The 115343-nt window shown below is 69.3% G+C and carries 94 protein-coding genes, 1 tRNA gene and 3 pseudogenes (1 of these 98 running past the window's edge); 50 read left to right on the top strand and 48 right to left on the bottom strand.

What is annotated here, in order from left to right:
* The 3 genes from macS to T333_RS01825 all read left to right on the top strand — a co-directional run.
* A protein-coding gene (gene macS, locus T333_RS01835; RefSeq protein ID WP_496423502.1) for a MacS family sensor histidine kinase crosses the window boundary here: on the top strand, positions 1-291 show its end. It extends 888 nt beyond the left edge of the window; 291 of the gene's 1179 nt are visible here — the last part of the coding sequence; its start codon lies off the left edge, out of view; the stop codon is at positions 289-291.
* 68 nt (positions 292-359) lie between these two features.
* The gene (locus T333_RS01830) at positions 360-992 is read left to right on the top strand and encodes a response regulator (RefSeq protein WP_354999013.1); all 633 of its coding nucleotides are present in this window, start codon (positions 360-362) and stop codon (positions 990-992) included.
* Between the two features lie 198 nt (positions 993-1190).
* Positions 1191-1868 carry a DUF1707 SHOCT-like domain-containing protein gene (locus T333_RS01825; protein WP_354998478.1) on the top strand — a complete coding sequence of 226 codons (678 nt, stop codon included), beginning with the start codon at positions 1191-1193 and terminating at the stop codon, positions 1866-1868.
* Here the strand turns inward: T333_RS01825 and T333_RS01820 are convergent.
* Both T333_RS01820 and T333_RS01815 read right to left on the bottom strand, forming a co-directional pair.
* Positions 1862-1984 carry a hypothetical protein gene (locus T333_RS01820; RefSeq protein ID WP_496423501.1) on the bottom strand — a complete coding sequence of 41 codons (123 nt, stop codon included), beginning with the start codon at positions 1982-1984 and terminating at the stop codon, positions 1862-1864. The two genes, T333_RS01825 and T333_RS01820, sit on opposite strands and share 7 nt — an antisense overlap.
* Positions 1985-2069: 85 nt before the next feature.
* Positions 2070-3260, bottom strand: a complete 1191-nt coding sequence (locus T333_RS01815) for a helix-turn-helix domain-containing protein (RefSeq protein ID WP_354998479.1) — start codon at positions 3258-3260, stop codon at positions 2070-2072.
* A gap of 325 nt (positions 3261-3585) precedes the next feature.
* On the opposite strand from T333_RS01815, the gene T333_RS01810 reads away from it, so the two are divergent.
* Both T333_RS01810 and T333_RS01805 read left to right on the top strand, forming a co-directional pair.
* Positions 3586-4047, top strand: coding sequence for a hypothetical protein (locus T333_RS01810; protein WP_354998480.1), 462 nt, complete (start codon positions 3586-3588; stop codon positions 4045-4047).
* Positions 4048-4789: 742 nt separating this feature from the next.
* Entirely contained in the window at positions 4790-6421 is a 1632-nt protein-coding gene (locus tag T333_RS01805; RefSeq protein WP_496423500.1) for a DUF2339 domain-containing protein, read from the top strand.
* Between the two features lie 127 nt (positions 6422-6548).
* Here the strand turns inward: T333_RS01805 and T333_RS01800 are convergent, their stop codons facing one another.
* The 4 genes from T333_RS01800 to T333_RS01785 all read right to left on the bottom strand — a co-directional run bounded on the left by T333_RS01800 (position 6549) and on the right by T333_RS01785 (position 13239).
* A complete protein-coding gene (locus tag T333_RS01800; RefSeq protein ID WP_496424114.1) occupies positions 6549-10073 on the bottom strand; it encodes an MMPL family transporter in 3525 nt (1174 codons plus the stop codon).
* The gene (locus tag T333_RS01795; RefSeq protein WP_354998483.1) at positions 10073-10801 is read right to left on the bottom strand and encodes an NYN domain-containing protein; all 729 of its coding nucleotides are present in this window, start codon (positions 10799-10801) and stop codon (positions 10073-10075) included. Before T333_RS01795 ends, T333_RS01800 begins: the two co-directional genes overlap by 1 nt.
* Positions 10802-10987: 186 nt before the next feature.
* A complete protein-coding gene (gene trmB / locus T333_RS01790; protein ID WP_357252897.1) occupies positions 10988-11797 on the bottom strand; it encodes a tRNA (guanosine(46)-N7)-methyltransferase TrmB in 810 nt (269 codons plus the stop codon).
* Between the two features lie 59 nt (positions 11798-11856).
* Positions 11857-13239 carry a lipase family protein gene (locus T333_RS01785; protein WP_354998485.1) on the bottom strand — a complete coding sequence of 461 codons (1383 nt, stop codon included), beginning with the start codon at positions 13237-13239 and terminating at the stop codon, positions 11857-11859.
* Positions 13240-13386: 147 nt separating this feature from the next.
* On the opposite strand from T333_RS01785, the gene T333_RS01780 reads away from it, so the two are divergent.
* From T333_RS01780 to T333_RS01765, 4 genes are all read left to right on the top strand, one after another.
* Positions 13387-14169, top strand: coding sequence for an SDR family oxidoreductase (locus T333_RS01780; RefSeq protein ID WP_354998486.1), 783 nt, complete (start codon positions 13387-13389; stop codon positions 14167-14169).
* A 74-nt stretch (positions 14170-14243) separates the two neighbouring features.
* Positions 14244-15383 carry a hypothetical protein gene (locus tag T333_RS01775; RefSeq protein ID WP_357252901.1) on the top strand — a complete coding sequence of 380 codons (1140 nt, stop codon included), beginning with the start codon at positions 14244-14246 and terminating at the stop codon, positions 15381-15383.
* A complete protein-coding gene (locus tag T333_RS01770) occupies positions 15370-16896 on the top strand; it encodes a hypothetical protein (protein ID WP_496423499.1) in 1527 nt (508 codons plus the stop codon). Before T333_RS01775 ends, T333_RS01770 begins: the two co-directional genes overlap by 14 nt.
* A gap of 243 nt (positions 16897-17139) precedes the next feature.
* On the top strand, positions 17140-18972 hold the full coding sequence (locus T333_RS01765) for a phosphoenolpyruvate carboxykinase (GTP) (protein WP_357252907.1): 1833 nt from the start codon (positions 17140-17142) through the stop codon (positions 18970-18972).
* Positions 18973-19060: 88 nt separating this feature from the next.
* On the opposite strand, the gene T333_RS01760 is transcribed toward T333_RS01765, so the two are convergent.
* Positions 19061-19795 carry an HD domain-containing protein gene (locus T333_RS01760; protein WP_357253158.1) on the bottom strand — a complete coding sequence of 245 codons (735 nt, stop codon included), beginning with the start codon at positions 19793-19795 and terminating at the stop codon, positions 19061-19063.
* 142 nt (positions 19796-19937) lie between these two features.
* Here T333_RS01760 and T333_RS01755 point away from each other — a divergent pair, with 142 nt between their 5' ends.
* Together T333_RS01755 and T333_RS01750 are read left to right on the top strand one after the other, a co-directional pair.
* Positions 19938-20891: a GlxA family transcriptional regulator gene (locus T333_RS01755; protein ID WP_496423498.1), complete on the top strand. Its 954-nt coding sequence runs from the start codon at positions 19938-19940 to the stop codon at positions 20889-20891.
* A 186-nt stretch (positions 20892-21077) separates the two neighbouring features.
* A complete protein-coding gene (locus T333_RS01750; RefSeq protein ID WP_354998491.1) occupies positions 21078-21281 on the top strand; it encodes a hypothetical protein in 204 nt (67 codons plus the stop codon).
* A 71-nt stretch (positions 21282-21352) separates the two neighbouring features.
* On the opposite strand, the gene T333_RS01745 is transcribed toward T333_RS01750, so the two are convergent.
* Positions 21353-22798: an aldehyde dehydrogenase gene (locus T333_RS01745; protein ID WP_496423497.1), complete on the bottom strand. Its 1446-nt coding sequence runs from the start codon at positions 22796-22798 to the stop codon at positions 21353-21355.
* Positions 22799-23041: 243 nt separating this feature from the next.
* Between T333_RS01745 and T333_RS01740 the strand changes: the two genes are divergently transcribed.
* The gene (locus tag T333_RS01740) at positions 23042-23338 is read left to right on the top strand and encodes a hypothetical protein (RefSeq protein ID WP_357252915.1); all 297 of its coding nucleotides are present in this window, start codon (positions 23042-23044) and stop codon (positions 23336-23338) included.
* 4 nt (positions 23339-23342) lie between these two features.
* Here the strand turns inward: T333_RS01740 and T333_RS01735 are convergent, their stop codons facing one another.
* On the bottom strand, positions 23343-24125 hold the full coding sequence (locus T333_RS01735; RefSeq protein WP_354998494.1) for a class I SAM-dependent methyltransferase: 783 nt from the start codon (positions 24123-24125) through the stop codon (positions 23343-23345).
* Between the two features lie 252 nt (positions 24126-24377).
* On the bottom strand, positions 24378-24512 hold the full coding sequence (locus T333_RS01730) for a hypothetical protein (RefSeq protein ID WP_354998495.1): 135 nt from the start codon (positions 24510-24512) through the stop codon (positions 24378-24380).
* Positions 24513-24825: 313 nt separating this feature from the next.
* On the opposite strand from T333_RS01730, the gene T333_RS01725 reads away from it, so the two are divergent.
* Positions 24826-25995 carry a glycosyltransferase family 4 protein gene (locus tag T333_RS01725; RefSeq protein WP_354998496.1) on the top strand — a complete coding sequence of 390 codons (1170 nt, stop codon included), beginning with the start codon at positions 24826-24828 and terminating at the stop codon, positions 25993-25995.
* 42 nt (positions 25996-26037) lie between these two features.
* Here the strand turns inward: T333_RS01725 and T333_RS01720 are convergent, their stop codons facing one another.
* Positions 26038-28023: an MmpA family trehalose lipid delivery protein gene (locus T333_RS01720; protein WP_496424113.1), complete on the bottom strand. Its 1986-nt coding sequence runs from the start codon at positions 28021-28023 to the stop codon at positions 26038-26040.
* Between the two features lie 466 nt (positions 28024-28489).
* Between T333_RS01720 and T333_RS01715 the strand changes: the two genes are divergently transcribed.
* Positions 28490-29647, top strand: a complete 1158-nt coding sequence (locus tag T333_RS01715) for a polysaccharide biosynthesis protein (RefSeq protein WP_354998497.1) — start codon at positions 28490-28492, stop codon at positions 29645-29647.
* Between the two features lie 174 nt (positions 29648-29821).
* Here the strand turns inward: T333_RS01715 and pgfA are convergent, their stop codons facing one another.
* Positions 29822-30976 (bottom strand): cell envelope lipid trafficking protein PgfA, encoded by a 1155-nt coding sequence (gene pgfA / locus T333_RS01710; RefSeq protein WP_496423496.1) that lies wholly within the window; start codon positions 30974-30976, stop codon positions 29822-29824.
* A 204-nt stretch (positions 30977-31180) separates the two neighbouring features.
* Between pgfA and T333_RS01705 the strand changes: the two genes are divergently transcribed.
* Positions 31181-32407: an acyltransferase family protein gene (locus tag T333_RS01705; protein ID WP_354998499.1), complete on the top strand. Its 1227-nt coding sequence runs from the start codon at positions 31181-31183 to the stop codon at positions 32405-32407.
* Positions 32408-32460: 53 nt separating this feature from the next.
* Here T333_RS01705 and T333_RS01700 read toward each other — a convergent pair whose 3' ends face one another.
* The 5 genes from T333_RS01700 to T333_RS01680 form a co-directional block, all read right to left on the bottom strand.
* A complete protein-coding gene (locus tag T333_RS01700) occupies positions 32461-32967 on the bottom strand; it encodes a DinB family protein (RefSeq protein ID WP_496424112.1) in 507 nt (168 codons plus the stop codon).
* Positions 32968-33104: 137 nt separating this feature from the next.
* Positions 33105-37256, bottom strand: a complete 4152-nt coding sequence (locus tag T333_RS01695) for an alpha-(1->3)-arabinofuranosyltransferase (protein ID WP_496424111.1) — start codon at positions 37254-37256, stop codon at positions 33105-33107.
* Between the two features lie 46 nt (positions 37257-37302).
* A complete protein-coding gene (locus tag T333_RS01690; protein WP_084483063.1) occupies positions 37303-37473 on the bottom strand; it encodes a DUF2613 domain-containing protein in 171 nt (56 codons plus the stop codon).
* A 114-nt stretch (positions 37474-37587) separates the two neighbouring features.
* Complete coding sequence (locus T333_RS01685) at positions 37588-38679, bottom strand: isochorismate synthase (protein WP_357252924.1); 1092 nt, start codon at positions 38677-38679, stop codon at positions 37588-37590.
* A 62-nt stretch (positions 38680-38741) separates the two neighbouring features.
* The gene (locus tag T333_RS01680) at positions 38742-39227 is read right to left on the bottom strand and encodes a universal stress protein (protein ID WP_097246494.1); all 486 of its coding nucleotides are present in this window, start codon (positions 39225-39227) and stop codon (positions 38742-38744) included.
* Between the two features lie 130 nt (positions 39228-39357).
* On the opposite strand from T333_RS01680, the gene T333_RS01675 reads away from it, so the two are divergent.
* From T333_RS01675 to T333_RS01660, 4 genes are all read left to right on the top strand, one after another.
* Positions 39358-40902 (top strand): ADP-ribosylglycohydrolase family protein, encoded by a 1545-nt coding sequence (locus tag T333_RS01675; protein ID WP_496423495.1) that lies wholly within the window; start codon positions 39358-39360, stop codon positions 40900-40902.
* Positions 40903-41021: 119 nt separating this feature from the next.
* A complete protein-coding gene (locus T333_RS01670) occupies positions 41022-42185 on the top strand; it encodes a glycoside hydrolase family 3 N-terminal domain-containing protein (RefSeq protein ID WP_354998502.1) in 1164 nt (387 codons plus the stop codon).
* Positions 42186-42523: 338 nt separating this feature from the next.
* Positions 42524-43123, top strand: coding sequence for a TetR/AcrR family transcriptional regulator (locus T333_RS01665; protein WP_354998503.1), 600 nt, complete (start codon positions 42524-42526; stop codon positions 43121-43123).
* Between the two features lie 102 nt (positions 43124-43225).
* Positions 43226-44419 carry a DUF5685 family protein gene (locus T333_RS01660; protein ID WP_496423494.1) on the top strand — a complete coding sequence of 398 codons (1194 nt, stop codon included), beginning with the start codon at positions 43226-43228 and terminating at the stop codon, positions 44417-44419.
* 58 nt (positions 44420-44477) lie between these two features.
* On the opposite strand, the gene T333_RS01655 is transcribed toward T333_RS01660, so the two are convergent.
* Both T333_RS01655 and T333_RS01650 read right to left on the bottom strand, forming a co-directional pair.
* A complete protein-coding gene (locus T333_RS01655) occupies positions 44478-45344 on the bottom strand; it encodes a MaoC family dehydratase (RefSeq protein ID WP_496423493.1) in 867 nt (288 codons plus the stop codon).
* Positions 45344-46699: a 3-oxoacyl-ACP reductase gene (locus tag T333_RS01650; protein WP_354998506.1), complete on the bottom strand. Its 1356-nt coding sequence runs from the start codon at positions 46697-46699 to the stop codon at positions 45344-45346. Before T333_RS01650 ends, T333_RS01655 begins: the two co-directional genes overlap by 1 nt.
* Before the next feature lie 251 nt (positions 46700-46950).
* Between T333_RS01650 and T333_RS01645 the strand changes: the two genes are divergently transcribed.
* Positions 46951-48273, top strand: a complete 1323-nt coding sequence (locus T333_RS01645; RefSeq protein ID WP_354998507.1) for an acetyl-CoA C-acetyltransferase — start codon at positions 46951-46953, stop codon at positions 48271-48273.
* Positions 48274-48403: 130 nt separating this feature from the next.
* Here T333_RS01645 and gnd read toward each other — a convergent pair whose 3' ends face one another.
* Positions 48404-49432, bottom strand: coding sequence for a phosphogluconate dehydrogenase (NAD(+)-dependent, decarboxylating) (gene gnd / locus T333_RS01640; protein WP_496423492.1), 1029 nt, complete (start codon positions 49430-49432; stop codon positions 48404-48406).
* A 693-nt stretch (positions 49433-50125) separates the two neighbouring features.
* Between gnd and T333_RS01635 the strand changes: the two genes are divergently transcribed.
* Positions 50126-53173 carry a VanW family protein gene (locus T333_RS01635; protein ID WP_496423491.1) on the top strand — a complete coding sequence of 1016 codons (3048 nt, stop codon included), beginning with the start codon at positions 50126-50128 and terminating at the stop codon, positions 53171-53173.
* Between the two features lie 145 nt (positions 53174-53318).
* Here the strand turns inward: T333_RS01635 and T333_RS01630 are convergent.
* The 3 genes and pseudogenes from T333_RS01630 to T333_RS01620 form a co-directional block, all read right to left on the bottom strand.
* Positions 53319-53546, bottom strand: a pseudogene (locus tag T333_RS01630) (DUF6301 family protein); the annotation flags it as partial.
* Between the two features lie 197 nt (positions 53547-53743).
* On the bottom strand, positions 53744-54106 hold the full coding sequence (locus tag T333_RS01625) for a hypothetical protein (RefSeq protein ID WP_496423490.1): 363 nt from the start codon (positions 54104-54106) through the stop codon (positions 53744-53746).
* Positions 54103-55194: a hypothetical protein gene (locus T333_RS01620; protein WP_496423489.1), complete on the bottom strand. Its 1092-nt coding sequence runs from the start codon at positions 55192-55194 to the stop codon at positions 54103-54105. The genes T333_RS01625 and T333_RS01620 overlap by 4 nt, the downstream gene beginning before the upstream one ends.
* An 852-nt stretch (positions 55195-56046) precedes the next feature.
* Here T333_RS01620 and T333_RS01615 point away from each other — a divergent pair.
* Complete coding sequence (locus tag T333_RS01615) at positions 56047-56304, top strand: hypothetical protein (RefSeq protein WP_496423488.1); 258 nt, start codon at positions 56047-56049, stop codon at positions 56302-56304.
* 733 nt (positions 56305-57037) lie between these two features.
* Complete coding sequence (locus tag T333_RS01610) at positions 57038-57421, top strand: hypothetical protein (protein ID WP_496423487.1); 384 nt, start codon at positions 57038-57040, stop codon at positions 57419-57421.
* Positions 57422-57775: 354 nt separating this feature from the next.
* Here T333_RS01610 and T333_RS01605 read toward each other — a convergent pair whose 3' ends face one another.
* Positions 57776-58861 (bottom strand): glycoside hydrolase family 183 protein, encoded by a 1086-nt coding sequence (locus T333_RS01605; protein WP_357252956.1) that lies wholly within the window; start codon positions 58859-58861, stop codon positions 57776-57778.
* 169 nt (positions 58862-59030) lie between these two features.
* Positions 59031-60866: an acyl-CoA dehydrogenase gene (locus T333_RS01600; protein ID WP_354998543.1), complete on the bottom strand. Its 1836-nt coding sequence runs from the start codon at positions 60864-60866 to the stop codon at positions 59031-59033.
* A 230-nt stretch (positions 60867-61096) separates the two neighbouring features.
* Between T333_RS01600 and T333_RS01595 the strand changes: the two genes are divergently transcribed.
* A complete protein-coding gene (locus T333_RS01595; protein WP_496423486.1) occupies positions 61097-61693 on the top strand; it encodes an alpha/beta hydrolase family protein in 597 nt (198 codons plus the stop codon).
* Positions 61694-61765: 72 nt separating this feature from the next.
* Here the strand turns inward: T333_RS01595 and T333_RS01590 are convergent, their stop codons facing one another.
* From T333_RS01590 to T333_RS01575, 4 genes are all read right to left on the bottom strand, one after another.
* Positions 61766-62452 (bottom strand): class I SAM-dependent methyltransferase, encoded by a 687-nt coding sequence (locus T333_RS01590; RefSeq protein ID WP_354998545.1) that lies wholly within the window; start codon positions 62450-62452, stop codon positions 61766-61768.
* Between the two features lie 48 nt (positions 62453-62500).
* Positions 62501-63730, bottom strand: a complete 1230-nt coding sequence (locus T333_RS01585) for an erythromycin esterase family protein (protein WP_496423485.1) — start codon at positions 63728-63730, stop codon at positions 62501-62503.
* A gap of 269 nt (positions 63731-63999) precedes the next feature.
* Complete coding sequence (locus T333_RS01580; protein ID WP_496423484.1) at positions 64000-65106, bottom strand: glycoside hydrolase family 183 protein; 1107 nt, start codon at positions 65104-65106, stop codon at positions 64000-64002.
* A gap of 142 nt (positions 65107-65248) precedes the next feature.
* On the bottom strand, positions 65249-66025 hold the full coding sequence (locus T333_RS01575) for a crotonase/enoyl-CoA hydratase family protein (protein ID WP_357252971.1): 777 nt from the start codon (positions 66023-66025) through the stop codon (positions 65249-65251).
* A gap of 122 nt (positions 66026-66147) precedes the next feature.
* Here T333_RS01575 and T333_RS01570 point away from each other — a divergent pair, with 122 nt between their 5' ends.
* The 3 genes from T333_RS01570 to T333_RS01560 are packed head-to-tail and all read left to right on the top strand — an operon-like array spanning position 66148 to position 69087.
* Positions 66148-67680: an acetyl-CoA acetyltransferase gene (locus T333_RS01570; RefSeq protein WP_496423483.1), complete on the top strand. Its 1533-nt coding sequence runs from the start codon at positions 66148-66150 to the stop codon at positions 67678-67680.
* Positions 67677-68441 carry a crotonase/enoyl-CoA hydratase family protein gene (locus tag T333_RS01565; RefSeq protein ID WP_354998549.1) on the top strand — a complete coding sequence of 255 codons (765 nt, stop codon included), beginning with the start codon at positions 67677-67679 and terminating at the stop codon, positions 68439-68441. The genes T333_RS01570 and T333_RS01565 overlap by 4 nt, the downstream gene beginning before the upstream one ends.
* 4 nt (positions 68442-68445) lie before the next feature.
* Positions 68446-69087, top strand: a complete 642-nt coding sequence (locus tag T333_RS01560; protein WP_496423482.1) for a TetR/AcrR family transcriptional regulator — start codon at positions 68446-68448, stop codon at positions 69085-69087.
* Positions 69088-69161: 74 nt separating this feature from the next.
* On the opposite strand, the gene T333_RS01555 is transcribed toward T333_RS01560, so the two are convergent.
* The gene (locus T333_RS01555; protein ID WP_496423481.1) at positions 69162-69944 is read right to left on the bottom strand and encodes an alpha/beta fold hydrolase; all 783 of its coding nucleotides are present in this window, start codon (positions 69942-69944) and stop codon (positions 69162-69164) included.
* A 95-nt stretch (positions 69945-70039) separates the two neighbouring features.
* On the opposite strand from T333_RS01555, the gene T333_RS01550 reads away from it, so the two are divergent.
* The 3 genes from T333_RS01550 to T333_RS01540 all read left to right on the top strand — a co-directional run bounded on the left by T333_RS01550 (position 70040) and on the right by T333_RS01540 (position 71005).
* Positions 70040-70264 carry a hypothetical protein gene (locus T333_RS01550; protein WP_354998552.1) on the top strand — a complete coding sequence of 75 codons (225 nt, stop codon included), beginning with the start codon at positions 70040-70042 and terminating at the stop codon, positions 70262-70264.
* On the top strand, positions 70251-70547 hold the full coding sequence (locus T333_RS01545) for a hypothetical protein (protein ID WP_354998553.1): 297 nt from the start codon (positions 70251-70253) through the stop codon (positions 70545-70547). Before T333_RS01550 ends, T333_RS01545 begins: the two co-directional genes overlap by 14 nt.
* A gap of 173 nt (positions 70548-70720) precedes the next feature.
* On the top strand, positions 70721-71005 hold the full coding sequence (locus T333_RS01540) for a hypothetical protein (protein WP_496423480.1): 285 nt from the start codon (positions 70721-70723) through the stop codon (positions 71003-71005).
* A gap of 195 nt (positions 71006-71200) precedes the next feature.
* Here the strand turns inward: T333_RS01540 and T333_RS01535 are convergent, their stop codons facing one another.
* Complete coding sequence (locus T333_RS01535) at positions 71201-71503, bottom strand: DUF1905 domain-containing protein (RefSeq protein WP_357252989.1); 303 nt, start codon at positions 71501-71503, stop codon at positions 71201-71203.
* Between the two features lie 370 nt (positions 71504-71873).
* On the opposite strand from T333_RS01535, the pseudogene T333_RS01530 reads away from it, so the two are divergent.
* The 3 genes and pseudogenes from T333_RS01530 to T333_RS01520 all read left to right on the top strand — a co-directional run.
* A pseudogene (locus tag T333_RS01530) lies at positions 71874-72374 on the top strand (NADPH-dependent FMN reductase); the annotation flags it as partial.
* 166 nt (positions 72375-72540) lie between these two features.
* The gene (locus T333_RS01525; protein WP_496423479.1) at positions 72541-73065 is read left to right on the top strand and encodes a flavin reductase family protein; all 525 of its coding nucleotides are present in this window, start codon (positions 72541-72543) and stop codon (positions 73063-73065) included.
* A 25-nt stretch (positions 73066-73090) separates the two neighbouring features.
* A complete protein-coding gene (locus T333_RS01520; RefSeq protein ID WP_354998557.1) occupies positions 73091-73441 on the top strand; it encodes a hypothetical protein in 351 nt (116 codons plus the stop codon).
* Between the two features lie 49 nt (positions 73442-73490).
* Here T333_RS01520 and T333_RS01515 read toward each other — a convergent pair.
* The 3 genes from T333_RS01515 to T333_RS01505 form a co-directional block, all read right to left on the bottom strand.
* Positions 73491-73561, bottom strand: a tRNA-Gly gene (locus T333_RS01515).
* A 430-nt stretch (positions 73562-73991) separates the two neighbouring features.
* Entirely contained in the window at positions 73992-74495 is a 504-nt protein-coding gene (locus T333_RS01510; protein ID WP_496423478.1) for an SRPBCC family protein, read from the bottom strand.
* Positions 74441-75160 carry a phosphatase PAP2 family protein gene (locus T333_RS01505; RefSeq protein ID WP_354998559.1) on the bottom strand — a complete coding sequence of 240 codons (720 nt, stop codon included), beginning with the start codon at positions 75158-75160 and terminating at the stop codon, positions 74441-74443. The genes T333_RS01510 and T333_RS01505 overlap by 55 nt, the downstream gene beginning before the upstream one ends.
* A gap of 108 nt (positions 75161-75268) precedes the next feature.
* Between T333_RS01505 and dcd the strand changes: the two genes are divergently transcribed.
* Positions 75269-75868, top strand: a complete 600-nt coding sequence (gene dcd / locus T333_RS01500) for a dCTP deaminase (RefSeq protein ID WP_354998560.1) — start codon at positions 75269-75271, stop codon at positions 75866-75868.
* A gap of 98 nt (positions 75869-75966) precedes the next feature.
* Here dcd and T333_RS01495 read toward each other — a convergent pair whose 3' ends face one another.
* Positions 75967-76416, bottom strand: a complete 450-nt coding sequence (locus tag T333_RS01495; protein WP_354998561.1) for a hypothetical protein — start codon at positions 76414-76416, stop codon at positions 75967-75969.
* A gap of 277 nt (positions 76417-76693) precedes the next feature.
* On the opposite strand from T333_RS01495, the gene T333_RS01490 reads away from it, so the two are divergent.
* The 3 genes from T333_RS01490 (at position 76694) to T333_RS01480 (ending at position 81150) form a co-directional block, all read left to right on the top strand.
* The gene (locus T333_RS01490; protein ID WP_496423477.1) at positions 76694-78031 is read left to right on the top strand and encodes a helix-turn-helix domain-containing protein; all 1338 of its coding nucleotides are present in this window, start codon (positions 76694-76696) and stop codon (positions 78029-78031) included.
* 43 nt (positions 78032-78074) lie between these two features.
* On the top strand, positions 78075-79322 hold the full coding sequence (locus T333_RS01485) for a pyridoxal phosphate-dependent aminotransferase (RefSeq protein ID WP_354998563.1): 1248 nt from the start codon (positions 78075-78077) through the stop codon (positions 79320-79322).
* 547 nt (positions 79323-79869) lie between these two features.
* The gene (locus T333_RS01480; RefSeq protein WP_354998564.1) at positions 79870-81150 is read left to right on the top strand and encodes a YibE/F family protein; all 1281 of its coding nucleotides are present in this window, start codon (positions 79870-79872) and stop codon (positions 81148-81150) included.
* A gap of 13 nt (positions 81151-81163) precedes the next feature.
* On the opposite strand, the gene T333_RS01475 is transcribed toward T333_RS01480, so the two are convergent.
* Positions 81164-82597 carry a DUF7159 family protein gene (locus tag T333_RS01475; protein WP_357253011.1) on the bottom strand — a complete coding sequence of 478 codons (1434 nt, stop codon included), beginning with the start codon at positions 82595-82597 and terminating at the stop codon, positions 81164-81166.
* 146 nt (positions 82598-82743) lie between these two features.
* Positions 82744-84066 carry a UDP-glucose dehydrogenase family protein gene (locus T333_RS01470; RefSeq protein WP_357253014.1) on the bottom strand — a complete coding sequence of 441 codons (1323 nt, stop codon included), beginning with the start codon at positions 84064-84066 and terminating at the stop codon, positions 82744-82746.
* A gap of 138 nt (positions 84067-84204) precedes the next feature.
* On the opposite strand from T333_RS01470, the gene T333_RS01465 reads away from it, so the two are divergent.
* From T333_RS01465 to T333_RS01440, 6 genes are all read left to right on the top strand, one after another.
* Positions 84205-84741 carry a YdcF family protein gene (locus T333_RS01465; protein ID WP_496423476.1) on the top strand — a complete coding sequence of 179 codons (537 nt, stop codon included), beginning with the start codon at positions 84205-84207 and terminating at the stop codon, positions 84739-84741.
* Between the two features lie 171 nt (positions 84742-84912).
* Positions 84913-85455, top strand: coding sequence for a hypothetical protein (locus T333_RS01460; RefSeq protein ID WP_354998568.1), 543 nt, complete (start codon positions 84913-84915; stop codon positions 85453-85455).
* A 252-nt stretch (positions 85456-85707) separates the two neighbouring features.
* On the top strand, positions 85708-86937 hold the full coding sequence (locus T333_RS01455) for an acyl-CoA dehydrogenase family protein (protein WP_357253023.1): 1230 nt from the start codon (positions 85708-85710) through the stop codon (positions 86935-86937).
* Positions 86937-88100, top strand: a complete 1164-nt coding sequence (locus T333_RS01450) for an acyl-CoA dehydrogenase family protein (protein ID WP_496423475.1) — start codon at positions 86937-86939, stop codon at positions 88098-88100. Before T333_RS01455 ends, T333_RS01450 begins: the two co-directional genes overlap by 1 nt.
* Before the next feature lie 30 nt (positions 88101-88130).
* Positions 88131-88598 (top strand): hypothetical protein, encoded by a 468-nt coding sequence (locus tag T333_RS01445; protein WP_496423474.1) that lies wholly within the window; start codon positions 88131-88133, stop codon positions 88596-88598.
* On the top strand, positions 88595-88954 hold the full coding sequence (locus tag T333_RS01440; protein WP_496423473.1) for a hypothetical protein: 360 nt from the start codon (positions 88595-88597) through the stop codon (positions 88952-88954). Before T333_RS01445 ends, T333_RS01440 begins: the two co-directional genes overlap by 4 nt.
* Positions 88955-88970: 16 nt before the next feature.
* Here the strand turns inward: T333_RS01440 and T333_RS01435 are convergent, their stop codons facing one another.
* Together T333_RS01435 and T333_RS01430 are read right to left on the bottom strand one after the other, a co-directional pair.
* Positions 88971-89492: an excisionase family DNA-binding protein gene (locus T333_RS01435; protein ID WP_496423472.1), complete on the bottom strand. Its 522-nt coding sequence runs from the start codon at positions 89490-89492 to the stop codon at positions 88971-88973.
* 129 nt (positions 89493-89621) lie between these two features.
* Positions 89622-92828 carry a (Fe-S)-binding protein gene (locus T333_RS01430; RefSeq protein ID WP_496423471.1) on the bottom strand — a complete coding sequence of 1069 codons (3207 nt, stop codon included), beginning with the start codon at positions 92826-92828 and terminating at the stop codon, positions 89622-89624.
* Positions 92829-93295: 467 nt separating this feature from the next.
* Here T333_RS01430 and T333_RS01425 point away from each other — a divergent pair, with 467 nt between their 5' ends.
* Positions 93296-94048 carry a DUF8020 domain-containing protein gene (locus T333_RS01425; protein ID WP_354998574.1) on the top strand — a complete coding sequence of 251 codons (753 nt, stop codon included), beginning with the start codon at positions 93296-93298 and terminating at the stop codon, positions 94046-94048.
* Between the two features lie 129 nt (positions 94049-94177).
* Here T333_RS01425 and T333_RS01420 read toward each other — a convergent pair whose 3' ends face one another.
* From T333_RS01420 to T333_RS01395, 6 genes are all read right to left on the bottom strand, one after another.
* Positions 94178-95059, bottom strand: a complete 882-nt coding sequence (locus T333_RS01420; RefSeq protein WP_354998575.1) for an NRDE family protein — start codon at positions 95057-95059, stop codon at positions 94178-94180.
* A 178-nt stretch (positions 95060-95237) separates the two neighbouring features.
* Complete coding sequence (locus T333_RS01415) at positions 95238-96482, bottom strand: S1 family peptidase (RefSeq protein ID WP_354998576.1); 1245 nt, start codon at positions 96480-96482, stop codon at positions 95238-95240.
* A gap of 139 nt (positions 96483-96621) precedes the next feature.
* Positions 96622-97977: a S1 family peptidase gene (locus tag T333_RS01410; protein WP_354998577.1), complete on the bottom strand. Its 1356-nt coding sequence runs from the start codon at positions 97975-97977 to the stop codon at positions 96622-96624.
* Between the two features lie 175 nt (positions 97978-98152).
* Positions 98153-99283, bottom strand: a complete 1131-nt coding sequence (locus tag T333_RS01405; RefSeq protein WP_357253045.1) for a hypothetical protein — start codon at positions 99281-99283, stop codon at positions 98153-98155.
* Positions 99284-99325: 42 nt separating this feature from the next.
* Positions 99326-101887, bottom strand: a complete 2562-nt coding sequence (locus T333_RS01400; protein ID WP_496423470.1) for a LuxR C-terminal-related transcriptional regulator — start codon at positions 101885-101887, stop codon at positions 99326-99328.
* The gene (locus T333_RS01395; protein ID WP_496423469.1) at positions 101880-103667 is read right to left on the bottom strand and encodes an Hsp70 family protein; all 1788 of its coding nucleotides are present in this window, start codon (positions 103665-103667) and stop codon (positions 101880-101882) included. The genes T333_RS01400 and T333_RS01395 overlap by 8 nt, the downstream gene beginning before the upstream one ends.
* Positions 103668-103964: 297 nt before the next feature.
* Here T333_RS01395 and T333_RS01390 point away from each other — a divergent pair.
* Both T333_RS01390 and T333_RS01385 read left to right on the top strand, forming a co-directional pair.
* Positions 103965-104114, top strand: a pseudogene (locus T333_RS01390) (IniB N-terminal domain-containing protein); the annotation flags it as partial.
* A 340-nt stretch (positions 104115-104454) separates the two neighbouring features.
* On the top strand, positions 104455-104850 hold the full coding sequence (locus T333_RS01385; RefSeq protein ID WP_496424168.1) for a hypothetical protein: 396 nt from the start codon (positions 104455-104457) through the stop codon (positions 104848-104850).
* Here the strand turns inward: T333_RS01385 and T333_RS01380 are convergent.
* Positions 104847-107273, bottom strand: coding sequence for a hypothetical protein (locus T333_RS01380; RefSeq protein ID WP_496424167.1), 2427 nt, complete (start codon positions 107271-107273; stop codon positions 104847-104849). The genes T333_RS01385 and T333_RS01380 overlap by 4 nt on opposite strands.
* Between T333_RS01380 and T333_RS01375 the strand changes: the two genes are divergently transcribed.
* From T333_RS01375 to T333_RS01360, 4 genes are all read left to right on the top strand, one after another.
* Positions 107235-108344, top strand: a complete 1110-nt coding sequence (locus T333_RS01375; RefSeq protein WP_496424166.1) for a hypothetical protein — start codon at positions 107235-107237, stop codon at positions 108342-108344. The two genes, T333_RS01380 and T333_RS01375, sit on opposite strands and share 39 nt — an antisense overlap.
* Positions 108345-108361: 17 nt before the next feature.
* Entirely contained in the window at positions 108362-110224 is a 1863-nt protein-coding gene (locus tag T333_RS01370) for a dynamin family protein (protein ID WP_496423468.1), read from the top strand.
* Between the two features lie 94 nt (positions 110225-110318).
* Complete coding sequence (locus tag T333_RS01365) at positions 110319-111887, top strand: dynamin family protein (RefSeq protein ID WP_496423467.1); 1569 nt, start codon at positions 110319-110321, stop codon at positions 111885-111887.
* Positions 111888-112201: 314 nt separating this feature from the next.
* The gene (locus tag T333_RS01360) at positions 112202-112837 is read left to right on the top strand and encodes an HhH-GDP family DNA glycosylase (protein WP_496423466.1); all 636 of its coding nucleotides are present in this window, start codon (positions 112202-112204) and stop codon (positions 112835-112837) included.
* Between the two features lie 189 nt (positions 112838-113026).
* Here the strand turns inward: T333_RS01360 and T333_RS01355 are convergent, their stop codons facing one another.
* Both T333_RS01355 and T333_RS01350 read right to left on the bottom strand, forming a co-directional pair.
* Positions 113027-114184 carry a zinc-binding dehydrogenase gene (locus T333_RS01355; protein WP_496423465.1) on the bottom strand — a complete coding sequence of 386 codons (1158 nt, stop codon included), beginning with the start codon at positions 114182-114184 and terminating at the stop codon, positions 113027-113029.
* A 92-nt stretch (positions 114185-114276) separates the two neighbouring features.
* A complete protein-coding gene (locus T333_RS01350; protein WP_496424110.1) occupies positions 114277-115248 on the bottom strand; it encodes an aldo/keto reductase in 972 nt (323 codons plus the stop codon).
* Positions 115249-115343: the final 95 nt, after the last annotated feature.

The following is a 115343-nucleotide window of genomic DNA, read 5'->3' as shown; positions in this document are numbered from 1 at the left end:
GCCGCTGTCGCCACGGCCTTGGCCAATGTCGAGCTGCACGCCGGTGTGGACGCCAAAGCGTATGTGCTGCTGGAGGATACCGGCGACGAGCTGATCGTCAGCGTGCGCGACGACGGCGTCGGCATCGCACCGGGGCGGCTGGCCGAGGCGGAGGCCGAAGGGCGGATGGGGGTTTCGCGGTCGATCGTCGGTCGCATCGCCGCGCTCGGCGGCACCGCCGAACTGCTCACCGAAGGCAGTGTGGGCGAAGGCGTCGAGTGGGAGTTCCGCGTGCCACGCGATGCGCGCTGACCTGGCAGGATGAAGTAAGCGGAAGGAGCGGTGCGGTGACCGACGGTGCGGCCGAGACCATTTCGGTGATGGTGGTGGACGACCACCCGATGTGGCGCGACGGGGTCTCCCGCGACCTCGCCGAGGCCGGATTCGAGGTCGTCGCGACCGCGGACGGCGTCGGCTCGGCCACCAGGCGCGCCGCGGCGGTGCGACCCGACGTCGTGCTGATGGACATGCAGCTGCCCGACGGGAACGGCGCGACGGCCACCGCCGAGGTGTTGCGGGTGTCGCCGCAGAGCCGAGTGCTCGTGCTCTCCGCGTCGGCCGAGCGCGACGACGTGCTCGACGCGATCAAGGCGGGGGCCTCCGGTTACCTGGTCAAGAGCGCGTCGGCGGCGGAACTGATCGATGCGGTGCGTGCGACGGCGGCTGGTCAGCCGGTGTTCACTCCGGGGTTGGCCGGGCTGGTGCTCGGCGAATACCGCCGGATGGCGACCGCGCCCGCCGAGCCCGACGAACCGCACCGGCCCGCGCTCACCGAGCGGGAGACCGAGGTGCTGCGGATGGTGGCGAAAGGGTTGTCCGCCAAGCAGATCGCGTCGCGGCTCGGGTTGAGTCATCGCACCGTGGAGAACCACGTACAGGCGACGTTGCGGAAGTTGCAGCTGGCCAACCGCGTCGAGCTCACCAGGTACGCGATCGAACAGGGCCTCGAGTAGGCGCGGCATCCGACCAACGGAGGAGCCGCGCACCCGGCTCGTACTCTTGTGCGGAGACGGCACACGAACAGGCCTTGCCTTTTCCGTTGGCAGGCACTCGCACGGAGAGCCACACTGAAGGCAAGGTGCACCGGCCCCCGCCGTCATCGGGGAACGCCCTGATGCCGAGACCCGCCGAACCTCGGTAATCTCGAAGCCATGGGCGGACCCGAATCGGTATCCAATGGCGTCGGCTCCGTCGGTGATCGGGATCTGCGCGTCTCCGACGCCGAACGCGAGCACGTCGGTCAGCTGCTGCAGCGGGCGGTCGGGCTCGGGATGCTCTCGCTCGGCGAGTTCACCGAACGGATGGACACCGCCCTCGCCGCCAAGACCCGGGGCGAACTGAACGCCGTGCTCATCGACCTGCCTGGCGTGCGCATGATCGGCCAGCCCGCCGCCCGGCCCACGCCCTTCGTGAACTCGACGCCCTCGTTCGCGAAGCGGCCGCCCATGCCGCCCACTCCGGCGGGCAACGTGATCCGCGGCCGCATGTCGGGCGTGACTCGGCGCGGGCCGTGGCAGGTCGCGCCCACACTGCACCTGAACAACTGGTTCTCGGGCGTGACTCTCGATTTCACCGAGGCGGTGATGTCGACCCAGGTGGTCGAGCTGAACGTCGACGATTTCTGCAGCTCGCTGACACTGGTGGTGCCCGCCGAGGCCACCGTCGACCTGAACGGCCTCGACCTGATCGGCGCGAGCGTCAACAACAAGGTCCGCACCGGCCCCCCGCTCGGCCCCCTCCACCTGGTCGTGCACGGAAGCATCCGCTTCGGCTCGGTCACCGCGAAGCACCCGTTCATCGCGCATTGGCGCAAGTTGCTCGGTCACTGAGCGGCGGCCGGGCTTTTCGGCTCGGTCACCGCGATGCGTCGCTCCTCCGCGCGGCCCACCGACAGCACGGTGACGTGTCCGCACACAGCGGTGGTGGCGATCGACGGGATGGCCATGCCGCAAGTCTGGAGAGCAGCGCGCAAAAGCCACGCTGTGAGATTCGGAGCAGCGTACAGCCGACGCGAAGTGGCCAGGATCCCGTCAGGTATTCACTCCGATGCGGCGGGCGAAGGCGCGCAAGGGAACTCGGCGGTCGTGGTCGAGGAGTTCGGAGACGATGTGGCGGGGGAGGGATTGGTATTTGATCCAGTCGCCGCCGCCGACGCGTTCGGCGTTCAGCAGGGCGTCCAGTGCGCGCTGGTGCTGGCCGGTGCGGGTGAGGGCGACCGCGGTGTCGGCGAGGTGGCGGGCGCGGGAGGCCTGCGGCAGACCGCTGTTCGGGGGCATCTCCTTGGCCGCGGCCAGCGCTTCGGAATAGCGTTCGGACGAAACGTTCACGTCCACCGTCTGCATCACGACTTGTGAAGGGCCGAAATAGGTTTCGTAGTCCTGGCGGTCGGCGCCGATGCGCAGCGCGACCTCGCCCGCCGCCTCGATCAGCGAGAGCGCCTCCGGCACGTCCTGGGCCCGGCCGGACGCCGTCGCGCCTTGCAGCACGAGCGAACCGTACGCGGACAGGTGCGCGGGTGGCACCTCGCCCGCGGGCTCCAGCTCCGTCGCGGCGCGCAGCGCGACCCCGCGCGACTCGTCGTAGCGGCCCTGAACCAGCAGCTGCCAGGCCACCGAGCCGCGGATGGTCGCGAGCAGCAGCGGATCGTCGCCGCGTTCGGCGGCGGTGAGCGCCTGGCGGATGGCGAGGAACGCGGGATCGGTCTGCCCGAGATGCACGAGCGTGCAACCGGTGACCCAGCACATGCGGGCGAGCAGTTCGTTGGCCGGGGCGACCGCGCCGTTGCGTGCGGCGTGCACGGTCGCGCGCAGCTGGGTGAGGTTGGCGGGCAGGATCGCGGTGAGCAGTTCGTAGCGGCCCGCCCAGTACGCGCCCCAGGCGTAGTCGACCGCGCGGCGGCCGTCGTCGAGGCTCACGGCCTCTTCCTCGGGCACCTCGCCGAGCAGGTCGTCCACGGGGGTCAACGCGCGCCGGATGGCGACGATGCCCGCGTCCGGGTTGCCGGACGGTATCCCGTGGCGCTTGCCGATCAAATCGGAGATGTCCACGTCGAGGGCGCGAGCCAGTTTCTGCAGGCTCGCGATGGACGCGGTTTGGCGTCCGCCCTGCTCGAGCTTGCGCACGAGATCCACGCTCACTCCGGCCTGGTCGGCAAGCTGACGCTGGGTCAGCGCTTTGCCGCGAAAGCGCCGAATCCGCACCCCGATCGACGAATCGTCCATGTACCCGTGTCCTTTGTTACATCTGGGTTTCAGGGTACGACGCTAAGCCTTCGTGTTCATCCCTAGTGGGACATTACGTACGACTCGTTTGCCTCTGGTTGGAATACCGTTGCCTTTCTGCAACTTTGAGAACGCAAAGGGCGGCGGCAATGACAACGATGCCGAAAACCACTGTGCGAGCCCGGCGCGCCGATCGCGCGACCGCATCGCAAGTCTTTCTCGTTCGACCCGAACAGCTGCGCCCGAGCGGCCGTGACCTGCACGGCCCGCTACGCCGACGGCCGATCACCTGCCACAGCACCGTAATCGCCTGAGGGGAAGCATCATGTTCGAACGTTGTCACAGTACGCACGAAGCGGCGCACCTGCTCCGACATCGGTACGGATTGCCGGTCCAACTGCTCGCCGGACGTCCCGTGGTGACCACCGGCACCCTGCTCGGCGGCATCGTCATGCCACCGGAACTCGGCAGGAAGGTCCTCGCCATGCTGGACCGGACCTTGATCGCGCCCGTGGTCGCGGAGCCCGGCGACCGCAGCTGGACCTTTTTGGTGACTCCGCCCAGCCCCGCCACCCCGGTCGACGTGCACGTCCGGCGTTGCCTGGCCGGGCACCAGGTCACCGTGATCCCCAGCGGCCGCCACGTGCTGCTGCCGAGCACCGACTCCCGCCTCGGCTGGCACTGGGCGAGCGAGCCAGCGCCCGGCGTGCTGCGCATGCCGCCGCGGGCGAACGTCATCGGCGCCATCCACCAGGTGACCGGCATGCGCACCGCGCCCACCCCGTGACCGCCTGGCGCGACCGGCCCCCAACCGCCAGCCGGTTGGGGGTCGGTCGGGGCGAAATCGGGTAGATATCGGCCCGTCACCGGGGGTTTCTACTCATGCTCGGTACGTATGAGGGGTCGAGCATGGGGATATGACTACATCTATCGATCCGGCGCTGATCTCGCGCTTGTCGGGTGAGTTCACCGCGCTGGGTACGCGGATGGGTGCGCTCGGACGAGATCTGGCGCTGCTGGGCGAGCAGGTCGCACCGGGAGGGGCGGTGGTCGGTCCGGCGACCGAGGGTGCGCCGGACGGGACGAATTCGATTCCGGCTCCACTCCGCGGCCCTGTCTCGACATCCACGCGAGGCGGGTTGGCCTCGACCGAGGCGGACCTCGGTTCCGCGGCCGTGGCGGACTCGACCGCGGCAGGCGGTGTCGGCGGGTCGAGTTCGGCCGGTGACGCCGCCGGACGGTCGGCGTCGGCATCCACTGGTGGCGATTCGAGCTCTGCTCCCGTGGGGAGTGCGCCCGTTTCGCCTCCGCCGACCGTTCCTTCAGGGGTCCCTTGGCCGGGCCATGGGTCGGCGTACCCGGCTGCGGCGTCGCAGGGTTGGGGCGTTGTGCCGCCATCGGGCGTGGTGCCTCCCCCGGGTGAGGCGGCCCGATCGGGTGCGGTGCCGCCGGGTTTCGCGCCGTCTCGGGAGTGGGGCCGCGCGCAGCGGGGTGCGATGCCGATGGGCGGTGGGATGGTGCCGCCTGGGATGCGACCGCCCGTGCCGCCGGTGCGGCGCGAACCGCGTGTTCCGTGGTGGCAGCGGGACGGGGTGATCAGCCGGGTGCTGGCCGTGGCCGGTGTGGCGGTGACGTTGATCGGTGTGGTGATGCTGCTGGTCCTCGCGGCGCAGGCCGGATTCTTCGGACCGGTGCCGAGAGTAGTTGCGGGAGCCGCCTTCTCAGCTGTGCTTGTCGGAGCGGGGATGCGAGTCTTCGGTAAGGCTGGTGGGCGGGTCGGCGGAATCGCGTTGGCGGCCACCGGTATCGCGGGCGCTTACCTCGATGTGATCGCCGTGACGGCGATTTATCACTGGTTGAACCCGGTTTTCGGTTTGGCGGCGGCGTTGGCGGTCGCGGCCGGTGGCGTCGGGCTGGCGATGCAGTGGAAGTCGCAGCCGCTGGCGGTGCTCGTGGTGCTGGGTGCGGCGCTGCTCGCGCCCTTCGTGACCGTCGAGCTGGTGCTGCTCGGGTTCCTGATCACCCTGCAACTCGCTTGCGTGCCCGTGCAATTCGACCGGGACTGGCCGTTCCTGCACGTCGTGCGTACCGCGCCCGCGGTGATCGCCACTCTCGTCGGCATCGCCATTGCGCTCCTCGAAACCGCCGACCACCCCCGCGAGCTGTGGCTCCTGATCGCCGCGATCGCGACGGCGCTGATCGGCACGGTCGGCACCGCGCTCGTGGTGCGCCGCCGCGCCGATGACATCACCGCGACCGTGGCCTTCGCCATCTCGACCACTCCGTTGCTCGCGGCGCCCGCGCTGTTCGACCGCCACGTCGCCGCACTGATCGCGGGGCTCTTCGCGCTGGCATTGCTCGCGACCGCCGCGCTGGCACTGCTGCCGAAAACCCGTGAGCTGGCCAAGCTTCCGGGACACACCGCCATCGCCGCCGCGGTCGCGGGCTCCTTCGCGTTGCTCGAGGCATGCGTCGGCGTGACGAGCACGCAGACCCTCCCCATCGCGACGCTCCTGGTGGCACTCGGCTTCCTCGGCGTGGCAGGCCAGCTGCGTTCCGGCGTCGCCGCGGGGCTCGGCGTCGCCTTCGCACTGATCGGCGGACTCGCCTTCCTGGCGAACGCGACCCCGGAAAGGCTTGCGTCACAACGCCTCGCCGAAGAGCACCTGTCCATCTCCACAACACTGGCGGCGATCATCGGTCTCGCCGTCGTCGCGGTGGCGGTCTGGACCATCCGCCGACTGGCGGGCACGCCGAAGGGCGGCGCGGAGGACTCGATCCTCTGGATCGCCGCGAGCGGCGCGGCCCTTTACCTGGTAACCGCCGCGATCGTCGCGATCGGCGCCGCGACCGGCGCGAAGGACGGATTCGTCATCGGCCACAGCATCGCCACCATCCTGTGGATGGCGGCAGCCACCGCCGCCCTGCTCTACGGCCTGCGCAACCTCTCCCGCTCCGCCGCCATCGCCAAAGTCGCCCTCGGCTCCGGCCTGCTGGTCACCACCGCCGCCCTGGCCAAACTGTTCCTCTTCGACCTGGCCACCCTCGACGGCTTGATCCGAGTCGCGGCCTTCCTGGTAGTCGGAATCCTCCTACTACTCACCGGAACCCGCTACGCCCGAGCCTTCGCCGAAACGGAACCGCGAAGCCCCACCCATTAACCAACCTGCCCACCCCTCGCTCACGCTCCACGAGGACGCGCATCCCACACACCGTTCATACGCCTCACACAGCCAGCGGCTGTGTGAGGCGTGTACGCGCTCTGTGGGAGCACCGAACCCGGAGGGCTCAGTCCTCGTCGTGGCGGCGGAGGAGCTCGTTCACGCTGACCGAGCGGCCGTCGCCGCTGTGGTGGCGGCCTTCGTCCGAATCCGCGACCCGGCGGCGGGAGGAGCGGAGTTCGGCCATCCAGTTCTCGATACTGGTGCGGTTGTCGTTCGGGTTCTCCGGCGCGCCGTTGTCCGCCGCGTGGTGGGCAGGGGTGTGGGCGGGCTGATCGGAACCCGTTGTGCCGGACGAGGTGTGGTGGTTCGTCTGCGCCGAGTGGGCCGCGCCGATCGTCGGGTCGTAGGCGCTCGCACCGTGCTGGCCCGCGTCCGTGCCGGACGTGTGGGTGCGCGCCGTGGCGCCCGCGGACGTGATCGGTCGCGTCGCGTCATCGATCGTCCCGGCCCGATCCGCCGCGAACGGCACGGCTCGCGGCCGCGGGGGCTCTGTCGGCGTCGGTTGGGCGGACCTGCCCGGGTTCGGATCCGGCAGTCCCGAGAGCGAACTGGCGCGCGGCCGGGTCGGATCGTGCGGGCCCGGTGCCCCGGAACGCGGTGTGGCGCGCGAACCCGCCTGCGTCTCAGGAGTCTCGGCGTCCGGAGCTGGCGAGGCCGAATGCGCTCCAAGAGCGGTGGCGTCCGGCGTGGTCGGCGAAACCGCATGTGCCCCATAGGTTCCGGAACGCGGAACGGCCGACCCTGTCTGCGCCCCAGGGATCCCGCTACCCGGCGCGGCAGGCGAACCCGACTGTGTGCCAGGGGTTGTGGCACCCGGCGTGGCGGAATCGGCCGAGAATGCGCCGAAAGTCCTGGGCCGGGGCGTCCCGGACGTAGCCTGCTGCGCTCCAGCTGGCTGCGCCCCTGGAGATCCAGTGCCCGGCTCGGCGGCCGAACCGGACTGTGCGCCAGTGGGTGTGGCGCCAGGCGTGGCGGACTCGGCGGAGTACGCACCGAACGTCCGAGGCCGGGGCGTACCCGGCTGCGCTGCGGGAGATGCGGCTCCTGGCACCGCGGCCGAACCCGGCTGTGCGCCAGGGGTGGTGGCATCCGGGGCACCGGAAGTCCCAGCGCGCGGCGTCACCGACTGCCCTCCGGGAATCGAGGCACCGGCCGCTCCGGAAGTCGCGGACCGAGGTGCACCAGGCGCGGAATGCGCCCCGGAAGTCGTGGCACGTGGCGCGACCGAACTACCGGCCGAACCCTTCTTCGCGACCGGAATCGAATCGATACTCTGCGTAGGCGCCTCCGCCTCGATCTCCTCGATCGTCCGCACCCGCCGCGGCGTACGCGGCTGCTTCCCCTCCGACACCGCGGGCATCTGCATCGTCACGGGATCGGTGATCGGCGTGGTCTTCACCAGGTCGACGACCTCGCCGCCGCCCGGCCGCTCGTCGTCCAGAATCGGCTCCCCGAGGCCGATCTTCTCCTGAATGCGCTTCATCCAGGCCGGGGCCCACCAGCAGTCGTCGCCGAGCAGCTTCATGGTGGCGGGCACCAGCAGCATGCGCAGGATGGTCGCGTCGATGAACAGCGCCGCGATCAGGCCGTAGGCGATGTACTGCATCATCACCAGATCGGAGAACGCGAACGCGCCGACGACGACGAGCAGGATCAGCGCAGCGGCGGTGATGATGCGTCCGGTGTGCGCGGTGCCCGCGCGGACCGCCTCGGTGGTGGACGCGCCCTGGGTGCGCGCCTCGACCATCCGCGAGAGCAGGAATACCTCGTAGTCGGTGGACAGGCCGTAGATCACCGCGATGATCAGCACCAGCACCGGCGACATGATCGGCTGCGGCGTGAAGTTCAGCAGGCTGGCGCCGTGACCGTCGACGAAGATCCAGGTCAGGATGCCCAGCGTGGAGCCGAGGCCGAGCGCGCTCATGAGCGCGGCCTTGATCGGCAGCACCAGCGAGCCGAAGGTCAGGAACATCAGCAGCGTGGTCACGAAGATGACCAGCGCGATCATCAACGGCATGCGGTCGAGCAGCGCGTCGATGCTGTCCTTCTGGATGGCGGGCTGCCCGCCGACGTAGAGCTGGACGTTGTCGGGCATCTCCATCGAGCGCAGGTACTCGATGGTCGGATCGGCGTTCTCCGAATCCTCCAGCGTCGCGCTCGTCCGGTAGACGTCGGGATCACTGGTGGATCGGCTGGGCACCTCGAATTTGCCCGTGAGGCCGGGCGCTTCGCTCGCTTGCTTCCACACCTTGCCGACCGCGGCGCTGTCGTCGGAGACCATCACCAGCTGCACCGGATCGGTCTTGCGCAGCGGGAAGACCTCGTAGAAGTTCTCCAGAGCCACGCGGGTCTTGTTGTCCGGCGGCAGGTATCGCTCGTTGATGCCGCCGAAGGCCAGGTTCTTCACCGGAATGATGAGCAGCAGCAGACCGATGCAGATCGGCACGGCGATCTTGAGCGGGTGCTTCATCACCCACTGCGTGGTCTTGCCCCAGAAGCCGTTCTCGACTTCCTCCGCGGTCTTGGTCTTGCGGAAGCGCTTGAAGCCGAGCATGTCCACGCGCTTGCCGAGCACGCCGAGCATGGCGGGCAGGATGGTGATCGCGGTCAGCGCGGCCAGCGAGACGGTCGCGATGGTGCCGTAGGCGACCGATTTCAGGAAGCCCTGCGGGAACAGCAGCATGCCGCCGAGGCTGGCGATGATCATGGTCGCGGAGAACACGACCGTGCGGCCCGCCGTCATCACCGAGCGCCGGACGGCCGCGCGGGTGTCGTAGCCCTCGGCCAGTTCCTCACGGAAACGACTGACGATGAACAGGCCGTAGTCGATGGCGAGGCCGAGGCCGATCATCGAGACGACGCCGGAGACGAACGAGTTCACCTCGGTGAACTTCGTCAGGAACATGATGATGCCGTTGGCACCGATCACCGTCAGACCGCCGACGACCAGCGGCAGACCCGCCGCGACGAGACCACCGAAGATGAAGAACAGCAGCACCGCGACCGCCGGGATGGCGAGCATCTCCATGCGCTTCTGGTCGGCGGCCATGGTGTCGTTCAGCGTGCCCGATACCGCTTGCAGGCCGGTGACCTGCACGTCGACGCCCTCGATATAGAAGACGTCCTTCACTTTCCGGTAGTTGCGCACCATGTCGGTGTCGTTGTCGCCGACGATGGCGACGGAGGCGAAGGTGTACTTCTTGTCTTTCGAACCGAAGGTCAGCGGAACGCCAGGTCCGGTCTCCGTCTGCCAGTAGGCGCCGTTGACCTTGGCGATCTCGTTCGGGTGTTCCTTCGGCAGCCGGTTGAGGCTGTCGACGATCTTGTCGCGGAACTGCGGGTCATCGATCGTCTTGCCGTCGGGAGCGGTGTAGAGCAGGATCACGTCGCTGTTGTGATCGCGCCCGAAAGCCCCGTCGGAGATCCGCGCGGCCTGCGCGGATTCCGAGGTCGGGTCGTCCCATCCGCTGGAGCTGAGGTGGTGTTCCAGGCCTAGGCCGTAGCCTCCCAATGCCAGGAGGGCCGCGCAGACCATGCCGATGACGGCCCAGCGCAGCCGGTAGACCAGATCGCCCCAGCGTGTGAACACTAAGCGACTCCTTGGGCGGGGCGAGAGGTGAGCAGCGCCGACAGCGGCCGGAACGGCTGCAGCCAAGCGCCCTCGTCGGGCAGCGAATCGAGGCTCACCCTTGGCAGCGGTTCACGGAACACGCCAGGGATGTCCTCTAAATCTATGAATTCGAGCGTATCGGATGTTACGGCCCAACTCGCGTGCTCGCGGAACCCCAACACCTGAACGGGAATTCCGCGCGCGGCCAACCGTTCGAGCGGTTCGCGGAAAGCCTGGCCGTCCGCGGAGGCGACCATGATGCCGGCCAGTCCCGCGCCGCGGCTGCGCAATTCGATGTGCGCGAGCATGTCCGCGTCGACATCGGAGTCCTCGTCGACCTTCGGCTTGGCGAACACGGCGTAGCCGACGTTGCGCAGCGCCTCCACCCACGGGCGCACCACGTCGGCGGTGCCGGGCGCGATGTTGGTGAAGACGGTGGCCTCGGGCTCGACCCTGGTCGAACTGCCGACCGATAGCTCGGCTGTCCGCGCTAGGAGCCAGCGGCCGAGCGCGTCGAACCGCGGGCGGTACGCGGCGGTCGGGCGACCGCCGAGGATCGCGCCGAGACCCATGTCGAGATTGGGCGCGTCCCAGACGAGCAGAACCCGGCGTACATCCGGCGCGGCGCCGCCGAGACCTTCCGATCCGGCGCCGCCGACCTCGGCGGACATGTCGACCACCTCGTGGGCCATCTCACTCACGCTCATGCCTCCACCTCGCTAGCGCTCGGCTCCGGCATGCGCGAGGCGCGCTGGCACATGATTCGCTCACTGCGTTCGCTCATGCCTCCGCCTCGCCGACTCTCGGCTCCGGCCTGCCCGATACCTCCGGGAGGCTTCGTACCGGGATCGCCGTGACGACTGAGCTAATGGGTCGCTCGCTGCGCTCGCTCATCATTCGATCTTGCCCCATATGAACTCGGTGATGGCGCTTCCCGCTCGATGTGCCTTGCCTTCGAACTTGGTGACGGGGCGGTCGAAGCCGATCGGAGCGGTGGCCCTGTTGTCCGCGCTGACACCGCCCGTGACCTCGTTGAGGCCGATGAGCAGCGGTTCCGCGGCGCCGACTTCGGCGATGTGTTCCGCGTAACCCGCGTGGTCGGTCGCGACATGCAACACACCGCCCGGTCGGAGCCTGCTCGCGATGAGCGCGAGGGTGGCGGGCTGCAGCAGGCGCCGCTTGTGATGTCTCGCCTTCGGCCACGGATCGGGGAAGAACACGCGGACGCCGGTCAGCGACTGCTCAGCAATCATGTGCTCGAGCACGTCGACGGCGTCGCCGCGCAGCAATCGGATGTTGTCGATGCCCTCGCGTTCGATGCGCTGCACCAGCTGGGCCAGACCCGGCTGGTACACCTCGATCCCGATCAGGTTCAGGTGCGGCTCGGCCTGCGCCATCTCGGCGGTGGCAGTCCCTGTGCCACAGCCGATCTCGATGACGAGCGGGGCCTCCCGTCCGAACCAGGCGGCGGCGTCCAGCGGCGCGTCGGAGACCTCGCGGCCGATCTTCGGCCACATGCGATCCCAGGCGCCCTGCTGGTTCGGGGTCAGCGCGCCCCGGCGCGAGCGGAAGCTCGTCACCCGCGGGTACAGGCGGGAGCCGGTCGGCGATCGTCTGCCTGCTTCGAGCGGGGCCGACGCTGTGGACGGCCTGCCCGGAACCGACTCGACAGTGTGGTTGGCGGCGTCGTTCACGGCGTCCATTGTCCAGCATCCGGCGAACAGCACGGCAATCGAACCCCGGCCGCGCGGTCATCGCGAGGTCAGGCCGCGACTTCGGCGACGATCCTCGGTGCGGTGGGGGTCTCCTGCCGCAGTGGCCGCCCGAGCACGACCTTCACCGTTGTGCTCGCCATTTCCAGCAGTCCACGCAGGCCGGTCGGGGAGGCGAGCACCGACCACACGGTGGTGTCGGAATCACCCGTCGGCGGCTCGCCCGCCAGCCGGTCCGCGAGCCAGGCCAGGCTGATCGGGGTGGCCATCGGCAGCATGGAGAAGTGCTCGCTGAGCCGGTCGCGCACGTAGGTGACCTTCGCGCCGCCCTTGCGGTAGCGGGCGACCTGACCGTCCACGCCGTCCATGTGGATGACCTGGTCGTGCACGGGTTGCAGCACCAGCAGCGGGCAGGTGGGGGTGGAGTTGCCGAGGCGCAGGTCGTCGAACATGTCTTGGAACGCGGGCGCCGCGAGGATTTCCGCGAGCGGGCGCCGCAGGAAGTCGTCCATCTTCTTGCCCGCGAGCGCGAGGATCGCGCCCAGCGGCGTCGAGGTCTCGGCCGTGGCGACGAAACGGAGCCCTTCGTCGGTGAGTTCCTCGTCGATCACCGCGCCGAGGGCCGGGTAGAGCCGGTGCAGCGCGGCGATGACGATGGCGGGCAGACCCGCGAAGTGGCCGCCGTTGAGCCGGGTGAACACCTGCTCGGGATCGCCGACCGGCGCGCCGAGCACCGCGCCCGCGATGTTCAGCTCCGGCGCGTAGGTCGGCGCCATCTCCACCACCCAGGAGCTGGCCATACCGCCCCCGGAGTAGCCCCAGACGCCGATCGGGGTGTCGCCGTGCAGGCCGAGCGGTGCGAAGTGCAGCGCCGCGCGGAGGCCGTCGAGCACGCGATAGCCGGGTTCGCGCGGCGCGCCGAAGTTGCCGTGCGGTCCCTCGTGGTCGGCGATCGAGACCGCCCAGCCGCGGCGCAGCGCGTTGGCGACCAGCAGCCACTCCAGCTGGGTGACCGCGCCGATCGCGCGGGAGCCGCGGCGCAACGCGTAGGACGGCGAACACTTCTCGGTGACCGCGTCCATGGCGGTCTGAAAGGCGAGCAGCGGACGGTCCTCGGACGGGTCGGCGCCGTCGGGCAGCAGCACGGTGGTCACCGCCACCTCGGGCGAACCGTGCAGATCGTTGCTGCGGTAGAGCAACTGCCAAGCCGAAACCTGTTGTGGCACAAGACCGAAAAGGGCGAGGTCGATGGCGCGACTACGCAGGATGGTCCCCGGTGGCCGAGAGGCGAATCCGCGCGGCGCCCGGTAGAACGGGTCCGCGCTCGGCAACAGCGGCTTGTCGCCGGGCAGCAGCGCCTGCGCGCCGCGGGTCGACCGGTGGCCGACGGGCCCCGTTTCGCTGTCGACAACACCGATGGCGTCGACGGTCATCGCAACCTCCTCGACGGGCCGTCGCACCCGCTCGAAAAGCGAAGCTGCGCACCGACTATGGTGCCGACCACAAGTGCAGAGTAAGTGACGCCCGCCATCTGTGTGAACCCTGGTAACAGGGGTCGACGGCGGCACTAGACTGCCGTCATGAGTTCACCGACCGTGTTCATCACCGGTGCGGCGGCCGGTATCGGCCGGGCCACGGCACTGCTTTTCGCTGGGCACGGGTACCACGTCGGGGCCTACGACATCGACGAGGTCGGACTCTCCCGGCTCGCCTCGGACATCAACGCCGCAGGTGGCAGGGTGCGCACCGGGGTGCTGGATGTGACGAACAACACGCACTGGACCGAGCGGCTCGCCGAGTTCCACGAGGCGACGGGCAGGCTGGACATCCTGATCAACAACGCGGGCATCCTGCGCGCGGGCCGTTTCGAGGACATCGACCTCGGCACCCATCAGACGATCATGGACGTGAACCTGGGTGGCGTGCTGGCGGGCATGCACCACGCCTTTCCGTACCTGCGCGACACCAGGGGCGCCCAGGTGGTGAATCTCTGCTCGGCGTCGGCGATCTACGGTCAGCCCGAACTCGCCAGCTACGGCGCGACCAAGTCGGCGGTCAAAAGCCTCACGGAGGCATTGGATCTCGAATGGTCGCGGCACGACATCCGGGTGATCGCGGTCTGGCCGCTGTTCGTGGCGACGGCGATGGTGGACGGCATGAGCACCGGGACGACGAAGTCGCTCGGCGTGCGGCTGACCGCCGACGACGTCGCCGACGGCATCTGGGAGGCGACGAGCAAACGTCCGCGGCTGCCCAGGGTGCACTACGAGATCGGTACCCAGGCGAAGCTGCTCGCCGCCGCGGCGAAGTATGCCCCGAGCTGGGCGGTTCGCGCGGCCAACAAATACTTCGCAGGCTCCTGACCGCTAGCGGCGCTGTATCTGACAGAACCGCGTATGTCTGACAGAATTGCGCGTCGACAAGGGGGTGTGCAGCCATGCCGACGGCCACCGAATTCAACGGGCAGATGCGTGAGCGGGGAGTTCCCACGCGCGAACAGGACCAGCTGGATCGGCTTCTCGTCGATCTGCAGTCGGTGGGCGGCCGGGCCGCCGCGATCGGTCATCACGCCAACAGTGCCGTCAACGCCTGGCGCAGGCCACCGCGCATCCAGGTGACCGGGCGCGCGCACGCGGGCCGGACCACGGTGCTGCAAGCGCTCGCGCTGATGTCGGCGGCGGAGACCGGTCCGGTGGACGAGCCGGGCGCGCCCGATCCGGTGCTCGACGCCGACATCGTCGTCTACGTGCTCGCGGGCGCGCCGCTGCCGGCCGATCGCCGGGTGCTCGCCGAGCTGCCGCCCGAGCGCACCGTGGTGGTGTTGAACAAGGCCGACGCGATCGGCTCGCGCTGGGGCGACGCGGTGGCCGCCGCCGACCAGTACACCAGGGAGCTGGGCATTCTCACGCTGCCGGTGGTCGCCGCGCTCGCGGTGCGCACGAGGGCGGGCGCCGTCACCGACGCCGACATGGCGACGTTGCGCAGGCTCGCCGCCGACGCGGACCCCGCCTTGACGCTCTCGCCGGACCTGTTCGTCTCGCCGACCGCGGGCCCCGACGTCGCCGAACGCGAGCAGTTGCTGCATCGCTGGGAGCTCTACGGCGTCACCTGCGCGCTGAGCGCCCTGCGTCACGATCCCGAGCTGAGCCCGCACGCGATCCTGCAACTGCTGCACGCCGCGAGCGGCATCGACGCGCTGCACCGGCTGCTGCACCGCCGCTACGAACAGGTCTCCGCGTTGCGCGGCGGCGAGCTGCTCGACGAGCTGGCCCGGCTGGCCGCCCGCGCGGTCCCCGGCGAGGCCGGACCGGCGAGGGACATCCTCGAGGACTACCTCTACGGCGACGACGCGATGTGGCTGGCCTTGTGCGCCGGGCTGGCGAATCCCTCGGTCGCGCACCTCGCCGCGGGTTACCCGTCGCCCGCGCCCGCCGACGCCGACGACGCGCTGAACAGGGCGGCCCGCTGGCGCGCCGTGGTCGCCAGCGACATGCCGCCGGTGGCGCGCCGCTCGGCGCTGCGGGTGCACAACGGATACATCCGACTATGGGAGCGAATGAGCAGTGCCGGACTCTGATCGACCGGATCCGGCTCCGCCGGAACCGCTGTCGTCGGACGTGGAGGCGGTGGTCGCGCGCTGGAACCCGCAGGGCATGGCGCTGCTGAAGGCGGTGCGGGGCGCGGGAACCGCCTCGACGGTCGCTCTGATCGGACCCGACGACGCCAACACCACCCTCTTGCGCACTGAGCTGGCGCGTTTCGAACCCCGCATCGATCTCACCGATCCCATGACCGACGCGAACGCGGCCGTCGAATCCACCGCCCCCGCGGGCGGCGCGCCATCGGGCGTGGCGCTGATCCTGCTCGACGCGGGCACCAGCCTCGGCACCGACACCCTCGACGTCGTGCGGGGCCTGCGGGCCGACGGCACCAAGATCCTGCTCGTCATGAACGGCGTGCACGCCTACCAGGACTGGCGCACGGTGCGTTCGCACAATCTCGAACTGCTCGCCGGGCAGGGCTTCGACGATCTCGACATCCTCCCGGTCTCGGCGCGCCTCGCGGTCGCCGGACGCGCCGGCGGCGACGCCGGACTGATCGACCGCTCCGGGCTGACCGCGCTGCACGCCGAGCTGACCGCCGCGGCGGCCGGCGCGGAGGCGTCCGGCGGCGAGCGGCTGAGCGCCGTGCTCGCCCGGGTGCTCACCGACACCAGGAAGCGGGTCGTCGAGCAGGTCGCCGCACTGCGCTCGGGCGCGGAACCGGCGCGCTGGCGCGAGGAGCGCGCCACGCTGCTCGCGGGCCGCGACGGCGGCCGTGCCACGGCCATGTCGACGTTGCGCGGCCAGCTGCACCTCGCGCGGGTCGACCTGATGACCGAGGTCGGCGGACACGTCAGGGCGCTGCACACCGCCGCGCGCACCGAGCTGGACCGGCTGCGTCCCGCCGAACTCGGCGACTACCCCGACCGGCTGCAACAGTCCGTGACCGAGCTGACCGGCGCGGTGGACGCGAGCATCGAGCACCGGCTCGCCGAGCTGGCGCACCGGCTGGACGGCGCGGGCCGCGCCGACCTCTCGCCGCACCGCAGGCGGGACCCGGCGCCGCGGGTCGGCCCCGACCCGGAGCCGAGGCACCGGGGTGTCGAAGATCACCTCATGATCGCGCTGGGTGCTTCGGCGGGCGTCGGCCTCGGCAGGCTGCTCGTCGCGCCGCTGTCGCTGGTCCCGGCGCTGGATGTGACGAGCATCCCCGTCACCTTGCTGCTCGGCGCGCTCGTCGCCTGGTGGGTGGTGCGGGCGCGACGGCAGGTCGCCGACCGCGCGCACGTGCGGCAGTGGGTCGCCGACGCGCTCGTCAACGTAAAAGCCCAGCTAGAACAGCGGGTGGCGACCGCGCTGGTGGAGGCGGAGACCGAACTGGCCGATCGCGTGGTGCGCGCGAGCGCCGCGCGGATCGTCGAGACCGACCGCCGGGTGGCCGAACTCGAGGCGCGGATTCGGCGCGCCGCGGCCGAGCAGCCGGGCCAGCTGGCGGCCTGTGAACGCGATATCACCATCCTCGATCGGCACATCGTGCCTGTTGAATAGGCAACCGAATGGGTAGTTAGTTAGGAACCCGATTCCGTACCGATCGTCACACCGCGTTAACCTCTAAGCAGGAACCTGGGCGTCCGCTTCGTCCTCGTCCGCCGTCCAGCCGGGGCGCGCTTTCGACTGGTCGTAGCGGGTTGCCTTCCCGCCAACGGTGGCACTCGGTGTGTTCGCGCTGGTCATGGGCCTTGGGCCAGGCGGCGAAGCATCGGAACCGCCGCCCATCTCAGGAGAGTTTTCATGACCTCAGCGACCATTCCTGGTCTTCGTGGATCCGACGGCCAGGCGCCGACCGAGCACAGCGAACTACTCGCCTGGGTACAAGAAGTCGCCGAACTCACTCAGCCGGACCGCGTGGTCTGGGCGGACGGTTCCGATGAGGAGTGGGAACGGCTGACCGACCAGCTCGTGGCCGCAGGCACCTTCAAGAAGCTGGACGAGAAGAAGAAGCCGAACTCCTTCCTCGCCCTCTCCGACCCGACGGATGTGGCCAGGGTCGAGTCCCGCACCTACATCTGTTCCAAGACCGAGGCCGACGCGGGCCCGACGAACAACTGGGTCGACCCCACCGAGATGCGCGCCACCATGACCGAGCTGTACCGCGGCTCGATGAAGGGCCGCACCATGTACGTGGTGCCGTTCTGCATGGGCCCGCTCGGCGCCGAGGACCCCAAGCTGGGCGTGGAGCTCACCGACTCCGAGTACGTCGTCGTGTCGATGCGCGTGATGACCCGCATGGGCACCGCCGCCCTGGAGAAGCTGGGCGCCGACAAGCCGTTCGTCAAGGCCCTGCACTCCGTCGGCGCGCCGCTGGCCGAGGGCCAGGAAGACGTGCCGTGGCCGTGCAACGACACCAAGTACATCACCCACTTCCCCGAGGACCGCGAGATCTGGTCCTACGGCTCCGGCTACGGTGGCAACGCGCTGCTAGGCAAGAAGTGCTACTCGCTGCGCATCGCCTCGGCCATGGCGCACGACGAGGGCTGGCTGGCCGAGCACATGCTGATCCTCAAGCTGATCTCCCCGGAGAACAAGGCCTACTACATCGCCGCGGCGTTCCCCAGCGCCTGCGGTAAGACCAACCTCGCGATGATCCAGCCGACCGTTCCCGGCTGGCGCGCGGAGACCCTCGGCGACGACATCGCCTGGATGCGTTTCGGCAAGGACGGCCGCCTGTACGCGGTCAACCCGGAGTTCGGCTTCTTCGGCGTCGCGCCGGGCACCAACCGCCAGTCGAACCCGAACGCGATGGCGACCATCGAGGCGGGCAACACCGTCTACACCAACGTCGCGCTCACCGACCACAACGATGTCTGGTGGGAGGGCCTGGAAGGCGAGCCCGATCACCTGATCGACTGGAAGGGCAACGACTGGTACCACCGCGAGACGGAGACGCTGGCCGCCCACCCGAACTCGCGCTACTGCACCCCGATGTCGCAGTGCCCGATCCTGGCCCCCGAGTGGGACGACCCGCAGGGTGTGCCGATCTCGGCGATCCTGTTCGGCGGCCGCCGCAAGACCACCGTCCCGCTGGTCACCGAGTCCTTCGACTGGCAGCACGGCGTGTTCATGGGCGCGACGCTCTCCTCCGAGCAGACCGCCGCGGCCGAGGGCAAGGTCGGCACCGTGCGCCGCGACCCGATGGCCATGCTGCCGTTCATGGGCTACCACGTGGGCGACTACCTGGGCCACTGGATCAACGTCGGCAAGAACGCCGACGCGGCCAAGCTGCCGAAGATCTTCTACGTCAACTGGTTCCGTCGCGGCGCCGACGGCCGCTTCCTGTGGCCCGGCTTCGGTGAGAACTCCCGCGTGCTGGAGTGGATCATCGGCCGGATCGAGGGTTCCGCGCAGGCCGAGGAGACCGCCATCGGCCACGTGCCGACCGCGGCGCAGATGGATCTGGACGGCCTGGACGTGGATCCCGCCGACGTCGACGAGGCGCTCGCGGTGAGCGCCGAGGAGTGGCGCAAGGAGATCCCGCTGATCGAGGAGTGGTTCGAGTTCGTCGGCGACAAGCTGCCTTCGGGCGTGCGCGACGAGTTCGAGGCGCTCAAGCAGCGCCTGGGCTGATTCTCTTTCGCGATCGCCCGCACCGTTTTTCGGTGCGGGCGATCGCGTTTTTCGGCGCGGGCGATTGTGCCTGCTCGGTGCGAACCTACTACTCCGGGAACGGTGCCAGCCGGATCAGTGGCGCGAATTGGGCTACGGAGAGCAGCCATTTGGCGCGGCCGTCGGGAACGGCGGTTGCCTCGGCACGCAGTGCCGCGATCATGTGGCGCTTGAAGTCGTGGCGGGGATGGCGGTGCAGTAGTTCGGCCACCCAGTCGGGGGCGAGGTCGGCCATGCGCAGACCGAGCACGTCGACGCCCGCGCCCGCGGAGACCAGACCCAGGTCGTCCGGCCGGTCGGCGACGCCGATGGTCAGGTGGGCGGCGATGGCGGCGCCGATGGTCTGCGCCTGTTCGGGTGTCGCGCCTGCTCCTTCGGCGAACCCGACCGCGCGCTCCGCGCCCGTGACCGCGAAACACCGTCCCGGCGTGGGGTGTTCGAGGTTGAGGTCGTGTAGCAGGCACGACACGTAGGCCAGTTCGTCGTCGTAGCGGACGCCGTCGAGTTCGGCGAGTGCGCGTCCGAAGAAGTAGCTCCGGTAGGAGTGTTCGAGGACGTGCGGTGTAAGGCATTCGCGCGCTTCGTTTTCCGCGGCGCGGGCCAGCCGGGAGTCGGGGAGTCGCAGGTCGGTGAAATCGACGCGGCCCGCGCCGCGGCGGCCGAGGGCGAGTCGGACCTGCCCCGCGATGATGCCCGGCAGGGCTGTGGCCAGCTTGCCGGTGAGCTGTCGGCGCTGGCGGCCGGTCAGCGCGCCACCCGTTTTCGTGGCCCAGTTCCAGTCCATGCCCGCTGGCGCTCGGTTGTCTTCTGCTGGCGCACGCACGCCGACCTCCTTCGTCTCGACGACTTTCAGTGAACCGGCCGTCCGATGCCGCAACCAGTGGCGTGAATGACAGCCATGCTCCGATTCATGCCAAACTGAAGGCGTGAAACAGGTGGTCGCGCTCGCCTTGGACGGCGTCATGACCTACGACCTCGCCTGCGCGGTCCAGGCCTTCCGGCACGGACCCGGCAAGACCGGGGAGGGTCGCGGCTTCGAGATGCGGACCTGCGGTGTGCGCCCGGGACCGGTGTGGACGCCCAACGGCTTCGACCTGCGCGTCGACCACGGCTTGGAGCTGCTCGACGAGGCCGAGATCGTAATCGTCCCAGGCATCGGGCTGCCGACCCTGCCTCCGTCGCCCGAGGTGGTCGACGCGCTGCGGGCGGCGGCCGAGCGCGGCGCGACCATGGTGAGCATCTGCGTCGGCGCCTTCGTGCTGGCCGGGGCGGGCCTGCTGGACGGGCGGCCCGCGACCACGCACTGGGCGTATTGCGCGGAGTTCGCCGAGCTGTTCCCGGCGGTCCGGCTCGACCCCGGCGCGCTGTATGTGGACGACGGCGATGTGCTCACCTCCGCAGGTCTGTCCGCGGGCCTCGACCTGTGCCTGCACCTGGTGCGCCGCGAACTCGGCGCGGGCTTCGCGGCCGAACTCGCGCGGTGGAACGTGACGCCGCCGCACCGGGAAGGTGGTCAGGCGCAATATATTCCGGACGCGCTGGGGCGTTCCGGCGCCGGTACGTCGGGGCTGGCCGCGACCTTGGCCTGGGCCGCCGCGAATCTCGCTGCGGCCCCGGATGTTTCGGCGCTGGCTCGACATGCCCTGATGAGTGAGCGGACTTTCATCCGGCGCTTCAAGGCCGAGGTCGGCGCGACGCCGCGGCGCTGGCTGGAGGCGCAGCGCACCGCGCGGGCGCGCGAATTGCTGGAGACCACCGATCTGCCCGTGGAAGTCGTTGCGGCGCAAGCTGGTTTCGGCAGCGTCACGGCATTGCGCACCCATCTGCGCGCCGCGACCGGCGCGACACCCGCCGGATATCGCCGTTCGCTGCGCCGCTGATCGCTCGCTCCACCCAGGTGCGAGCGGTTTGCCGGTGCTGGCCTATCCTGACTTCGATATCGGCTTCACAACCGTTCGGCGCGCCGATGCTTTGGCGAGCCGAACGGAGGAACTACTTCCCTATCGCCGTCGCGGCCCCGGCGCCCCGGGCGAGCGACGCACAGACGCGTGAGAGGTGGTTGGAGCATGACCGATCTGGAGTGGGACGCGTCCGAAATCCCGTTGGTGACCGGCGTCGAGTTGGCGGCGGCGAGCACGCCACTGCGCCGCGCCGCGGGACGGTTGCAGGAGGCGCTGCCGCCCGGCTGGCGGGTCGAAGTCGTCGACAAACATATGCGGCCGGGCCCGGAGGACACGGCGGCGTTGCGGGTCGTGATGCCCGACAACTGACCGGGGGCGAGCCGAGTGGCTCGCCCCCGTGTCACCCGGTCGAATCCGGCCGGAGCGCAGGCGGAGGACGCCTAACCGGTCCAGCCGAGCGGCATCAGCAGCGACTTCTGCTCGCAGAACGCGTCGAGTCCCTCGGGACCGTTCTCGCGGCCGAGGCCGGAGTTCTTGTAGCCGCCGAACGGCGAGGTCGGATCGAAGGCGTACCAGTTGATCGCGTAGGTCCCGGTGCGCACTCGCGCCGCGATCTCGGCGCCGTGCTCGATGTCGGTGGTCCACACCGAACCGGCCAGGCCGTACGCCGAATCGTTGGCGATGGCGATCGCCTCATCCTCCGACTCGTAGGGGATCACCGAGAGCACCGGGCCGAAGATCTCCTCCTGCGCGATGGTCGACTTGTTGTCGACGTCGGCGAAGATCGTCGGTTCGACGAACCAGCCGCGGTCCAGATCGGCGGGCCGTCCGCCGCCGAGCACCAGGCGCGCGCCCTCGGCCTTGCCCTTGGCGATGTAGCCCTCGACGCGTTCGCGCTGGCGCTCGGAGATGAGCGGGCCGAATTGGACGGACGGGTCGTTGGGGTCGCCGGTCTTCTGGGTGCGCACGTGCTCGACGAGCGCGTCGAGGATCTCGTCGTAGCGGCTACGCGGGGCGAGGATCCTGGTCTGTGCGACACAGCCTTGGCCGCTGTTCATCAGACCCGAGAACGCGAGCATCGGGATGCTCGCAGCGAGATCCATGTCCGGCAACAAAATCGCCGCGGACTTGCCGCCGAGTTCCAGCGAGACGCTCTTGAGCTGTCCGGTGGCGATGGCGCCGATCTTGCGGCCGACCGCGGTGCTGCCGGTGAAGGTGAGCTTGTCGACCCCGGGATGGGAGACCAGGTACTCGGCGACCTCGGCATCCGCGGGCAGCACCGAGAGCACGCCTTCGGGCAGACCGGCCTCGGTGAAGATGTCGGCGACCATGTTGGCGGTCAGCGGGGTGAGCGGAGCCGGCTTGAGCACCACCGTGCATCCCGCGAGCAGGGCGGGCGCGAGCTTGTTGACCGCGAGGAACAGCGGCACGTTCCACGCGGTGACGGCCGCGACGACGCCGCGCGGTTCGCGCGTGACCCGCGTGGTGCCGAAGCCGCCGACGCGCGTCTCCTGCCACGGAAAGGTCTGCGCCAGTGCGGCATACGCGTCCAGTGCCGCGGTGGCCGGTATCTGGTTGAGCGTCATGGCGATCATCTGCGGCGCGCCCATCTCGGCGGTGAGCGTCGCGAGCAGATCGGCCGAACGCTGCTCGATCAGGCGCGCGGCTCTGGTGAGCACCGCGGCGCGCTCGAGCGGCGGGGTGGCGGGCCACGGTCCGTGGTCGAAGGCGTGGCGCGCGGCGGCGACGGCGGCGTCGACGTCGGCCCGCTCCACCACGGGGACGCTGCCCACCGGCTCGACCGTGGCCGGTGAGATGACCTGAAGGCGTTCGGTGCCCGCTGGCGCGGTCCAGCGGCCGCCGATGAACAAGCTGTCGTAATGCATGAGAACACGTTACAATTTTGTCGCCCGCTTGTCTGTAACCTGTTTCAGTTTATTCCCGGCGCACCCCTCTGACCTGCTCGAATTCCAACCCGTCGGTTCGCTTTAGCCGAGAACGCACTATTGCGTTCTGTTGCTGGACAGTGGATGCTGTAGCTACTCACCAGCTCCCTCCCGCGTTTTCCGGCCGAACCGGCTTCGGCCGAGCAGGCATTGATCCGAGACCGTAATTGGGGTGAACGTGTCATGGCGGTGCAAGTGATCGGCCGGTCGTTGATGACCAGCGATCAGACCGAACACCAGGCGAAGAGTGTCGGCTCGGGCGGTTGGGTGGTGTCCTTTCTACCGGGGCGCACGCTGACGATCGAGCAGGCCACGGCGGCGATGCAGGCCGCGGAGGCGGTCGCCGTCGTCGGAATCCTCGCCGATCAGGTCGGCTTGACCACCCTGGAGACGGTCGGGCTGGCCATTCAGGAATCGCCGTGGGAGCAGGACGGGCCGTGTGGCCGTCGCTGGCGCCGCGGTTGGCTCGCGAAGCAGTAGTCGGTCAGGCCGATTTCGTCGCGACAACCACGAGGTTGCTGACGGCCAGCTCGCGCACCGCGGGCACGCGCACCAGCCACCAGGCCCAACGCGGGTGATAGCGCGGGAAGACCGTGCGCACGTCGGCCGAAGTCGTTGCCGCCCAGTGCAATCCCTCGGAGGCGCGGACCGCGAACAGCGACTTCCCGTACCGGTTCTTCGGTTCCTTGCCCTGCTTGCGGCGGTACCGGCGGGCGGCGTACTCGCCGCCGAGGTAGTGCCACGGTCCGGTCTCGTGTCCGCCGAACGGGCCGAGCCAGACGGTGTAGGAGAGCACGATCAGTCCGCCGGGGCGGGTCACCCTGACCATCTCGTCGGCCATCGCCCACGGCTGCGGCACGTGCTCGGCGACGTTCGAGGAGAAGCAGATGTCGACCGCGTTGTCGCGGAAGGGCAACGCCATGCCGGAGCCGCGCACGGCGCCCGCGACGGAAAGGCCCGCGGCGTGCATCTCCGAGGGGTCCGGTTCGACGGGAATGTAGCGCGCGCCGGTCTTGGCGAATTCGTCCGCGAAATAGCCGGGGCCGCCGCCGACGTCCAGAATCGTGGTGCCCGCGAGGTCCGCTCCGGCGATGTCGGCGTAGAAATCGCCGATCATCTCGGCGGTGTCGGTGGCGAGACCGCCGTAGAAGCGCGCCGGGTCGGTCTGTTCGAAGCGGAAGCTGCCGAGTAGTCGCAGCGACCGGCGCAGCGTCGCGCGTCGCGCGAATCGGGGCGCGTCGGACGGTGTGATTTCGGCTCTCAGCACGGCGCCGAGTTTCGCACAGGGCGTCGCGTGCCCGGTTCGTGGGTTTGCTCAGGCTCGGTGGCGGCCGGGTGCGGTGGCGTCGGAGTTGTCCCGAGGCGGGCCGTCGGTTGGTCGTCGCAGGGCAGCAGGTGGGTCGCGCTCGGGGTGGCGGGCTGTGGCGGCGCGGGGTCGGACGGTTGCGGTAGCGCCAGGGGTTGGCGCGGCGCGAAGGCGGCCCGGCGCCGCGCGCACCGGACCACCGCTTCGGGCGGCTCAGCCGACGCCGCTGCTCGCGCCGCTTCCGGTCGAGGTGGACGACGTGATCAGCGCCAGGATCATGCCGAGCAGACCGTCGAGGTCGCCGCCGTTTCCGGTGCCGCCGCCGGTCCTCGTCCGTGCGATTTTCATGGTGTTCTCCTCATCGTGATGGCCGGTCCGCGTTCGGCCGGCCTGCCCCTGAAAAGCGGGGGTGGCGCGAGGGTATCCACATCAGGCTGTGAAATGAGCCTGTTTCAGACTTATTCGTGGAAATCGCTTCGAATCGGCGGTGACGTGCCAGGATGGGCGGATAGGGCCCTTGGCCGATGACCTTGTGCGAACCTTCGCATGCGCTCCGGCGGTGCGCGGACTATTACCCCACTTCGTCCGCCTGTGCCCGTTATTGTGTAGCCCGATGTCCGTCGGCCCCCGGCGAGACCCACCGACCGAGAGAAGCTCCACCGTGCGCGAAGTCCTCCTACTCTGCTGGCGTGACACCGGGCACCCGCAGGGCGGCGGCAGCGAACGGTACCTGGAACAGGTCGGCGCGCAGCTCGCCGCCCGAGGGGTCAAGGTCACGCTGCGCACCGCCCGCTACCCGGGTGCGCCGAAGCGGGAGCACGTCGACGGCATAGACATCAGCCGCGGCGGCGGACGCTACACCGTCTACCCGCGCGCGCTCGCCGCCATCGTCCTCGGCCGGTTCGGCATCGGACCGCTGCGCGGGGTGCGGCCCGACGCGGTGATCGACACTCAGAACGGCATTCCGTTCTTCGCGGCCACCGCGACCAAGGCACCCTCGGTGGTGCTCGTGCACCACGGGCATCGGGAGCAGTGGCCGGTCGCCGGTCGGCTGGTCGGGCGGATCGGCTGGTGGATCGAATCGCGACTATCGCCGCGGGTGCACCGCGAGAACCAGTACCTGACCGTGTCGCTGCCCTCGGCGGAGGAGCTGGCCACCCTCGGCGTCGACCGCTCGCGCATCGCGGTGGTTCGCAACGGGGCCGAACCTGTCCCCGCCGACGCTCCGACCGGCGCCGCGACGACCCGTACATCCGAACCGCGCGTGGTGGTGCTGTCGCGGCTCGTGCCGCACAAGCAGATCGAAGACGCGCTCACGGCCGTCGCCCGGCTGCGCGACCGAATCCCCGGCCTGCGCCTCGACGTCGTCGGCGGTGGTTGGTGGGCCGAGAACCTCCAGGCCACCGCCCGCGAGCTGGCCATCGACGACGCCGTGACCTTCCACGGACACGTCGACGAACGCCGCAAACACGAACTCCTCGCCAGCGCCTGGGTGCACGTCCTGCCCTCGCGCAAGGAAGGCTGGGGACTGGCCGTCATCGAGGCCGCCCAGCACGGCGTCCCCACCGTCGGCTACCGCAGCTCCCGCGGACTCACCGACTCCATCGTCGACGGCGTCACCGGCTTGCTCGTCGACGACGTCGCCCAGCTCACCACCGCCGTCGGCGACCTGCTCGAGGATTCCGCGGCGCGCGGCGTGATGGGGGAGAAGGCGCGCGCGAGGGCCAGGGAGTTCTCCTGGGAGCAGACCGGGAACGGTGTGTACGAGGTGCTCGCGACGGTGTCACGCGGCGGCCACGTATCGGGATTGGTTGCGGCGCCCACAGATTGAGGTTGCGCACCCTGCGCGCATAGGTACGTCGCGCGCCAGGGCCTAAGTCTTCGCGCGGGACGCGCGTCGAGCGGCAAGGGCGAGTGCGGGGCCGCCGATCAGTAGTGTCGCCCAAAGGATGTGTGCGGCGATCGCGATTCCGCGGTGGTTCTGCGGCGAAGCGGTGGTTTCGGGGCCCGGGACTCGGTAGAGGGCGAGCTGGTCGTCGGTATAGATCGGATCCAATTGGGCGAGTGTGGTTTTGGATTCGCCGAGGGGGCCGGGGGTGGTGCGTTCGACCAAGACCCATTCGACGCCGAGTCTCGCTAGATCCTGGGCCGAACCGCCGTGCAGAAGCAGGGTTTCCACATCACGGGCACGAGTGCCTTCACCGGATACCGTGCGGCCGCGCACGGGGAGCTCGCCGGTTTGCAGCACGTCGTTGGGCAGCATGCGGGGTGCGGGATCGAGGACGGGAGCGGTGCCGGAGTAGGGGAATTTGCGGAACATGCCGCCGGGGAGGACTGCGATGTCGCCGGGGGTTGTGATGAGTCGAGCGACGTTGTGCCAGGCGGGGGGATAGTGCACGGGGCGAAGGGCGTTGCCGATGCCCCAGGAGAGGTCGAACAGGGGCAGGATGAGAAACGCGATGAATGCCGTCGCGGTCAATAGTGTTCCGCGTTGGATTTTGGTCGGTTCCGCTGCGGACGAGTGTGTTTCGCGCGTGTGCTCGGTAGGGCCTGCTGTTCCCGTGGTTTCGTCACTCCGGTCGGTGTGTTCTCTTTCGGTGGTCGGCTCGATGCCTGTAGCTCCAGAGGGTGCTGCGGCCAAGAGGTTTTCGCCGCTCGGATGGCGGGGGTCGGTTGGCTGGGACGCTTTGCCGTTCCGCTCGCCAGGGTCTGGTGCGGGTGCTGTTTCGTCGCCTCGCTCGGCAAGCCCCTCGGCGACACCCTCCGCTCGACTGAGGAGAGCGGTGAGCGCGGTGCAACCCGCCGCCGCGCACAGGGCGTAGGCGGGCACGGCCAGTGCGACGTATTTCTGCGTGTCCCGAAGCAGCCCCGCCCCAGGCACATTGACCACCAACCACTCCATCGCCTCCATCCCCGCGCCGGTCGCGGCGAGCGCGGGCAGCACGACGGCTGCGACGGCCAGCGCCAAGAGGGCGCGACGAATGCGCAGGCTCTCGTGTCCGCCGGTCTCGACGGTGGCGACAGCGCGGACGCCGGTGACGACGATCGCCAGCAGCAGTACGGTGCCGAGCAGTGCCAGCGGCGTCGTGCGCGAATCCGGCACGGCTTCGCCGTTCCATATGCCGCCGAGACCGGCCAGCGAGCCCAGCGTGCCGAGCCCGGGTTCGGCACGCGAGGCGAAGGCTGGAATGCCCGCGGGGTCGGAGGGCTCCGCGCCCGCGCCGGACAGCGCCGTCGCGGTCAACCAGGGAGCGGATGCCGCCGCCAACAGGACGAGCGTGCCGAGGAGATGACGACGGTGCACCGTCGCCAGCGCGGTCACGCCCGCGAGCAGCGCACCGGTCGGCGTCAGCCCGGCCGCCGCGAAACAGCCCGCCAGCCCGGCCCACGCGCCCACCGTCGCCGCGTCGGTTCGCTGCTGTGCCGCGAGCCGCAGCCGATAGGCCACCAGCGCCGTCCACGGCAGCGCCGCGTAACCGGCGAGCAGACTCCAGTGCCCCTGCAAGAGCCGCTCGGCCACGTACGGGTTCCACAGCGTCACCGTCACCGCGACCAGCTGCGCGGGCAGCGGCGCGCGCGACAACTCCCGCACCAGCACCGCCGCCCCATACCCGGCGGCCCACAGCGCGAGAACGAGGATGGCCTTCACGATCAATCCGCCGTCCACCAGCGGCGACACCGCCGCAAGCAGCGCATCCTGCGGAACGGCCCGCGGCGCGGAATCCCCGAGCCCTAGGGCCGACTCGGTGAGATACGACCGCGGGGTGCTCACCGCATCCCGCAACAGCAGGTACCCGGGCCCGAACAGCGGCCCCACCATCACCGCCACGAGCACCGCGCAGAACCCGCCCGCGACCATCCGCGTCCGCAGTCCCGCACCGCCGTCACTCACGACCCAGAACCCTACGACGCCCGCCCGCGCCCGTCCTGTCGGCACCGTGCCGGGCTGCTACGAAGCAATCGGCGGGTCGGCCGAGCCGCCGCAGCCGCGGTGTTCGACGGCGGGCGCGGTATCCGGCTCGGCGTCCGAGGGTGGCAGGCGGGCGCCGCACTCGGAAGGCGCGCGAGTGTCTGCGGCTCCGTGGCGCACGAAGGTGCGAGCGATCGGAGGGTCGAGATGCAGCACGACGCGAGCAGCTCGCCGAGCCCACCGGGCCCCGGTCCGGGGCATGGTCAGCGCGACTGAGGGGCTACGGGAGCGGGGCTCGGGCCGCTCGCACCAGGGCCGCGCGCAGATGTTTCGGATTGGGTGGGACGATTGCGGGATGTCTGTGGTTCGTCGTCCTCCTGTGGTGGCGGACCTGACGTTGGTCACGGCGGGGGCGATGACCGCCAACGTCGCCGGTTACCTGCTGCAACTGTTGGCGGGGCGGTGGCTCGGCGTCACCGGGTACAGCGAGTTCGCGAGTCTGCTCGCGGTGCAGCTGCTGTGTGCCGTGCCCGCGCTGGCGTTGCAGAACGTGGTGGCGCGCGAGCGGGTGCGCGGGGCCGAGGTGTCGGCGCTGCGCGGATTGCAGTGGCGGTGTGCGCTGATCGTCGCGGTGGTGGCGGCGCTGTTGGTTCCCGTGGTGACGGTCGCGCTGGACGTAGGCCTGGTCGCGTGCGCCGGTGCGCTGGGCGCCGCGCCCGCGCTGGTCCTGCTCTCCGGCGAGCAGGGGATCTTGCAGGGCGGCAGGCGCTTCCGCGAGCTCGCGGTGGTCCTGGGTTCGGCGGGTGTGGCGCGGGTGGCGCCCGCGCTGGTCGTGCTCGCGCTCGGCGGCGGGGCCGGGGCGGCGTTGTGGGCGGCGGCGCTCGGACTGGTCGCGGCGGCGATCTTCGCGCGTGTGCTGGCCGGTGCGCCGACGGCGGCGGACGAACCCGGCGGACACATCGTCGGCGTGCTCCCGGTGCTGCGGGCCGCGCAGGTGCAGGCCGCGCTGATGGCGCTGTCGTCGGCCGACCTGATCGTGGTGCGGATGGTCCTCGACGAGGTCGACGCCAGTCGCTACGCACTCGGCGCCATCGCCACCAAGATCGCGTTCTGGCTGCCGCAGGCGGTGGGCGTCGTCCTCTATCCGCGAATGGCCCAGCCGACCCACTCCGCGCGCGCCATCCGCGACGCTCTCGCCGTGCTTTCCGCCATCGGCATCGTCGCGGTGCTGTGCGCCGCCCTCGCCGCCCCGATCGCCCCGCTGCTCGCGGGCCAGGACTACGCGCCGATCCAAGGCCTGCTCTGGCTGTTCGCCCTGCACGGCGCCATCCTCGCGGTGCTGCAGGGCGCCATGCTCTCCGCGATCGCCGTCGACCGCACCGCCATGGCAGCCGTCACTTGGCTCGGCCTCGCCATCGAGGTCACCCTCATGGTCTCCTTCGCCCGCTCGGTCCCATCCCTCATCATCACGGCCGTCTCCGTCGCCGCCGCCACCACGCTCGTGGTCGCAGTCGTCGTCCTACGCACCGCCACCCACACGCAGCCCGCCGAATCCCAGCCCGCGACAGACTGAGCCCGAGACGCCCGATCGAGCGCGCCCGGGTCGCTCCGATCCCACGGACTCGGCAATGCACGAACTTCGCGCTCGGCGACTCGCCCAGCGGAACCGGCCGGGATTCGGTGTTCGCGAACGAAAACGGCCCCCCGGCCGATCAGGCCGGGGAGCCGTTCGCGCAACCGCTGAAACTCAGAGGTTCTTCTTCACGTTGATCTGCTCGGTCGGAGCGTCGTCCACACCGCGCGGCGCACCACCGCTCGGGGGAGCGGCCGAACCCCTCGGCGGCAGGTTGCCACCGCGGACCGGGCGGGCCGGGGCGGGCGCGTTGCCGCCGCGAATACCCAGGATCACGCCGACGATCGCCAGGATCACGCCGAGCACACCGAGCACGATCGGCATGATGCGGCCGTACAGCGACAGGCGGTCGATGTTGTCCTGAGCCACCGACATCTGCGACTCGACGGTGTTCTCGTCGAAGATGATGTTCGACTTCAGCGCGGTGACGTCCGGCTTGTCGCCGCTGCGCGCGTAGAAAATGTGGAGCTGCTCGCCGCCCTTGATGACGGTGCCGGTCTGCGGCTCGACCCACAGGTCACGGGTGTTGGTGTAGAAGCGGGTCATGGTGACCGGCTCTTCACCTTCGAGGCCCCACTTGGCGGCGGGCAGCGACAGGCGGTTGGTCGGCGCCTGCACGACGTCCCACAGGTTGGTGACCGGGACGGTCTGCCGGAAGTGGTAGACCTTCATGCTGTTGATCTCGGTCTCTTCGACGAAGTCGATGTCGAAGGTCGCGCGCGCGTTGAGGTCGAAGTACGGGTACGACTTCTTTTCGGTGCCGATCGGGAAGCGGTACTGCAGACCGGTGTGCTGAACGGGATCGGCGATGCTCTCGCCTTCCTTGTTGACCGTGGTCGCGATGGAGCCGTTGGGCTCCTTGTCGACCGGCATACCGGTCTTGCGGTCGATGGTCACCCGGTCGACGACGGCGGTGAGCAGGCCGGTGTCGCCCTGCTTGTCGATGCGACGCAGAGTCTGACCTGCTTGGATCGTCATCTCCGTGGCGTCGGAAGGCTCTTCGACCGTGACGAACCGCTGCGAGATCAGCGGAACGTTGGAGTCCACCTTGGCCGCGCCTTCGGGCGCGGTCAGCGACCTGGAGTCGAGCACGAGGCTCTCCGAGCCCTGCTGACTGTTCGCGATGGTGGTGATCTCGAGATCGAGAGGAGTCTTGGCCAGTTTGTCGACGGTGTAAGTCGGGATCATCAGCGCCATCACGATAAGCAACGCGCCGAGACCCACGAGCAGGCAGGCCACCGTCCTTCTGGTACCGGCACTCAGTGCCATGCAAACACTCCTCGTCGTAGAACACAGGTCGGTGCGTAGTACTGCGGGCAGCCCGCGGCACTTCGTGAGCCCCGACACTAACAGTCCTTTGGCGTACCATGCGGTGCCGAGGCCGGAATCCGACCAGAAATCGCCCGAGTTTAGCGCGAAAAGTGAAACGAGTAGTTCTCACCTGGAAAAATTCCCCCGGCAGACTGGAGCTCGATGACCGCCACCCTCGCCGCCCGAACCGCGGCCGCGAATCCCGCGCGGACGCGCGGCTTCGTGCCCGCGTTGGAAGGAATGCGCGGGATGGCGGCGCTGGGCGTTCTGCTCACGCACGTCGCCTTCCAAACCGGCGCGACGGGAATGCCGGTGCTCGGCAGGATCTGGGAACGCTTCGACATGGCCGTCGCGGTGTTCTTCGCGCTCTCCGGCTTCCTGCTCTGGCGCCCGCACGCCACGGCGGCCCGCGATCTCGGCACTGCCCCATCGGTCGGCTACTACCTGCGGCATCGCGCCGCGCGCATCCTGCCCGCCTACTGGGCGGTGGTCTGCTTCGTGCTGATTCTGCTGCCGAGCGCCGCCGACACCGCGGGCTGGCGGGTATGGGCGTCCAATTTGGCGTTGACGCAGGTCTTCGTGCCGCTGACGCTGACGGATGGGCTCACCCAGATGTGGAGCCTTTCGGTCGAGGTGGCGTTCTATCTCGTGCTGCCGCTGTTGGCGTTCACGATCGTCCGGTTGCGTGGGAAATCGGCGCGTTGGCGAGCGCCCGCGGTGCTGGCATTGGGCCTGGTGAGTCTGAGCTGGAATTTCCTGCCGGTGCCGACTCCGGACGCGATTCACGCCGACAACTGGCTGCCCGCGTATCTGCCGTGGTTCGCGGCGGGCATGCTGCTCGCGGAATTAGTCGATGATGTGCATCCGCTATCAATCTGGCGGCGGATCGCGGGCAATCAGCTGCTGATGTGGTCCGTCGCGCTGATCGCGTTCCTGCTCTCGTCCACCGATTTCGGCGGACCGGCGGGACTCACCCGCGCCGAACCGTGGCAGTACGCCGCGAAGATGGCCCTCGGCGCGATCATCGGATTCGGCCTGCTCGCGCCGCTGGTGCTCGGCGATCGGAAGCACCGCTGGCTGGAATCCTCCGTCGCGGCGACCCTGGGCCGCTGGTCCTACGGCATCTTCCTCTGGCACCTCGCGGTGCTGACGATCGTCTTCCCGGTGTTCGGCATCCTGCCGTTCGGGGGGAACTTCGTCTACGTCCTCGTCCTGACCGTCGCCATCACCCTGCCCGTCGCCGCGGCCAGCTACGCGCTGGTGGAGGAGCCGTCGCGGCGGCTGGCTCGGCGGATGGATCGTCGGAAGACCGAGCGGGCGGATGCCGGGGAGGAGCGGCCGGTCGGTCCGCGGGGCGTGCCGGATCCGGCGCAGGTCGGAGCGCCCTGAAGCTGGGCGGTGTCTGGCTCGAGCTGCGGCATGGTCCCGCCGGGGGCTTGGTATCACCAGCCCGCGACTTCGAGCTGGCGGCGCATGTCGAGCAGGTGGTGGCGGAGTTCGTGGAGGGTGTGCACCGCCAACCAGCGCAGCGTGCGGATCGATCGTTCGGGATACGCATACAGAATTTCGCGATTCCAATCGGCGGGTCCGAGTCGATCGAGCACATTGCCGAAAAGCATTGCCGCGTCGGCGAGTTGCCTTGCCACGTCTTCAGGGGGTTGATCGTTGTATCCCTCGTGTTCCACGCGCTCGTCGCGCCCCATCGGCACCGTAGTCGGCAGAGACTCCCTCCGCGCCGCGAGTACCCGCTCGCGCTGAGCCAGCAGGACATCCCTTACATGGCACGCGTATTCGAGTGGCGACCACACTTCGGCGCTGACCCGGCGGCGCAGGCGTTCGGGATCGAGGGCGAGCAGCTCGCGGTACTCCGCGGCATAAGCCCGTGCGAGCCTGGAGGTCTCGTTCGAAAGCGCGAGGTCGTACACGAAACCGCATTCGGCACAGTCCATCACGGCTGTGGACGTTAGCAACCTCCCACCGCATGGCCGAGGAACATGCGGTGATGGAGGACCGCGGGACTCGTCGGGAGGTCGTCAGCCACCTTTCTCTCCCGCCGATTGCACCGTCTCGCCGGTGCGGGGTCTGCTCAGCTGGTTCGGCGGGGAGGCAGCGCGGCGAGGCCGACCGCGATCACCGCGACGAGAGCCGGGAGCTGGACCCACAGGGAGTGGCCCATGTAGCCGTCGGGCGCCCGCCATGGGCCGGTGGACAGTACGGCGGCCGAGACGGCGGTGCCGAGTCCCGCTGTCGCGGCGAGGAAGCGGCCGGTGTGGGGCGCGGCGAAGTAGGCTGCGGCCAAACCCGCTGCCACCAGCCCGGCGCCGACGGGGCCCGCGATGATCGTTGCCGCTCCGATGAGGCCGAGTGCACCAACGACACGGCTACGCCAGGGGCGAGGCGGGGTAGCCGTATCTGCGCGACGCCCACGCGGCACCGCGAGCAACATCAACGGCACCAGCAACAGCAACCCGCCGAAAATCCCCAGCCGGTACCACCGGTCCACCGGGAACGAGATGGTGATCGGCCCCGCGGCGTCCGCGGGCAACAACCACCCCTGCTGCCACCCGTCCACCACGATCGGCTCGAGCGAACGACCGTCGGCGGTGTGCGCCTCCCAGCCGGCGTTCGTGCTCAACGGCAACACCAGCAGCCGAAGATCCGCGGCCGGGGCGACGGGCTGGAAGTCGGTGCGTTTCAGGCGCAGTCGGTCGACGGAGAACAATTCCGTAGGCGCGACGACAACTTCCGCGCGACCTTCCGGCACCGGAAGGACTTCGTCGGAGCACGCCCGTGCGGCAACCGGTGCGCCGGAACGCAACTCGCCGACCGTCGCCGTGACGGATGTGCGCATCGTGCGTCCGCCCATGGCGATCGTCGGCCCATCCTCGCAGGGCACGGTCACCTCGCGATCCAGCCCGGCGGGCGCGGGATAGTCCGGCCCGAGCACCGTTACTTCGGCAATGCCGGGTGGCTGGGTGAGCGCGAAGCCGAGGGCGGTCTTGTCCAGCACCGGCTTCCAGCTCTGCACGCTGAGTTCGATCCGGTCGGTGACCGTGGGATGCAACGAGATTCGCGCCGGTTCGCCGGAGTCGTCGAGCTCGCGGACCTGCGGGCCGTTGCCGAGGTTCACCGACACCGAGGTGGGCGCGGCGGGCAGCCCGCCGAGCGACCGGGTGATGTCGAGGCCGGTGACCAGCGCGGGTTCGGGCAGTTCGATGGTGAGAGTCGGCTTGGGGCCGGTGATGTCGCGCACCGAGTCTTCCGGCGCGGTCCAGCTGGTGCGTGGATCGCCGTCGGTCGCGGCGAACGCGGAGCCGCGCAGGTCGCCCACGTCGGCCTTGCCGCGCGCCACCGGCCTGCTGCGGTCGGTGAGCAGCGCCTCCAACGCGGGCCCCTGGCGGGTGCGGACGGTGAGTTCGGGGACGACCGTCATCGGCGCGGGCGAGTCGAGGGTGCGTTCGAAGAGACCGGGCTCCTCCGGCGCCAGCGCCAGTCCCTTGCTGCACCGAACCCGGTCCGGCGCGTCGAAACAAGCGCCGCGACCGGGGAATTCCTGGCCGAGGTCCCAAGCCGTCACCTGCGCGTCCGCAGGGGTGGGCGGCAGCACGGTGCTGTGCCGGATGTCCACGCGGACCGGGGCGTCGCGGATGCTGTAGTCGTCGAGGGTCAACTCGCTGATACCGAATTGGCCACCGCCGGAACCGCCTTCGGTGCGGATGGCGGTGATGGTCAGCCAGTCGGAGCGCCCGGCGGGCAACGAAATGGACACCTGCGCACCGGGTTCGGTGATCCGCGCCGAGACGCTGCCGTCGGCGGTGCGCACCTCGACCCACTTCACCGGGTCGCCGATCGCCGCCGAACTGGTGGTCAACCGCAGCAGCCCGGAGCTGATCGGTTTGTCCAGATCGAGCCGAAGCCATTGGCCCACAGCGCGTTCCGTGCCATTGCTGATCCACGCCGTGGAGGGATCGCCGTCGACGACCGCCGCGGTCGAACTCCCGGGCGCCGCGCCGCCGAGCTGGGTGGCGTCGGCGGCCGAACTGGACGCGGTCACGGTCGCGCCGGACCATTCCCCGCGTACCAGCTCCGCGCCGGGCACCGAATAGTCCGGCACCAGGTTGTGGGTACGCCGGGCGTCGTCGGGCGCGCGCAGCGCCGAGTTGTGGTTGTCGACCTTCCCGAAGTCGGCCTCCCGGTCCATCGGCGTATCGGTGACCGTCACCGGTCCGATCGGCAGACCTGCGCGGGCGGCGTCGGAGGTGAGCAGCGTCGGGCCCGGCGCGGCGCCGTCGCGGTCGAGTCGCTCGAGCACTTCCGGCCCGCCCTGCACCATCGGGACGTCGCCGAGCGGAACCGTGTACGCGCCGGGGAACGACTCGGGAGCCCCGGTGCCCGAACGGATCTCGACGTCACTGCCCGCGGGCGGACGCGGCTCGACCCGGTAGATCTCGATCGCCCGATACGCCGGTCGCAGATCGTTGTCGGCGACCAAACCGTCGGCGATGACGTTCGTCTCGATCGGCGACCCGAACTCGGCCACCTTCGTCAGCCCGGGCGACCCCTCGATCGCCCGGTGCGCGAGCAGCGGCCTGGTCGAGCGCGAAGTCTCGGGATCGAGATCGTTGCGCAGCACCAGAATTCCGATGCCTTGATCGGCGAGCGTCGTCGCCAACCCGGCCGACGGGCGGCCGTCCGCGATCAGCCGCTGCACCGAGTCCATCGCGCGGATGGTGCCCGGCGGGTTCAGCGGCACGGCGTCGCGCACCGCCCACGGCGTGCTGGCCAGCGCTTGCAGCGGCTCGTCGCGAGTCAACCCCCAGACCTGGCTGCCGAAGGGCGCGCCCGGCACGATCAGCGCGCGGGTGTCGGCGGCGTTCTCGGCCAGCCAGTCCGCGGTCTGCTGCCAGTAGACGGGCACCTCGTCGTAGGCGCCGCGCGGGGCCAGCTTGCCGGTCCAGGCCAGCGAGGTGGAGAGCGCGAGCGCGGTGAGGATCAGTCCGGCGACGGCGACCATCCGATCGCGTTCCGGATGGGCGAACGCGCCGCGCCACACCGGAAGCGGCGCCGAGGCGGGCAGCGGCACCCGCGCGAGCAGATGCGCGAGACCGAGCACCAGCGGAATGCGAATCAACGGCTCGAGTTTGTGCACGTTGCGCAGTGGCGCGCCGGTCGAATCCAGGAAGATCCGCACCGAGTCCGCGAACGGACCGCTGAGCTCGCCCACGTATCCCGCGCAGATCCCGACCAGCCCGACGAGCAGGATCAACACCAGCCGCCCGCGATACGGCATCGACCGCATGGCCAGCCCCGCCATGCCCGCGGCGGCGAGCAGACCGGTGGCCAGCACCGCGGCGGGTTGGGTCACCAGGACCGCGCCCGCGATGCGTTCCGGCGAGACGAACGGGGTCCAGCTGTCGGTGCCGCGCAGCACCTCCGCCAGCGACGCCCACTGCGTGGTCACGCCGGAGGATTCGATGTAGTCCAGGAACGGCGGACTCACGCGGCCGAGCAGCAGCAGCGGCACCGCCCACCAGAACGTGGCGAGCACGAGCAGCGGAATCCAGGCCACCGTGAAACGCCACCAGCGCTTGTTCGGCTTGTACGAAGCCCACCAGAGCAGCGCGGGCAGGAACGCGGCGACCGTGGCCACGGCGTTCACCGCGCCCATCAACGCGAGCGCCAGCGCACTGCCCGCGGGGGAGGCGGCGCCGCCCCGCTTGTGTCGCCGATACGCGGTGCCGAGCGCGGCGGGGGCCAGCAGCACCCACGGCGCGAGCACCATCGGCAGGGTCTCCGAGGAGATCGAGCCGAGCGTGGTGAGCACGCGCGGGGACAGCGTGTACGCGACCGCCGCGACGATCCGGGACCCGCGGCTGCCGAGACCGAGCGCCTCGCAGAGCCGGACGATGCCCCAGAACCCGGCGAGCAGCAGCAGCGCCCACCAGATCCGCTGCGTCACCCAGGCGGGCAAGCCGAGCAGATCTCCGGCCGAGAAGAACGCGCCGTGCGGGAAGAAGTACCCGTAGGCCTGGTTCTGCACCTGGCCCATCGGGGCCTGGCTGCTCCACAGGTGCGCGGCGCGGTCGAGGAAACCCAGCGGATTCTGCGCCAGGTCGTACTTCGTGTCGGCGACCGTGAGTCCGGGCGCCTGCAAGAAGGTGAGCAGGAATGCCACGACCACCGTCGCGGCGAACCATCGTCTACCGAGCGGCGCGGCCTCGGACGGATCCGAGGCCACACCGGAGGAGCCGAGCGAGTCGGCGGGTGAAGCGGAGGTCAGCGGCTCAGCGGCTGCCGTACTCAACGTTGTTCAGCAACGAGGAGTCCGCGTCGCCGCTGCGGTCGATGTCGGGGCGCGTGTTCTGCTGCACCGCCGCGGTGATGACGAACACCGCGATCGCGCCGAGCACGGCACCGGCGACCGCACTCGCAACACCAGGAACAGCAAACTTCATCGCGGCTCTCCAATACATCGGAACAGGCAAGTTCCGGGTCAACCTACCGCATGATCCGGGATCAGGGTGAGCAAGGTGACAATCCGGCGTCTCACAATATCGAAGTAACCCGGATTACTCCGGCACCGCGCACCCGAGGCCGCCCAGGAAGGTGCGCAGTTTGGCGGTGGTTTCGTCCAGCTCGGACCGCGGTTCGGAGGCCGCGACGATGCCGCCGCCCGCGTAGGCGCGCAGCGCTCGGCCGTCCGCCGACAGTTCCGCGCAGCGGATCGCCACCACCCATTCGCCGTCTCCGTGCGCGTCGCACCAGCCGACCGCGCCGCCGTAGAAGCCGCGATCCTCCTCGACGCGGTTGATGGTGTCGAGGGCCAACACGGTGGGCGTGCCGCAGACCGCGGGCGTGGGATGCAGCAGCAGCGCCAGATCGAGCGCGGTGGTCGACGGATCGCGCAAGGTGCCGGTGATCGGCGTGGCCAGATGCCACACGTCGTGCGTGCTGACCAGCTGCGGTCCGTCCGGGATGGTCAGCTCGGCGCAGACGGGCGTCAGCACCTGGCGGATCCATTCGATGACGAACGCGTGCTCGTCGCGGTTCTTCGTGCTGGTCAGCAGGTTGGCGGCCTGCGCGGCGTCCGCGTCCGGATCGGCGCGGCGCGGCAGGGTGCCCGCCAGCGGACGCAGCGTCACGGTCGCGCCGTGCCGGGCGACGAGAACCTCCGGCGTCGCGCCGAGCAGTGTCGCGCCGGCGCGTCCGGCAGGGGAGAGATCGACCGCGTAGACGTTGGCGTTCGGGTGCCTGGTGAGCAGCTGCGCGGCGACGAGTTCCGGATCGAGCGCGTGGTCCGCCTCGGCGAGCACCGAACGGGCCGCGACCACCTTGCGCAGCGGCTGGTCCGGATCGTTCAGCTGCTCGACGAATTTCGTCACCCGCGCGATATGTTCAGCGGGACTTGGTATTTCGGTGACGACCCGCACCGCGGGCAGCTGGGGCAGCGCCGCGGGACGCCACGGGCCCGCGGTGTGCTCGGCCCGTTCCGGCGCGGCGAGCGCGGCAGGTCGGTTCGGATCGAACGGCAGTGCCCCGACGACGATCTCCGCCGCGCCGTCCCGCAACGCTTTGCGCGCCCGGTTCGCGTCGTCGAAGGCCGTCCGGATCCCGGTCGCGCGCATCACGCCACCGGGTTGGGCGAGCAGGAATCCGTTCATGACCCTTCGACCATAGCGGCGCGCGAGGGCCGCGGGCGCGGAGGAGCGACCGAGATCACGGGTCAGAATTCGCGCTGCGGTTCCTTGCCGGGCGGAACCATCAGCACCGGACGGTGGCAGTGTTTCAGCACCGCGTCGGCGACGCTGCTGTGCAACAGGGCGCGAATGCCCGTGGCGCCGCGGGTGCCCGCGACGATGATGTCCACGTCCAAGTCGTCGGCGCATTCGACGATGGCGTTCCAGATGGTCGTGGTGCATTCCGCGGTGCGCGCCTCGGCGTTCAGGCCCGCGAGCTTGGCCAGGCGCACGCCCTCGGTGTTGATGTTGCGCGCGTCGACGTAGGCGATGTCCTCGATCTCCTCGTCGGGCACCCACTCGGGTTGCATCACGCCCGACAATCCCGACAGCCGAGCGGCTTGGCGCACCATGGGTTCCCAGGCCGTGAGCACCACGGCTCTGTTCGCGGAGAGAAACCGGCCGGCGTATTCGATGGCGCGCTTGGCGTTCTCGGAGCCGTCGTAGGCGATGAGCATCAGATCGCAGGGCACGGTGACCTCCTGGTCGGAGTCTCCTGGCTATGGAACCGACATTACCCCCGCGCCACAGCCCCCGGCGGCTGCGGCGCGCAGGGATAATCGGCCTTGGGAGCACGGTTGAGCAGCGGAAACCGGGAGCGCGATGGACCGGACGATCGAAGCGGTGTTCTACGGCAGGCACGAGGCGGACCCGCGCGCGCTGCTGTATTTCGAGTGGCGCGAGCGTCTCGAATCCGGGTATCCGGTCGCGGGGTTCGAGTCGGCGGTTCGGGCGTTGGCGGGGGCTGAGACGGTCGATGCCGACGGGTGTTGGGGATTGTTGGGGGAGATCGAGTCGGCGGGGCGGGATCCGGAGTGGGGATATGACGAGGGGGCGTCCGGAATCGCGCCGTCGGATGATCGCGTGCCCGATGATTCTGCCTCGGCTGCGGCTGGATCGGGGCGTTCCTTCGGACCCGACGAACTCCTCGACCGCGTCTACGGCGGCTGGCTGGGTCGGTGCGTTGGCTGCGCGCTGGGGAAACCGCTGGAGAACGGGTTCGTGTGGACGCGCGAACACATCCGTTCCTATCTGGAACGGGCGGGCGCGTATCCGCTGACCGACTACGTCCCCGCCTTGCTCCCACCCTCGCCCCGGTTCCCGCTCAACCCGACCTGGCCGGTTTCGGCGCGCGGCCGGATCGATGGCGCTCCGCGTGACGACGACATCGACTACACCGTGCTCGGACTCCATCTCCTCGAATCCCGCGGCCTGAACTTCACCGCCGACGACGTCGCGAAACTGTGGTTGGAACGCCTTCCCTTCCTCCAGACCTACACCGCCGAACGCGTCGCCTACCGCAACCTCGTCGACGGCCTGCGCCCGCCGCGGACAGCCGAAGTCCGCAACCCGTACCGCGAGTGGATCGGCGCCATGATTCGCGCCGACATCTTCGGGTACGTCAGCCCGGGCGATCCGGAGCGTGCCGCCGCTCTCGCTGCGCGCGAGGCGGCCGTATCCCACACGGGGAACGGGATTTTCGCGGCTATGTGGGCGGCCGCTCTGGTCGCCGCGGCCTGCACTGCGGAGGGGGCCGGAATTCCCTCTGGCAACGCGGCTGCTGCGGCCGTCGGCGGCTGTGTGCCTCGGCTCGCTGGCGAACGGCCGGGCGGCGGCGACGCGGCTGTCCAGTCACCAGTCGACGCTCCGTACTTCGCGGACGGCTCTGGCGACGTGCCGGAAGTGCGTGCGAGCGTGCTTGTGCCGGGCGCTTCCTCCGCCGTGATGTCGGCTCTCATCGCCGCCCAGAATGTTCTGCCACCTCGTTCCCGCTTGGCGATCGCTCTGGGGGAGGTCCGCGCCGACTACGAGCGCGGACTCTCCTGGGAACAGGCTGTGGACGACATCGACGCCAGGCATGGCGGATACAACTGGGTTCATGCTATACCCAACGCATGTCGGGTCGCGGCCGGGTTGCTTTGGGGGAAGGGCGATTTCACGCGAACGATCGCTTTGACGGTGCAGAGCGGGGCCGATACCGATTCCAATGGAGCTACTGCCGGGTCGGTGGCCGGAATTCTGGTGGGTGCGAAGGGAATTCCCGGGTACTGGATCGAGCCGCTGCACGACGTGTTGCACAGTGCGGTCATGGGTTACGACGGTGTGCGCATTTCGGACCTCGCCCGGCGTACGTGTGCCCTGGTGTGACGAGGGAGGCTTCTGCAGCCCCCTGGACACCGCAACCGTTGGCTGCCGAAGGCGCCCCGAAGTGCGCAATCGGTACCCCGCAAAAGACCCCCACTTGCTCCTCGCACTACCGTTGACCTATGCGGAAGACGCCTCTCGTTCTGCTCGCACTCTGCGCCGCGGTCGCCACCGCCTGCTCCAACGGTGAAGCCCCGGCTCCCGCCACGTCGCGCGCCGAAACCCCGGAAACGACGCTCGCCGCCCCGGCCGCCCCGCCCAGTCCGGTCCAGCGCGACTGCGGCGCCGAGTACCTCGCGAAATTCACCCCGAGGCAGAAGCTCGCGCAGCTGCTCACCGTCGGCGTGACCGGGGGCGCCGACGCCGCGAACGTGGTGCGCACCGAGCAGGTAGGTGGCATCTTCATCGGTGGCTGGACCGACCGGTCGCTGATCTCGGGGCCCGCGCTGGACGAGGTGAAGGCGGCCGCGATCACGCCGCTGATGGTGACCATCGATGAGGAGGGCGGCCGCGTCTCGCGGGTCCGCGACATCATCGGCGCGGTGCCGTCGGCCCGCGTCACCGCGCAGACGATGACACCCGAGCAGTTCTACGACGCGACCGTGACCCGGGGCCGGGACCTGAAGGAACTCGGCATCACGGTCAACTTCGCCCCCGACGTGGACGTGAGCAGCCAGCCCGACGACACCGTCATCGGCGACCGCTCCTTCTCCGACGACCCCGAGGTGGTCACCCGCTACGCCGACGCCTACATCCGCGCGATGCGTGAGGTTGGGGTCGGCACCGTCATGAAGCACTTCCCCGGACACGGCTCCGGATCGGGCGACTCGCACACCGGCGCGGTGCGCACACCGCCGCTGGATCAGCTCCAGACGGTCGACCTGGTGCCGTTCCGCAACTTGATCGGTTCGGGCGCGGCCGTGATGGTCGGCCACCTCGACGTCCCCGGCCTGACGGACCCGAACGTGCCCGCCAGCATCAGCCCGCAGGTCATGTCGCTGCTGCGCGAGGGCACCGGCTATGGCGCGGCCCCGTTCGACGGACCGATCTTCACCGACGACCTCGGCGGCATGGCGGCCATCACCGCCCGGATGACCATCGAAGACGCGGTCGAAGCCGCGCTGGTCGCGGGCGCCGACAACGCCCTGTGGATCACCACCGACGCCGTCCCGACCGTGCTCGACCAGCTCGAGCAGGCGATGGCGAGCGGTCGCCTGCCCGCCGCGCAGGTAGACCGTTCGGTGCTGCGGATGGCCGCGTACAAGGGGTCGCTACCACCCTGCTAGAACCGACGCCCACACGGCCGCCGACGGGCCCCCGGGCGCCAGCCTTCACCAGGCGACACAGCACCCCGGAGCGCACCTTCGTATGACGTACAGGCAAGCTCCGCCCCGCGCCCCGTAGTATCGCTGAGTTTCCGCCGACGGTCCCGCCATCGGCGATGTCGACCGGCCCGGCCCACGGCCCCGCCGGACGGCATTCGCCCCGGCGGCTCGCCGTGCAGGCGGGGGGAGGCGCTGACCCGTTCCACCGCACAGCTGACCGCGGCGACTGGTGAGCAAATTCGTCCGGCGGAACTTACCTTGGAGTAATATAAGAGATTCACCATGCGGTAGGAGAGTGGATGGCGGGCGGAACGAAGCGACTTCCTCGGGCGGTTCGTGAGCAGCAGATGCTCGACGCCGCTGTCGAGGTGTTCGCGCGCAAAGGTTTCCACGATACGTCGATGGACGCGATCGCCGCCGAGGCGAAGATCTCCAAACCGATGTTGTACCTCTATTACGGCTCCAAGGACGAACTGTTCCGCGCGTGCATCCAGCGCGAGGGCATGCGCTTCATCGAGGCCGTCGCACCCGCGGGCAACCCGCTGCTCACCCCACACGAGCAGGTCCGTACCGCGCTGGAGGGCTTCCTCGGGTTCGTCGACCGCAACCGCAAGTCCTGGCAGGTGCTCTACCGCCAGGCGATCGGACAGCAAGCCTTCGCCTCCGAGATCGACAACGCGCGCGAGCGGGTCATCGAGCTCACCGCCAAGCTGCTCGAGTCCAGCGCCAAGCACGCCGAACCCGGCACCAATTTCGACGTCGTCGCGGTCGCGGTGATCGGCGCGGGCGAGGCCATCGCCGACCGGGTCGCCAGCGGGCGCATCGAGGTCGCCGAGGCAGTGGACCTGCTCGACGATCTGGCCTGGCGCGGTCTGGCCGGTCGCAAGAAGCCGGAGTAGCCGCATACCGTTTGCCAGCCGCGCACCGCTCTGCCACTCTCTCTCGAGGTAACAGAGGGAGGGCCGTCGCGGCCCGGGGACAAACGGGGAACAGTGTTCGGGATGCTCAGGCCGTGTTCGCACGGCGCCGAAAAGTATGGAATCGATGCGGCCGAGTGGCGGGCGCACATGTGCGGGCTGTGTCTCGGCCTGCGCGACGGGCACGGCCAGCTCGCGCGCACCGCGACCAACACCGACGCGATCTTGCTCAGCGTATTGACCGAAGCGCAGCTGCCCGCTTCGTCGACGCGCACCACCGCCGGGCGCTGCCCGCTGCGCGGCATGCGGCGTGCCGAGGTCGCCGCCGCCGATTCGCCGGGCGTCCTGCTCGCGTCGACCGCGTCGCTGCTGCTCGGCTCGGCCAAACTGCGGGATCACGTCGCGGACGGTGACGCTTCTCGGCTTGCCGGACGGCCCATGGTGAGGATGTCGGCGCGTTGGGCGGACAGCGCTCGCAGGCAGGCGGCACTGATCGATTTCGACGTGGAACCGCTTGTGGCAGCGATTGATTCACAGCAGCTCGTGGAAAGCCGCGCTGCCGCCCTTCGCCCGGCGGCGGTCGGTGCGGGGCCGAATGGAATTGGGGTCTCCGACGAGCCGCGCGTCACGCTCGATGAACTCACCGCCCCGACCGCCCTGTGCGCCGCCGAATTCTTCGCCCACGCAGCGATTCTGGCGAATCGTCCGGACAACGCAGACCACCTCCGCACCGTGGGAGAGCATTTCGGCCGCATCGCCCATCTCTCCGACGCCATCGCGGATTACGACGACGACATCGCGCACGGTCGCTTCAACCCGCTCGCCGCGACCGGCACCACTCTCGCCGAGTCGTACGAGCTGGTGCGCGAGTCCGACGCCGAGCTACGTGGGGCGCTCGCCGCCGCCCGCCTGGCCGACGTCCCCACGGTCCGCTGGATGCTGCTCGATCCGCTGCACGCCCTGGTGCGTCGGCTCGGCAAGAGTGTCGGTGCGGTAACCGCTCACGCCTGCAACGCAACTCGCGATGGTCATCCCCGCGCCCACCGCACCGACCACCGCCCCCCGACCCGCCGGCCCGACCTCGGCCAAGCCCTCACCATCGTCTTCGGCGTCTACTGCACCGGTTACGCCTGCTGCGCCGACCACACGAGTCCGTGCACCGGCGAACGCAAGGACGCGTGGTGGAAGAGCTGTGACTGCGGTTCCTGTTGCGACTGCGGTGACTGCTGCTCCGGCTGCGGTGACTGCTGCAGTTGTGGAGGCTGCTGCGACTGCTGACGAACGCGACGAGGGCGCCCCCGAACCAGCGAGATTCGGGGGCGCCCTCGTCGCGAGCTCAGCGCAGCGTCGCCGTCAGATGCGGGAAACCCTTCTTCGGGTGCAGCAGCGCCAGATCCCAGCCGCCCTCGACCTGATCCGCGTACACGTTCACCGTCGCGGGCAACAGGATCGGCTTGCCGAACTTCACCGTGTAGGTCGCCTTCTCGGGAATGCGGCCCTCGATGTTGCCGAGGACGTTGGCCGCCGACCACATCCCGTGCGCGATCGCCTTCGGGAAGCCGAAAGCCTTGGCGCCCAGAGCCGAAGTGTGGATCGGGTTGTGGTCACCGGACGCGTTGGCGTACCGGGTGATCATCTTTTGATCCACCCGCAGCGCGCGCAGCGGCGGCGGCGGTACCTCTTCCGGCTTCGGCTCACCCTTGGGCTGACCCGACAGCGAGGTGCGCTGCTGGTGCAGGAAGGTGGTGACCTGCCGCCACACCTGCTCGCGACCCACGCTGACCTCGGTAATCGCATCCACCAGCAGACCCTTCGGGTGCTCCCGCAGGTTCTCGATGTGCGTGCGGAAGTCCAGCGGCTCGCTCACCGAGATCTCGCGCGTCCGCTCGATCAAGTTCTGCGCGTGCACCGCGCCCACCGCGACGAACGGGAAGTCGCGCGCCACCACCAGCTGCATGGCCAGCGGGAAGCTCAGGATGAACGGGTAGGTCAGCGGCAGCGCGTCGCCGAAGCGCAGGCCGGTGGCCCGGCAGTAGGCGGCCAGGTGATCCGGATCCACCTTCACGCCGTCGAGCCGGATGACCCGGTCCGGCAGCGTGGACTTGCGCGCCGAAAGCAGCGGAACCGGAACGGCCCCCAGCGCCGCCTTCACGAAAAGGCTGCTGTTCTTGGGCGTTTCGGTGAGCGAGATGGTCTCGGTCATCATGCTCCGATCAGGCTCTGGCCGCAGACCCGAACCACGTTGCCGTTCACCGCGTTCGAAGCGGGGCTCGCGAAGAACGCGATGGTCTCGGCCACGTCGACGGTCTGACCGCCCTGCAGCAGCGAGCTCATCAGGCGACCGGCTTCGCGGGTGCCGAGCGGGATGGCGGCGGTCATCGCGGTCTCGATGAAGCCGGGCGCCACCGCGTTGATGGTGATGCCCTTCTCCGCCAGCTTCGGAGCCTCGGCGTTCACCATGCCGATGACGCCCGCCTTGGAGGCGCCGTAGTTGGTCTGGCCGCGGTTGCCCGCGATGCCCGCGATGGAGGACACGTCGATCACGCGGCCGCCCTCCTTCAGCACGCCCTTGGCCACCAGGCCCTCGGTGATGCGGTGCGGGGCAGCCAGATTCACGTTGATGACCGAGTTCCAACGGCCCTCGTCCATGTTGGCGAGCAGCTTGTCGCGGGTGATGCCCGCGTTGTGCACGATGATGTCGATGCCGCCGAAGCGCTCGGTGGCGAACTCGGCGAGCTTGTCCGCGGCGTCGGGCGCGGTGACGTCCAGCGCGAGCGCGGTGCCGCCGACCTTGTTCGCGGTCTCCGAGAGCGCCTCGCCCGCCGCGGGGATGTCGGCGACGATCACCTTCGCGCCGTCACGGGCGAACACCTCGGCGATGGTCGCGCCGATGCCGCGCGCGGCGCCGGTGACCACGGCGACCTTGCCTTCGAGCGGGCGGTCCCAGCTGGCCGGGGCGGTGGCGTCGTCCTTGCCGACCCGGATCACCTGGCCGTCGACGAACGCCGACTTCGCCGAGAGCAGGAAGCGCAGCGTGGACTCCAGGCCGGTCGCGGCGGCCGAAGCCTCGGGGTGCAGGTACACCAGCTGGGCGGTGGCGCCGCGCAGCAGCTCCTTGGCGACCGAGCGGGTGAAGCCCTCGAGCGCGCGCTGGGCGATCTGCTCGTCGACGGTGCCCGCCAGTTCCGGCGTGGTGCCGATGACCACGACGCGGCCCGACGGGGTGATGCTGCGCATCGCGGGCTGGAAGAACTCGAACAGCTGGGACAGGTCCTCGATCGAGCCGATGCCGGTCGCGTCGAAGACGAGCGCGCCGTACTTGGCGCCCTGATCGGCCCCATCGGCGAACGTGTAGTCGGAAAGCAGTGCGCGCACGGGCTCGGCGACGCGACCCTTACCGCCGACGAGCACGGGACCCGCCAGCGGCGGCTCGCCCTTGGCGTAGCGGCGCAGGTTCGCCGGCTGCGGCAGACCGAGCTTGCTCGCCAGGAACTGGCCGGGGGCGGAGTGGACGAACGATCCGTAGAGGTTGGGTGCACCCTTGCTCTTGGCTGCCACTGTTCCTACCTTTTCTGTCTCGAATTTCGCGGATGTCTGGTTCGCCCCTGGTGTTCCGCACGTTTCCGCGTGGGCCTGGACTGCGTGGCAGGCACCGCGCGGTGGGCGTGTCAGCGCACATTTGCGGGGTACGGTGTCGACAACAAACTTACTCCAGAGTAAGTTTAAAGTAAACCAACGCACGGGGCACCGATCTGCGCGAAACACCGCTCCCGGGCGCCGGACCATCCCACGAGACCTTGGAGACTCGAGTGACAAACAAAGCCCGTTCAACCAAGAGCACGGCCAAGACCGCGAAGACCACGCGTCCGGTCGCGATCGTGGGCGGCAACCGGATTCCGTTCGCTCGCTCCGACAAGGCCTACGCCCACGCGTCCAACCAGGACATGTTCACCGCCGCGCTGGACGGTCTGGTGAGCCGGTTCAACCTGCAGGGCGAGCGGCTCGGCATGGTCGTCGGCGGCGCGGTCCTCAAGCGGGTCGGCGAGCACGGCATGATCCGCGAAAGCGTTCTGGGTAGCAAGCTTTCGCCCTACACCCCGGCGCACGACCTGCAGCTCGCATGTGGCACCGGCCTGCAGGCGATCGTCACCGTCGGTGACGCGATCGCGGCGGGTCGCATCGACGCGGGCGTCGGCGGCGGCACCGACACCACCTCCGACGCGCCGATCGGCGTCAGCGAAGGCATGCGCGAGTGGATGCTCGACGCCAACCGCGCCAAGACCAACAAGGACCGCCTCAAGCTGGTCGGCCAGCTGCGCCCGGGCATGCTCGGCATCGAGATCCCGCGCAACGCCGAGCCGCGCACCGGCCTGTCCATGGGCGAGCACGCCGCCATCACCGCCAAGGAATTCGGCATCGCGCGCGAGGCCCAGGACGAACTGGCCTACCTGTCGCACAAGAACATGGCCGCCGCCTACGACCGCGGCTTCTTCGACGACCTGGTCACCCCGTTCCTCGGCCTGACCCGCGACGACAACCTGCGTCCGAACTCCTCGATCGAGAAGCTCGCCACCCTGAAGCCGGTCTTCGGCAACAAGCTGGGCGACGCCACCATGACCGCGGGCAACTCCACCCCGCTCACCGACGGCGCGTCCGCGGTGCTGCTCTCCAGCGACGAGTGGGCCGCCGAGCGCAACCTGCCGGTGCTCGCCCACCTGGTCGACTCCGAGGTCGCCGCGGTCGACTACATCCACGGCCCCGACGGCCTGCTCATGGCGCCCACCTACGCGGTGCCGCGCATGCTGGCCCGCAACGGCCTGACCCTGCAGGACTTCGACTACTACGAAATCCACGAGGCCTTCGCCTCCGTGGTGCTCGCGACCCTGCAGGCGTGGGAGTCCGACCAGTACTGCAAGGAGCGCCTCGGCCTCGACGGCGCGCTCGGCTCGATCGACCGCAGCAAGCTCAACGTCAACGGCTCCTCGCTCGCCGCGGGCCACCCGTTCGCCGCGACCGGTGGCCGCATCGTCGCCTCCACCGCGAAGATGCTCGCCGAAAAGGGCTCCGGCCGCGCCCTCATCTCCATCTGCGCCGCGGGCGGCCAGGGCGTCGTCGCCATCCTCGAGCGCTGACGCAAACACCGAAGCGGCACCCGGGCCCTCCCAGGTGCCGCTTCGGAGACGCTCCCACACAGCGGTTGCACGCCTTGCATAGGCACCGCATGTGTGAGGCGTGCGAGCGGTTTGTGGCAGCGGTAACGAACTACTTCGGCGGCAGCTCGTAGTGCCCGCCGAAGGCTTGGCGCATGGCCGAAAGTAGTTTGTCGGCGTACAGCGACTCGCCGCGCGAGGAGAAGCGGGCGAACAGGGCGGCCGAGAGCACTGGCGCGGGCACGCCGACGTCGATCGCGGCATCCACGGTCCACCGTCCTTCGCCGGAGTCCGAGACTCGACCGCTGAACTCGTCGAGGTTCGGGTCCGCGTGCAGCGCGCCCGCGGTCAGATCCAGCAACCACGAAGCGACCACCGACCCCCGCCGCCACACCTCTGTGACTTCCGGCACATCGATGTCGTACTGGTAGTACTCGGGGTGTTCCAGCGGCGTCTCCTCCGCCGAGAACTCGCCTTTGTGCGCGGCGCCGTAATCGGCTTTGTGCAGGATGTTGAGGCCCTCGGCGTAGGCGGCCATCGCGCCGTACTCGATGCCGTTGTGCACCATCTTCACGAAGTGGCCCGCCCCGGCCGGACCGCAGTGCAAGTAGCCCAGCTCGGCGGTGGTCGGGTCCCCGGTGCGGCCGGGGGTGCGTGGTGCGGCGTCGAGACCGGGTGCGATGGATTTCAGCAGCGGATCCAGGTACTTCACCTGCTCGGCCTCGCCGCCGATCATCAGGCAGAAGCCACGGGTCAGGCCGAAGACGCCGCCGGAGGTGCCGATGTCCAGGTAGTGGATGCCCTTGGGAGTGAGTTTCTCGGCCCTCTTGATGTCCTCGTGGTAGCGGCTGTTGCCGCCGTCGATGACGATGTCGCCGGGTTCGAGCAGCTCGGCGACCTGGTCGATCACCGCGCCCGTCGCGCCCGCCGGGATCATCACCCACACCACCCGGGGTTTCTCCAACATCTCCACGAATTCCGGCAGGTCGGTGCTGCCTCGGAAATTTTCGCCCAGATCGGCGCGCAGCTCCTCGATGTTGCGGAGTTTGCGTTCGTAGCCGACCGCGGTGTGCCCGTCTCCGACGACGCGACGGACGATGTTCGCGCCCATCCGCCCGAGGCCGATCATTCCCAGCTGCATACCGTCGTCTCCCTCGTGTCTGCGAGCTGTCTGGCGGGACGTTCTCGATTGTCCACGGGAAGTGTGTAACGCGGGGTGCGCTGCTCCGATAAACAGATCGGCTCCGCGCAGTTGCCAGACCCCCGACCCGGCAACTGCGCGGGGCTCTTCCGTGTTCGGGGCGGTTCATTGCACGAGGTTTGCTGCGCGTCCGAGCTGAACCAGGGCACTCGGCGCGGACAACTATCGTGGAGAGCGGCCCGCACAGTGCGCGGCCCAGAAAAGCACCTCTATCGGGGAGGACGGTTCGTGACCAGCGAGTCGAGCACCGGACACCGCGGCCGCGGCCGAAACCAAGACGGCGAGGTCGGACTCCGTCATCTCCTCGAATCGAACCGCGAACCGCTAGATGAGGCGAAGACCACACAACTTCCGGTCACCCAGCCCGGGCAGCCGCAGCGGTGGGTTGCGGATTCCGTGCCCACCGCACCGCTCCAGGTACCCCCGCAGCAGGCCGAGAGGGATGGTTATCCCGCACAGGCGATGCATGCCGGGCGCGATGGTGAAGCGGTGAACAACAACCCGCCGCGGGCGAGCAGTGGTACGTGGGGCGGCGCTTGGGAGGAGAGCGGTCCGCCCCCGGCGACGAGCGCGAGTCAGGCCCAAGGGGGCGCCTGGGCGAATGATGCCGGGCCGGGCAGTACGGCTCAGTCGATGAATGCCGAGCAGGCGGGCAATGCCGTGTGGGCAGGCGCTTGGGAGGAGAACAACCCCGCGCAGGCGAGCGGTGGCGCGTTGGGCGCCGATGCCGCGCCCGCGGGTAATGCCACACCCGTGGGCAATGCCGCGTGGTCGGCCAGCGCCGGACCGGCGGGCGGTGCGGCGTGGTCGGCTGACGCTGGGCAGGCGGGCGATCCGGCGTGGTCGGCTGACGCTGGGCAGGCGGGCGATCCGGCGTGGTCGGCTGACGCTGGGCAGGCGGGCGATCCGGCGTGGTCGGCTGACGCTAGGCAGGCGGGTAATGCGGCGTCGTTGGCCAACGCTGGACCGGTGGGCGGTGCGGCGTGGTCGGCCAACGCTGGACCGGCGAGCAACGCGGCTTGGCAGACCAACGCCGCACAGCCGCCCCATGGCGAGCATGCGGCCCACGCCGGGCGCGCGCCGCATGGCGAAGACGCCGCGAACGCCGAGCACGCGACCGCCTTCATCCGCAGGGACGACGTGCAGCGCGCGGCGGGCGGGCAGGGCGCGGCCAACGAGCACGCGACCGCGGTCGTCGGTAGGGCCGACGCGGAGCATGCGCCCTATGGCGGGCACACGACAGACGCTGAACTCGCGGCTCGTGGCGGGCACGGGGCGCCCAATGAGCACGCGACCGCGGTCGTCGGTAGGGCCGACGCGGAGCATGCGCCCTATGGCGGGCACACGTCAGATGCTGAACTCGCAACTCATGGCGGGCACGGGGCACCGAATGAGCACGCGACCGCATTTATCCGCAGAGACGACGCGGAGCGCGCGGCCTATGGCGCGCACGGGACCCCCAACGAGCACGCGACCGCTGTCATCGGCAGGCCTGAGCATGCGCCTTATGGCGGGCACGGGGCGCCCAACGAGCACGCGACCGCCTTCATCCGCAGGGACGACGTGGAGCGCGCGGCAGGGGTGGCCAACGAGCGCGCGACCGCGGTCGTCGGTAGGGCCGACGCGGAGCATGCGCCCTATGGCGGGCACACGTCAGACGCTGAACTCGCAACTCATGGCGGGCACGGGACGCCGAATGAGCACGCGACCGCATTTATCCGCAGGGACGATGCGGAGCGCGCGGCCTATGGCGTGCACGGGATACCCAACGATCACGCGACTGCTGTCATCGGTAGGCCCGAGCACGCGCCTTACGGCGGGCACGAGACACCGAACGAGCACGCGACTGCTGTCATCGGTAGGCCCGAGCACGCGCCCTACGGCGGGCATCCGACCGACGCCGAGAACGCGACCGCAATCGTCCCCCCGGCCGACACCGAGAATCGGCAGCGCTGGGAGAACGCGCGCAGACCCAGGCCGAGACCGGAGCCCGCGGATTCCAAGTCGTGGTGGCGGACCCCCGCCATCCGTCGCGCCGGAATCGCCGCGGGAGCCGTGATCGCCGTCGGTGGCCTCGGCTACGCCGTCGACGCCGTGCTCTCCTCCGGGGACGTGCCGCGCGGAGTGGTCGTCGCCGGGATCGATATCGGGGGGATGGACGTCGACGAAGCCGACGCCAAACTCCGCACCACTCTCGACGGGCGGGCCGGTCAGGAACTGCCCCTGCAGATCGGCGACGTGCGAGCCGAGCTCACCCCCTCCGCCGCGGGCTTGGCGGTCGACTGGCCGGGCACCTGGGACCGCATCGGCGGCCAGCCGATCAACCCCTTCGCCCGCCTGGTCTCCTTCTTCGGCACCCGCGACGTCTCGGTCGCGAGCACCGTCGACGACGCCGCGCTGGACCGTCAGCTCACCGCGCTGCGCGTGCACGATCGCCCCACCGTCGAGGGCACTATTCAGTTCCAGAACGGCAAGCCGGTCGCCGTCCCGCCCGTGCCGGGCCGCGTGCTCGACACGCCTGCCGCGCGAAACGCGTTGATCGACAACTGGATCGAGGGCGGCACCCTCGAATTGCCCGTCGTCCCAGCACCGCTCACCGTCCGGCCCGAGGCCGTCCAGAGTGCGCTGCACGAGATCGCCGAACCCGCCGTGCGCGGCGACGTGGTGTTCACCGGCAAGGACGGCGACGCCACCCTCACCCCCGAACAGATCGCGACCGTTCTGAGTTTCGCTCCCGACGGACACGGCGGTCTCGCCGCGAACTACGACCTGAACGCCGCGACCGCCATCCTCGCGCCGCAACTCGCGAAATCCGAAGTGGAGGCCAAGGACGCGACCTTCGCCGTGACCGGCGGAGCCCCGCGCGTCGTGCCCGCGGTGGTCGGCGACAAGATCAACTGGCCGAAGACCCTCGAACAGCTGCCCACGCTGCTCGCCGCATCCCAACAGCGCAGCGCGCCCGCCGTTTACGAGAAGATCGAGCCCAAACTGACCACCGAGGCCGCGCAGGGTCTCGGCATCGTCGAACAGATGGGCGCCTTCACCACCAGCGGTTTCAGCGGACCGTCCGGCGTCAACATCCGCACCGTGGCGAACAAGGTCAACGGCGCCGTCGTCCGTCCCGGAGAAACGTTCTCGCTCAACGAATTCACCGGCCCGCGCGGCACCGCGGAGGGCTACGTCGAATCCGGCATCATCGACCACGGCCGCCCCAGCACCGCAGTCGGCGGCGGCATCAGCCAGTTCGCCACCACCCTCTACAACGCCGCCTACTTCGCCGGACTCGAAGACGCGGGCCACACCGAACACAGCTACTACATCTCCCGCTACCCGGCCGCACGCGAAGCCACCGTCTTCGACGGCGCCATCGACCTCAAATTCCGCAACAACACCCAAAGCGGCGTCTACATCGAAACTTTCGCCACCGGCACGGACATCACCGTCCGCCTCTGGGGCACCAAGACGGTCGACGTCGAATCCATCACCGGCGACAAGACCAAGCCCACCGAGCCCACCACCATCACCCTGCCGAAGGGCAAGGACTGCATCGCGTCCGAAGGCGCCCCAGGATTCACCATCACCGATACGCGGGTGATCACGGATCGCAAGACCGGGCGCGAGGTCTCGCGTGCGACCCGCACGGTGAAGTACGACCCCATTCCAGTCGTCAAGTGCGAGTGAGGTGCTGCCGACCCCTCCGTGTCGATGCTTCTCGAATCCGAGCGTGATCGCTGGAGTCGGGTTCGGCGGCACCCCCTCGGGGCCGGTGAACCATAGGCCCCTTTACGTACTCAGTCGAGCGCGCTGACATCGAACTTGTCGTCGATCAACAATTGTCGTCACCACAGAGTTTCATCATCCGGCGCGTCGAGCCATGCCTGGTGCTCGGGTTGGCAAGGCGGAGGTAGATGCTGTTGTCCATTGGACGCAGGCGGATCGCGACCCTCGGTATATCCCACCGAATCTCTCCATCCGATCCTGCCTTTCGCAGTGTCGGCTGGCCCAACACCGCCTCGATCGCAGCACTGGTGTCAGCGAACTGGTCATAAATAAATGGTGCGGACCGATTCCGTGTCGGTCACGTCGCAATCATCGGTTCCAAGTCCGCGTCAGTCCAAGTCCAGACGAATCGCGCTGCCACGCCGACCGTTTTCGCGATCGTGTCGAGATCGGTCTGCATATCCGAAATGAGCTTCCTACGGAGGTTGTTCGATCATCGGCATAGCGCGTGAGCAAGGCAAGATGGTCGGACTATGCGGAACAGCTATCTCTACCGGCGTCTTCGCATGAAACTCGGGCGGGCGCGTTCGATTCAGTCACGCCGCCGGGCGGGGTCGGTGAAACGCCTCGGCGCAGCATGCGCATAACTGCCCACACCACAATGCGGTAGGCGAGGACAGCGGGCACGACGACCAGCAGCACTATGCGCAGTGTGACCACCACGGCGCTGACGGTGAGGAAGGCAAGGCCCAAGCCGTCGGGCGAACCGAACCCGTGTCGTGCCGACAACGCCGACAAAACCAGACGCAGGGCGAGATATAGCAAGACCAGGATCATCGGTATGCGGACCAGTTTCCACCCGGCGCGCAGATGGGAGGTGTCGGGCAGTCTCATGGCGCGAGCTCCGGCCCGGACGTGAGGAAGGCGAGCAGTAGGGCGTTGCCGATCACCCCGCCGGTCGCGAAACGCAAGCGGGGCCCGCTTCGCAGTGGCAGGCCGAAGAGGTCGGTGGTGCGGAACAGGCGAGTGAACATGTCGTGGTGACCGAAGGCGCGGGCCGGGGCGAGCGCGAAACCGGTTGCGGAGATGGATATTCCGAGTATCAGGGGGCCGCTGTCCATATCCCCGGCGCCGTGATGGCCGTCGCCGTATTCGTGGATCGCGCTGAAGCCGAGGACACTTCGTTCCTGGCGGAACAAGACGGTCGCCAACTCCTCGGCGAGTGCCCGGTCCGCGAAGCCGGCGAAGTAGGCCGCGAGTCCGGTTCCGGAAGCGCGTGGGGCGTCGTGTGGCTTTCCGTCGACGCCCATGCGTTGCAGCACCAGCCCGGTGCCCCGATCGATTTGTACCGCGCGTACCTGCTGCGCCCAGTGCGCGAGGACCGCCTTGTGGTCGATGCCGGTCGCGCGGCCGTGTACCGCGATCGCGGCGGCGACGGCTGCCACGTCGGTGGGGTAAGCCTCGCCGGGGAAGGTGTCGAGCAGGCCGGTCGGCGAGGCGAGCAGGCGCCGCTCGAAGGAGGCGATCAGCGCGTCGTGGCGGTTCGCGAGGTCGGACGGGAACGCAGGATCGACGAGGCGCGCCATCCCGAGCGCGAGGGCTGGATAGGAGAGGTAGGCATGGCCGTTCGGGCTGTCGAGCTCCGCCAAACCGTCCGCGCCGTGCCAGGCCGAGGTGAACTCGGTGCGCATCTCGGGTAACAGACTTTTGGCTGCCGCGCGAGTCACTATGGGGGCGTAGCGTTCCCGCAATTCGGGGTGCTCCAGACATATCTGCGCCAGTCCCAGTGCCGTCATCTGATGCGCGAGCAGCCCCCACATTTCGGCGAGACCCTCTTCCGAGCCGGTGGCACGCCGATGATCGTCATCGGCTTCGAAGGCCACCAATTCCTCGGCGAGGCCACGCACTCGTGCCGGGTCCCCGCGGTACCACTCGTCGGCGTCACGACCGCACCACCACCTCGGCAGCAAGCTCGCGATCATTACCGCGACAACGATGCCGATCACAATCGCGAAGGGACGGCGAAACTCGTGTAACCGACGCGCCGGGCCGGTCGGACTCCCCATGATCCGAATCTACTGGAGCCGCTCACGGACACTCCGGTCGCGGACAGCAATTCGCGTCCATCGTGCGGCCAGGGGATGGTCTTGGGTATGTACCCGATCGAAGGGTGATTATGGACTTGGTGAAGGCGCTGTCCTCGGGTTCGTCGGGGACCGGCACCCAGTAGGCGTCGCGCGACGACGTGCCCCGTCTCCCCGTGGGAGGCGGGGCTTTTCGCGTTCCGGGTCGGGTACGCGCCTCGGAGACGGTCTTACCAGTTATTTCCAATCGCGAGCTTCAGGCCGAAGCTTGCAGATTGCATGAGACGCGATTTGCGATTACGCGCGTATTCTTCGCGCGTTTTCCCAGGTGGAACGTTACAGATCAATGTTGTGTGATAGATCTCACCGGGCCTATGCGGGTTGTGGTGAGCCCGCAATACTGCGGTCTTGCGATGCGGTGAACGTCGGGCGTCAGTGCCCGGTTCGGATTATCGAGTGCGTACCGCAAATCTCGGTTCAGATGCCGAAATGCTCGTCCTATCGCCTGGTAGAGCGACTTCTGAAAGTGCCTTTCCACTTCGTTTGCCCGCTGTTCTGCCACTGACTCCAGTCGCGAGTCGGCGAATTGTGAATCTTTCATCTCGGGCATCTCGCAAAATTCGAGTTACTCGCATCTCATCGAATTGTGACGTGTTCATCGTTAACACTCGGACCCCTGTGATAGAACAATCTCGTCGGCCGCCAGGAGGTCGCCGACGGGGAAACTTCTTCCAAGGGGACTGTTTCAAGATGAAGATCATTCGTTCGTTCGGGTTCGCTTTCGCCGCCGCTGCCGGCATCGTGCTGGCCGGTTCCGGCCTCGCCACCGCGGACGACACGGGCTCGGCCGAGTCGCTGACCACGCTGGCCGAGCTGCTGGCGACGGGTTCGGCGGGGGAGACGAAGCCGACCGGGAATGAAACCGGGACCGGTTCGGCCGAGTCGTTGGCCCCGCTGCTCGAGCTCCTGGCCACCGGTTCCGCCGGTGGTGGCGACGCGACGGAGTAATCCCGGCGACGAGCCGCGTAGTAGGCCTGCCGCCGACGCGCGACGCCTCAACCCGACGCCAACGCGACGCGGATCCTGGCACCGACGCCGCGGTCACCTCGGCACCGATCCGACGCGGCAGCCCCGGCGCCAACGCGACGCGGATCCTGGCACCGACGCCGCGGTCACCTCGGCATCGATCCGACGCGGTAGCCCCGGCGCCAATGCGCCGCGGTAGCCCCGGCGCCAACGCGACGCGGTAGACCCGGCGCCGACCCGGCACAGTGAAGCCGATCGTCAATCGACGCGGAAACCTCGCCACCGCAACCACCAACAAGAATTGCCCCGCCTCCTCCGAGGCGGGGCAATTTTTCATTTCGAGCCAACCGTGCGAGTTCGCCGGAAACCGTACTCGCGAAACCTCGGATTACCACCTATCGAATCACCTGGATCGGATGTCGCCGTACCCATGATTCCGTTCGGAACGAACGTTTGCCAGGACCGGTGACATCCGGCACGCATCCCGCCATCGCGCAGGGGGCGGCATCGCCGCAGGTCAGCACAGAAATGCTGGTAGAACCGCACACCGCCGCACTTCACTCGGAAGTCCCCGCGCGGGTGAACTACTCGTAACTGATCATTTGCGCTGCGTTCATCATCACGTCGCGACACGCAAATCTGCCGTGATAGACATAGGCCCGCGTCGGCCGCAGCGTGTTGCCGACGAGAGCTTTCGAGGGAAGAGAAGAATTCGATGAGCAAGATTCGTGTGCTCGGCATCGCTGTGGTCGCCGCCGGTATCGTCTTTGGTGGTTCCGGCGTGGCGTCGGCGGAAACCCCGACCGGCTCGGCCGCCGGTTCGTCCAACTTCGCCACCGGCCTGTCCAACCTGCTGAGCACCGGCTCGGGCGGCGTGAAGCCGCTGCCGACCTCGACCGAGGCTCCGACCGGTTCCGCCGCGGGTTCGTCGAACTTCGCCACCGGCCTGTCCCGGCTGCTGAGCACCGGCTCCGGCGGCGTGAAGCCGCTGCCGGTCGCGGACGGCTACCCCAACCCCTGGCTGGACGGCTGGGGCGCCGGTTCCTCCAACCTGCTCAACGGCCTCGGCCGACTGATCGGCACCGGTTCGGCGGGCTGATCGGCACCGGTTCGGCGGGCGGATCGGCACCGGTTCGGCGGGCGGATCGGCACCGGTTCGGCGGGCGGATCGCCATCGGTTCGGCCGACTGATCCGCACCGGCTCGGCGGGCGGATCGCCATCGGTTCGGCGGGCTGATCGCCTCCGACCCGGGCGGCGCGAGGCCGCGGCCCTGATCGCGGCAATCGGCAAGTACCCATCGCGTGCAACAACTTGCGTGCCGAGCAGACCGTGTCGCGCATGGTGGGCCGACTCGCGTCCGTCCAATCGCATCGCACAGCACCAACAGCGATCGCACCCCAAACATGCAAGAGCGGCCCGGAAATCCCGGGCCGCTCTTGCATTTCCACACCCCTACAGCGGCGTCTTCATCAACACGACGTTGTACTGCGTGTGCACCGTCAGCAGGAAGTACAGATCCGACCCGGTCTGATACGGGAAGATCATCGGCGCGTACGCGGTCGGCAGCGACGCCGCCTCGACCAGCACCCGCGGCGCGCTCCACGGCCCCTCCGGCGCCGAAGCCGTGCGCATCACAACGGAATTCGTCGGATCGGTGGTCAGCATGACGAACTGGCCGAGGTGCTCGTTCCACATCACCGAGAGCTCGGCGACGCCGTCCACGATCGGCGCGGAGGCCTTGGCGTCGTTCGGCTTCCAGGCGCCGCCGTCCCAGTACTCGTAGGAGTCGATGTTGGCGATGTCGGCTTCCCTTGTCCGCGAGACGAACCCGGGGTTGTTGCGGCCCGCTGCGGTGCCGTAGCGGTAGACGTAGCCGTCGTGCTTCAGGAAGGCGTTCTGCTGGAAGCGCTCGTGCCCGTCCACGTTCGCGCGGCGGGTGTTGGTGAGCGGCGCCCAGGTCTGGCCGCCGTCACCGGAGACGGCGAGGGTGGCGAAGTTGGTGTGCCACTTGCCGTGATCGCCCCACTCCCGCACCGACATCAGGCTCATGTACTGGACGCCGCCCACCGAAATGCCCGCGGTTGGAATGAGACTGATCTCGATGCCGGGAATCTTGGGGCTCGGCAACGGATTAGGCACGACGCCGTCGTAGAAGATGCCACCGGACGGATCCTTGGTCGTGCTGCGGAACAGCACGTTCGAGGTCCACGCCCACATGCTGCCCGCGAGCAGGTTCGGTATGCCGAGCCCGGCGCTGTCGCCGAAGGCGGTGATCATCCGGCCGCTGCCGTCGTCCCACATGATGCCGAGGTCGGTGCCGAGCACGTTGACGTTCTGCGTCCGGTTCGGGCTGTCCATGCCGGTCATCTGGAAGACGGCCTTGGTCGGCCCGGGCAGCTGCGGTAGTCCGCGCCAGCCGTTGAGCACCGGGATCGGGTTGACGTTGTTCGGATCGGCGGCGGCGGGGCCTGCCAGCACGACCGTGCACGCCGCGGCGACGGCCCCGGCTCTGGCGAATGCGGACAGCGATCGTTTCATCCCGGACGGATCCCTTCTGTGGCGCGCGTCTGCCCCGAACATTCTGCCTGCCCGCCGCGCATTCGGGGCAAGAGTGAAGCTGTGGGGCGGGACACGCCGCAGCCCCGAAACGCCGAAGAGCGGCCCGGACGAATCCGGACCGCTCTGCGGGTATTTCGAGCTACGAGCCTCAGAAGGCGGCTTCGTCGAGCTCCATGATGTCGTTGTCCAGGTTGGACAGGATCGCGCGGGTGGCGGTCAGCTCGGGCAGGACGTTGCGGGCGAAGAACTGCGCCACACCGATCTTGCCGTTGTAGAACGCCACGTCCGAGCCAGTGGCACCGGCGTCGAGGGCCGCGATGGCGACCTCGGCCTGGCGCAGCAGCTGCCAGCCGATGAGCAGGTCACCGACGGCGAGCAGGAAGCGCACCGAACCCAGGCCGACCTTGTACAGCTCGGCCGGCTGCTCCTGAGCGCCCATCAGGTGGCCGGTCAGGGTGGCGGCCATGGCCTGAACGTCCTCGAGCGCGGTGGCCAGCAGCTTGCGCTCGCCCTTCAGGCGGCCGTTGCCCGCCTCCGACTCGATGAACTTCTGGACCTGACCCGCCACGTGGGCCAGCGCCACACCGCGGTCGCGGGCGATCTTCCGGAAGAAGAAGTCCTGCGCCTGGATGGCGGTGGTGCCCTCGTACAGCGAGTCGATCTTGGCGTCGCGGATGTACTGCTCGATCGGGTAGTCCTGGAGGAAGCCGGAACCACCGAAGGTCTGCAGCGACTCGGTCAGGTACTGGTAGGCCCGCTCGGAACCGACACCCTTGACGATCGGCAGCAGCAGGTCGTTGACCCGGAACGCCACGTCCTCGTCGGCGCCGGAGACCAGGTTCGCCACGTCGGCGTTCTGGTGCGCGGCGGTGTAGAGGTAGATGGCGCGCAGGCCCTCGGCGTAAGCCTTCTGCAGGGCCAGCGAACGACGCACGTCCGGGTGGTGGGTGATGGTGACGCGCGGCGCGGTCTTGTCGGCCATCTGGGTGAGGTCCGCACCCTGCACGCGCTCCTTGGCGAAGGACAGGGCGTTCAGGTAACCGGTCGACAGGGTCGCGATGGCCTTGGTGCCGACCATCATGCGAGCGTTCTCGATGACGTCGAACATCTGCGCGATGCCGTTGTGCACCTCGCCGACCAGCCAGCCCTTGGCGGGCACGCCGTGGCCGCCGAAGGTGACCTCACAGGTGGCCGAGACCTTGATGCCCATCTTGTGCTCGACGTTGGTGACGAACACACCGTTGCGGTCGCCCAGGGTCTGGGTCTCGAAGTCGAAGTGGTACTTCGGCACGTAGAACAGCGACAGACCCTTGGTGCCCGGGCCAGCGCCCTCGGGGCGAGCCAGCACCAGGTGCATGATGTTCTCGAACAGGTCGTCGGAGTCACCCGAGGTGATGAAGCGCTTGACGCCCTCGATGTGCCAGGTGCCGTCTTCCTGCTTGATCGCCTTGGTGCGGCCGGCGCCGACGTCCGAACCGGCGTCCGGCTCGGTCAGCACCATGGTGGCGCCCCAGTTGCGCTCGGCGATGATCTGGGCCCACTTCTTCTGCTCGTCGGTGCCGTTGTTGTAGAACACCTGCGCGAAGCCGGCGCCCGCGCCGTACATCTGAGCGGGCGGGTTGGCGCCGAGGATCATCTCGCTCAGTGCCCAGACCACGCTGGAGGGAGCGCCGAGGCCGCCGAGCTCCTCGCGGACGCCGACCTTCATCCACTCACCCTCTTCGAGGGCGCGGTAGGACTTCTTGAAGGCTTCCGGCAGGGTGACGGTGTGAGTCTCGGGATCGAAGACCGGCGGGTTGCGGTCGCCCTCGACGAAGGACTCGGCCAGCGGGCCCTCGGCCAGGCGACGCACCTCGTTGAGCATCTCCTTGACGGTGTCGCTGTCCAGGTCGCCGTAGGCGCCCGCGTCGAGGAGGGTGCCCAGTCCGAGGACCTCGAAGAGGTTGAACTCAAGGTCGCGGACGTTGCTCTTGTAGTGACCCATGGTCTGTACTCACTCTCCGTTGAGTTGGTGCGGTCGGTTTGGTTGCCGTTCCCGCCCGTTGTCGCCACCGGGGTAGTGTCCGGTTTTCCGCATGCTACTCGCGGGTAACTTATGCGCCATATTACCGGCCGGTAAGGGGCTGGCAAAGACGGCGGGGCGCAATGTGACGCGATAAACAGCCCCTGAGCGCGGCATCTGTGCTCTCCGCTCGGTGGCGGCTACGGTGAGGTGTGCAGATCGAGACGAGCGCGGGTCCCGCGGAGATCGAGCTCGACCGGCCGCGCAAGCCTGCCTTCCTGCTGCTGCTCACCCACGGTTCCGGCGGCGGGGTGGGAACGAAAGACCTTCTGGCGGTGCGCGATTCGGCGCTCGAGCTGGGCGGCGCGGTGGCCAGAGTGGTGCAGCCCTACCGCGTCGCCGGGCGGCGCGCACCCGGTTCCGCGGTCAAGCAGGACGAGGCCTGGTTGGAGATCGTGGCCGCGCTGCGCAAGAAGGTGCGCGGGGTTCCCGTGATCCAAGGCGGACGCAGCAACGGAGCCAGGGTCGCCTGTCGCACGGCGGTCGCGGCACGTGCTCGCGGCGTGCTCGCGCTGTCGTTTCCACTGCATCCGCCGGGGAAGCCGGAGAAATCGCGGCGCGAGGAGCTGCTCGCGCCGGGCGGCATCGAGGTCGTCGTGATCAATGGGGCCAACGATCCGTTCGGCGTGCCCGATTCCGCCGACGCCGCCGAGGTGCGGGTGATCGCGGGGCAGCCGCATTCGTTCCGCGCGGGGTTCGACACCATCGCGGCGACCGCCCAGCCCTGGTTGCGCCGCTGGTCGGAGTAGGTGCGCAAGGCTAACCGGCCGGGTTCCGGCAGCTCGTAGGCAAGGTTGATCCAGTCGCGACGATCCGACCGATCAGGAAGGCGTCTCTGGCTCGACGGGCTCCGGGGCGGGCTTGGTCGCGATGACCAGCGCATCGATGGCGTCCCGGTGCTCGGTCGGTCGCAGCACCCGTTCCGCGGTGTGGATCTCCAGATCGGAGGACGAGGCGAGATCGGCGACGATGTCGTCGGGCGTGAAGAGGATCGACGGGTCCGGCGGTCCGCCGAAGCCCTCCGTCAGGTTGAGCGTGTCGTGGCCGAGGACGAGCAGCGTGCCCGCCGGGGTGAGCAGCTCGGCCGCACGGCGCAGGACCGCGCGGCGCTGCTCGGCGGGCAGGTGCAGGAAGACCATCAGCACCAGCTCGTACGGACCGGTGACCCCGGCGGCGTCGAGATCGGTGACGTCGGCGCACTGCCAGGTGATGCGGCCGCGCACCGACCGGGACAACCGCGTGGCCACGGTCCGCCCTTTGTCGATGCCGACCTGCGAATAATCGACCGCGTGCACCTCCCAGCCGTGGGTGGCGAGCCAGACCGCGTTGCGCCCTTCGCCGCACGCCAGGTCGAGCGCCCTCGGCAGGGTCTCGCCGTCGACGGTCTCGGGTCGCGGCGGCACGCGCCGATCCAGCCCGTAGACGTGCTCCACCACGGTGCTGTTCGGTGGTGCGCCCCAGACCAATTCACTCTGCGCGTACCGCGCGTCCCAATCGGCCGCATCCATACCCGCGAGTCTAGGAACCGTTCCGCGCGGGCGAACTGTCGGCACCACTCACCCGGAGAAGGTGGGCAGCCACTGCACCGGCGACGTTTCGCGAATGTGCACGAGCACGTCGAACGCGCCCGCCAGCGACGGCACGGCGATGTGCGCCTCAGCGTCCTTCGCCGGGTCGTAGATTCCGCTGATCGTGCGCAGCTCGGCCGGGGCGTGGCGCCACGCGTCCACCGATTCCGTTGCGGCCGTGCGCAAATCGACGGAGAACGCGGCGAGGTCGACTTCGCCGAGCAGCGCGTCCACCAGCTCCGGCCGTGGCCGCGGCGCCTGAGCCATGCCGAGATCGCCGTGGTGGAATCCGATGGCGATGGCGACGTAGTCCGTGCCGAAGTGATCGCGCAGGTGGGCGCCCGTCCCGCGGAACTCGCCCGCGGCCGAGCCGACGCCGAGCGACTGCGCGCTGACGTGGGCGATCCCGTCCCAGTACGCGATCTTCGCGCCGGTCTCGCGTTGCCATGCGATGACGCGCTCGGCCGACGGCCGCTCGTCGCGGGCGAAGCCGCCTTGCCCGGCGACGCTGTGCTCATGGAACTCGACGATCAGTCGCGCGTGCGCATGGGCCGTGCGGTGCTCGTCGGTGTCGGGCAGTCCGTCGAGCAGGGCGAGCGCGTCGCGGGCATGTTCGGCGAACGGGCGTCCGGGATGAATGCCTTGGTGGCGCTGGACGTGCTCGTCGATCTGGTGCGAGGTGCGGATCGGGTTCAGGTGGGATTCGGCGGGCGCCAGCCGATCCGGTGCGATCCGGCGCAGGTAGTCCAGCACCGCGTCGTAGTCGGAAGGTTCGGCGCGCGGCGGTTCGACGCCGAAGACGCGGATCGGGTCGTCCGGGTGCTGCTGATTGAACAGCCTGATCCAGGCCAGCGTTTCGACCATCTCGACCGTCCGCAGCGGCCGCCACGCCCCGGCCAGCGCGGTGTCCGGATCGCCCGCCCCGGTGCGGACGTACTTGTCGAGGCGCTCACCGGAACGCGCGCTGTCCTGGATCGCCAACCCGCGGAACCCGTGCCGGTCGACGAGCGAGCGGAAGAGCCGCTCCCGCACGCCGTAGGTCTGCCGGGAGAACCTGGTCGACTCGCCGAGCCCGACGATCGTCGCCGAGCCGAGGGTCTCGACGAGTTCGTCGAGGTCCGGCCCGACGAAGCCCGGCTCGGTGTCCGCCACGGGACGCGCGGCGATGCGCAGCCAGGCCGCCAGTTCGGCGGGGGCGATGCTGGATGCAGAAGTCACTGTTCCTCCCGGAGTTCTCGCGTCTCTGCCCCCAGCCTCATACATCAAGCATTGTTGAGGTCAAGCGCTCCGGGAAAGGAGTTGGGGCGCCCGCGGACAGCGGACGCCCCGCTCGAGCGCATCGCGCGCGAAAAGTTTGCACCGCGGGACGATCGAATGCGCACCTCGTGGCGCAAGGGAACACTCGCATCACGGCACGATCGAAAGCCCGCATCGCACCGCGATCAGCGCGTCCCACGCAGCGATCGAATGCGCACCGCCCAGCGCGATTACAACGTGGTACGCATCAACACCACGTTGTACTGACTGTGCACCGTCGTCATGAAGTACAGATCGCGCCCGGTCTGATACGGGAAGATCGACGGCGCGTAAGCCGACGGCAGCTCCCTGGTGTCGATCAAAACCTCCGGCTCGCTCCACGGCCCCGCGGGCGAGGAGGCCCGCCGCATCACGACCGAGTTGAATGGGTCGGTGGTCAGCGAGATGTATTGGCCCAGATAGTCGTTCCACATGACCGACAGTTCACCGACGCCCCCCATGATCGGCGCGGCCGCGTTGACGTCGTCCTTGCGCCAGCCTTCGCCGTCCCAGTACTCGTACTCGCCCAGGTTCTGGATGTCGTGCTCGCGCACTCGCGCCACGTACGCCGCGTTGTCGCGCCCGGACGGGGTGCCGTACTCGTAGACGTATCCGCCGCTCTTCAGGAAGGCGTTCATCTGGAAGTTGGCATTACCGCCCTCGTTCGGGCGGCGGGTGTGCCCGAGATCCGCCCAGGTCTCTCCGTTGTCGGCGGAGGCGGCGAGGCCCGAGTAATTGGTGGTCCACTCGCCGACGTTGTCCCAGGTCTTCACTGACATCATGCTCATGTACTGCACGCCGTCGACCGAGATGCCCGCCGTGGGAATGCGGCTGATTTCGATGAACGGAATTTTCGGGCTCGGAATGAGATCGCGCGCCTGACCGAGGACGTCGCGCACCGCGCTGTCGAAATAGATGCCGTTGGAGGGGTCCTTGGTATTGCTGCGCACCAGGATGTTGCTGCGCCACGCCCACATGCTGCCCGCCAGCAAGTTGGGGAAGCCGAGTCCGGCGGTGTCGCCGAACGCGGTCAGCATCTCGCCGTGGCCGTTGTCCCACATGATGCCCAGATCGGTGCCGAGCACGTTGTAGGTCTGGGTGTTGTTGGGACTCGCCATGCCGGTCACCTGGAAAACCGCTCGACTGCGACCGGCCAGATTCGGCAGCCCGGTGGTGCCGTTGAGCACCGGAATCGGGTTGATCGCGTTCGGGTTTGCCGTGGCGGGGGTAGTTGCCGTGAGAAGCAAGGCCGTGCTACCCGCTAGCGTCGAAAGCAGGATTCTTGCGGTCTTGTTCAAAGTCGTGGGCCCTCCGGGTCTCGCCGAATCGGCCTCGACACACCACCCCCCGATGTGTCCCGAAGCACATTTCGAATGGCTGGCAAATCGACGGAAATGCTAGCAGTCGAACCGGGGAAATTGGTGGCTTGCGATCTTGTCCCTACGAATCGTTGCTTTCGTTGTGCGATCTTCCATCGCGCTTCATGGCCGATCGGAGCAGCAACGGCAGCTGCGTCGCGCGCTCGATGCCGAAAGTGCGCCGGGCCGACGCATGCCAGGACCGCTCGAACAGCCGCTTGGCGCCGGCCACCGCGTGCGGCGAGCGGGCCGCGATGCGTTCGGCCAGCTTCTCGGCGGCCTCCAGCGGGTCCGCGGTCACCTCGGTGACCAGGCCGATGCGCTCGGCGTAGGCGGCGTCGACCACGTCGGCGGTCATGGTCAGCAGCAGCGCTTTGTCGATGCCGATCAGCCTCGAAAGGGTCGCCGCGCCGGTCATGTCGGGGACCAGGCCGTGTTTGGCCTCCATCACCGAGAACTCGGCGTCGGGTGTGGCGAAGCGGACGTCGGCGGCCAGCGCGATCTGCAATCCGCCGCCGAAACAGCGACCGTGCACCGCGGCGATGACCGGAATTTCCAGCCGCCGCCATGCCCAACAGGCCTCTTGAAAAGTGTTGGTGCCGCGCCAAGGCAGGGGCACGAAGTTCAGCGCGGCCGCGAGCGGGTCCTTGGTCGCCTTGGCGACGTCCAGTCCGCTGCTGAAGCTGGGGCCGTTGCCGGACAGGATCACGGCGCGGACGCTCTCGCGCTTCGCGACCGTACGGGCGGCGTCGACCAAGTCCTCGAGCATCTCGATGGTCAGGCCGTTGTGCTTGTCCGGCCGGTTCAAGTTCACGTAGGCGCGGTCGCCGTCGAACCGTAGCGCGATGTGGGATCCCATGCCCGGATCTTACTCTCGAGTCAGTTCTTGTCCACGGGCTATTGCCCTGGTCGGAGGGGTCTGCTTCAATCGAATCAAGTTACCGTCAATGTTGACGGTAACTGGAGTCGAGCGGAGGAAGAATGCTGCCAGCCGGAATGGATCCGCGGACGCCGGTGCTCGTCGGCGTCGGGCAGGTCGTGCACAGGGCGGGGGAGCCGGGACTGCCCGGTCCGGTCGAGCTCGCCACCGAATCGCTGCGCCGCGCGGGCGCGGACAGCGGCGCCGGGGATCGGCTGCTGCGCGCCGCCGATCTGGTCGCGGCGGTCGCCCCGGTCAGCAAGCCGTACCCGGATCTGGGTGCGCTGGTCGCGGCCGAATTGGGCGCCGCGCCGAAGCGCACGATGCAGTCCGTGCGATTCGGCGGTGACGCACCGCAGCGGCTGCTGAACACGGTCGCGCAGGCCATCGCCGACGGACAGTCCGAGATTGCCCTGATCACCGGCGCCGAGTCCGTGGCCTCTTGGAACGCGGCCACTCGCGCGGGCGCCGCGCCCGGTTGGCCCGAGCAATCGGAGGATGTCGCGCCGAGCGAGGTGATCGGCTCGGACAAGGCGCCCAACTCCGAGATGGAGACCGCGGCCGGACTGTGGGGTCCGGTCTACTTCTACGCGCTGATGGAGACCGCGCTGCGCGGCAGGCTCGGACTGAGCGAGGACGCGCACCGCGAGCGGATCGGCGGACTGTGGTCGCGGTTGTCGGCGGTGGCCGCGGACAACCCCTACGCGTGGCTGCCCGCCGCGCAGTCGTCCGCCGATCTGGTGACGCCGTCGTCCGGCAACCGGATGGTGTCGACTCCTTACCCGAAACTGCTGGTCGCGAACTTGTCCGTGGATCTCGGCGCGGGACTGATCCTGTGCAGCGCGGCGGCCGCGGACGCGGCCGGAGTGCCGCGCGATCAGTGGGTCTTCCCGCACGGCGGCGCGACCGCGACGGACGAGTGGTTCGTCTCCGAACGCGCGGACATGAGCGTCTCGCCCGCGATCGCGGCGGCGGGCCGGTCCGCGCTCGGCGCGGCCGGCATCGGCATCGACGATGTCGCGCATGTCGACCTGTACTCCTGCTTCCCCGTCGCGGTGCAGGTCGCCGCGGAGGCGCTCGGTCTGCCGATCGACGATCCGGCGCGGCTACTCTCGGTCACCGGCGGCCTGACTTTCGCGGGCGGCCCGGGCAACAACTACGCCACGCACTCCATCGCCACCCTCGCCGCGCGGCTGCGCGAGGATCCCGGCTCGTACGGTCTGGCGACCGCGCTCGGTTGGTACATCACCAAGCACGGCATCGGCGTCTACTCGACGCGCCCGCCCGCCAACCTGTTTCGCGCGGCCGAGGCCACGGTGCCCGTCGAACGCCGCGCCACCGCGCCCGGTTACACCGGCCCGGTGACCGTCGAGGCCTACACCGTCGCCTACCGCAAGGGCCCCGCGCCGGAGCACGCCGACGAACCCGAGGCAGTGGTGATCAGCGCGCTGAATCCGGCTGGCGCACGCATACTTGTTCGGGTTTCCGACGCCGAGACCATCGCGGCGTTCACCGACGGCGACCCGATCGGCGCCAGCGCCCAGATCATCGCCGCCGACCAGCTCACCCTGCGCACCGAGAGGACCCTCCGATGACCGACCAGGTACTCGTCGAACGCCGCGACGCGATCACGCTGTTGACCGTCAACCGGCCCGAGGCACGCAACGCGATCGATCTGGCCACCGCGCAGGCCATCGAGGCGGCCGTCGACGACTTCGAGGCCGACTCCGACGCGCGCGTGCTCGTGCTGACCGGTGCGGGCGGAACCTTCAGCGCGGGAATGGATCTCGTCGCGGCGTCGAAGGGCGAGATGCCGATGACGCAGCGCCGCGGCCCGCTCGGCATCGCGGCGAAACCGCCCGCCAAGCCGATGATCTCGGCCGTCGAGGGTTTCGCGCTGGCGGGTGGCTTCGAGCTGGCGCTCGCGGGCGATCTGATCGTCGCGGCCCGGGACGCGCAGTTCGGAATCCCCGAGGTGAAGCGCGGTCTGGTCGCCGCGGGCGGCGGTGTCCTGCGGCTGACTCAGCGTCTGCCGCGCCCCATCGCGGCCGAGCTCGCGCTGACCGGCGGCCGCATCGGAGCCGAGCGGCTGTACCAGCTCGGGCTGGTCAACCGGGTCACCGAGCCGGGCGCCGCGCTGGCGAGCGCGCTGGAGCTCGCCGCCGAAATCGTCGCGGCCGCACCGCTTTCCGTCGCGGCGAGCAAGCGCATCATCGACGAGTCGCCGGACTGGACGGTGGCCGAGGGGTTCGCCAAGCAGGGCGAGATCGCGTTGCCCGCGCTGTTCTCCAAGGACGCCGCCGAGGGTGCGCTGGCGTTCGCGCAGAAGCGCGAACCGAAGTGGCAGGGGCGCTGACCCGATGACCGAACGCGTCCGGGAGACGCAGGCGCAGCGCCGCGCGCGGATGCGCACCCGGCTCCTGGACGCGGCGATCGAGAGCTTGGTCGAGGTCGGATACGCGGGCACCACGACGCTCGAAGTGCAGAACCGCGCGGGCGTTCCGCGCGGTACGTTGCAGCACCACTTCCCGACCAAGCCGGACCTGCTCGCGGGCGCCGTCGAACATCTGGCCGCGCGCCGTTTGGAGCAGCTGACAACCGAATTCGCGGCGATTCCTGAGGGCGTCGATCGGCTGGCGACCGCTGTCGAACTCACCATGCGCATGTTCAGCGGCGCGTCATTCCTTGCCGCACTGGAGATTTGGGTCGGCGCCCGCACCGACGCGGAACTGCGCGCCGCCTTCCTGCCGTTGGAACAGCGCCTCTTCGAGCTGATGCACACCAGCATCCGCGACATCTTCCGCGCCGAGTTCCCCGACGATCCCCGGGTGCCGACGATCACCGAGTTCACTATCGAGATCATGACCGGGCTGGCGATGCGTGCGCTGTTGACGGGAAATGTGGAGCGGAACCGAATTCTTCAGCAGCGGTGGGGGAATGCGGTGCGGGTGTTGTTGGGGACGGCTCCGGCGGACACGCTGCTGGAGGTTCGGTCGGTCTGAGTGGCGCCACCGGTCGCTCGCCTGCTCTGTTCCCAGGCGGCACTAGCTGATCGCGACGGCAGCGAGCGTGCGCGCTACTTGTCCAACTGATCGAGCAACAGCCGAGCGCACCCCTCGGGGTCGTCGAAATACGGCGAGTGCCCGCTGCCGGGCAGCGTGACGTGCCTGGCGTTGGGAAACTCCGCCCGCGCCCTGCGGTGCTGGGTGGCGTAGGTGAGGAGGATGTCGCGGTTGCCCCAGGCGATGGTGACGGGAATGTTTGCGAGCGCGCCGATTTCGGGCAGTCGGACGTCGGTGAAGGAGTCCAGCGCTTCGGCGAAACCGGTCGAGCGGACCGCCCCTTCGGCCGTGTCGATCGCGACCTGCGCGTCCACCGCCCACGGCTTGCCGAAGATCAGGGAAAGGAAGACGGTGCGGCCCGCTGCGTTGCCCAGGATCTTCGGCAGCACTGGACGCAAGGTACGCGCGAGCAGCACCGACTTGCCCAGCGACTGCTGGCACCACACCCGGCCCGCCGTGTCCCAGAACCCCGCCGGGGAGTAGGCCGTGACCGAGCGGGCCAGCCCGCGCGCGCCCAGTTTCAGGGCGATCAGTCCGCCCATCGAGTTGCCGCCGAGGTGCGGGCGCTCGATGCCCTGCTCGGTGAGCCAGTCGGCCAGCGCGTCGGTGAGTTCGTCGACGGATGTGTGCGGCAACGGATCCGAGTGCCCGAAGCCGGGCAGATCGACGGCGATCACGTCGAAGGACGCGGCAAGCGTTTCGATGATCGGCTCCCAGATCTGCCAGCGGCTGCCGACGCCGTGCACCAAGACCAGCGGTTCGCCCGTGCCGACCCGGTGATGATTCCACGCAGTCATGCTCGTCCTCGGTTATCTGTTGGCGATGTGCCAACAGTATCAGGGCATCCGCGTTCCCGCTGGCAGAGTGGTCGTTCGCGGGTACGATAAATGGTATGGCAACGCGTAAGGTCACCCTCTCGCTGGACGAGGCGGCCTGGTCGTTCGCGGAACAAGCGGCGGCCAGGGCGGGCATGTCGCCGTCGGCGTGGATCTCCAAAGCCGCGCGGCGGGAAGCGGTGCGCACGGGCGTCGGTCCGGTGACCGACGCGGCGGCGGAAGCCGCGGCCGACGAGGCGGAGCTGGCCGCCGCCGAGGAGGCGATGCGTGCGCAGGGGTGAACTGTGGAGCTATCACCCGCACGGTTCGCCTCGGCGCCGTACCGTCGTGCTCATCAGCAGCGACGGCATCAACGAATCTCCCCGGCAGTGGCTGATCGCCGCCGAACTGCTCGACCAGGATCCGCAGGACATCCTCGCGGTCCAAGTGCCTGGACGCGGCTGGGTCCACGCGGGCAACATCGGCCGCATCTACCGCGGCTGGCTCGCCGAGCGCATCGATGACATGGACGCCGAGGTGCTGGAACGGTTGGACACCGCGTTGCGCGCCGCGATGGACTTGTGACGCGGATGGCTCGGCGGGGGTACGGTCCCGGTGCGGGAACCGTTGAGAGCGAGGGCATTCGGGTGAGAAGAACGGTAATCGCGGTGGCGTGTGTCGTGCTACCGCTGCTAGCGGGTTGTGGGGACGAGGCGAGCACGGCGTCCACCACTGCCGCCACGTCGACCGAAAGTATCGTGTCTGTCACCTCCGCGGCGACCTCCACCGTCGCGCTGCCCGCCGGGGACTTGGGCCAAGCCGATATCGCGTCGGCGCTGGCGGGCAAGGGGCTTCCGCCGAAGCAATCCGAGTGCGTCGCGCGAATCTATGTGGAGGAGAAGATCTCTCAGGACGGGTTGCGCAGGATTCTCGGTGCGGATCTGAGCGGTCCGGTAGACCCGGTGCTGCTCGGGCTCAGTGCGGAAGACCGGACGCGGGTCGGTACGGCCACCCAGCGGATGGTGCAGGAGTGCATTTTCTGACGGGATCCCGCGCCGCGGCGAGCCGTCCGAAAGGGATGCGCAAGGGCGCGGAGTTCGCGCCGTGCCACCCCACGCGCGACGACAGATGAGCGGAATCGGCTTGCTGGCGAGCCAGTTCGCGCCCGGTGCAGCTCGACCGCTGGGCTCGCCGTGAACTGTCGCCCGTCGACGAGGATCCCGTGTCACCGAGGGCGGTCAGACAGCGATCGTCAGGTCGATCTCGGCGTGTGAACCTTCGACGAGATCCTCGGCGATCCGGACCGGCTTCTTCACCGGCAGCACGTACGTCCCGCGCTTCTTGTCCGGGAACAACGAGGTCGACCACGCGCTCGCGCCGATCCTGACATGCACGCGGACCGCACCGAAACCCCCGGACCGGTGCCCGTAGCGCTCCTCGATCTCGTCGGCGATCTCCTCGGGCAGCGACACGAAATGCCAGGAGCCCGCGCCGGAGTGCTCCCATACCCGCGCCGTGAAGGAATACCGCGAACCAGCCACGTGGCGACTCTAACGGCGCGGTCCGACACGGTCCGTCTCCAAACCACGTCAGCCCATGCGATCGCACAGATTCAAACCCTCGTCTCACCCCCGCCCCGGTGATGCACTGGGAACAGCCGGGTGCACCAGCAGCCGCGCCCGGCTACCCCACGAACTACCGGACACCACGGAGCGGCCATGACGACGGAGCGGATCGCGGAGCAGATCGAATTCGCCTAGCGGGTGCCCAATGTCAGCGGCGGCCTGGTCACCAGCGATATCGAACAGCCGCTGGAAATTCCAGCACATCGGCCGTGCCCTGCCGCACGAGACCGCGTCACCCCTGCACGGCGTCATCTGACAGGGAAATCACGAAAGAAAGGACACAGCGGTGACAGTGACCGTCGTCGTCGGCAACCCGAAACCAGCATCCCGCACCCTGGCCGCGGCAACCCTGGTGGCGCGCGGCCTGCGCCCCGATGCCGAACCCACCGTGTTCGACCTGGCTTCCTACGGCCCGGCCCTGCTCAGCTGGGGTGATCCGGCCGTGGCCGATGCCGTGCGGACCGTGGCCGAATCCGAGCTGGTGGTGTTCGCGAGCCCCACCTTCAAGGCCACCTACACCGGACTGCTCAAGCTGTTCCTCGAACAGTTCGACGGCGGAACGGGATTGGCGGGAGCGCTGGCCGTCCCGGTGATGCTCGGTGCGGGACCGGCGCACGCCCTCGCGCCGGACCTGCTGCTCAAGCCGGTGCTGGTCGAACTCGGCGCGACCGCCGCGTTGCCCGGTCTCTACCTCGCCGATCGGACCTTCGCCGAGGACGGCGTGATCGGTGCCTACGCCGAGCGCTGGGGGCCGGTTGTTCGAGCGTTGGGCCGTCCCGGTGCGGCGGAACCGGGCACGGACCGTTCCGGTGGGGGTGGTTCAGGGACGAGTTCTTCGGGTGCGGACTCAGCGGGCGCGAGCGTTGCGGGCGCGGACGCAGCGGGCGCTGCTGTTCCGGGCCGGTCCCCTTCGGACGCGGCTCCGGACGTGCACACGAGCAAGGCGGTGGAACATGCATGACCTCTTCGAAACTCCCGCCGACGGAACGGGTTTGCGTCGCGCGTTCGCGAACTTCCCGAGCGGTGTGGTCGCGGTCTGCGCCGAGGTCGACGGCACACCGCACGGCCTCGCCATCAGCACCTTCGTGCCCGTCTCCCTCGATCCGCCGCTGGTCTCCTTCTGCGTGCAGAACAGTTCCTCGACCTGGCCGCGCCTGTCCGCCGCGTCCCATCTCGGCCTGAGCCTGCTCGGCACGGATCAAACCGACGCCGCACGCGCGCTCGGCGCCCGCGACGGCGACCGCTTCCGCGCCAGCGAATTACACCGCGGCACCGGCGATGCCGTCTTCATCCGCGGCGCGTCCGCGTGGATCGAGGGCGTCCCCGAGGCGCAGGTTCCCGCGGGCGACCACCTCGTCGTCATCCTGCGTATCCACCGCCTGGCCACCCGCCACGACGTCGACCCCCTCGTCTTCCACGGCAGTCGCTTCCGCCGCCTGCACGCCGAGCCGAGCGCGATCACCGACGTGGCGAGCTGATCACCCCCGGCCCTACCCTGGGCCGGTGCCCCTAGTCGAGGTGACCTACGCCCCCCACGTCCCCGAGTCGACCCTGCACGCACTCGCCGAGCACCTCCCGCACCTGGTCTCGGTCGCTGTGGAGTGCCCCGAGGAGCCCTACGACGGCGACCTTCAACCCGGCGACGTCGAACTCCGCTTCCGCCCCCTCGGCCCCTACGACCGCAGCGGCCTCGACGCGGTCATCGAGATCCGCTCCAAGTACTTCGACTCCCGCGCCGCCACCCGCCAATCCCGCGTCGACGCCCTCCACCGCGCGATCACCGACCACACCCCACTCGCCGACTTCGGCATCTACCTCACCATGCCCATCGCCGCCTGGGCCCAGACGGAGTAGCCCCGGAAACGACGAAACCCGCTGCGGGGCAGCGGGTTTCGAATAGCTGAGCCGATGACGGGAATCGAACCCGCGCTGTCTGCTTGGGAAGCAGAAGTTCTACCATTGAACTACATCGGCGCGGTACCGAGGTACCACCCGAGACTGTAGCAGAAGCGGCGTTGCGGTGGGAAAAGTCGAGCTAGAAGGCCCTGACCTGCGCTGATGCTGCGGCAGCGAGACAGCCGACGCCCGCGAGCTGATCGGTGTCGCCCGTGCCGTTCGGTCGGATTCAGGGCGGTCGGTCTTCCCCAAATCTCGCGCTCCATCGCATCCGCCGAGCCAGCAAGTCGATCGTGCCGGTGGTTCAGTGGGCGAGAGCCGCCGCGGGATCGGTCCAGTTCCGGAGGACTTCCGTCAGGCCGTCGGCCGCCAGATCGTCGGTGGCCCAAGCGGGTAGCCGTCCGGGCGGATGAGGACGGCGGCGGGGGCTGGTGCGGTTCACACGGTTCTACTCGCTGCGAAGCCTGTGGCAGGTCACGCGTGCGGATGGTGGCGAGCGAGGCGGGGATCAGGACGCGCTTTCCAAGTCCGCCTTCAACCGCTGCAACGTGCGCCGGATGTTCCCGCGCTGGAACTCGGCGAACCCCGGCTTGCCGGTGGCGAGCTTGTCGAACCAGAGGGTCGGCAGGTCGGGCCAGCCGCGGCGGTCGTCGGTCCAGGTTTCGGTGATCATGGTTCCCTCGGGCACGGCCTCGAAGCGGTATTCCCAGCTGGCGATGGCGACCCGCAGGACCGGTTTGCGCAGGCCGTAGCGGCGGACCTTGAACGCGAAGCGGCTGCCGCGGTCGGCGGCGGTGACCTCGCAGCCGGTGGACCAGCGCACGCCGCGGCGGACGTTGGTACCGACGAAGCGCATGCCGACGCGCGCGGGCGCGCCTGGCTCGGCGACGACCGCGCCGGTGTTCTCCGGGCTCCAGCGGTGGATCTGGGTGACGTCGCTGACCCGGTCGTAAGCCGTCACCGGGTCGATCGCGACGACGATGCTGTCGGAGATCCGCTTTGTTCGTGGCACGGATCGACTGTAGCGGCGGCCCCCGAACGCAGCGTCAGGTAGCGGAACACGGCCAGGCAGAGCAGGATCCACAGCGCCCCGATGGTCCAACCCGCCAGCACGTCGGTGGGCCAGTGCACGCCCAGGTAGACGCGGGAAGCGCCGACGGCGGCGATGAACAGGACCGCGACCAGCGCCGCACCGACTCTGGCCGCCGCGTGCGCCAGCTTGGGGATGAGCACGATGGCCACGATCCCGACCACGACGAACGTGCCCGTGCTGTGGCCGGACGGATAGGACAGGCTGTTCTCCACCGCGAGGCGATCGGCGACCGGCGGGCGTTCCCGGCCGACGAGTCGCTTGGCGATCGCGACGATGAGCGCGGCCCCGAGCCCGGTCACGGCGATGAGTACGGCGCGCAACCGGTCGCGCTCGCGCAGCAGCGCCACGCAGACGATCACGGTCAGGATCGTCATGGACAAGGTGTCACCGCAGTTGCTGACCATCTGCGCGGTGGGCGTGAGCACCCCGTTGCGATTGTCGACGGCCCAGCCGGAGATCTCCGGGTCCATCGTCGCGAGCCCGCTGCTGTCGAGCACATTGCGGGTGAGCACGGTGATGAAAGCCGCGAGCAGCACACCGAGCGCGATGAGCGTCGGCACCGTTCTGCGGAGATTCGAGTTCACTGTTCCTAGGTTGCCCGCTCGCGCTGAGAATTAACTGAAGAACGGCGGCCGCTTCGCCCGCACCCGTGCCGTCGAAGGACCCGATTCGCCGAACGCTACGCTCGTGCCGTGCTGCTTTCCGATCGTGACCTCCGTGCGGAGATCGCCGCTGGGCGTCTCGGGGTCGAACCGTTGCTGGAGAGCCTGATCCAGCCGTCGAGTATCGACGTTCGCCTGGACCGGATGTTCCGCGTCTTCGACAACACCCGCTACACCCACATCGATCCCGCGCAGCGCCAAGACGAGCTGACCAGCCTGGTCGAGCCCGGTCCGGGCGAACCGTTCGTGCTGCACCCCGGCGAGTTCGTGCTCGGCTCCACGCTGGAGGTGTGCACGCTGCCGAACGACCTGGCCGGGCGGCTGGAGGGCAAGTCGAGTCTCGGCCGTTTGGGCCTGCTCACGCATTCGACGGCGGGCTTCATCGATCCCGGTTTCAGCGGCCACATCACGCTGGAACTGTCGAACGTCGCGAACCTGCCGATCACCCTGTGGCCGGGCATGAAGATCGGCCAGCTGTGCCTGCTCCGTTTGACCAGCCCCGCGGAGCACCCGTACGGCAGCGCGGTGGCCGGTTCCAAGTACCAAGGCCAGCGCGGGCCGACTCCTTCGCGCTCCTACCTGAACTTCCCGCTGCCGACCGAGGTGGTCGACGCCGCGGAATCGCGGTAGGCCGCGCACCCCGCGACCCACGACCGAATCCGCCCCGCCGACTGCCAACAAAGGGGGCGGATTCGGCCGCCGATCGGCGGCGAGGACCGACGACGCATTCAGTCCCCGCCGCCCGCTCCCACCGCCAGCGCCGTCGTGACGACGGCGGACAGCGGCGGAAGCGTGTCGCCGCGGCTCGGCGGGTTCACCCAGAAGCACCCTTCCCGGGTGAAGCGTCCGAGCCCCGTCGGCAACATCACCGCACTGCCGATGGCAGGTATCCCGATATCCAGACGGTTCAGCACCTCCAGCACCTGCGCGCCGGGACGGCTGTCCGGCTCGGCAAGGAAGCTCCAACGGATCTGCCTGGCCAGCATGGGACCCCTCGTCCCCTGCTGTTCCAGTGCCGCCCTGACCTTTTCGGCCCGGACGGTCGGCAGATGAACGACGCAGACTCGGCCGCTGATGGGCAGCATCACGAAACCGCCACGCTCGGTCACCGGTAGCCCGTACTCGTGCCGGTAGAAGGCCACCCAATCCTCGACTGTCCTGAGTTTGTCCACGTTCACGGCCAACTCCTTGCCTCCTGCTACCAGGGTCGGGCCATCGACCGCGACTCGGCATCGCCCCCATGCCCGCCTTCTACTGCCAATCCGCTGCCCTTGACCGGAAGGACCTCGCCGACCTGAGCCGCCAAAACCCGCAGCGCCCATAGCAACTAGGAATTATGTGTGGCAGTCGCCACTCGGCCCTCGTACCCTGGATGAAAGTTCGTGCGGAAGGGATGACATCGTGGTCCGGCACTGGTCAGGTAGAGAGACCCGCGCCCTTCGCGATGCCAAGCGGATGAGTATCCGGGAATTCGCGGCGCATCTCGGTGTCCACGAACGCCTGGTGTCCAAGTGGGAGGCGGGGGGCGACCGAGTCCATCCGCGTCCCGTCAACCAAGCCGCGCTCGATACATCCCTTGCCAGGTCCGACGAGGTTGTGCGGGCACGGTTTGCGGCGCTGACCGGCGAATCGCCGGTCGATGGATCTGCCGCCGGATTCGACGTGCGTTCCGCAGCGGGGGCGCGTGCGAGTTATTCGAGCGACGCGGACCTTCTTGCTCTCATAGACGCCGGTGCGATGAGAGGTGATGCGTTAGCAGCTATTTCGGAGAGGGATCTGATCATGGCGGCTGCCCACGAGGCCAGCGAACACGCAGGCCGGGCCGAGAGCACCAATGTGGGTGCGTCCACGTTGGAACAGCTCGACGCCGATGTCACGCGCATCGCGAACGAATACGTGCACATCCCGCCGGTTCCGATGATGGTGGAGATGCTTCGGGTCCGGCGCCGGGTGTATCGACTGCTCGAGGGTCATCAGCGCCCGGCCGACACCAGCCACCTGTATCTGCTCGCGGGCACGCTGTCCGGCCTGCTCGCGAACGCGAGCACCGACCTCGGCTACTACGACGCGGCGGGCGAGCAGGCCAGGGCGGCATGGGCTTACGCCGAGCTATGCGGGCACAACGGGCTGCGCGCCTGGACGCGCGGCATGCACGCGCTCATCGAGTACTGGTCGGAGCGTCCGCGCCGGGCCGTGCTGCTCGCGCAGAGCGGGCAGGACTTCGCCGATTCGGCGACCGCCAAGGTCCGGCTGCTCAACATCGAGGCCAGGATCTGGTCCAAGATCGGCAGCGCCGCCGACACCGACCGCTGCATCCGCGCCGCCGACGAGGCGCGCGAGCAGGCCGCCAGCGACGACCTGCACGACGGGGTCGGCGGCGTCTTCGGTTTCCCCGACGCCAAGGCCCAGTACTACGCGGGCGCCACCTATATCCATCTCGGCCAGGCCGAGCCCGCGCTCACCGCGACCGAGCGCGCCATCGACCTCTACTCGAACGGTCCGTCGGAGAAGCGCTCCTATGGCGCCGAGGCGCTCGCCCGGGTGGACTGCGCGGCCGCGCATCTGATCAACGGCAGCCTGGACGGCGCCGCCGAGGCCCTGCACCCGGTGCTCGGACTGGCCGAGGACAAGCGCATCGCCCAGCTCGAGGAGCGGCTGACCGGAGTGCGAAGACGGATCGCCCAGCCCGCGTTCCGCGACGCCGTCGAGGCCCGTTTCCTGGACGAACGCATCGAGGAGTTCTGCGGCTCGACCGCGGCCAAGGGCATCCCGCCCGGTAATTCCGCACCTTGACGCACTGTCGAATGCCCTTGCGAGGGGATGGCACCATGGGAAGGTGAGCCCGAGTCATCTCCCCCACCATCCGCCGCGCGTTCTCGAGCAGTCCACGAAGCTGCAGAACGTCGTCTACGAAATCCGTGGACCGGTACACGCGCACGCGGCACGGCTGGAGGCGGAGGGCCACCGCATTCTCAAGCTGAACATCGGCAATCCGGCGCCGTTCGGTTTCGAGGCGCCCGATGTGATCATGCGCGACATCATCGCCGCGCTGCCCTACGCCCAGGGTTACTCGGAATCCAAGGGCATCCTGTCGGCTCGGCGCGCCATCGTGACCCGCTACGAGCTGGTGCCCGGCTTCCCCGAACTGGACGTGGACGGCGTCTACCTGGGCAACGGCGTCTCCGAACTGATCACCATCACCATGCAGGCGCTGCTGAACAACGGCGACGAGGTGCTGATCCCGGCGCCGGACTACCCGCTGTGGACGGCGATGACGAGCCTGGCGGGCGGCACCCCGGTGCACTACCTGTGCGACGAGTCCAACGGCTGGCAGCCCGACGTCGCCGACATCGAGTCGAAGATCACCGACAAGACCAAGGCGCTGCTGGTGATCAATCCGAACAACCCGACCGGCGCGGTCTACTCGGCCGAGGTGCTCCAGCAGCTGGTCGACCTGGCGCGCAAGCACCAGCTGCTGCTGCTCGCCGACGAGATCTACGACAAGATCCTCTACGACGACGCCAAGCACATCTCGCTGGCCAGCCTCGCGCCCGACCTGCTGTGCCTGACCTTCAACGGCCTGTCCAAGGCCTACCGGGTCGCCGGATACCGCTCGGGTTGGCTGGCCATCACCGGTCCGAAGGATCACGCCGCGGGCTTCCTGGAGGGCATCGACCTGCTCGCCTCCTCCCGTTTGTGCCCGAATGTGCCCGCGCAGCACGCGATTCAAGTCGCGCTCGGCGGGCACCAGAGCATCGAGGACCTGATTCTGCCCGGCGGGCGGCTGCTCGAACAGCGCGACGTCGCGTGGGAGCGGTTGAACATGATCCCGGGTGTGTCGTGCGTCAAGCCGAAGGGCGCGCTCTACGCGTTCCCGCGGCTGGATCCGAATGTGTACGACATCCACGACGATTCGAAGCTGGTCCTGGATCTGTTGCTCCAGGAGAAGATCTTGATGGTGCAGGGCACCGGCTTCAATTGGCCGAACCACGATCATCTGCGGATTGTCACGCTGCCGTGGGCGCGCGACCTCGCGGTCGCGATCGAGCGATTCGGCAACTTCTTGGCGAGCTATCGACAGTGATCTGCGTCGCGGGCCTTTAGGGCCGAATCGCCCCGCTTCTGGGCCGGAAACATACCGAATGTATGGATAGAAGCGAGTTTTGAAGACCCGCTAGCGCAAAAGAGCAACTTTTGTGTACAGTGGCTCTTGGCACTTCGAGTGCCCGGTCGGGTTGCCTACCCCCCCTGGGCAACCTGGCCTCGGGTTCGGCCGCCTACCCCCCTGGGCCGCCGGCCTGCGGGCGGCGGAGACATCCCCCTGCTCTCCGCCGCCCCGTCCCGCAATTCCGCCTCTCCGCGTATAAGGCCAGACTCAGGTGCGTGGTGGTTTGCGTTGGCGGCTGGCGGTAGGTGGGTGGTCGAGTTGGCCCGTACCCGGTGAGTTACCCGGATCTCGCGAGATCAGTTATCGCGTGTCGATGTTCTGGTTGTGTCCCGGTGGTGCTGGGCAGGCAACCTGATCTTGAAAATGACATCCTTTAAGCTCGGCACGCGCAGCTGCCTCGGGGAAGCAAGCTCTTGCCGTCCGGCACGAGTGTCCGGGGCCACGACGGACAGGTAGGAACCCGGTGAGCGACCACCATCATCACCACCACCACGATCACTCCGGCCCGATCGCGATCGGCGACACCGCCGCGCGCGTCGTGGTCGGGCTGCTCGCCGTCATCGGCGTGATCACTGTCATCGCCACGATCTGGCTGTGGCCGAGCCGTCAGCACGTCGAGATTCCGCTGCCGATGCAGAACGCGGGCGGCGGCGCGGTGGTGACCGAGGCGGGCACGGTCATCGCGCAGGACGTCGGGCCGTGCGGCAGCCCGTCCATCGGCAAGGTGTTCGCCGACAAGCCCGAGCCGCCGCGCACCAACGCCTACACCTGCCAGCGCAGCCTTATCACCATCGACTCCGGTCCGCACGAGGGCAACAAGACGCTGCTCGAAATCGCGCCGGGCCCAGGGCAACCCGATCTGCGCGCCGGTGACGAGATCCGGTTGGTCCGGCAGACCGATCCGAACGGCACCCCGCTGTACTCCTTCGAGGACTACTCGCGCGGGCTGCCGCTGACGCTGATCGCGCTCGCGTTCGTGGTGGTGATCATCGTGGTGGCGCGCTGGCGCGGTGTGCGCGCGCTGATCGGTCTGGGGTTCGCTTTCGCGGTGCTGGTCATGTTCCTGCTGCCCGCGCTGTTGGACGGCAAGCCCGCGATTCCGGTCGCGTTGACGGCCGGGTCGCTGATTCTCTACGCCGTGCTGTATCTCGCGCACGGCGTCAACCTGCGCACCAGTTCCGCGCTGCTCGGCACGCTCTCGGCGATGCTGCTCGCCGCGGGGCTGTCCTGGCTTGTGATCGAGATGACCCATCTCACCGGTCTGTCCGAGGAGCAGAACACCAACGTCGCCACCTATATCGAGCACGTCAGCATCACGGGCCTGCTGCTCGCGGGCTTCATCATCGGCTCGCTCGGTGTGCTCAACGACGTCACCATCACCCAGGCCTCGGCCGCCTTCGAGTTGGCCGCCCTGGACGAATCCGCTTCGCGTCGGGAGGTTTTCGCCGCCGCCATGCGGGTCGGCCGAGACCACATCGCCAGCACCGTCTACACCCTCGTGCTCGCCTACGCCGGTGGTGCGCTGCCGCTGCTGTTGCTGTTCAGCGTCGCGGGCCGCTCGATCCGCGACGTGCTCGCCGGCGACGCGGTCGCCATCGAGATCGCGCGATCCTCGGTCGGTGGTATCGCGCTGGCCCTTTCGGTGCCGCTGACCACCGGTATCGCGGCGCTGCTCGCGCGGCCGTTCGGGCACAAGAAGGTGACCGCGCCCGCGCCTCGGCACGGGCGGCACTCGCGGGGGTGAGGGCTGGCGCTGTTCAGCCCGGCGGGGGCGGTGGGGGCGGGAAGGGGAAGACCTCGGGCGGGATGGTCGGCACCACGATCGGCGGGAGGCCGGGGACGACGAAGGTGTTCGGACCCTGGGTGGGCGGCGGGGTCGTGGTCGTCTGACGGCGCGGGGGCGGGGCGGCGACCGATTCCTCGGTCTCCGTCGTGGTGGCCGGTGCGACCGCGATCTGTGGATCGAGGGTGGTGGTGCGCGGCACGCCGCTCGGCGAGACCGACGTCGAGCCCTCGCTGCTCCGCGAATCCCGTTCCAGCACTTGGGGTCCGTAGCCCAGGCCCAGTCCGATCGCGGCGACGACGGCCAACGCGCTGACGGTCAGCACGGCGCCGTTCAATTCGCGCTTCTCGTGGCGGCGCGGGTTGGCGGCGAGCCAGTCCTCGGCGAGACCGTCGATATCGTCGACGTCGTCCGGCTGCGGTCTACCCTTCGGGCGCTTCGGGCGGCGCTTGGGCGGCGCGGACAGCCAGGCCGGTGAGAGATCCTCGTCGTGGTAGCCGCCCGTGGGCGCCTGGCTCGGGGCGGGACTCGGCGCACCGACCGGGGCCGCGGGCCGGACCGGTCTCGCGAGCAGCGCCGCACCGCGCGCGACCACCGTCTCCGGGCTCTCCGGCACGATGACCGGCACGCCCATCCAACGCTCGAGCACCTTGCCGATCAGCGGAATCCTGGCGCAACCGCCGATCGCGAGCACACCGTGCACCGGACGATCGGAACGCACGATCACATCCCGCGCCATCCGCGCCGACGACTCGATGGCCAGCATGATCAGCGATTCGAAGTTCTCCTGCGCGAGCAGCACCAGTCCCTGCTCGCTGGGCAGCGCGACCGCGGTATTGCTGGACAGCTGTTCCTTGGCCTCCCGGCACAGCGCGTCCAGCGCGGCGAGGCCCGCCGGGTCCTGCGGGTGCGCGATGCGGCCCGAGGCGATCTGCTGTTCGCGGATCAGCGAATCCAGGTAGTCGCCGCTGATGTCGCTGGTGCGCTCGCTGTGCCTGACCTCCCTGGTCTGGGTGTCGACCACGCTCACCGAGAGTCCGGTGCTACCGAGGTCGTAGACCACCAACGACGAGATGCCGCGGATATCGCCGGTGGCCTGGGCGAATTCGAGCGCGGCGAAGACCTCGGGCACCAGCTCGTAGTTGGTGATCTGCTGGCGCGCCATGGCGGCGCGGACCGCCCTGGCCTGCTGTTCGCTGCGATAGGCGAACGCGGTCGCGCCGATCTGGTGGGTCGCCAGCGTGACGCCGACCGCCTCCGCGGCGAGTTCTTCCGCGTGGTGCTGGGTCACCGGGATGGTCTGCAGGTCGAAGGCGTCGGGAGTGACGTGCCCGGGGGGATTACCGGCGTGCGGTCGCGCCATACGGACAGCGCCGGCCCCCACCGAAACCCCCAGTACCGAACTCATCAGCTGCCCATCTCGTTTCACGCTTCACGACAAAGCGAGCCCGCGTCGCCAAGGACGCGACCCGCTCCCGGGACCCTACCGGCGGCGCTCAGTCGCACACGAGGCAGGCAGGATCGGGAAATCCGGCGCGGCCTCGCCAGGCAACTCTACGGTGTGCCGAGTCCGGCGTACACCCATCCCGCCTCTCTCCAGGTGGCACGATTGAGACAGTTGCGACCGTCGATGATCGACCTGCCGCGCACCACCCGATCCAGATCTCGCGGACGCAGCGCCGTGAACTCGTCCCACTCGGTGAGCACGAGCACCACGTCGGCGCGGTCGCACGCCTCGGCCACCGAGGTCGCGTAGTTCAGGGTGGGGAAGACCCGGCGCGAATTCTCCAGTGCCTTAGGGTCGTACACCGTCACCACCGCGCCGTGCAGTTGGATCATGCCCGCGACGTTCAGCGCGGGGGAGTCGCGCACGTCGTCGGATTCCGGTTTGAAGGCCGCGCCGAGCACCGCGACGTTCGCGCCGAGCAGCGAACCGCCGCAAGCCTTCGCGGCCATGTCCACCACTTTGGTGCGACGGCGCATGTTGATGTTGTCGACCTCGCGCAGGAAGGCGACCGCGTGGTCCGCGCCGAGTTCGCCGGAGCGCGCCATGAAGGCTCGAATGTCCTTGGGCAGACAGCCGCCACCGAAACCCAAGCCCGCGTTGAGAAATCGGCGACCGATGCGCGCGTCGTAGCCGAGCGCGTCGGCGAGCACGGTGACGTCGGCGCCGGTCGCCTCGCAGACTTCCGAGACAGCATTGATGAACGAGATCTTCGTCGCCAGAAAGGCATTCGCGGAGACCTTCACCAATTCCGCGGTGGCCGAATCGGTCAGCAGGAAGGGGACCTCGGCCGCGATGAGATCGGCGTAGATCTCGCGCACCAGGTCCTCGACCCAGGCGGCGTTGTCCCTGGCGCGGTCGACGCCGAGCACTAGGCGGTCGGGGCGCAGCGTGTCCTGCACCGCGAAACCCTCACGCAGGAACTCCGGATTCCACGCCACTTCGACGTCGGTGCTCGCCAGCTCCCGGGCGCGCGCGCCGAGCGCGGCGGCCGTGCCCACCGGAACGGTCGACTTGCCGATCAGCACCGAGGGCCGCTCCAGCAGCGGGGCGAGCGTATCGACCACGGCGTGCACGTATTTCAGGTCGGCGGCGTACTCGCCCTTCTTCTGCGGCGTGCCGACGCCGAGGAAGTGCACGTCGGCGTGCGCGGCCGCCTCCGGATAGGACGTGGTGAACCTGAGTCTGCCCGCGTCGAGATTCCGGCGCAGCACCTCCTCGAGGCCGGGTTCGTAGAACGGCACCACGCCGTCGGACAGCTTCGCCACCTTGCCCGGATCGACGTCCACCCCGATCACGTCGTGCCCGAGTTCGGCCATGCAGGCGGCGTGCGTGGCCCCCAGGTACCCGGTTCCGAAGACTGTGCATCGCATGATTGATTGGTAAGCCCCCACGGTGGCCGCGCCACGTCAGTGAGGCAAGGGTCACGGCAACAGCAGGTGTACAGGTGGCAACAGCCTCCGCTCGGCGGCGGTGACCTGCGGTGATGCGGTGCCGATACGATCGAAGGCGTGCGACGACGTTCGGTGACCCGTGCCGTGATCGGTCTCGTCGCGGTGCTCGTCGTCGCTGTCGTCGCGCTCTGGCCGGTCTATGTCCGGCCGCGCACCGATCCGCCCGCGCCGGCCGACGCGATCCTGGTGCTCGGCGGCGCGCACGACGGCCGCGAGCAGCTCGGCCTGCGCCTGGCCGCGGCGGGTTACGCGCCACGGGTGCTGTTCTCCGACCCCTACGAGTACAGCGCGCGGATGAACCGCATCTGTCACGGCGGCTACCGCTTCGACGTCATCTGCTTCGATCCGTCCCCGCGCACCACCCGCGGTGAGGGACGCGAGCTCGCTCGCCGCGCGCGCGCCGAAGGATGGCGCCGCGTCATCGTCGTCACCTTCACCCCGCACATCTCCCGCGCCCGGTTCATTCTCGAAAAGTGTTGGGACGGTGAGCTTCTCTTCATCGATCCGGAACCGGATCTTTCGGCGCTCCGGTGGGCGTACGACTATGTCTACCAATCCGCCGGGTACACAAAGGCTTTCTTCGAGAACTGCTGATTCTGCTCCGAGCAGACTGCGGGCAAATTTGTAGGTAGTAGTTCCTGCAAAACCCACGTGCGCTTGCCGCCCGGGGTGCAATATGTCTGCACGCACGACGACTCCTGTCGGGGGGAGCCGCCTTCGGGCCACCAGAGGTCGCGCGACCGACTACGAGCAGGGGATAAATCTATGGCTTACCCGACGCAGCAACCGCACGGGAACTTTGGTCCTCAGGGTAGCGGGCCGTACGGGCCGCCCAAGAAAGGAGTACCGGGGTGGGTCTGGGTCGCAGCGGTTTTCGGGGCGATTCTGTTCGTGGGATTGATCGGAACCGCGCTCGGCGGCGGCGAGCGAGAGAAGTCGGTCGAGCCCGCTGCTGCTCCCGTCGCCGCCGTGCCGACATCCGCCGCGCGGGTGCCGGTCGCGGCCGTGCCCACGTCCGAGGCGGTTCGACCGACCAGCACGCAGAGGACCACTGCCGTGGCCGCGCCCGCGGTGCAAGTGCCGATGCCCAACGTCGTCTGCATGAATCTGCAGGCGGCGCAGGACGCTATTCAGGCTGCGGGCGTCTTCTACTCGCGGTCGACGGACGCCACCGGCGCGGGCCGGATGCAGATCATGGACCGGAATTGGATCGTCATCGGCCAGAATCCGGCGCCGGGTGTGTTGATTGGCGAAGGGGATGCGGTGCTGTCCGTCGTGAAGTACGGCGAGACGAGAACCTGCGGCTGAAAGCGCTCTGCCGGGCGGAGGGTTCCGCCTCGAACCACCGGAAGAGACCCCGTAGGTTCTGCGCCGACGCCCGACATCGTCTGGAAATTCACGAAGACGATCTTTCTGCCGCGGCCAGGGACCGGACCTACGTGTCTAAACTGAGGGCAAGGTGCTTCAGTTTGATTTCCCGGCGGCGGGCGTCCTACATTGGGGACATGTTGGCCGTTGGCCAATAGTGGTGCACCGTGGCATACCCCGCCGGGAGGACAGATGGATTACGACTGGTCAGCGGCCGATCTGGCCTTTCGGGACGAGGTGCGGGGTTTTCTCGACGCGAAGCTGACGCCGGAGTTGCGGCGGGCCGGGCGGCTGGCGACGAGCGTCTATCCGGACCACGAGGCCAGCATGGAGTGGCAGCGGATCCTGCACGAGCGCGGATGGGCGGCGCCGCACTGGCCGGTGGAGCACGGCGGGTGCGGCTGGAGCCTGACCCAGCACTACATCTTCAGCCGGGAATCGACGCTCGCCGGCGCGCCGACACTGTCGCCGATGGGCATCAGGATGGTCGCGCCCGCCATCATCGCCTTCGGCACCCCGGAGCAGAAGGCCTTCTACCTGCCGCGCATCCTGACCGGCGAGATCTTCTTCTGCCAGGGCTATTCGGAGCCGGAAGCGGGCTCGGACCTGGCCTCGCTGAGCATGGCGGCGATCGACGACGGCGACGATTTCGTCTGCACCGGAAGCAAGATCTGGACCACCCACGCCACCGAGGCCAACTGGATCTTCTGCCTGGTGCGCACCTCGCGCACGGGCAAGAAGCAGCAGGGCATCACCTTCCTGCTCATCGACATGAACACCCCGGGCATCGAGATCCGGCCGCTGGTGATGACTTCCGGCGAGCAGGTGCAGAACCAGGTGTTCTTCGACAACGTCCGGGTGCCCAAGAGCAATGTGCTCGGCCGCGTCGACGACGGCTGGACGGTGGCGAAATACCTGCTCGTGCACGAGCGCGGCGGCGCGGCGGCGCCGATGCTGCAGGTCATGGGTCAGGAGCTGGCCGAGGCGGCGGCGCGGCAGCCGGGCCCGGACGGGAATCCGCTCATCGACGATCCCGGCTTCGCTCTGCGCTTGGCGGACGTCAGGATTCGCACCGATGTGCTGGAAGTGCTGGAGTATCGGACCATTTCGGCGATGGGGCAGGGCAAGGACCCCGGTCCCGCCTCGTCGATGCTGAAAATCCTGGCGACCGAGCTGAGTCAGCAGCTGACCGAACTCGCGCTGGACGGCGCGGGCCCCGTCGGTCGCGTTTACCAGCCGCATGCCACCGCACCGGGCGGCCCGATCGCCGAATTCGCGCCGCCCGCAGACGGTTACCACAGCGGCGCGGACTGGCAGGCGGTCGCGCCGCTGCGCTACTTCAACGACCGCGCCGGATCGATCTACGCCGGTAGCAACGAGATTCAGCGAAACATCCTCGCCAAAGCAGCATTGGGGCTCTGATGGACTTCACACTCACCGAGGAGCAGCAGCTGCTGCGTGACGCGGTCGCCGGATTCCTCGGCGTCCGCTACGACCTGGAGAAGAGCAGGGCCGCCGCCAAATCCGCGCAGGGCTGGCAGCCCGCCGTCTGGCGCGGATTCGCCGAGGAGCTCGGGATTCTCGGCGCGACGCTGCCCGAGCGGGTCGACGGAATGGGCGGCGGCCCTGCCGAATTGATGGTCATCGCCGAGGAATTGGGTCGCGCGCTGGTCGTCGAGCCGTTCGTCGACACCGTTGTGGTCGGCGCCGGTCTGTTGGAGCGATCCGGAGGCGCGCGGGCGGACGAAGTGCTGCGCGGGATCGTCGCGGGCGATGTGCGCACCGCGTTCGCGTCGCTGGAACCGACTTCCGGCCCGACGCTGCACGACGTCAGCACCGTCGCGCGCCGAGACGGCGACTCGTGGGTGCTCGACGGAGCCAAATGCGTGGTGACCAGCGCACCGCTCGCTACCCATCTGCTCGTCACCGCGCGCACCGCGGGTGAGCGGCGCGATCGAGCCGGAATCTCGCTGTTCCTCACCGAATTCGACGCGGCGCATCCGCCCGCCGGAGTCGAGGTGCACTCCTACCGCACCATCGACGATCGTGTCGGATCCGACCTCGTCTTCACCGGATTCCGGCTCCCCGCCGACACGCTGCTCGGCGCCGAAGGCGCGGCGTGGGACGCGATCGAACCGACGGTGGACGTCGCGATCGCCGCGATCTGCGCCGAAGCCGTCGGTAGCCTGCGCAAAGTGCTGGGCGACACCGTCGAATACGCCAAGCAGCGCCAGCAATTCGGCGTGCCGATCGGCAGTTTCCAGGCCCTGCAACACCGCATGGTCGACATGTACATGGAACTGGAGCAGGCCATCGCCGCGGCCCACCTAGCCACCCACGCCCTCTCCGCCGCCCCCGCCGACCGCGCCCGCGCTCTCTCCGCCGCCAAGGTCACCATCGGCCGCGCCGCCCGCTTCATCGGCCAGAACGCCGTCCAACTGCACGGCGCCATGGGCATGACCGAAGAACTCGCCATCGGCCACTATTTCAAACGCCTCACCGCCCTGGAACGCGAATTCGGCACCACCGACCACCACCGCGCCCGCTACGCGCGGCTGACAAGGCCGTCAGCGCAATCCGGGTGACATCAGAACTAGTTCTGACATACTGGTCACATGGGTGCGTCAGCTACATGGTCGGAGTTCCTACGTGACCCGAATCGGGTCATCGAGGCGATGGAGGTGAACGGGGAGGTGACCCTCGTTCGTCGTTCCGCGCCGCCCGTGCGGCTGTCGGATGCGGCCGAAGCCGCCGCGACCCAGGAGACCCTCGGCGCGCTGACCCAACTGCTCGCCTTGGCGCTGGACGACGAGCTGCTCGAGCGGCTCGTAGACCGGCTCACCATCGCGTTCCCGTGGATCGAGTTGCTGCCCGAGGGCCAGCGGCCGGAGTTCGTCGCGGATTTCCTGAACAACGCCCGCGGCGGCCTCTCGGTCGGCCACCTCTCCGGCCTCACCGCGACGCTCGCCGCATGGCGCGACACCGCCGCCGCCTACGCGGACTCCCGCATCCGCGTCGACGCCTCCGACCTCGACTACCTCGACGAACCGGTCCCGGTACCGAACCCCGAGGGCGACGAGTGAGCAAGCGACGGGACGTCACAAGGCCGCTGAAACGAACCGAATACGAAATCGTCTTCATCACCAGCGAGGCGCAGAAAGGCTGGACCGACTGCCTCGCCGCGGCGCGCAACGCGATGGTCGACGCCTGGGACCTGCTGACCTGCGAGCCCGAGGTCCGGTCGGCAAGGTTGTACCCGCTGAAGGGCGAGCTGCGCTACGGCAGCTACCAGGGCCAAACCTACGAGCGCTACCAATACAAATTCAGCGACGGCGGACGACTCTGGTACTTCGTCGAACACGCACCCAAGGGCAGCCGAACCGCGGGCCGCGTGCTGCTCGAGCGCTGCCTACCCGGACATCCCAAAGAGACGGAGTAGACGCGGGACGCATCTGTCAGCCGTGTCGTCTTCGCGCGACCTCCTTGCGGATCTCGCGTAGCTCGGCGCGCACAGCCTCCATATCGTCCTCGTCATCGAGTTCGACCGAGCTCTCGGCGAGCGCTTCGTACTGCCTCTTCCTCCGCTCGTCACGGTAGGCGAGGACGTCGGTCAGCAGGACGCGTCGCCGGGAGCCGGTTCGCTCCGAAGGGATCTCGTTCGCATCGATCAGACGGACGACCGTCGGCCTGCTGACACCGAGTAGGTCGGCGGCTTGCTGGGTGGTCAGCGTCATGCTCTGCGGAGCGACGGTGACGGCCTTGCCCTCGCGCAGTGCCGCGACGACCTGGACAAGGACGCGATGCACGGACTCCGGAACCTCGACCTGATCGTGCTCGTCGGCGCCGACCAACAGGTAGCGAGGTCGTATGCGATCACCGCGGCGCGACTCGTGGGCCGCGAGGAAGCTCACGACGGGGGCGAGTTCCTCGGTCGGCTCGGGCAGATAGGTGTGCTGCATCAGGGCTTCGGACGTCATCGACGTAGCCTCCTTTCGAAAGAATCGTAACTCGTTTCGAATCGTTCGTACAGCGACTTGCCGCGAACAGCGCTCGGCCCGGGTTCCGATCGAACCCGGGCCGAGCGCTGTGTTCAGTTGGGGACCGTGTCAGTTCTTGCGGCCCGGGGCCTTCGCGCCCGACTTGAAGCCGAGGCCGCCTGGCTTGGCGGTCGGCGGTGCGACGGCGGCGCCGTTGCCGGAGGTGCCGTTGGTGGGCTGTTCCGGTGCGGGCTGCGGGGTTTCGGCCGGGGCTTCCGCGGCCGGGGCCGGTTCGGCAGCAGCCGGTTCGGCGGGGGCCGGGGTCGCGGCGGCGCCGGGGGCCTTGGGCCCGGGGCGCTTGAAGCCGGACTTCATGGCGAGGCCCTTGGCCGGGACGGTCGGCTTGGTCTCGGTGGGAGCCGAAGCCGAAGCCGGTGCCGCGGCAGGGGTTTCCGCAGCGGGCTCCGCGGGCGCGGCGGGGGCCGCGGCCTTCGCGCCGGGCGCCTTCGCGGCACCCTTCATCGCCAGACCCTTGCCACCGGGCGCCTTGGCCGCACCCTTCATGCCCAGACCCTTGACGGGCGGGGCCGCGGGCGCTTCCGTGGCGGGAGCTTCAGCGGCCTCCGCAGCCGGAGCCGCCTTCGCACCGGGAGCCTTGGCGGCGCCCTTCATGCCAAGGCCCTTGCCGGGAGCCTTGGCCGGACCCTTCATGGCCAGGCCCTTGACGGGCGCGGCGGGAGCGGTCGAAGCCTCGGCGGCCGGAGCGTCCGCGGCCGGAGCCGCTTCGGCCTTCGCACCGGGAGCCTTGGCGGCGCCCTTCATACCTAGGCCCTTGCCGGGAGCCTTGGCCGGACCCTTCATGGCCAGACCCTTGGCGGGCGCGGCTGCTTCCGCGGCCGGAGCCGCTTCGGCCTTCGCACCCGGCGCCTTGGCGGCACCCTTCATGCCCAGACCACCGGGCGCCTTCGCGGGGCCCTTCATGGCCAGGCCGCCACCGGTCGGCGCCGCCTTGGCGGGCGCCGGGGTCTCGGTCGCCACGGCGACGGGCTCCGGTTCTGGCTCGGGCTCCGGCTCGGCCTTGGGCTCCTGGATGACGGTCAGGTTCGCGGTCAGCGCGGCGGGCTCGACGCGCTCGATGGCGTCCAGCATCAGCTGGGCCACGTCGACGACCTCGACGCCTTCGCCTTCGCCCTTCTCCTGACGCGCGGTGACACCGTCGTTCAGCATCACGCGGCAGAAGGGGCATCCGGTCGCGATCTTGCCCGGCCCGGAGCCGTTCGACGCCGCGAGGGTCGACAGACCCTCGTCCACCCGGTCGACGTTGATGCGCTTGCCGAGCTGCTCCTCCATCCACATGCGCGCGCCACCGGCGCCACAGCACATGGAGCGCTCGCCGTGCCGCGGCATTTCGACCAGGGTCGAGCCGGAGGCTTCCATCAGCTCACGCGGCGCGTTGTAGACCTTGTTGTGCCGGCCCAGGTAGCAGGGGTCGTGGTAGGTCACGTTCTGCGTCACCGAGGCGACCGGGATCAGCTTCTTCTGCCGCACCAGGCGGTTCAGCAGCTGGGTGTGGTGCACGACCTCGTAGGTGCCGCCGACCTGCGGGTACTCGTTGTTGAGCGCGTTGAAGCAGTGCGCACAGGTGACGACGATCTTCTTCTTGCGGTCCTCGACGCCCTCGAACACCGAGTTCAGCAGCTCGATGTTCTGCGCCGCCAGCTGCTGGAACAGGAACTCGTTGCCCGCGCGACGGGCCGAGTCACCGGTGCAGGTCTCCTCCTGGCCGAGCACCATGAACTTCACGCCCGCGGTGGCGAGCAGCTCGGCGACGGCCTTGGTGGTCTTCTTGGCGCGGTCCTCGTAGGCGCCAGCGCAACCCACCCAGAACAGGTACTCGTAGCCGTCGAAGCTGTCCGCGTCCTGGCCGAAGACCGGGATCTGGAAGTCGACCTCGTTGATCCAGTTCAGGCGGTCCTTGGCGTTCTGGCCCCAGGGGTTGCCCTTGTTCTCCAGGTTCTTGAACAGACCCGCCAGCTCGGAGGGGAACTCCGACTCGATGAGCACCTGGTAGCGGCGCATGTCGATGATGTGGTCGACGTGCTCGATGTCCACCGGGCACTGCTCGACGCACGCGCCACAGGTGGTGCAGCTCCACAGCACCTCGGGGTCGATGATGCCGTTGACGTCCTCGCCGCCGACCAGCGGACGCTCGGCCTCGGCCTTGGCCGCTTCCGAGATCTTGGCCAGCGCGGCCTCGTTCGGCTTGCTTTCGGCGTCGACCAGGCCGACCTCGTCGCCGCCCATGTCCTTGCGGCCGCCGGCCAGCAGGTACGGCGCCTTGGCGTAGGTGTGGTCGCGCAGCGACATGATCAGCAGCTTCGGCGACAGCGGCTTACCGGTGTTCCACGCGGGGCACTGCGACTGGCAGCGACCGCACTCGGTGCAGGTGGTGAAGTCGAGAATGCCCTTCCAGGAGAAGTCCTCGATCCGGCCCGCGCCGAGGGTGTCGGTGTCGGGGTCGACGTTCTCCATGTCGAGGACCTTGCCGTTGGAGATCATCGGCTTGGCCGCGCCGAGGGCGACGCCGCCGTCGTCCTCGCGCTTGAAGTAGATGTTCGGGAAGGCCGAGAAGCGGTGCCAGGCCACGCCCCAGGTGATGTTGCGACCGACCAGGTAGAGGAAGGCCATACCCGACATCAGCTTGATGAACGCGAAGATCGACACAAGGGTCGGGCTCGCGGGCAGCAGCTTGGCGACCTGCATGGTGAAGAAGTCGGTCGCGGCGTTGGAGTGGTGATAGGTCGCGATCTTGCCGGCCTTCACGAAGATCATGCCGAGGCCCTCGAGCAGGACGATCGCCTCGATGACGTAGGCCGGTGCGAACTTCGAGCCGCTGAAGCGGGACAGGCGCTCGGGCAGGCGCGGGTGGTTCAGCTGCCGGATGATGATCAGCGTGCCGATGCCGACCACGGTGCCGATGCCGAGGATCTCGTCCCACAGGTGGTAGATCGCCGTGTCGCCGATGATCGGCCAGTGGAACTCGGGGTCGAAGGTCTGACCGTACGCCTCGAACCACAGCATGGCGCCGCCCATGAAGCCGATCATGACGAGCCAGTGCGCCCAGCCGACGGTGCGGAACTTGTTCATCCGCGTATGCGCGAGGAACTCGATCAGCATCTGCTTGAAGCGCGGGAAGAACGGTCGCCACCGATCCGGCGCGCCCTGTCCGACCATGATGGTGCGAGCGATGTTCCTGACGCCGCCGAAGAACGACGCCCAGCACAGCAGACTGAGCGTCGCCCCAATCGTGCCCAGCGTCACTGTCAGGGCATTCATGTCGCGACCTTTCTTTGAGGCAACACGAGCGTTCTGGTGCGGCAGGCCTGCAGCACCGGTTCGCTCGTATCGTAACCGCCAGTAAGTTACCCACCGGTAACTTCTGGTGTCTATCGTACGATCGGTATTTGAGGCGTAACCCTGCTTACTGGGGCTTGACCTGAAATTTACCTGTGATCAATCTCACATGAACTCTTGGTGGTTCGTTGTGAGACCGGCCGGTCACCACCGTAAACGCCGAGCAAGTCGTCCTATTCGGTAAGGACAGGCTTACTCGGCGTGTTTTGTTATCGATCTCGCTTCTGGGCGTTCGTTCGATTACGCTCACGTGCGTTCTGTTTGCTACGCCTTCGTCACACCGCTCGGGGAGAATCCGAAGGGGCCGACCGCCTTTCGGGTTGAATGAGCGCTCTCGCGTGTGTAAGCGCGGCGCGCGGACAACGACACCTGATGGATTGGAAACTGAATTGAATCTCCGCAGAACCACCGCGGCTGCCGCGCTGGTCGTCGGCGCGATGACCATCGGTATGGGTACTGCTCACGCCGAACCTGCCGCACCCGCACCGGCCGAGGGCATCGACTACTCGGTCAAGCTTGTGGACAAGACGGTGGTGACGACGCTCAAGGGGGGGACCTTCGAGCTCGCCAAGTCGTCCGAGGACGTCCAGGAAAATGACCTCTACCTGGTCAAGGACGATGCGGGCAACACCGTGCTCGAGCTGCCGCTCGCCTTCAAGGTCGCCGACATCGCGGTGCCGGTGAAGCCGGAGGTCAAGAACGACGGCAAGGTCCTCGAGCTGACTCCGGACCAGAACGCGATCCCCGCCGACAAGAAGGCGGCCACGAAGGTCGACGCGGTGAGCTTGGCCGTCAAGCCGGTTGCCTCTCCGATGGAAAACCAGCGTGCGCAGAACGAGTTCGCCAGCCAGTTCGGCATCGCGACGGCGGTCGGCGGCTTCCTCGGCACCGCGATCGGTGTGGTTGCCGGTGGTCTGATCGGCACGGCGGTCGGCCTCATCGAGTGCCTCACGATTGTCGGTTGCATCGCGGCGATTCCGACTATCGCCGCCTTCGCCGGTATCGGAGGCATCCTGGGCACCATCGCGCTCGGCGGTCCGGCTCTGGCCCTCGCGGGTATGGACCTGATCAACACCCTGCAGGCTCCGGAAGGCACCACCAAGTGGGCCGACAAGCCGAAGGCCGGTCAGTCCGCGAACTGACCCGGCTCCGAACAGCCGACCGGCCCGTTCCCTTCGGGGAGCGGGCCGGTTTTCGTTTGCGCGGGTAGGTCTGCCAAAACGCACCAACGCCCCAGGGCTCAGCGCCGCGAGCGGCAGCGGTTCAGTGGCTCAGCCGGGCAACTCCAGCGAGCCGTGGAAAGTGACCGCCCCCAACCGAACCCCCCTCTCACCGTAGGACCGCTCCGCCATCTCGAACGTGCCGTTCTCGCGCACCAGCAGCACCGTGCTGGCCCTGGTGCCGTGCACCTCGTTGGCGATGAACCGTGCCGACAACCCCCGCTCCATCTCCCGCGGGACGCCCGTGTGCGGCAACTCGTCGTCGGGGGCCTCCGTGCGATCGGAGAGGACGTCGAAATACCGGTCCACCGCACCGGGATCGGATTCCACCACCTTGCGCAGCTCGGTCAGGCCGTCCCGCACCTTGGGCCAGATTCGCTGCGGCGCCTCCAGTTCGGCGCCGGGCACCGCCTCCGCCGATGTGACAAAAGTGCCGTTGGACAGCCCGTGGAAGCCGGGAGCGAGCGGTTGCGGAGGATTCGCGCTGCGGTTCGAATGCCACCACAGCGCAGCGAGATCCGAGACGACGAGGTTGTAGCCGTTGTAGTCGTCGGGCGCCGCGGCGACCTCGCGAACGTACTTTTCCGGGCTGGGGAATTCGCCGCAGGGATGCCGGTCGTCGCCGCCGCGCAGGAAATCCATCAGCAGCGCGCCGCGTGAACGAGCGCCGATCCGTGCGTCATTCGGATTTCGGACGTTGGTCACCGCGGCGAAGCGATTGTGTGCGCCCGCCACGGTCGTGCCGAGCCAGGTGCCGGGCGGATCGCCCTCGGCCCTGCCGACCGCGCCCGTGTCCCGGCCCGCGAGCAGTCCGGGCACCTCCGGCCACCACCGCATGGATTCGGTAGGCCTGAGGTAGAACTCGTCCCGGTTGGCGGCCACGATCAACCGGTAGTCCGGGTGTGCGCGCCAGCCGATCAACACCAAACACATTGGTCCAGAATGCCGGAACACCTGCCGCCCGGTCATCGGAAAGGGCAGCGAAAACCGGTGCTGGAAACAGTAAAAAGGCGTACCTTCGCCTTCGCTGCGGCCGTGCGCGGTCGAACGACACCGCCAACGACGAAGGCCGCCGACGCGAACGTCGACGGCCTTCCGTGGACCCCGAAGGTCAGTTGGTGCGGATGCGCAGCCCCGGGTTGTCCGAGAGGACCACGCTGACCGGCTGCGCGAACAGCTGCGGCGTGTTGCCGGTGAGCGCGCCGATCAAGTTGGGGATCTCGCAGATCGGGTAGTCGGCCACCGACGACGCGCTGGAGATGCCGAGCGCGAGACGTCCCGTGACGATCGGGCCGCCGCTGTCGCCGGGCAGGGCGCAGATGTTGGCCGAGAAGCTCTGCGTCAGTTCACGATCGCCGACCTGCACGGTCTGGTCGACGGCGTTGACGATGCCGCAGCTGAATCCGGTGCGCGAACCCGACTTGCAGACCGGGGCGCCGACCACCGGGGTGGCCACACCGTCGACCGCGATCGGCGCGGCGCCGGGCACCCGCACGCTGTTGTTGCTGAAACGGCCGACGAAGGCGTCGTTGATCCGGATGATCGAGTAGTCCTGGTTGCCCAGCACCGACTTCTGGAACACGCCGAGCTGGGCGCCGCGCGTCTCCCGTGGCAGCAGCTCGTGCACGGCCGAGGCGTTGTCGAGGTCGGGGTTGCAGTGGCCCGCCGAGATGTTCACGACGTTGCCCGCCCGGTCGGTGCCGTTGAAACCGAACGAGCAGCGCAGCTGGCTCCCGCCGCCCACCGACGCGTAGCCGTCGCCGCCCGCCAGCGCGGCCTGGTTGTCGCCCTCGGCGATGGCAGTGCCCTGCGGCAGCTGCTCGGCCGCCACCGGCGGCGCGATCACGATGACCCGCGCCGGGTCGACGAAGCTGGGCATCGGCAGACCCGCCTGGTCCACCCGCACCGCGATGCTGTTGTTGACCGTGTCGATCACGACGCCGCGCACCAAGGCGGCGACCGCCTCGGGCTGGCCCTCCAGCCAACGCTCGAACGCGCTCTTCTCGCCACGCAGCGCGGCCTCGCTCTTGGCGACGTTGCGGACCTCGAACCCGGCCGACGCGGCCGCGTTGCGCGCTTCCTCCGCGCCCGGCCCCTGCGCGATCGCGACGACGGCCTTGCCCGCGTCGTCGAGCCAAGCGCCACCGAAGACCTCCGGGTACTGGCGCTGCGCCGACGTGGCGAAGGCCGCGACCTGCTGGCCGAGATCGGCACGGCGCAGGTATTCCTCGGGGGAGATCTTCAGATCACGGGTGACCGCGGCGATGAGGTCCGCGGGCAGGCCCGGGGCGGGTTCCGCGTTCGCCACTGCCGCCGTCGGCCCGAACAGCAAGATCGCCGCCGAGGCGGCGATCACTGATTTCCGGAACCTGGTCTGTCGCGCAGCGGATCGGAACTGACCTATACGTGGCAGGAGCATGACCAGACTATATGGGGTCCGGGCCGGTATTCCCACCCGACCGGGACCCCATTTTTGCCCGAATCGGACTTATCGGCTATCCGGCGTTCGGCCGAGTCCGCACCTGGATGCCGCTGCCGAGCCCGCCGCCCGCCGTCGAGTCGATGTCGGCGAGGATCGCGCGGATGGGAATGCCCAGCGAGGCGGTGCCGCCGTACGGAGCGAGCGCCAGGTTCGCCTCGTTGCAGTCCGGTGCGTCGGCGGCGTTCGAACCGCTGGTGATGCCGAGCGCGAGGGTGCCGGAGACGATCGCGCCGCCGCTGTCGCCACCGAGGGTGCAGGCGGAGCTGGCGAAGCCGCGGATCGTCTTGCTCTCGCCGTCGGCGGTGTAGAGCTGCGTCTCGACCCGGTCCGCGACCACGAAACCGCAAGTGAACGTGGACGACTGACCCGACTTGCACACCGGAGCGCCGGTGATCGGGTCGGCGGTGCCGGTGATCGACAGGGTGGTGCCGTTGGCGCCACGCACCGAGGGCTGGTCCATGCCCGCACGGACGGCGCGCTCGTTCAGCTTGATCACCGAGTAGTCCAGCGCGTTCTGCCCGCCCAGCGTCGCCTGCACGAAGGTGCCCAGCTCGGGGCTGTTCGGGAGGTCCTTCAGGTTGGGCAGGTAGACGCCCGCCTCCTGGTTCGGCTTGCCAAGGTTCGGGTCGCAGTGGCCCGCGCTGATGTTGAGCGCGTTGCCCGCGTCGTCGACGCTGTTGAAGCCGAAGGAGCAGACGTCGACGTTGCGCAGCGACGAGTCGTGCAGGGAGCTGGGCGCGCTGATGTAGGTGTCGCCGCCCATCGGCCTGCGCTCGGCCGGGCCGCCGCTGCCCGGAGAGAGGATGACCTTGATGTTGGCGATCAGGGTCGGCAGGTTCAGCACGTGACCCGCGGGAGTGTTCGCGACGCTGAGCACCAGCTGGCTGTTCAGGAAGTCGATGGCGACCGAGTTGATCGCCTCGGACAGCTCGCGCGGCAACGAGGTGATCCACTGGTTGAGCTGCATCAGCGAGCTTTCCAGGCTGTCCGCCGAGACCGGGGCGAGCCGGGTCTGGTAGCCGTCGGCCGCGGCGATGCTGGCGGCATCCGGCGAGGTCACCGCGACGACGGGCTTGCCGTCGGCGCTCATCCACGCGCCCGCGTAGGACTCGGGGCGCTCGGAGCGGAAGTCGCGGGCGTAATCCCTGAGCTGCTGGGCGCGGGCCGCGCGGTCGAGATACTCGGTGGGCGTCATCTTCAGATCGCGCGCGATCGCCTCGACCAGCTCGGCGGGCAGGGTATCCGCGCTGAGCTGTGGCGGTGCGGGTTCCGCCGTCGCCGTGCCGGACAAGGGGGCCAGGAGAACGGTCGCCGCGGCTCCGAGAGAGGCTGCTTTGACCGCGGCGCGACGCGCCACCAACTTGCGCATGAAGTCCCTTCGTCGGCACAGAAGTGCCAGCTAAATCCGTGGGCCGTCGGCGGCGAACCCGTTGGCGCACAGTCCTCGTCCAGCGACACGATTCGCCCGGGAAACGTCGGACGGACCGGTCAGCGCTTCACTCTAGGCCACAAACCGCTTCCGTTCGCTATTAAACGACCTCGAATCAACGGGGCCGATTGTTTCCGGGCGGCTGCCACTGCGGAGTCCACCATTCGTACGGGTTGTCGGAGTCGTACGGGTACCACGGGTTGGTGGGGCGCGTGGTGGTCCGGCGCGGCACGGTGGTGGTCGGCGGCGCGGTGGCGCTCGGCGTGGTGGTCGACTCGGTGGTCGTCGGGGGCGGCGGCGCGGGCTCGGTGGTCGGCTCCGGCTCGGTGGTCTCGGTGACGACCACCGGCGGCTCGGCGACCGGCGGGGCGATCGGCGCGGGCGGTGGCGGGGGCGGGACGACGGTGCTCGAGGTGCCGGACTGGGCGTCGCGCACCTGCGGAACGGCGGGCGATTCGTCGCCGCGGAAGAGCACGGCGACACCGAGGCCGCCGAGCGTCAGGCCGATGAACGCGGCGACCGCGATCAGCACCGTGACGCGGCGACGATCGCCGGATTCGGCTGGCGGGGCTGGTTTTTCGAGCGGCGTCGCCTCGGTGAGCAGCTCGGTCGGCAGCGGCGCCGCGGGCAGCGCCGCCGAATAGGCCTGCATGGTGGGCTCGGGCGCGGGCACCGCGGGGATCACGTCGGTCACCACGGTCGAGTTCTCGGCGGCGCTCGGATCCGGCGGCGTCGCGCCCGCGGGAGTGGCGAGTACCGAGGCCAGTGCGGCCCGTGCCGCGTCGTAGGCGAACGACTTGCCGGGTTCGGCGGTGTCGACCGCGGGCAGATCGGCTTCGCTGACCAACACCACCGACTTCAGGCCCAGGTAGTCCAGCGCCTCGCGCAGCGACTGCACCTGTTGGGCAGGCCAGGCGCCGGGGTGGGTGGCATAGAACTCGGCCGCGCCGCTGAGGTGCTCGGTGGTCAGGTTGATCAGGCAGAACAGGGCGGTGGCGACCAGGTCTTCGGCGCGATACGCCTCACCGTCGTCGACGGAGATACCAGCGGGATTGCCCACCGCGCCGACGAAATCGGTGATGGAGTGCGAGTGGTCCGACGGCGCGTCGCCGCCGAGCACGGTGTCGCCGTCGTCGGACATGTGCAGCACCGACTCCCGGACGACGTAGTGCAGGTCGCCGGAGTCGGTGACGATCGCGGCGGTGCAGTCCGCATCGGCGATCCGCAGGCCCACCCCTGTGGCCATCACATTCCTCGTTTCGACGTCGATCGGCCCGCCCAGAGGCGATCACACGAGCAACGAGCCGTGTCCCATGGCGCGGAGCATTGACAATAACTCCGAGCGAGATCGCGCACCGATCCGACGTCGGATCCGGGCGACGTGATGCTCCACCGTCTTCGCGGAGATGTACAGCCGCGCGCCGATCTCGCGGTAGGTCAGTCCGAGCAGCACCAGTTCGGCGACTTCGCGTTCCCGCTCGCTCAGAATCGCTGCGCCGTCCGCCGGGGCATCCGGCGCGTTCGAGGCGCGCGGCGCGGCGGTCGGCGGGACCGGCTGCTCCTGCGGCTTGGACTCGGCGCGCACCATACGGGCCAGCTTGAGCAGCGCCGTCGCGGTCGAGGACTCGGCGGCCGACAGCGCGGCCTCGCTGGCCAGCCGGGCCGCGTCCCAGGTCAGGCCGATTTCGCGCAGCCCGTTGACGGCCACCTCGACCGGTTTCACTTCGACCTGTCCGCGCAGCACGAGCACCCAGGTGCGGCCCGCGTCCACCAGCACGGCCGCGTGCCGGTCACCGGCCTCCGCGGCGGCTTTGAGCAGTCGCGCGTGCGGCAGCAGTTCCGCGGGGCTCTCGTGCGCGATGGCGGCCTGCACGCCGTACCAGTGGAAAGCATTGGCCCAGGCGGGCGGCTGATCGAGGCGGCCGAGCAGGGCGAGTGTCGCGTCGACGAGCGGCGCAATGCGGCGTTCGTCGCGCAGCCGGATGCCCGCGAGCCACAGCTCCCCGATCGGCAGAACGGTGAGCAGGTCGGCGTCGACGTCGTCGAAAAGCGGGTAGGCGGCTTGCCACGCGCGGGTCAGCGCGGCGTGGTCGCCGCCGCGACGGGCCAGGCCGACCGCGACGCCGTGCGCGAGCAGCCGGTCGCGGACGTCGAGCTGGTCCCAGTCGAAGGCGGCGACGGTGTTCGCCGCGGCCTGTTCGTCACCGCCGAGCATGGCCGCCCACGCGGTGAGCACTTGAAGTTGATGGCAGCGCAGCCCGCTGGTGGCGGCCCGGCGCAGCGCGTCACCGGCGCGGCGCGGCTCACCCGTGCTCAGGCACAGCAGAGTCGCGATGGAGACGGCCGTGCACGGCAGGAAACGGTCGACGCCGGAGTCGGCGTGCGCGGCCTGGATGAGCGCGGAAACCGCGGTGGGCGTCGCGCTTCCGTGGTCGACGAGGGTGTTCGAGAGCGCGGTCGCGATGAGTTGGGCGTGCGCGCCCGCCTGGGTGGGCGGCCAGTTGCCCGCCGTGCCGGACAACTCGCCCGCGGCGTGCACGTTGCCCGCCAGATACAGCACGGTGGCGCCCACCGCCCAGTCCGGCCCCACTCGGTTCGGGCCGAGCCAGCCGTAGAGCTGGGCGGCGCGGCCGATCAGACCGCGGCGAGTCAGGACGCCCGCGCAGATCCGCACGGCGTCGGCGAGTTCGGGGCCGTCGACGCCCGCCCTGGCCAGCACGGGTTCGGCCAGCCGCATGGCGGTCTCACCGTCGCCGGTGCGGGCGGCGGCCTCGGCCCAGCGCAGCGCGATCTGATTCGCATCGGCGCCTGCGGAGGCGGCGGCGGCGTAGTAACGGACGGCCTCGCGTCCGGCGGTTTCGGCTGCGGTGCAGAGGAATTCGGCGAGCCGAGGGTCGCGGACGCCGGATTCGGCGAGCAGCAGCGCGGTGTGGTCGCGCAGCAGGCCCGCGTCCAGGCGTGCGGTGAGCAGCCTGCGCTGTACTGCGACGAACCTGCGGTCGCCGAGCATGGTGCGCAGCGGAGCGACCGCGGGGGCCAGCAAGAGATCGGCGTCGGTCACCAGGGCGGTGGCGCGGGCGCGGTCGATGAGGGACTGAGCGGCAGTGGATTCGACGCCGAGCACCTCGGTGAGTTCGCTGGAATCCAGGCCGGTCCCGGTGGTCGCGACGACCAATGTCTCCAGCAGGTCCGGTTCCAGGTTGTCCAGCTGCGAGCGCGACCAGTCGGCCACCGCCTCGTCCACGACGCGAATCCCGGCGTCCAAGCGCGCCGAGCAGGCCGCGGTGAGCGCCGCGACGACGCCGCCGCGGATGCCGCCGGTCTGCTGATGGATGTGCTGAGCGACGGGCCGCGGCACCATCATGCCCAATTCCCTTGCGAAGGGCAGGATGTCGGCGACGCCGAGTGGTCTCAGGTCGACGATGCGCCCGCGCCGGGCCACCGCCTCGGCGAGGGTGCGCAGCTGCGGGTCGTGCGGGCGCGGCTGCACCGCGATCACCGCCGTGTAGTTGCCGGATTCGACCGCGGCGCAGAGCGTTCGCAGTTCCGTCGCGCCCAAGGTGTGCGCGTTGTCGATGACGAGCGCGGGGCGGGGCGCGTCCGGGTCGACGCTGTCCACGTGGCGGTGGTGCGCGCCGTTCGTCGCCGCCGTCGGACCGGGTGCGGCGACGTTGTCCTGCAAGGGAATACCGCGTCCGCGCAGGCGCGTCCGGATGACGGAGAGCAAGGTGGACTTGCCGGTGCCCGAGCGGCCGCGGATCAGGTAGACCGCCGGTTCCTGCTCGGCGCTGTCGAGTTCACGCAGGATGTCGCGGGCGCTCGGCAGGGTGTCGAACGCCGTGTCAGCCACCGTTCCCCCCGAGGATCTCGCCCGGCGCGCGCAGCACCGTGCCGACCGCGCCGCCCACTCCGTCCACGACCTCACCGAGCGGTTCGGTCAGCACTTCGGTGGGCAGGTCCGGGACCTGGGGTTGTTGGGGCTGCGGCTGTTGTGGCTGCGGCTGCGGTTGCGGCGCAGGGGGATTGGGGCCGGGAGTGGGTTGCGGCGCTGTCTGTTCTCCGGCAGCGGGCTGTCCCGGCGCGGGTTGCCCGGGCGCGGGCTGACTGTTCACCACCGCCACGGTGCTGGAGCCGGGAACCGAGTTCGCCGTCGAACCAGGCTGTGCGGAAACGGGTTTCGGCTGCTGTGGTGTGCCGTTGCCGGAATCGGTGACGGGAGTGTCCGTTACAGGTGCGCCCGTGCCGCCGGGGGCCGCGACTTCGGCGGGTCCCGGCGACGTGGACTGTTCGGCGGTGGGCGAGTTCGCCGGGGACTGCGCGCCGGTGCCGATCGCGACAGTTCCGGTGGCGAGCAGTCCGATGACCAGGGCCGCACCCGCGACGATCGCGGCGCGCTGGCGGCCGGTGAGCCTGCGAATACGGGAAACCGGCAGCGCGTTCTCCTTGCCGCCGGGACGGCTGGACCGCTCGAGGGCGGGCAGCTCCTTGGTCTTCGGCGCGGCGGGGGTCTGGGCGAGCGCCGCGACCGGCGCGGTGTCGATCGCGCTGTCCAGCAGGTCCGCGGCCAGCGCGGCAGCCCCGCGTGCACTGGTGTTGGCGGGCTCGGGCGCGGCGACCAGCGGGAGACCGAACTCGCTCGAGATCAGCTCGCCGACCAACGGAATCGCACCTCCGCCGCCGGTCAGCAGCACCCGGCTGATGTCGCCGATGTCGAGTCCGGCGCGGTGCACGGTGTCGCGGATCAGATCGATGGAGGTGAGCAGCGGACCGCGGATCAGTTCTTCCAGCTCGCTGCGGACCAAGCGGATCTGGTCGCCCGCGGGAGAAGTCGGGTCGAGGCGGACGGGGACGACCGTGGCGGTATTTATGGAAAGCTCTTCTTTCGCATTTTTGCAGCGCTCTCGTAATACCGACAATTCGCGTTCCACAACCGGGTCGAACGGATCGAAATCATTTCCACGCAATGCGTTAGCCAGCACGTAACGCATGGTCAGCAGATCGAATTCGGAACCGGCGACGTCGGTCGAGCGGAGCGACGCGAGCAGGGCCGTCTGACTACCCGTGCGCACCACCGAGACGGTCGATCCGGTCGCGCCGAGGTCGTAAACCACCAGCGCGCCCTCGCCGAGCGGACCGTGCGCGGCCTCGAGCCACTGCACCGCCGCCGTCGGCTCGGGGACGAGCGTCACTTCGTGCAGGCCCGCGGCGTCCAACGCGGCGCGCTGCACGTCGATCGTGTGCCGCGACCACCACGCCGGATGGCAGGCGACGACGGCGCCGGGCTGTTCCCCTGTGGCATCGGCGATTTCGTCGATGAGACAGGTGACGGCCGTGGCGACCAAGTCCTCCGCCGCGTGCGCGGAACCGTTTTCGGCCAGGATGTCGACCGGATCGCCGACCCGAGCCAGAAACCCTTCCAGCACCGCGTCACTGGAGTGTCTTCCGGTGCGCCCCGCGCCGGACCCGAAGGTAGGCGGGGCGTCCTGGCTCAGACGCAACACACTCGGGTGGCTCACGACGGCGCCGCCCGCCGCGGGGCCTGCCTGGGTGTCGCCGATCTCACCCGTCGTCGCCACGGCGACCGAATTCGACGCCCCGACCTTGATGCCGAGCGCCAGACGCTGTGTCATTGGTGAACCTCGTATGGGGAAACCGTGGGATCCGGTAGTCGCTGCTGTGTTGTTCGATTGTGCGATATAGCCGTGTGATCCGGCCTGCCAGATCTGTCGGTTGCTGGGGGGCCGCCGTTACCGAGGTAGGGGAAAGTGCGGGGAAATGCCCCTAATGGCGGACGCGCCCCTAATGCGTCGCTCTCGTGATTGGTGGGGGTCCGCCCCGTTCCCCCGTAACGCGAGGCGTGCCTAGCGTGAAATGCATTCCAACGAGTGCGGATCGCGTGGTCCGCCGATCCCAGGAGACGATCCTCGATGACCCCCAATGTGATTCTCGAGTTCATCCTCGGCCTGCTGCGCGACCGCGAGGCCGCGGTGGGTTACTGCGCCAACCCGGAAGGCGCGCTGGCCGCCGCGGGACTGTCCGCGGTCACGCCGGAGGACATCGCCGCGGTGGCCCCGATGGTGGCCGAGTCGGCTTTGGTGGCCGGCGGCTCGCAGCTGTCGGCGATCGTCGCGGCGGGCACGTCGGCCGGTGCCGCCGTCGGCGTCGGTGCGGCCGCGTCGGCGGGTGCGAACGCGGCGGTCGGCGCGGGCGTCGACCTGGGCGCCGGTGTGAACACCGACATCGACCTCGGCGCGGATTTGAACACCGACATCGACCTGGGCGCCGGTGTGAACACCGACATCGACCTCGGCGCGGATCTGAACACCGACATCGACCTCGGCCTGAACGGCGATCTCGGCGCGGGGCTCGACCTGGGCGGCGCGCTCGGCGCGGGCCTCGGCGGGGTTCTCGGGGCGGGTGCGGGTGTGGGCGCTGGTCTGGGTGGTGCTGTCGGTGGCGTGCTGGATGGCGTCGGTGATATCGCTGCCGGAGCGGGCGCCGGTCTCGGTGGCGTGCTCGAGGGGGCTCTCGGGGCGGGCGTGGGTGTGGGCGCTGGTCTGGGTGGTGCTGTCGGTGGCGTGTTGGACGGTGTCGGTGATATCGCCGCCGGAGCGGGTGCTGGTTTGGGTGGTGCGCTCGATGTGGGCCTCGGCGCTGGCGCTGACCTGGGCGCGGGTCTCGAAGGTTCCGTCGGCGCTGGTCTGGAAGGCGCGGTGGGTGCGGGCGCGGGTCTCGGCGGCGCGCTGGAAGGCACGATCGGATCCGTCGCGGAGGCGGGCGCGGACCTGTCTGCGGGCCTCGGCGGCGCTCTAGGCGCAGGCGGCGAGCTCGCGGGCGGGCTCGAAGGGGCGCTCGGCGCAGTCGGAAACGTGGGCGCTGGCCTGGGCGCGAGCCTCGACGGCGCACTCGGAGCTGGCGGCGAGTTCGGCAGCGACCTGTCCGCTGGTGTCGACGGCGCGATCGATGCGGGTGCCGATCTGGGCGCTGGCCTGGGCGGTGCGCTGGACGCGGGCCTCGGTGCCGGTGCCGGAATCGGCGGTGATCTGTCGGCGGGACTCGGTGGCGCTCTTGGTGCCGGTGCGCAGGCGGGTGTCGACCTGGGCGCGGGCCTGGGTGGCGCGCTGGATGCGGGCGCCGATCTCGGCGGTGATCTGTCGGCCGGTCTCGGTGGTGCTCTCGGCGCGGGAGCTCAGGCGGGTGCCGACCTCGGTGCGGGCTTGGGTGGCGCGCTCGATGCTGGCGGCGAGTTCGGCAGTGACCTGTCCGCTGGTGTCGGCGGCGCGATCGACGCGGGGGCAGAAGCCGGTGCCGGATTGGGTGCGGGCCTCGGTGGTGCGCTGGACGCGGGTGCCGAGTTCGGTGGCGATCTGGCTGGTGGTCTGAGTGGCGCTGTGGATGCGGGCATTGGCGCGGGCGCTGGTCTGGGCGCGGGACTCGAGGGTGCCGTAGGTGCGGGCGCCGATCTCGGCGGTGATCTGTCGGCCGGTCTCGGTGGTGCTCTCGGCGCGGGTGCGCAGGCGGGTGCCGACCTCGGTGCGGGCCTGGGTGGCGCGCTCGATGCTGGCGGCGAGTTCGGCGGTGACCTGTCCGCTGGTGTCGGCGGCGCGATCGACGCCGGTGCCGGCTTGGGCGGTGCGCTCGATGCGGGTGCCGACTTCGGCGGCCAGCTTGCCGGTGGTCTGGAGGGTGCGCTGGATGCGGGCCTCGGTGCGGGCACCGAACTCGGCGGTGACCTGTCGGCTGGTCTCGGTGGCGCTCTCGGCGCTGGCGCTCAGGCCGGTGCCGATCTGGGCGCGGGCGTAGGCGGTGCGCTGGATGCGGGCGCCGAGTTCGGCGGTGATTTGTCCGCTGGTGTCGGTGGCGCGATCGACGCGGGTGCTGAGGCTGGTGCCGGTTTGGGTGCTGGTCTGGGCGGTGCGCTGGATGCGGGTGCCGAGTTCGGCGGCGAGCTGGCCGGTGGTCTGGAAGGCGCGTTGGACGCGGGTGTCGGTACGGGCGCCGAACTGGGTGGCGATCTTTCCGCCGGTGTCGATGGTGCGCTCGGCGCGGGTGCTCAGGCGGGTGCCGATCTGGGTGCGGGACTGGGCGGCGCGATCGACGCGGGTGCGGACTTCGGTGGTCAGCTGGCCGGTGGTCTGGATGGCGCGATCGACGCGGGTGCCGGGCTCGGTGGTGACCTTTCCGCTGGTCTCGGTGGCGTGATCGACGCCGGTGCCGAGGCGGGCGCTGATTTCGGCGGCGGGCTCGAAGCTGGTCTCGGCGGTGCGGTCGACGCGGGGACCGAGTTCGGTGGTGATCTGTCGGCCGGTTTCGATGGTGCGCTGGACGCGGGGACGAATCTTGCTGCGGGCGTAGAGGGTGCGCTCGGAGCGGGTGCCGAGGCGGGCGCTGGTCTCGCGGGTGGCCTCGAGACCGGGTTCGGTGGCGCGGTCGACGCGGGCGCGGACTTCGGCGGTGATCTTGCCGCGGGCCTCGAAGGCGCTGTCGGTGCGGGCACCGGGCTCGGTGGGGGACTGGAGTCCGGGTTCGGCAGCGCGATCGATGCCGGTGCGGACTTCGGCGGTGATCTTGCCGCGGGTGCGGGTGCGGGTCTGGAAGGCGCGTTCGGTGCGGGCGCGGAAGCTGGCGCCGGACTGGCCGGTGGTCTCGAGACCGGGCTGGGTGGCGCGGTCGACGCTGGTGCGGATTTCGGGGGCGACCTGGCCGCCGGTCTGGGCGGCGGCTTCGAGGGTGCGCTGGGTGCCGGTGCGGAAGCCGCGGCCGGTCTGGAAACCGGGCTGGGCGGCGCGCTCGACGCGGGGACTGGTTTGGAGACCGGTCTCGGTGGCGGGTTCGGCGCTGATCTCGCGGCCGGTCTCGGTGGCGCGGTCGATGCGGGCGCCGGTCTGGCCGGTGGGCTGGAAGGCGCGGCGAACGGCGCGCTCGAGGCGGGCGGCGAACTGGCCGGTGGCGTCGAAGGCGCGCTGAGCGCGGGCGCCGAGGCCGGGGCCGGAGTGGCGGCCGGGCTCGGGACCGCGGCGGAGTTCGGCGGCGACTTCGCCGGCGGCATCGGCGGGGCTGTCGAGGCCGGTTCGGGCCTGGGCGCCGGGCTGGAGAGCGGGTTGCAGGGGGCGGTGGAAGCCGGAGCGGGCGTCGGGTCCGGTGTGTCCGGCGGGGCGAACGCGGGTGGTCAGGCGGTCACCGGCCTGGAGACGAGCATGTCGGCCGGGCTGGGCACGGTGCTCGGCGCGGAGCACGAGATCGGCGGCGGGCTGAACAGCGAACTCGGCGGTGTGCTCGCCAGCGGCGCGCAGGGCGGCGCGGAACTGGGCGGCGGTTTGCAGGGCTTGGTCGGCGGTGTGTCCGGGTTCGGCGGCGACCTGTCCGGCGGCGCCGAAGCCGCCGTCGAGGCGGGCGGCGAATTCGGATCCGGTCTGGAGACAGGCTTTTCCGGCGGTATCGAGTCCGGCGCGGCGGCCGGCGCCGACCTGGCGGGCGGCCTCGGCGGCGCGCTCGAAGCGGGCGGCCAGGCGGTGTCCGGGCTCGAGGCGGGCCTCTCGGCGGGTGTCGGCGCGGCCACGCAGGCGGGCGCCGGTCTCACGGCTGGACTCGAGGGTGCGATCGGCGCGGCGGGTCAGGCGGGCGCCGGGCTCGAGTCGGGTCTCTCGGCCGGACTGGGTGCCGCGGGGAACGCGGGCGCTGGCCTGAGCAGCGGCCTCGAAGCTGGTCTGGGCGCTGCCGGGAATGCCGGTGCGGGCCTCAACAGCGGTCTCGAAGCTGGTTTGGGTGCGGCAGGCAACGCCGGTGCCGGTCTGTCCGGCGGCCTGGAAACCGGCCTCGGCGCCGCGGGCAACGCGGGCGCTGGCCTGAACAGCGGGCTCGAAGCCGGTCTCGGTGCCGCCGGAAACGCGGGTGCCGGTCTGTCCGGTGGTCTGGAAACCGGCCTCGGCGCCGCGGGCAACGCGGGTGCGGGCCTCAACAGTGGCCTCGAGACCGGCCTGGGCAACGCGGGCGCCGGTCTGGACTCCGGCCTCGGCGGCAACCTCTCCTCCGGAGCGTCCGGCGCGTTCGAAGGCGGCGCGGACGCCACGGGTTCGCTCGGCGCGCAGGGTGCGCTCGGCGGCGGTTCGGACCTGGGTGGCAGCATCGGATCCACGGCGGAGACCACCGCGAACACCTGGTCGTCGCTGGACGTTTCGAGCGCGTTCGGCTCCGGCTTCGACGGCGGCCTCGGCACTACCGGCGAGACCTCGCTGTTCGCCGAGGGCGAGTCGAGCGCCGAGCTCGGCGGGTCGACGGACCTGTCGGGTGACGCGTTCCTGCACTGAGAGAGGACGACAACGCGATGGGAACACCCGTACCCGCTTCCGCGCCCGGAGTGCCGCTGCTGTCGGTACTGGGTGAGACCATCGCCGCGGCGCGCGCCGCGGGTCGCACCGACCTCGTCGGCCGCCTGGAAACGGCGGCCGACCGGGTCCGCGACCCGCGGCGTCGCATCGTGATCGCGGGCCAACTCGGCCAGGGCAAGAGCCGTTTCGTGAACGCCCTGCTGAACTTCGACATCTGCCCGGTGGGCGACGACGCGACCACGGTCGTCCCCGCCACACTCTCGCACGGTGAATACGCGCAGGCTCAGTTCCTGCTCACCGAACCGCGCGGCGGCAGCGAGAGCCGGGTGCCGGTCCCGATCGAACAGATTCCGACGATCGACTCCCGCAGCCCGCTCGCCGACGGCAGGCGGATGATGCGCCTGGAGATCCAGCTGCCGAATCCGCTGCTCGCCGACGGCATCGTCCTCGTCGACACCCCGGGCGTCGGAGGGCACGGAAACGCCAGCGCCACAACGGTTCTCGGCATGGTTCCGGCCGCCGACGCGGTGTTCGTGCTGTCCGACGCCTCCACCGAGATCACCGAACCCGAGCTCGCCTTCCTGCGCCAGGTCCGCGAGCTGTGCCCGACGGTCGCGCTGCTGCTCACCAAGACCGATCTGTACCCGCACTGGCGCCAGGTCCACGAGGCGAATCTCGGCCACCTGTACCGCGCCGGGTTGGAGGTGCCGATCATCCCGGTGTCCGCGCTGCTGCGCGAGCACGCCATGCGTTTACAGGACGCGCAGCTCGGCCAGGAATCGGGTTTCGGTGTGCTGTATCAATTCCTGCGCGAGCAGGTGGTCGCACGCGACCAGGCCGAGACCCGCGCCGCCGTCGCGCGCGACATCCAGTCCGCCGCAGAGCATCTGGCGCTCGCGCTGGGCAGTGAACTCGTCGCGCTGCGCGATCCGAACCAGGGCGCGGCCGCGATCAAGGAACTCCAGTCCGCGAAAGCCGCTGCGGAAGACCTGCATCGGCGCACCGCCGCCTGGCAGCAGACGCTCTCCGACGGAATCACCGATCTGGCAAGCGATGTCGACCACGACCTGCGAGATCGCTTGCGACACCTCACCCGAACCGGCGAGGAGTGGATCGACGAGCACGACCCGGGCAGGCACTGGGACGCCATCACCGAATGGCTCACCGGCACCGTCGACAGTGCCCTCGCCGACAACCTGCTGTGGACCCACAAACGCGCGGTCCAGCTGGCCGAACAGGTCGCCGAACACTTCATCCACTTCGGCGCCGTCGACCTGCCCGACGTGAAGAGCGGATTGAACGCCGAGGACAACCCGATCTCCGGCACCCTCGGCGATCTGGAACCGGACATCGGCTTCGCCAGCAAGCTGCTCGTCGGCATGCGCGGTTCCTACGGCGGTGTGCTGATGGTCGGTCTCGCCAGCACCTTCGCCGGACTGGCCATGCTCAATCCGATCTCCATCGGCGCGGGTGTCATCGTGGGCGGCAAGGCTTTTCGCGACGACAAGCAGGCCCGCCTCGCGCGCCGCCGGGTCGAGGCGAAGAACGCGGTGCGCCGCTTCGTCGACGACGTCGCCTTCCAAGCGGGCAAGGAATCCAAGGACCGCCTGCACCGCATCCACCGCGCCCTGCGCGACCACTACAGCGGTGTCGCCGAGCGCAGCCTCCGCTCCCTCGAGGACTCGCTGCGCGCCGCGCAGGAGGCGGCCACGATGGAGACCGCGCGCCGCACCGAGCGCTGCACCGTGCTGGAACGGCAGCTGCGCTTCGTCGCGGAACTGCGCCGCTACGCCGACGCGATGCAACAGCCCATCGCCGCCGCGCCCGTCCGGGGAGCCCTCGGTACGGTATCGGGGTGATCACGACACCCCACTCGCGCTCGACCAGGGGCGCCGCGTCCTTCCGGTGCGCATCCGTCGAGGCCCGAATCGGCGTTCGCGCCATGGGGCGCCGGTGACCACGAGAGTCGCGCCCGGCATCGTCGTCGAGGCGCATCGGCTGGTGGACGCGGCCAGGCAGGCGTTCGCGCGCGAACCGCGCCCCAGGGCTCTGCTCGCGGACTGCGCGCGCAGGTTGGATCAGCCGCTGCGGGTCGCGCTGGCGGGTTCGCTGAAGGCGGGCAAGTCGACGCTGTTGAACTCGCTGGTCGGCCAGGACATCGCGCCGACCGACGCGACCGAGTGCACCAGGGTGGTCACCTGGTATCGCAGCGGCCCGACCCCGAGCGTCACCGCGTACGCCCCCGACGGCGCCACCGCGAACGTGGTGGTGCGCCGCGGCGGTGGTGCGCACGGCCTGACCTTCGACCTGGAACGGCTGAACTGGAACGCGCCGGGCCCGCGCGAGGTCGACCACCTCGAGGTCGAATGGCCCGCCGCCGCGCTGGCGCACACCACCATCATCGACACACCGGGCACCTCCTCGCTCTCGCGCGAGGTGTCGCGGCGCACCGCCCGCCTGCTGACCCCCGACGACGAGGAGGCCGAGGCCACCCTTTCCGTCCCCGGCGCCGACGCGGTCGTCTATCTGCTGCGCAGGTTGGACGCCACCGACGTTCGCTTCCTGGAGCGCATCGGTTCGGGAACCGCTGCGCGGCAAGGCGCTTCGGGATTGACCGGTCCTCTCGGTGTGGTCGGTGTCGTCTCACGGGCGGATGAGATCGGCGCTGGACGCATCGACGCACTGCATTCGGCTCGCGACGTCGCGTCCCGGTTCGCCACCGAGCTGGAGCGAACCGGGTTGTGCCAGGCCGTGATTCCCGTCGCGGGCCTGCTCGCCTTCGCCGCGGAGACGCTGCGGCAACAGGAGTTCACCGCGTTCCAGGCCTTGGCGAGCGTCCCGGTAGACGATCTGACCGCGGCGATGTTGTCGGCGGATCGCTTCGCGCGCCCCGACATTCCGCTGCCCGTCGCGCCGGAACTGCGCGCCCAGCTGGCCGAGCGTTTCGGCATGTTCGGTATTCGCATGGCCGTCACTTTGATTCGGCTCGGCGTCCGCGATTCCGCCACGCTCGCCGCGGAATTGACCAGCCGCAGCGGCGTCGACGAGCTGCGCTCGGTCCTCGACGTCCAGTTCGGCCAGCGGGCCGACCAACTCAAGGCGCATTCGGCACTGACGGCACTGGCCAGGGTGCTGACCGCCTATCCGGGCACCTCCGCCGATCAACTGATGCCCCGAGTCCGCACCCTGCTCGCCGACGTGCACGGTTTCGCCGAACTGCGCCTGCTCGGGCGCTTGCGCACCGACGAATTGACACTGCCCCCAGCGGATCTCGCCGAACTGCACCGTTTGATCGGCGGCTCGGGCATCGCACCCCACCTGCGCCTCGGCCTCCCGCCGAATGCGGGCCCGGAGGCGCAGCGGGCGCAGGCCGTCGCCGCGGTCCGCAAATGGCGCGAACGCGCCCGCCACCCCATGGCCGACCAGCTCACCACCCTCGCCTGCCTCACCGCCGCCCGCAGCGCCGAGGGCACGTTGAGCATGCTGCCCCCGGCGCCGGAGATGCGCATGGGCCGCCGCTGATCGGCTTCCGCGCGGTGGCGACGGCACCTCGATCGTGCGCCCGGCACGACCGGCCCGCCGTGGTCGACAACTCCGGATCGATCGCTTCCCGCGCGGTGCACACCCAGACGTGGCTGGAATGGCTGCGGTGCTGCCGCTCAGCGAACTCGGCCACATGGTGAGCAGCGTTGGTGGACACATTGCCCGCGCACTGCCGCGGTTCGATTCCCTGGCATCAACGCGCCGACTCGGGGTACGCGTCCGGCAGGAGTACTTCCGCCTCGCCTTCGGCCGTGCGTGGTCTGTGGGCGGACGGCGCCTGTAAGGAGGCCGTGATGAGCGATCGCGAAGTCGTGCAGACCCTGCTGGACCGCGCGGGCACCGGATACGCCGCCGAGGCGGGCATCAAGCTCGCGGACAAACCAGCGCCGCTGTTCCAATTACTGATGCTCGCCGAACTGCTGAGCACCAGAATCTCCGCCGACATCGCCGTTTCCGCCGCCAAGGAACTGATCGACAGCGGTTACCGCACGCCGCAGAAGGTCGCCGACGCCGACTGGCAAGACCTCGTCGACGCCCTCGGCCGCGCCCACTACAAGCGCTACGACGAGAGCACCGCGACCCGGCTCGGCGCGAACGCCCACCGGGTCCTCGACCAGTACCACGGTGACCTGCGCGAACTGGCCTCCGCGGCGGACGGTGACGCCCATCGGGCCGCCGACCTGCTCCAAGAATTCGACGGCATCGGCCCGACCGGCAGCGACATCTTCCTGCGCGAAGTCCAAGACACCTGGCCTTGGGCCCGCCCTCATTTCGACGACCGCGCCTTAAGCGGCGCCCGCCGAGTCGGCCTCCCCGCCGCCCCGGAGAAACTCGCCGACTTGGCCCCGCGCGACCGCACCGCCGACTTGGCCGCGGCACTGGTCCGAGTGACCCTGGACGACAAGGTCGCAGACGACCTCCCAACCTGACCCGCCCGCTGCCGCGTGCGCACCAGCGCCACATCAGGCAACTCCCACACGCCCCGCACACGCCTCACACAGCCACCGCCTATGCGAGGAGTGCACACCCTCTGTGGCAACCGCAGCACACCTGCCGCCCACCGCGCCGCCATGACCCCTGCGACCGACGGCCATCGGTAGAGAAAAGGCGGTTGCTCTTCACGGCGTGAGCGCCGAACTGGTCGGGTCGATCAGAATCTTGGCGTGCCGTTCCGGATTGCCGAGCGCGGTGAAGGCGTTGTCGATGCCCTCCAACCCGACCGTTCCGGTGATGAGCGGCGCGGGGTCGACCTTGCCGTCGGCGATCATGTGCAGTGTGTCGCGGAACTCGCCCGGGTCGTAGCCGAGCACGAAGCGCAGCTCGATCTCCTTGTTGATCGCCATCGCCGGGTGGAAGCGGTCGGTCTCCATGCACACGCCGACCACCACGACCCGGGACAGCGGCGGAGCGGCGGTGAGAATTTGGTCGATGATGCCAGGAACGCCGACGCATTCGAAGATCACCGGTCCGGCGGGTCCGCCTTCGAACGTGTGCGCGAGCCGAAAGACGTACCACCACGGCAGATTCGGGACCCGGCGCAGGCGCTGCATGGTGTCGAATCCGAGTCCCAGCAGATCCGTGACGCTCCCGATCCCCTTCTTTGGCGCTGCCTCCCAAGGGGATTCGGACGCCGGATCCACCACGACATCCGCACCGCACGCGGCGGCGAGTTCGCGGCGGCGCGGCGAGAAGTCGCTCGCGATCACCGTGCGAACGCCCGCCGCTTTCAGCATGCTGATCACCGCGAGACCGATCGGCCCGCAGCCGATCACGAAAGCGGTCCGACCCTTGCCGACCCGCCCCTTGCGAACGGCGTGCCAGGCCACCGCCATCGGTTCGGTGAGCGCGGCCAGCTCCGCCGAAAGTCCGTTCGGCACCGGCATGGTCATCGACTCCTGCACCACCACCTGCTCGGCGTAGCCGCCGGGCGCGGCCGTCGTCAGTCCGGTGAGATGCGGCTGTCCGTCGTGCCGGATGATCGGCAAGGCAACGACTTTCGTCCCCGGCTTCCACCGCTTCCGGCAGTCCGGACCGTATTCGACTATCTCCCCGCTGAATTCGTGCCCGAGCACCACACTCTGCTCGGATCGCATGAACCCGTCGTACCCGGTCGCGCTCGCCAAATCGGCCATCTCGTCGGCATGCGTCCGAGCATGCAGATCAGATCCGCAGATCCCACACCGAACCACATTGAGCAACACCTGCCCGCGCCCCGGCCGCGGCGTCGGCAACTCCTCGACCTGGAATTTCGTATTCGTCACGACAGCGGCTCGCAAACCGAACTCCTCTCGGACCACCCCGCGCCGAACCTACCACCGCCCGGCCTACCCCCGCGGCCGATCGAATTCCAGCGACGAGCCCGCGACTCTCAGCCGTTGACGAAGGTGAGGCTGGTCGGGTCGTAGCGGGTGCCGGCGATCTGGGAGGGCGGGGCGGCGGATTCGATGGCGGTGAGGTCTTCGGGGGTGAGGGTGAGGGAGAGCGCGGCGAGGTTTTCCTCGAGATAGCGCTGGCGTCGGGTGCCGGGGATGGGGACGACGTCGTCGCCGCGGTGCTGCACCCAGGCCAGGGCGAGTTGGCCCGCGGTGACGCCCTTGGCGGCGGCGAGTTCGTTCAGTTTCGCGACGATCGCCAGGTTCTGTTCCAGGTTGCCGTCGGCGAAACGGGGCTGGCTGCGGCGCACGTCGGTCTCCGCCAATTCGTCGACCGAGTTGTATCGGCCGGTCAGGAAGCCGCGGCCGAGCGGGGAGAACGGGACGATGCCGACGCCGAGCTCGCGGCAGACCGGGAGAATTTCGGCTTCCAGGTCGCGGGTCCACAGCGACCACTCGCTCTGCAACGCGGCGATCGGATGCACCGCGTGCGCCCGCCGGACGGTTTGCGCGCTTGCCTCGGAAAGCCCGAGGTGACGGACCTTTCCGGCCCGCACGAGCTCGGCCATGGCGCCGACGGTCTCCTCGATCGGCACCCGCGGGTCGACGCGGTGCTGGTAGTAGAGGTCGATATGGTCGACGCCGAGCCTGCGCAGCGACGCGTCGCACGCCTGCCGCACGTAGGCGGCGTCGCCGCGGATCGCGGTGGGTTCGCCGAGGCGGTTGGCGAAGCCGAACTTCGTGGCGAGCACCACCTCGTCGCGGCGTCCGGCGATGGCCCGGCCGATCAGCTCCTCGTTGTGGCCGGAGCCGTAGAAGTCGGCGGTGTCGAGGAGGGTCACCCCGAGATCGAGTGCGCGGTGCAGTGTCGCGATCGATTGCGCGTCGTCCGCGGCGCCGTATCCGTGACTCATCCCCATGCATCCCAGGCCCTGCGCGGAGACCGCGAGTCCGCCGAGATGCCGGATGCGACCGTCGATCATGGTGCTACCTCCTGTGCTCGAAAAACCTTCTGGCGTAAGACGCTATGAGTTGGAGTGCGCTCCATGTCAACAAGCGGACA

The sequence above is a fragment of the Nocardia sp. CNS-044 genome (assembly GCF_059570515.1).
Note: the sequence above shows the minus strand (reverse complement) of the source record. Positions and strands in the feature narration are given on the sequence as shown.

What these genes read in the sequence shown, in the direction of transcription:
- T333_RS01830 (WP_354999013.1), top strand. Translation starts at nt 360, where the DNA reads ATGGTGGTGGACGACCACCCGATGTGGCGCGACGGGGTCTCCCGCGAC.
- T333_RS01825 (WP_354998478.1), top strand. Translation starts at nt 1,191, where the DNA reads ATGGGCGGACCCGAATCGGTATCCAATGGCGTCGGCTCCGTCGGTGAT.
- T333_RS01820 (WP_496423501.1), bottom strand. Translation starts at nt 1,984, where the DNA reads ATGGCCATCCCGTCGATCGCCACCACCGCTGTGTGCGGACACGTCACC.
- T333_RS01815 (WP_354998479.1), bottom strand. Translation starts at nt 3,260, where the DNA reads ATGGACGATTCGTCGATCGGGGTGCGGATTCGGCGCTTTCGCGGCAAA.
- T333_RS01810 (WP_354998480.1), top strand. Translation starts at nt 3,586, where the DNA reads ATGTTCGAACGTTGTCACAGTACGCACGAAGCGGCGCACCTGCTCCGA.
- T333_RS01805 (WP_496423500.1), top strand. Translation starts at nt 4,790, where the DNA reads ATGCGACCGCCCGTGCCGCCGGTGCGGCGCGAACCGCGTGTTCCGTGG.
- T333_RS01795 (WP_354998483.1), bottom strand. Translation starts at nt 10,801, where the DNA reads ATGAGCGTGAGTGAGATGGCCCACGAGGTGGTCGACATGTCCGCCGAG.
- trmB (WP_357252897.1), bottom strand. Translation starts at nt 11,797, where the DNA reads ATGGACGCCGTGAACGACGCCGCCAACCACACTGTCGAGTCGGTTCCG.
- T333_RS01785 (WP_354998485.1), bottom strand. Translation starts at nt 13,239, where the DNA reads ATGACCGTCGACGCCATCGGTGTTGTCGACAGCGAAACGGGGCCCGTC.
- T333_RS01780 (WP_354998486.1), top strand. Translation starts at nt 13,387, where the DNA reads ATGAGTTCACCGACCGTGTTCATCACCGGTGCGGCGGCCGGTATCGGC.
- T333_RS01775 (WP_357252901.1), top strand. Translation starts at nt 14,244, where the DNA reads ATGCCGACGGCCACCGAATTCAACGGGCAGATGCGTGAGCGGGGAGTT.
- T333_RS01765 (WP_357252907.1), top strand. Translation starts at nt 17,140, where the DNA reads ATGACCTCAGCGACCATTCCTGGTCTTCGTGGATCCGACGGCCAGGCG.
- T333_RS01760 (WP_357253158.1), bottom strand. Translation starts at nt 19,795, where the DNA reads ATGGACTGGAACTGGGCCACGAAAACGGGTGGCGCGCTGACCGGCCGC.
- T333_RS01750 (WP_354998491.1), top strand. Translation starts at nt 21,078, where the DNA reads ATGACCGATCTGGAGTGGGACGCGTCCGAAATCCCGTTGGTGACCGGC.
- T333_RS01745 (WP_496423497.1), bottom strand. Translation starts at nt 22,798, where the DNA reads ATGCATTACGACAGCTTGTTCATCGGCGGCCGCTGGACCGCGCCAGCG.
- T333_RS01740 (WP_357252915.1), top strand. Translation starts at nt 23,042, where the DNA reads ATGGCGGTGCAAGTGATCGGCCGGTCGTTGATGACCAGCGATCAGACC.
- T333_RS01730 (WP_354998495.1), bottom strand. Translation starts at nt 24,512, where the DNA reads ATGAAAATCGCACGGACGAGGACCGGCGGCGGCACCGGAAACGGCGGC.
- T333_RS01720 (WP_496424113.1), bottom strand. Translation starts at nt 28,023, where the DNA reads ATGGTCGCGGGCGGGTTCTGCGCGGTGCTCGTGGCGGTGATGGTGGGG.
- T333_RS01715 (WP_354998497.1), top strand. Translation starts at nt 28,490, where the DNA reads ATGACCGCCAACGTCGCCGGTTACCTGCTGCAACTGTTGGCGGGGCGG.
- pgfA (WP_496423496.1), bottom strand. Translation starts at nt 30,976, where the DNA reads ATGGCACTGAGTGCCGGTACCAGAAGGACGGTGGCCTGCCTGCTCGTG.
- T333_RS01705 (WP_354998499.1), top strand. Translation starts at nt 31,181, where the DNA reads ATGACCGCCACCCTCGCCGCCCGAACCGCGGCCGCGAATCCCGCGCGG.
- T333_RS01700 (WP_496424112.1), bottom strand. Translation starts at nt 32,967, where the DNA reads ATGGACTGTGCCGAATGCGGTTTCGTGTACGACCTCGCGCTTTCGAAC.
- T333_RS01690 (WP_084483063.1), bottom strand. Translation starts at nt 37,473, where the DNA reads ATGAAGTTTGCTGTTCCTGGTGTTGCGAGTGCGGTCGCCGGTGCCGTG.
- T333_RS01685 (WP_357252924.1), bottom strand. Translation starts at nt 38,679, where the DNA reads ATGAACGGATTCCTGCTCGCCCAACCCGGTGGCGTGATGCGCGCGACC.
- T333_RS01675 (WP_496423495.1), top strand. Translation starts at nt 39,358, where the DNA reads ATGGACCGGACGATCGAAGCGGTGTTCTACGGCAGGCACGAGGCGGAC.
- T333_RS01670 (WP_354998502.1), top strand. Translation starts at nt 41,022, where the DNA reads ATGCGGAAGACGCCTCTCGTTCTGCTCGCACTCTGCGCCGCGGTCGCC.
- T333_RS01665 (WP_354998503.1), top strand. Translation starts at nt 42,524, where the DNA reads ATGGCGGGCGGAACGAAGCGACTTCCTCGGGCGGTTCGTGAGCAGCAG.
- T333_RS01660 (WP_496423494.1), top strand. Translation starts at nt 43,226, where the DNA reads ATGCTCAGGCCGTGTTCGCACGGCGCCGAAAAGTATGGAATCGATGCG.
- T333_RS01655 (WP_496423493.1), bottom strand. Translation starts at nt 45,344, where the DNA reads ATGACCGAGACCATCTCGCTCACCGAAACGCCCAAGAACAGCAGCCTT.
- gnd (WP_496423492.1), bottom strand. Translation starts at nt 49,432, where the DNA reads ATGCAGCTGGGAATGATCGGCCTCGGGCGGATGGGCGCGAACATCGTC.
- T333_RS01635 (WP_496423491.1), top strand. Translation starts at nt 50,126, where the DNA reads ATGAATGCCGAGCAGGCGGGCAATGCCGTGTGGGCAGGCGCTTGGGAG.
- T333_RS01625 (WP_496423490.1), bottom strand. Translation starts at nt 54,106, where the DNA reads ATGAGACTGCCCGACACCTCCCATCTGCGCGCCGGGTGGAAACTGGTC.
- T333_RS01620 (WP_496423489.1), bottom strand. Translation starts at nt 55,194, where the DNA reads ATGATCGCGAGCTTGCTGCCGAGGTGGTGGTGCGGTCGTGACGCCGAC.
- T333_RS01615 (WP_496423488.1), top strand. Translation starts at nt 56,047, where the DNA reads ATGAAGATCATTCGTTCGTTCGGGTTCGCTTTCGCCGCCGCTGCCGGC.
- T333_RS01610 (WP_496423487.1), top strand. Translation starts at nt 57,038, where the DNA reads ATGAGCAAGATTCGTGTGCTCGGCATCGCTGTGGTCGCCGCCGGTATC.
- T333_RS01605 (WP_357252956.1), bottom strand. Translation starts at nt 58,861, where the DNA reads ATGAAACGATCGCTGTCCGCATTCGCCAGAGCCGGGGCCGTCGCCGCG.
- T333_RS01600 (WP_354998543.1), bottom strand. Translation starts at nt 60,866, where the DNA reads ATGGGTCACTACAAGAGCAACGTCCGCGACCTTGAGTTCAACCTCTTC.
- T333_RS01590 (WP_354998545.1), bottom strand. Translation starts at nt 62,452, where the DNA reads ATGGATGCGGCCGATTGGGACGCGCGGTACGCGCAGAGTGAATTGGTC.
- T333_RS01575 (WP_357252971.1), bottom strand. Translation starts at nt 66,025, where the DNA reads ATGGGATCCCACATCGCGCTACGGTTCGACGGCGACCGCGCCTACGTG.
- T333_RS01570 (WP_496423483.1), top strand. Translation starts at nt 66,148, where the DNA reads ATGCTGCCAGCCGGAATGGATCCGCGGACGCCGGTGCTCGTCGGCGTC.
- T333_RS01565 (WP_354998549.1), top strand. Translation starts at nt 67,677, where the DNA reads ATGACCGACCAGGTACTCGTCGAACGCCGCGACGCGATCACGCTGTTG.
- T333_RS01560 (WP_496423482.1), top strand. Translation starts at nt 68,446, where the DNA reads ATGACCGAACGCGTCCGGGAGACGCAGGCGCAGCGCCGCGCGCGGATG.
- T333_RS01555 (WP_496423481.1), bottom strand. Translation starts at nt 69,944, where the DNA reads ATGACTGCGTGGAATCATCACCGGGTCGGCACGGGCGAACCGCTGGTC.
- T333_RS01550 (WP_354998552.1), top strand. Translation starts at nt 70,040, where the DNA reads ATGGCAACGCGTAAGGTCACCCTCTCGCTGGACGAGGCGGCCTGGTCG.
- T333_RS01525 (WP_496423479.1), top strand. Translation starts at nt 72,541, where the DNA reads ATGCATGACCTCTTCGAAACTCCCGCCGACGGAACGGGTTTGCGTCGC.
- T333_RS01490 (WP_496423477.1), top strand. Translation starts at nt 76,694, where the DNA reads ATGAGTATCCGGGAATTCGCGGCGCATCTCGGTGTCCACGAACGCCTG.
- T333_RS01475 (WP_357253011.1), bottom strand. Translation starts at nt 82,597, where the DNA reads ATGAGTTCGGTACTGGGGGTTTCGGTGGGGGCCGGCGCTGTCCGTATG.
- T333_RS01470 (WP_357253014.1), bottom strand. Translation starts at nt 84,066, where the DNA reads ATGCGATGCACAGTCTTCGGAACCGGGTACCTGGGGGCCACGCACGCC.
- T333_RS01460 (WP_354998568.1), top strand. Translation starts at nt 84,913, where the DNA reads ATGGCTTACCCGACGCAGCAACCGCACGGGAACTTTGGTCCTCAGGGT.
- T333_RS01455 (WP_357253023.1), top strand. Translation starts at nt 85,708, where the DNA reads ATGGATTACGACTGGTCAGCGGCCGATCTGGCCTTTCGGGACGAGGTG.
- T333_RS01450 (WP_496423475.1), top strand. Translation starts at nt 86,937, where the DNA reads ATGGACTTCACACTCACCGAGGAGCAGCAGCTGCTGCGTGACGCGGTC.
- T333_RS01445 (WP_496423474.1), top strand. Translation starts at nt 88,131, where the DNA reads ATGGGTGCGTCAGCTACATGGTCGGAGTTCCTACGTGACCCGAATCGG.
- T333_RS01435 (WP_496423472.1), bottom strand. Translation starts at nt 89,492, where the DNA reads ATGACGTCCGAAGCCCTGATGCAGCACACCTATCTGCCCGAGCCGACC.
- T333_RS01430 (WP_496423471.1), bottom strand. Translation starts at nt 92,828, where the DNA reads ATGAATGCCCTGACAGTGACGCTGGGCACGATTGGGGCGACGCTCAGT.
- T333_RS01420 (WP_354998575.1), bottom strand. Translation starts at nt 95,059, where the DNA reads ATGTGTTTGGTGTTGATCGGCTGGCGCGCACACCCGGACTACCGGTTG.
- T333_RS01410 (WP_354998577.1), bottom strand. Translation starts at nt 97,977, where the DNA reads ATGCGCAAGTTGGTGGCGCGTCGCGCCGCGGTCAAAGCAGCCTCTCTC.
- T333_RS01405 (WP_357253045.1), bottom strand. Translation starts at nt 99,283, where the DNA reads ATGGCCACAGGGGTGGGCCTGCGGATCGCCGATGCGGACTGCACCGCC.
- T333_RS01395 (WP_496423469.1), bottom strand. Translation starts at nt 103,667, where the DNA reads ATGACACAGCGTCTGGCGCTCGGCATCAAGGTCGGGGCGTCGAATTCG.
- T333_RS01375 (WP_496424166.1), top strand. Translation starts at nt 107,235, where the DNA reads ATGTCGGCCGGGCTGGGCACGGTGCTCGGCGCGGAGCACGAGATCGGC.
- T333_RS01370 (WP_496423468.1), top strand. Translation starts at nt 108,362, where the DNA reads ATGGGAACACCCGTACCCGCTTCCGCGCCCGGAGTGCCGCTGCTGTCG.
- T333_RS01360 (WP_496423466.1), top strand. Translation starts at nt 112,202, where the DNA reads ATGAGCGATCGCGAAGTCGTGCAGACCCTGCTGGACCGCGCGGGCACC.